This window comes from Streptomyces sp. ISL-98 (assembly GCF_018614055.1).
Classification (GTDB): domain Bacteria; phylum Actinomycetota; class Actinomycetes; order Streptomycetales; family Streptomycetaceae; genus Streptomyces; species Streptomyces spiramyceticus.
Genome location: NZ_JAGGPB010000006.1, coordinates 1 through 113,653, shown reverse-complemented (window position 1 = coordinate 113,653; position 113,653 = coordinate 1). Strand labels below are relative to the sequence as shown.

At 70.0% G+C, this 113,653-nt stretch carries 100 protein-coding genes, 1 pseudogene and 1 riboswitch (1 of these 102 cut by a window edge); of the genes and pseudogenes, 50 read left to right on the top strand and 51 right to left on the bottom strand.

The window, feature by feature from the left end; translation table 11 throughout:
• Together sigJ and J7I98_RS07425 are read left to right on the top strand one after the other, a co-directional pair.
• A protein-coding gene (sigJ, locus tag J7I98_RS07430) for an RNA polymerase sigma-70 factor (RefSeq protein WP_214919788.1) crosses the window boundary here: on the top strand, nucleotides 1-785 show its 3' portion. It extends 97 nt beyond the left edge of the window; only the last 785 of its 882 coding nucleotides appear in the window; its start codon lies off the left edge, out of view; its stop codon occupies nucleotides 783-785.
• 194 nt (nucleotides 786-979) lie between these two features.
• Nucleotides 980-1,744: a GntR family transcriptional regulator gene (locus J7I98_RS07425; RefSeq protein ID WP_214919787.1), complete on the top strand. Its 765-nt coding sequence runs from the start codon at nucleotides 980-982 to the stop codon at nucleotides 1,742-1,744.
• 40 nt (nucleotides 1,745-1,784) lie between these two features.
• Here J7I98_RS07425 and J7I98_RS07420 read toward each other — a convergent pair whose 3' ends face one another.
• On the bottom strand, nucleotides 1,785-2,942 hold the full coding sequence (locus J7I98_RS07420) for an ROK family protein (RefSeq protein ID WP_214919786.1): 1,158 nt from the start codon (nucleotides 2,940-2,942) through the stop codon (nucleotides 1,785-1,787).
• 99 nt (nucleotides 2,943-3,041) lie between these two features.
• Nucleotides 3,042-3,449, bottom strand: a pseudogene (locus J7I98_RS07415) (LuxR C-terminal-related transcriptional regulator); the annotation flags it as partial.
• A gap of 153 nt (nucleotides 3,450-3,602) precedes the next feature.
• On the opposite strand from J7I98_RS07415, the gene J7I98_RS07410 reads away from it, so the two are divergent.
• Nucleotides 3,603-4,040 carry a hypothetical protein gene (locus J7I98_RS07410; protein ID WP_214919785.1) on the top strand — a complete coding sequence of 146 codons (438 nt, stop codon included), beginning with the start codon at nucleotides 3,603-3,605 and terminating at the stop codon, nucleotides 4,038-4,040.
• Here the strand turns inward: J7I98_RS07410 and mug are convergent.
• The 3 genes from mug to J7I98_RS07395 form a co-directional block, all read right to left on the bottom strand.
• Nucleotides 4,018-4,590, bottom strand: a complete 573-nt coding sequence (gene mug, locus J7I98_RS07405; RefSeq protein ID WP_214919784.1) for a G/U mismatch-specific DNA glycosylase — start codon at nucleotides 4,588-4,590, stop codon at nucleotides 4,018-4,020. The genes J7I98_RS07410 and mug overlap by 23 nt on opposite strands.
• A 10-nt stretch (nucleotides 4,591-4,600) precedes the next feature.
• Nucleotides 4,601-6,043, bottom strand: a complete 1,443-nt coding sequence (purB, locus tag J7I98_RS07400) for an adenylosuccinate lyase (protein WP_214919783.1) — start codon at nucleotides 6,041-6,043, stop codon at nucleotides 4,601-4,603.
• 90 nt (nucleotides 6,044-6,133) lie between these two features.
• A complete protein-coding gene (locus J7I98_RS07395; protein WP_214919782.1) occupies nucleotides 6,134-6,913 on the bottom strand; it encodes an SGNH/GDSL hydrolase family protein in 780 nt (259 codons plus the stop codon).
• 157 nt (nucleotides 6,914-7,070) lie between these two features.
• Here J7I98_RS07395 and J7I98_RS07390 point away from each other — a divergent pair, with 157 nt between their 5' ends.
• On the top strand, nucleotides 7,071-7,316 hold the full coding sequence (locus J7I98_RS07390; protein WP_214919781.1) for a holin: 246 nt from the start codon (nucleotides 7,071-7,073) through the stop codon (nucleotides 7,314-7,316).
• A 5-nt stretch (nucleotides 7,317-7,321) separates the two neighbouring features.
• Here J7I98_RS07390 and J7I98_RS07385 read toward each other — a convergent pair whose 3' ends face one another.
• From J7I98_RS07385 to J7I98_RS07365, 5 genes are all read right to left on the bottom strand, one after another.
• A complete protein-coding gene (locus tag J7I98_RS07385; RefSeq protein WP_214919780.1) occupies nucleotides 7,322-8,344 on the bottom strand; it encodes a hemolysin family protein in 1,023 nt (340 codons plus the stop codon).
• Nucleotides 8,341-9,690 (bottom strand): hemolysin family protein, encoded by a 1,350-nt coding sequence (locus tag J7I98_RS07380; protein ID WP_214919779.1) that lies wholly within the window; start codon nucleotides 9,688-9,690, stop codon nucleotides 8,341-8,343. The genes J7I98_RS07385 and J7I98_RS07380 overlap by 4 nt, the downstream gene beginning before the upstream one ends.
• A gap of 176 nt (nucleotides 9,691-9,866) precedes the next feature.
• Nucleotides 9,867-10,316 carry a GNAT family N-acetyltransferase gene (locus tag J7I98_RS07375; protein WP_214919778.1) on the bottom strand — a complete coding sequence of 150 codons (450 nt, stop codon included), beginning with the start codon at nucleotides 10,314-10,316 and terminating at the stop codon, nucleotides 9,867-9,869.
• A gap of 138 nt (nucleotides 10,317-10,454) precedes the next feature.
• Nucleotides 10,455-13,022, bottom strand: coding sequence for an ABC transporter permease (locus tag J7I98_RS07370; protein ID WP_214919777.1), 2,568 nt, complete (start codon nucleotides 13,020-13,022; stop codon nucleotides 10,455-10,457).
• A 7-nt stretch (nucleotides 13,023-13,029) separates the two neighbouring features.
• The gene (locus J7I98_RS07365; RefSeq protein ID WP_214919776.1) at nucleotides 13,030-13,827 is read right to left on the bottom strand and encodes an ABC transporter ATP-binding protein; all 798 of its coding nucleotides are present in this window, start codon (nucleotides 13,825-13,827) and stop codon (nucleotides 13,030-13,032) included.
• 170 nt (nucleotides 13,828-13,997) lie between these two features.
• On the opposite strand from J7I98_RS07365, the gene J7I98_RS07360 reads away from it, so the two are divergent.
• Both J7I98_RS07360 and J7I98_RS07355 read left to right on the top strand, forming a co-directional pair.
• The gene (locus J7I98_RS07360; RefSeq protein ID WP_214910147.1) at nucleotides 13,998-14,225 is read left to right on the top strand and encodes an antitoxin; all 228 of its coding nucleotides are present in this window, start codon (nucleotides 13,998-14,000) and stop codon (nucleotides 14,223-14,225) included.
• Nucleotides 14,222-14,593, top strand: coding sequence for a fic family toxin-antitoxin system, toxin component (locus J7I98_RS07355; protein ID WP_214919775.1), 372 nt, complete (start codon nucleotides 14,222-14,224; stop codon nucleotides 14,591-14,593). Before J7I98_RS07360 ends, J7I98_RS07355 begins: the two co-directional genes overlap by 4 nt.
• Nucleotides 14,594-14,605: 12 nt before the next feature.
• Here the strand turns inward: J7I98_RS07355 and J7I98_RS07350 are convergent, their stop codons facing one another.
• The 5 genes from J7I98_RS07350 to bioB form a co-directional block, all read right to left on the bottom strand.
• Nucleotides 14,606-15,334 carry a class I SAM-dependent methyltransferase gene (locus J7I98_RS07350; protein WP_214919774.1) on the bottom strand — a complete coding sequence of 243 codons (729 nt, stop codon included), beginning with the start codon at nucleotides 15,332-15,334 and terminating at the stop codon, nucleotides 14,606-14,608.
• A 39-nt stretch (nucleotides 15,335-15,373) separates the two neighbouring features.
• Nucleotides 15,374-15,736, bottom strand: coding sequence for a VOC family protein (locus tag J7I98_RS07345; RefSeq protein WP_214919773.1), 363 nt, complete (start codon nucleotides 15,734-15,736; stop codon nucleotides 15,374-15,376).
• A 31-nt stretch (nucleotides 15,737-15,767) separates the two neighbouring features.
• Nucleotides 15,768-16,463 (bottom strand): dethiobiotin synthase, encoded by a 696-nt coding sequence (gene bioD, locus J7I98_RS07340; RefSeq protein WP_214919772.1) that lies wholly within the window; start codon nucleotides 16,461-16,463, stop codon nucleotides 15,768-15,770.
• Between the two features lie 159 nt (nucleotides 16,464-16,622).
• A complete protein-coding gene (locus J7I98_RS07335; protein WP_214919879.1) occupies nucleotides 16,623-17,933 on the bottom strand; it encodes an adenosylmethionine--8-amino-7-oxononanoate transaminase in 1,311 nt (436 codons plus the stop codon).
• A gap of 1 nt (nucleotide 17,934) precedes the next feature.
• Nucleotides 17,935-19,089 (bottom strand): biotin synthase BioB, encoded by a 1,155-nt coding sequence (gene bioB, locus J7I98_RS07330; RefSeq protein WP_214919771.1) that lies wholly within the window; start codon nucleotides 19,087-19,089, stop codon nucleotides 17,935-17,937.
• A gap of 142 nt (nucleotides 19,090-19,231) precedes the next feature.
• Here bioB and J7I98_RS07325 point away from each other — a divergent pair, with 142 nt between their 5' ends.
• The gene (locus J7I98_RS07325) at nucleotides 19,232-20,443 is read left to right on the top strand and encodes an 8-amino-7-oxononanoate synthase (protein ID WP_214919770.1); all 1,212 of its coding nucleotides are present in this window, start codon (nucleotides 19,232-19,234) and stop codon (nucleotides 20,441-20,443) included.
• A gap of 286 nt (nucleotides 20,444-20,729) precedes the next feature.
• Nucleotides 20,730-21,188: an anti-sigma regulatory factor gene (locus J7I98_RS07320; RefSeq protein ID WP_214919769.1), complete on the top strand. Its 459-nt coding sequence runs from the start codon at nucleotides 20,730-20,732 to the stop codon at nucleotides 21,186-21,188.
• Nucleotides 21,189-21,278: 90 nt separating this feature from the next.
• On the opposite strand, the gene J7I98_RS07315 is transcribed toward J7I98_RS07320, so the two are convergent.
• The 4 genes from J7I98_RS07315 to J7I98_RS07300 all read right to left on the bottom strand — a co-directional run bounded on the left by J7I98_RS07315 (nucleotide 21,279) and on the right by J7I98_RS07300 (nucleotide 23,649).
• The gene (locus tag J7I98_RS07315) at nucleotides 21,279-21,671 is read right to left on the bottom strand and encodes a VOC family protein (RefSeq protein ID WP_214919768.1); all 393 of its coding nucleotides are present in this window, start codon (nucleotides 21,669-21,671) and stop codon (nucleotides 21,279-21,281) included.
• A gap of 45 nt (nucleotides 21,672-21,716) precedes the next feature.
• Nucleotides 21,717-22,190 carry a C40 family peptidase gene (locus J7I98_RS07310; protein ID WP_214919767.1) on the bottom strand — a complete coding sequence of 158 codons (474 nt, stop codon included), beginning with the start codon at nucleotides 22,188-22,190 and terminating at the stop codon, nucleotides 21,717-21,719.
• Nucleotides 22,191-22,193: 3 nt separating this feature from the next.
• A riboswitch (cyclic di-AMP (ydaO/yuaA leader) is annotated at nucleotides 22,194-22,375 on the bottom strand.
• Nucleotides 22,376-22,688: 313 nt separating this feature from the next.
• Complete coding sequence (locus tag J7I98_RS07305) at nucleotides 22,689-22,997, bottom strand: hypothetical protein (protein WP_214919766.1); 309 nt, start codon at nucleotides 22,995-22,997, stop codon at nucleotides 22,689-22,691.
• A 7-nt stretch (nucleotides 22,998-23,004) separates the two neighbouring features.
• On the bottom strand, nucleotides 23,005-23,649 hold the full coding sequence (locus tag J7I98_RS07300) for an ATP-dependent Clp protease proteolytic subunit (RefSeq protein WP_214919765.1): 645 nt from the start codon (nucleotides 23,647-23,649) through the stop codon (nucleotides 23,005-23,007).
• Between the two features lie 94 nt (nucleotides 23,650-23,743).
• On the opposite strand from J7I98_RS07300, the gene J7I98_RS07295 reads away from it, so the two are divergent.
• Nucleotides 23,744-24,025 (top strand): type II toxin-antitoxin system Phd/YefM family antitoxin, encoded by a 282-nt coding sequence (locus tag J7I98_RS07295; protein WP_214919764.1) that lies wholly within the window; start codon nucleotides 23,744-23,746, stop codon nucleotides 24,023-24,025.
• Between the two features lie 119 nt (nucleotides 24,026-24,144).
• Here J7I98_RS07295 and J7I98_RS07290 read toward each other — a convergent pair whose 3' ends face one another.
• A complete protein-coding gene (locus J7I98_RS07290) occupies nucleotides 24,145-25,248 on the bottom strand; it encodes an ABC transporter permease (protein ID WP_251020272.1) in 1,104 nt (367 codons plus the stop codon).
• 369 nt (nucleotides 25,249-25,617) lie between these two features.
• Between J7I98_RS07290 and J7I98_RS07285 the strand changes: the two genes are divergently transcribed.
• From J7I98_RS07285 to J7I98_RS07255, 7 genes are all read left to right on the top strand, one after another.
• Nucleotides 25,618-25,920 carry an urease subunit gamma gene (locus J7I98_RS07285; protein WP_214919763.1) on the top strand — a complete coding sequence of 101 codons (303 nt, stop codon included), beginning with the start codon at nucleotides 25,618-25,620 and terminating at the stop codon, nucleotides 25,918-25,920.
• 16 nt (nucleotides 25,921-25,936) lie between these two features.
• On the top strand, nucleotides 25,937-26,248 hold the full coding sequence (locus J7I98_RS07280; protein WP_214919762.1) for an urease subunit beta: 312 nt from the start codon (nucleotides 25,937-25,939) through the stop codon (nucleotides 26,246-26,248).
• Nucleotides 26,241-27,962: an urease subunit alpha gene (locus J7I98_RS07275; RefSeq protein WP_214919761.1), complete on the top strand. Its 1,722-nt coding sequence runs from the start codon at nucleotides 26,241-26,243 to the stop codon at nucleotides 27,960-27,962. Before J7I98_RS07280 ends, J7I98_RS07275 begins: the two co-directional genes overlap by 8 nt.
• Before the next feature lie 15 nt (nucleotides 27,963-27,977).
• Nucleotides 27,978-28,652 (top strand): urease accessory protein UreF, encoded by a 675-nt coding sequence (locus J7I98_RS07270; RefSeq protein WP_214919760.1) that lies wholly within the window; start codon nucleotides 27,978-27,980, stop codon nucleotides 28,650-28,652.
• Between the two features lie 62 nt (nucleotides 28,653-28,714).
• Nucleotides 28,715-29,392, top strand: a complete 678-nt coding sequence (gene ureG / locus J7I98_RS07265) for an urease accessory protein UreG (protein ID WP_214919759.1) — start codon at nucleotides 28,715-28,717, stop codon at nucleotides 29,390-29,392.
• On the top strand, nucleotides 29,389-30,168 hold the full coding sequence (locus J7I98_RS07260; protein ID WP_214919758.1) for an urease accessory protein UreD: 780 nt from the start codon (nucleotides 29,389-29,391) through the stop codon (nucleotides 30,166-30,168). Before ureG ends, J7I98_RS07260 begins: the two co-directional genes overlap by 4 nt.
• 162 nt (nucleotides 30,169-30,330) lie before the next feature.
• Nucleotides 30,331-31,914: an alpha/beta hydrolase gene (locus J7I98_RS07255; RefSeq protein WP_251020271.1), complete on the top strand. Its 1,584-nt coding sequence runs from the start codon at nucleotides 30,331-30,333 to the stop codon at nucleotides 31,912-31,914.
• Nucleotides 31,915-32,223: 309 nt separating this feature from the next.
• Here J7I98_RS07255 and J7I98_RS07250 read toward each other — a convergent pair whose 3' ends face one another.
• The 3 genes from J7I98_RS07250 to J7I98_RS07240 all read right to left on the bottom strand — a co-directional run bounded on the left by J7I98_RS07250 (nucleotide 32,224) and on the right by J7I98_RS07240 (nucleotide 38,701).
• Complete coding sequence (locus tag J7I98_RS07250) at nucleotides 32,224-33,270, bottom strand: NAD(P)-dependent oxidoreductase (RefSeq protein WP_214919757.1); 1,047 nt, start codon at nucleotides 33,268-33,270, stop codon at nucleotides 32,224-32,226.
• Nucleotides 33,271-33,334: 64 nt separating this feature from the next.
• Complete coding sequence (locus J7I98_RS07245; protein ID WP_214919756.1) at nucleotides 33,335-34,036, bottom strand: 1-acyl-sn-glycerol-3-phosphate acyltransferase; 702 nt, start codon at nucleotides 34,034-34,036, stop codon at nucleotides 33,335-33,337.
• Nucleotides 34,037-34,195: 159 nt separating this feature from the next.
• Complete coding sequence (locus J7I98_RS07240; RefSeq protein ID WP_214919755.1) at nucleotides 34,196-38,701, bottom strand: cation-transporting P-type ATPase; 4,506 nt, start codon at nucleotides 38,699-38,701, stop codon at nucleotides 34,196-34,198.
• 172 nt (nucleotides 38,702-38,873) lie between these two features.
• Here J7I98_RS07240 and J7I98_RS07235 point away from each other — a divergent pair, with 172 nt between their 5' ends.
• Nucleotides 38,874-39,230: a hypothetical protein gene (locus tag J7I98_RS07235; protein ID WP_214919885.1), complete on the top strand. Its 357-nt coding sequence runs from the start codon at nucleotides 38,874-38,876 to the stop codon at nucleotides 39,228-39,230.
• 261 nt (nucleotides 39,231-39,491) lie between these two features.
• On the opposite strand, the gene J7I98_RS07230 is transcribed toward J7I98_RS07235, so the two are convergent.
• The 4 genes from J7I98_RS07230 to J7I98_RS07215 form a co-directional block, all read right to left on the bottom strand.
• Nucleotides 39,492-39,713: a DUF5133 domain-containing protein gene (locus tag J7I98_RS07230; protein WP_214919754.1), complete on the bottom strand. Its 222-nt coding sequence runs from the start codon at nucleotides 39,711-39,713 to the stop codon at nucleotides 39,492-39,494.
• Nucleotides 39,714-39,812: 99 nt separating this feature from the next.
• Nucleotides 39,813-40,271 carry an SRPBCC family protein gene (locus tag J7I98_RS07225; protein ID WP_214919753.1) on the bottom strand — a complete coding sequence of 153 codons (459 nt, stop codon included), beginning with the start codon at nucleotides 40,269-40,271 and terminating at the stop codon, nucleotides 39,813-39,815.
• A gap of 116 nt (nucleotides 40,272-40,387) precedes the next feature.
• Complete coding sequence (locus J7I98_RS07220) at nucleotides 40,388-41,395, bottom strand: Ku protein (RefSeq protein WP_214919752.1); 1,008 nt, start codon at nucleotides 41,393-41,395, stop codon at nucleotides 40,388-40,390.
• A 147-nt stretch (nucleotides 41,396-41,542) separates the two neighbouring features.
• Complete coding sequence (locus J7I98_RS07215; protein ID WP_214919751.1) at nucleotides 41,543-41,818, bottom strand: isoamylase early set domain-containing protein; 276 nt, start codon at nucleotides 41,816-41,818, stop codon at nucleotides 41,543-41,545.
• A gap of 210 nt (nucleotides 41,819-42,028) precedes the next feature.
• On the opposite strand from J7I98_RS07215, the gene J7I98_RS07210 reads away from it, so the two are divergent.
• Together J7I98_RS07210 and J7I98_RS07205 are read left to right on the top strand one after the other, a co-directional pair.
• A complete protein-coding gene (locus tag J7I98_RS07210; RefSeq protein ID WP_214919750.1) occupies nucleotides 42,029-42,199 on the top strand; it encodes a hydrophobic protein in 171 nt (56 codons plus the stop codon).
• A gap of 27 nt (nucleotides 42,200-42,226) precedes the next feature.
• Nucleotides 42,227-42,580 (top strand): PRC-barrel domain containing protein, encoded by a 354-nt coding sequence (locus J7I98_RS07205; protein ID WP_214919749.1) that lies wholly within the window; start codon nucleotides 42,227-42,229, stop codon nucleotides 42,578-42,580.
• A 43-nt stretch (nucleotides 42,581-42,623) separates the two neighbouring features.
• On the opposite strand, the gene J7I98_RS07200 is transcribed toward J7I98_RS07205, so the two are convergent.
• A complete protein-coding gene (locus J7I98_RS07200) occupies nucleotides 42,624-43,046 on the bottom strand; it encodes a rho GDP-dissociation inhibitor (RefSeq protein WP_214919748.1) in 423 nt (140 codons plus the stop codon).
• A gap of 29 nt (nucleotides 43,047-43,075) precedes the next feature.
• Nucleotides 43,076-43,423, bottom strand: coding sequence for a DUF3040 domain-containing protein (locus J7I98_RS07195; RefSeq protein WP_214919747.1), 348 nt, complete (start codon nucleotides 43,421-43,423; stop codon nucleotides 43,076-43,078).
• A gap of 410 nt (nucleotides 43,424-43,833) precedes the next feature.
• Here J7I98_RS07195 and J7I98_RS07190 point away from each other — a divergent pair, with 410 nt between their 5' ends.
• The gene (locus tag J7I98_RS07190) at nucleotides 43,834-44,007 is read left to right on the top strand and encodes a CsbD family protein (protein WP_214919746.1); all 174 of its coding nucleotides are present in this window, start codon (nucleotides 43,834-43,836) and stop codon (nucleotides 44,005-44,007) included.
• Nucleotides 44,008-44,134: 127 nt separating this feature from the next.
• On the opposite strand, the gene J7I98_RS07185 is transcribed toward J7I98_RS07190, so the two are convergent.
• Complete coding sequence (locus tag J7I98_RS07185; RefSeq protein WP_214919745.1) at nucleotides 44,135-44,506, bottom strand: DUF6479 family protein; 372 nt, start codon at nucleotides 44,504-44,506, stop codon at nucleotides 44,135-44,137.
• Between the two features lie 68 nt (nucleotides 44,507-44,574).
• Between J7I98_RS07185 and J7I98_RS07180 the strand changes: the two genes are divergently transcribed.
• Nucleotides 44,575-45,540 carry an LLM class F420-dependent oxidoreductase gene (locus tag J7I98_RS07180; RefSeq protein ID WP_214919744.1) on the top strand — a complete coding sequence of 322 codons (966 nt, stop codon included), beginning with the start codon at nucleotides 44,575-44,577 and terminating at the stop codon, nucleotides 45,538-45,540.
• A gap of 116 nt (nucleotides 45,541-45,656) precedes the next feature.
• The gene (locus J7I98_RS07175) at nucleotides 45,657-46,091 is read left to right on the top strand and encodes an SSI family serine proteinase inhibitor (protein ID WP_214919743.1); all 435 of its coding nucleotides are present in this window, start codon (nucleotides 45,657-45,659) and stop codon (nucleotides 46,089-46,091) included.
• Nucleotides 46,092-46,133: 42 nt separating this feature from the next.
• On the opposite strand, the gene J7I98_RS07170 is transcribed toward J7I98_RS07175, so the two are convergent.
• The 5 genes from J7I98_RS07170 to J7I98_RS07150 form a co-directional block, all read right to left on the bottom strand.
• The gene (locus tag J7I98_RS07170; protein ID WP_214919742.1) at nucleotides 46,134-46,292 is read right to left on the bottom strand and encodes a hypothetical protein; all 159 of its coding nucleotides are present in this window, start codon (nucleotides 46,290-46,292) and stop codon (nucleotides 46,134-46,136) included.
• 79 nt (nucleotides 46,293-46,371) lie between these two features.
• A complete protein-coding gene (locus J7I98_RS07165) occupies nucleotides 46,372-47,331 on the bottom strand; it encodes a cytochrome c oxidase assembly protein (protein ID WP_214919741.1) in 960 nt (319 codons plus the stop codon).
• A 109-nt stretch (nucleotides 47,332-47,440) separates the two neighbouring features.
• Complete coding sequence (locus J7I98_RS07160; protein WP_214919740.1) at nucleotides 47,441-48,466, bottom strand: 6-phosphofructokinase; 1,026 nt, start codon at nucleotides 48,464-48,466, stop codon at nucleotides 47,441-47,443.
• Nucleotides 48,467-48,610: 144 nt separating this feature from the next.
• Nucleotides 48,611-49,339: a type 1 glutamine amidotransferase gene (locus J7I98_RS07155; protein WP_214919739.1), complete on the bottom strand. Its 729-nt coding sequence runs from the start codon at nucleotides 49,337-49,339 to the stop codon at nucleotides 48,611-48,613.
• Nucleotides 49,340-49,369: 30 nt separating this feature from the next.
• The gene (locus J7I98_RS07150) at nucleotides 49,370-50,608 is read right to left on the bottom strand and encodes a MurT ligase domain-containing protein (RefSeq protein ID WP_214919738.1); all 1,239 of its coding nucleotides are present in this window, start codon (nucleotides 50,606-50,608) and stop codon (nucleotides 49,370-49,372) included.
• A gap of 149 nt (nucleotides 50,609-50,757) precedes the next feature.
• Here J7I98_RS07150 and def point away from each other — a divergent pair, with 149 nt between their 5' ends.
• The gene (def, locus tag J7I98_RS07145) at nucleotides 50,758-51,291 is read left to right on the top strand and encodes a peptide deformylase (protein ID WP_214919737.1); all 534 of its coding nucleotides are present in this window, start codon (nucleotides 50,758-50,760) and stop codon (nucleotides 51,289-51,291) included.
• Nucleotides 51,292-51,304: 13 nt separating this feature from the next.
• On the opposite strand, the gene J7I98_RS07140 is transcribed toward def, so the two are convergent.
• On the bottom strand, nucleotides 51,305-51,955 hold the full coding sequence (locus J7I98_RS07140; protein ID WP_214919736.1) for a TetR family transcriptional regulator: 651 nt from the start codon (nucleotides 51,953-51,955) through the stop codon (nucleotides 51,305-51,307).
• A 166-nt stretch (nucleotides 51,956-52,121) separates the two neighbouring features.
• Here J7I98_RS07140 and J7I98_RS07135 point away from each other — a divergent pair, with 166 nt between their 5' ends.
• Entirely contained in the window at nucleotides 52,122-53,387 is a 1,266-nt protein-coding gene (locus tag J7I98_RS07135) for an acyl-CoA dehydrogenase family protein (RefSeq protein WP_214919735.1), read from the top strand.
• Nucleotides 53,388-53,487: 100 nt separating this feature from the next.
• Here J7I98_RS07135 and J7I98_RS07130 read toward each other — a convergent pair whose 3' ends face one another.
• A complete protein-coding gene (locus J7I98_RS07130) occupies nucleotides 53,488-53,976 on the bottom strand; it encodes a glutathione peroxidase (RefSeq protein ID WP_214919734.1) in 489 nt (162 codons plus the stop codon).
• Between the two features lie 180 nt (nucleotides 53,977-54,156).
• Here J7I98_RS07130 and J7I98_RS07125 point away from each other — a divergent pair, with 180 nt between their 5' ends.
• A complete protein-coding gene (locus J7I98_RS07125) occupies nucleotides 54,157-55,635 on the top strand; it encodes a SulP family inorganic anion transporter (protein ID WP_374225085.1) in 1,479 nt (492 codons plus the stop codon).
• Nucleotides 55,636-55,644: 9 nt separating this feature from the next.
• Here J7I98_RS07125 and J7I98_RS07120 read toward each other — a convergent pair whose 3' ends face one another.
• The 3 genes from J7I98_RS07120 to J7I98_RS07110 are packed head-to-tail and all read right to left on the bottom strand — an operon-like array spanning nucleotide 55,645 to nucleotide 58,209.
• Complete coding sequence (locus J7I98_RS07120; RefSeq protein WP_251020269.1) at nucleotides 55,645-56,316, bottom strand: hypothetical protein; 672 nt, start codon at nucleotides 56,314-56,316, stop codon at nucleotides 55,645-55,647.
• Nucleotides 56,313-57,029: a response regulator transcription factor gene (locus tag J7I98_RS07115; RefSeq protein ID WP_214919733.1), complete on the bottom strand. Its 717-nt coding sequence runs from the start codon at nucleotides 57,027-57,029 to the stop codon at nucleotides 56,313-56,315. Before J7I98_RS07115 ends, J7I98_RS07120 begins: the two co-directional genes overlap by 4 nt.
• Before the next feature lie 4 nt (nucleotides 57,030-57,033).
• Nucleotides 57,034-58,209, bottom strand: a complete 1,176-nt coding sequence (locus J7I98_RS07110) for a sensor histidine kinase (RefSeq protein WP_214919732.1) — start codon at nucleotides 58,207-58,209, stop codon at nucleotides 57,034-57,036.
• Between the two features lie 191 nt (nucleotides 58,210-58,400).
• On the opposite strand from J7I98_RS07110, the gene J7I98_RS07105 reads away from it, so the two are divergent.
• The 6 genes from J7I98_RS07105 (at nucleotide 58,401) to J7I98_RS07080 (ending at nucleotide 62,080) form a co-directional block, all read left to right on the top strand.
• Entirely contained in the window at nucleotides 58,401-59,012 is a 612-nt protein-coding gene (locus tag J7I98_RS07105) for a hypothetical protein (RefSeq protein WP_214919731.1), read from the top strand.
• Between the two features lie 111 nt (nucleotides 59,013-59,123).
• Entirely contained in the window at nucleotides 59,124-59,345 is a 222-nt protein-coding gene (locus J7I98_RS07100) for a hypothetical protein (protein WP_214919730.1), read from the top strand.
• Nucleotides 59,258-59,890 carry a carbohydrate ABC transporter permease gene (locus tag J7I98_RS07095; RefSeq protein WP_214919729.1) on the top strand — a complete coding sequence of 211 codons (633 nt, stop codon included), beginning with the start codon at nucleotides 59,258-59,260 and terminating at the stop codon, nucleotides 59,888-59,890. Before J7I98_RS07100 ends, J7I98_RS07095 begins: the two co-directional genes overlap by 88 nt.
• 66 nt (nucleotides 59,891-59,956) lie before the next feature.
• Nucleotides 59,957-60,928 carry a hydroxyacid dehydrogenase gene (locus J7I98_RS07090; protein WP_214919874.1) on the top strand — a complete coding sequence of 324 codons (972 nt, stop codon included), beginning with the start codon at nucleotides 59,957-59,959 and terminating at the stop codon, nucleotides 60,926-60,928.
• Between the two features lie 382 nt (nucleotides 60,929-61,310).
• The gene (locus J7I98_RS07085) at nucleotides 61,311-61,745 is read left to right on the top strand and encodes a glycoside hydrolase family 16 protein (RefSeq protein ID WP_214919728.1); all 435 of its coding nucleotides are present in this window, start codon (nucleotides 61,311-61,313) and stop codon (nucleotides 61,743-61,745) included.
• Entirely contained in the window at nucleotides 61,667-62,080 is a 414-nt protein-coding gene (locus J7I98_RS07080; protein WP_214919727.1) for a family 16 glycosylhydrolase, read from the top strand. The genes J7I98_RS07085 and J7I98_RS07080 overlap by 79 nt, the downstream gene beginning before the upstream one ends.
• Before the next feature lie 29 nt (nucleotides 62,081-62,109).
• Here the strand turns inward: J7I98_RS07080 and J7I98_RS07075 are convergent, their stop codons facing one another.
• Nucleotides 62,110-62,985, bottom strand: coding sequence for an acyl-CoA thioesterase II (locus tag J7I98_RS07075; RefSeq protein ID WP_214919726.1), 876 nt, complete (start codon nucleotides 62,983-62,985; stop codon nucleotides 62,110-62,112).
• A 94-nt stretch (nucleotides 62,986-63,079) separates the two neighbouring features.
• The gene (locus J7I98_RS07070; protein ID WP_214919725.1) at nucleotides 63,080-65,593 is read right to left on the bottom strand and encodes an RNA helicase; all 2,514 of its coding nucleotides are present in this window, start codon (nucleotides 65,591-65,593) and stop codon (nucleotides 63,080-63,082) included.
• A 121-nt stretch (nucleotides 65,594-65,714) separates the two neighbouring features.
• Here J7I98_RS07070 and J7I98_RS07065 point away from each other — a divergent pair, with 121 nt between their 5' ends.
• Nucleotides 65,715-66,506 (top strand): metal-dependent hydrolase, encoded by a 792-nt coding sequence (locus J7I98_RS07065; protein WP_214919724.1) that lies wholly within the window; start codon nucleotides 65,715-65,717, stop codon nucleotides 66,504-66,506.
• A 72-nt stretch (nucleotides 66,507-66,578) separates the two neighbouring features.
• On the opposite strand, the gene J7I98_RS07060 is transcribed toward J7I98_RS07065, so the two are convergent.
• The 3 genes from J7I98_RS07060 to J7I98_RS07050 all read right to left on the bottom strand — a co-directional run bounded on the left by J7I98_RS07060 (nucleotide 66,579) and on the right by J7I98_RS07050 (nucleotide 71,359).
• Nucleotides 66,579-67,595: a ferritin-like protein gene (locus J7I98_RS07060; protein WP_214919723.1), complete on the bottom strand. Its 1,017-nt coding sequence runs from the start codon at nucleotides 67,593-67,595 to the stop codon at nucleotides 66,579-66,581.
• A gap of 114 nt (nucleotides 67,596-67,709) precedes the next feature.
• Nucleotides 67,710-69,491 carry an ABC transporter ATP-binding protein gene (locus tag J7I98_RS07055; RefSeq protein ID WP_214919722.1) on the bottom strand — a complete coding sequence of 594 codons (1,782 nt, stop codon included), beginning with the start codon at nucleotides 69,489-69,491 and terminating at the stop codon, nucleotides 67,710-67,712.
• Nucleotides 69,488-71,359, bottom strand: coding sequence for an ABC transporter ATP-binding protein (locus J7I98_RS07050; RefSeq protein ID WP_214919873.1), 1,872 nt, complete (start codon nucleotides 71,357-71,359; stop codon nucleotides 69,488-69,490). The genes J7I98_RS07055 and J7I98_RS07050 overlap by 4 nt, the downstream gene beginning before the upstream one ends.
• Nucleotides 71,360-71,516: 157 nt before the next feature.
• Here J7I98_RS07050 and J7I98_RS07045 point away from each other — a divergent pair, with 157 nt between their 5' ends.
• Nucleotides 71,517-73,142, top strand: coding sequence for a peptide-N4-asparagine amidase (locus J7I98_RS07045; protein WP_214919721.1), 1,626 nt, complete (start codon nucleotides 71,517-71,519; stop codon nucleotides 73,140-73,142).
• A gap of 45 nt (nucleotides 73,143-73,187) precedes the next feature.
• On the opposite strand, the gene J7I98_RS07040 is transcribed toward J7I98_RS07045, so the two are convergent.
• Both J7I98_RS07040 and J7I98_RS07035 read right to left on the bottom strand, forming a co-directional pair.
• Nucleotides 73,188-74,615: a Gfo/Idh/MocA family protein gene (locus J7I98_RS07040; protein ID WP_214919720.1), complete on the bottom strand. Its 1,428-nt coding sequence runs from the start codon at nucleotides 74,613-74,615 to the stop codon at nucleotides 73,188-73,190.
• 126 nt (nucleotides 74,616-74,741) lie between these two features.
• Nucleotides 74,742-75,197, bottom strand: coding sequence for a MarR family winged helix-turn-helix transcriptional regulator (locus J7I98_RS07035; RefSeq protein ID WP_214919719.1), 456 nt, complete (start codon nucleotides 75,195-75,197; stop codon nucleotides 74,742-74,744).
• Between the two features lie 114 nt (nucleotides 75,198-75,311).
• Between J7I98_RS07035 and J7I98_RS07030 the strand changes: the two genes are divergently transcribed.
• Both J7I98_RS07030 and mltG read left to right on the top strand, forming a co-directional pair.
• Entirely contained in the window at nucleotides 75,312-77,123 is a 1,812-nt protein-coding gene (locus J7I98_RS07030) for an ABC transporter ATP-binding protein (RefSeq protein ID WP_214919718.1), read from the top strand.
• 114 nt (nucleotides 77,124-77,237) lie between these two features.
• The gene (gene mltG / locus J7I98_RS07025) at nucleotides 77,238-78,059 is read left to right on the top strand and encodes an endolytic transglycosylase MltG (protein ID WP_308377697.1); all 822 of its coding nucleotides are present in this window, start codon (nucleotides 77,238-77,240) and stop codon (nucleotides 78,057-78,059) included.
• Nucleotides 78,060-78,065: 6 nt separating this feature from the next.
• Here mltG and J7I98_RS07020 read toward each other — a convergent pair whose 3' ends face one another.
• Nucleotides 78,066-79,187, bottom strand: coding sequence for an NAD(P)-binding domain-containing protein (locus J7I98_RS07020; protein WP_214919871.1), 1,122 nt, complete (start codon nucleotides 79,185-79,187; stop codon nucleotides 78,066-78,068).
• Between the two features lie 136 nt (nucleotides 79,188-79,323).
• On the opposite strand from J7I98_RS07020, the gene J7I98_RS07015 reads away from it, so the two are divergent.
• Both J7I98_RS07015 and J7I98_RS07010 read left to right on the top strand, forming a co-directional pair.
• Nucleotides 79,324-79,746, top strand: coding sequence for a secondary thiamine-phosphate synthase enzyme YjbQ (locus J7I98_RS07015; RefSeq protein WP_214919717.1), 423 nt, complete (start codon nucleotides 79,324-79,326; stop codon nucleotides 79,744-79,746).
• A 355-nt stretch (nucleotides 79,747-80,101) separates the two neighbouring features.
• Nucleotides 80,102-81,151, top strand: coding sequence for a ParB/RepB/Spo0J family partition protein (locus J7I98_RS07010; RefSeq protein WP_308377696.1), 1,050 nt, complete (start codon nucleotides 80,102-80,104; stop codon nucleotides 81,149-81,151).
• A gap of 143 nt (nucleotides 81,152-81,294) precedes the next feature.
• Here J7I98_RS07010 and J7I98_RS07005 read toward each other — a convergent pair whose 3' ends face one another.
• Together J7I98_RS07005 and hppD are read right to left on the bottom strand one after the other, a co-directional pair.
• Nucleotides 81,295-82,416 (bottom strand): alpha-hydroxy acid oxidase, encoded by a 1,122-nt coding sequence (locus J7I98_RS07005; protein WP_308377695.1) that lies wholly within the window; start codon nucleotides 82,414-82,416, stop codon nucleotides 81,295-81,297.
• Nucleotides 82,397-83,500 carry a 4-hydroxyphenylpyruvate dioxygenase gene (gene hppD / locus J7I98_RS07000; RefSeq protein ID WP_214919716.1) on the bottom strand — a complete coding sequence of 368 codons (1,104 nt, stop codon included), beginning with the start codon at nucleotides 83,498-83,500 and terminating at the stop codon, nucleotides 82,397-82,399. Before hppD ends, J7I98_RS07005 begins: the two co-directional genes overlap by 20 nt.
• 158 nt (nucleotides 83,501-83,658) lie before the next feature.
• Between hppD and J7I98_RS06995 the strand changes: the two genes are divergently transcribed.
• The 8 genes from J7I98_RS06995 (at nucleotide 83,659) to J7I98_RS06960 (ending at nucleotide 95,436) form a co-directional block, all read left to right on the top strand.
• Nucleotides 83,659-84,816 (top strand): prephenate dehydrogenase, encoded by a 1,158-nt coding sequence (locus J7I98_RS06995; protein WP_214919715.1) that lies wholly within the window; start codon nucleotides 83,659-83,661, stop codon nucleotides 84,814-84,816.
• 274 nt (nucleotides 84,817-85,090) lie between these two features.
• Nucleotides 85,091-87,982 carry a LuxR family transcriptional regulator gene (locus tag J7I98_RS42540; protein ID WP_214919714.1) on the top strand — a complete coding sequence of 964 codons (2,892 nt, stop codon included), beginning with the start codon at nucleotides 85,091-85,093 and terminating at the stop codon, nucleotides 87,980-87,982.
• Nucleotides 87,983-88,117: 135 nt separating this feature from the next.
• Nucleotides 88,118-90,457: an aminotransferase class I/II-fold pyridoxal phosphate-dependent enzyme gene (locus J7I98_RS42535; RefSeq protein ID WP_214919713.1), complete on the top strand. Its 2,340-nt coding sequence runs from the start codon at nucleotides 88,118-88,120 to the stop codon at nucleotides 90,455-90,457.
• A 144-nt stretch (nucleotides 90,458-90,601) separates the two neighbouring features.
• Nucleotides 90,602-91,714 (top strand): 3,5-dihydroxyphenylacetyl-CoA synthase DpgA, encoded by a 1,113-nt coding sequence (dpgA, locus tag J7I98_RS06980; protein ID WP_214919868.1) that lies wholly within the window; start codon nucleotides 90,602-90,604, stop codon nucleotides 91,712-91,714.
• A 23-nt stretch (nucleotides 91,715-91,737) separates the two neighbouring features.
• Entirely contained in the window at nucleotides 91,738-92,403 is a 666-nt protein-coding gene (dpgB, locus tag J7I98_RS06975; protein ID WP_214919712.1) for an enoyl-CoA-hydratase DpgB, read from the top strand.
• Entirely contained in the window at nucleotides 92,400-93,707 is a 1,308-nt protein-coding gene (gene dpgC, locus J7I98_RS06970; protein ID WP_308377694.1) for a (3,5-dihydroxyphenyl)acetyl-CoA 1,2-dioxygenase DpgC, read from the top strand. The genes dpgB and dpgC overlap by 4 nt, the downstream gene beginning before the upstream one ends.
• Complete coding sequence (gene dpgD / locus J7I98_RS06965; RefSeq protein WP_214919710.1) at nucleotides 93,704-94,507, top strand: enoyl-CoA-hydratase DpgD; 804 nt, start codon at nucleotides 93,704-93,706, stop codon at nucleotides 94,505-94,507. The genes dpgC and dpgD overlap by 4 nt, the downstream gene beginning before the upstream one ends.
• A gap of 113 nt (nucleotides 94,508-94,620) precedes the next feature.
• Nucleotides 94,621-95,436, top strand: a complete 816-nt coding sequence (locus J7I98_RS06960; RefSeq protein WP_214919709.1) for an alpha/beta fold hydrolase — start codon at nucleotides 94,621-94,623, stop codon at nucleotides 95,434-95,436.
• 16 nt (nucleotides 95,437-95,452) lie between these two features.
• On the opposite strand, the gene J7I98_RS06955 is transcribed toward J7I98_RS06960, so the two are convergent.
• Nucleotides 95,453-96,106: a response regulator transcription factor gene (locus tag J7I98_RS06955; protein WP_214919708.1), complete on the bottom strand. Its 654-nt coding sequence runs from the start codon at nucleotides 96,104-96,106 to the stop codon at nucleotides 95,453-95,455.
• A 385-nt stretch (nucleotides 96,107-96,491) separates the two neighbouring features.
• On the opposite strand from J7I98_RS06955, the gene J7I98_RS06950 reads away from it, so the two are divergent.
• The 5 genes from J7I98_RS06950 to J7I98_RS06930 form a co-directional block, all read left to right on the top strand.
• Entirely contained in the window at nucleotides 96,492-96,716 is a 225-nt protein-coding gene (locus tag J7I98_RS06950; protein WP_214919707.1) for an MbtH family protein, read from the top strand.
• A 112-nt stretch (nucleotides 96,717-96,828) separates the two neighbouring features.
• Nucleotides 96,829-98,913 carry an ABC transporter ATP-binding protein gene (locus J7I98_RS06945; protein ID WP_214919706.1) on the top strand — a complete coding sequence of 695 codons (2,085 nt, stop codon included), beginning with the start codon at nucleotides 96,829-96,831 and terminating at the stop codon, nucleotides 98,911-98,913.
• A 2-nt stretch (nucleotides 98,914-98,915) separates the two neighbouring features.
• Entirely contained in the window at nucleotides 98,916-100,796 is a 1,881-nt protein-coding gene (locus J7I98_RS06940; protein WP_308377693.1) for an HAD-IIIC family phosphatase, read from the top strand.
• Nucleotides 100,793-101,020 (top strand): acyl carrier protein, encoded by a 228-nt coding sequence (locus J7I98_RS06935; protein ID WP_214919705.1) that lies wholly within the window; start codon nucleotides 100,793-100,795, stop codon nucleotides 101,018-101,020. Before J7I98_RS06940 ends, J7I98_RS06935 begins: the two co-directional genes overlap by 4 nt.
• 84 nt (nucleotides 101,021-101,104) lie before the next feature.
• A partial coding sequence (locus J7I98_RS06930) for a non-ribosomal peptide synthetase (protein WP_214919704.1) occupies nucleotides 101,105-113,653 on the top strand: 12,549 nt, incomplete at its 3' end.

Below are 113,653 nucleotides of genomic sequence, written 5' to 3'. Positions count from 1 at the left end.
ACGTCGTACAGGAGGCGTGGCTGCGCTGGTCGGCCGAGACGCGCGACGACGTGCGGGAACCACGGGCCTACCTGGTGCGCGTGACCACCAGGCTCGCGATCGACCGGCTGCGGCACGTACAGGCGCGGCGCGAGGCGTACGTCGGACCGTGGCTGCCGGAGCCGGTCGTGACCCACTTCGGGGCCACCGTCCCGGACACCGCCGAGCACGCGACGCTCGCCGACTCCGTATCGCTCGCGGTCCTCGTCGTCCTCGAATCGCTCTCGCCGCTGGAACGCGCCGTTTTCGTCCTGCGGGAGGCGTTCGGCTTTCCGTACGCAGAGATCGCCGCCACGCTCGACCGCTCGGAATCGGCCGTACGACAGCTGGCGGGACGTGCGCGCCGGCATGTCGAGGAGGGCAGGCCCCGGTTCGACGTCGACCCGGCCGAGCGCCGCGACGTCACCGAGCGCTTCCTCGCCGCCGCGTCAGGAGGGGACCTCGACGCACTGCTCTCGCTGCTTGCGCCGGACGTCCGGCTGGTGGGCGACAGCGGCGGAAAGGCGAAGGCGCCGCTGCGGGTCGTGCAGAGCGCCGACAAGGTGGGTCGATTCCTCTTCTCGGTGGCCAAGCAGCCCATCGCGCAGAGCGAGTTCCGGTTCCTGGAGCTCAACGGCGGGCCGGCTCTGCTGGTCCTGTCCGGCGGAGTGCCGGATGCCGTCTTCCAGCTGGATGTGGTGGACGGTCTGGTCCAGTGCGTCTATATCGTGCGCAACCCCGACAAAATTGCCGCACTTGCCCCGTAAAGTCCGTGTTTGTCTCCCGGGATTGGTCTTGACCAAGGGGGACCGCAGACTTATGGTCGCAGAGTTAGTGCAGGAACCTTTAATAAACAAGGGCGCGGAAAGCCATCACGGGCCCGTCACGGACATGTCCGTGGGCACGTCCGCGGATGCGTTCGCGGACACGTTTGCGGACACGGAGATTGCGGAGGATCAGGGTGGGGACCACGCAGCTCGACACTGTGCCGGAGCCGAAGTACTGGCACCTCAAGACCGTCCTCAGCGAGGCACTCGACTCCGATTTCGCGGTCGGAGAGATCCTGCCCAACGAGCGTGAACTCGCCGCGCGCTTCGGCGTCGCCCGCGCCACGCTCCGCCAGGCCCTGGAACAGCTGGAGCTGGAAGGCCGCCTCCAGCGCCGCCGCGGCGTCGGTACGACAGTCGCCCCGCCGCGCATGGGCGTCGACGTCGGAAGTTCAGAGCACGGGTGGCCCGGTGCCGCCGGTGACGCCTGGCAGCCCGTCGACTGCACGGATGCAGTGCCCCCGGGGGCGGTGGCGCGACTGCTCGACGTGGCGGGCGAGCGCGAGGTGCACACGGTGCGCCGGATCCGGGTGACCCACGGCCAGCCGGTCGCGGCCGAGCTGCTGTACGTCCCTTTCGCGTCCGTGCCCGAACTGCCCGCCATCGAAGCCCCGTCCGGAGCGGCACGCGCGCGCAGCGTGCTGCGGGAGCTGCAGCGCCTCGGAATGGACGGCCAGGACCGCGCCGTCGAGCTCGGCTCCGCCCGCGCCGACGACGCGAAGGAACTGGACCGGCTTCCCGGGGCGCCCGTCCTCGTCGTCACCACGCGCTACTTCGCCGAGGGCAGGACTGCCGCGGTCTCGGTCGCCACGTACCGGGCCGACACCTGCCGGCTCACCTTCGGTGACTCGGGCGACCTGGAGATCAGTCACCACACGCAGGAGCGCAAGGCGTCCTGATCTCTCGTCCCGCTGCTGAACTTCGGGCGGCCCGTCGCACTCAGCGGCGGGCCGTTACCGTTCCCTCGACGGCGAAAAGCTGCTCCTCGACGTGGTCGAGGGCGAGGCGCAGCGCGCCGGTCGCCACGGCCGCCTCACCGAGCAGGGACAGCGCCACCCGCGGCGGACGCAGGCAGTAGCGCTCCAACTCGCCGCGCAGCGGCTCCAGTACGCCGTCCAGACCGGCCGCCCACCCGCCGACCACGACCAGCTCGGGGTCGAGCGCGAGGACCAGCGCCGCCACATCGTGCACCAGGCGCCGGATGAACCGCTCGACGGCCTGCTGTGCGCCCGCGTCTCCCTGCCTGGCCTGCCGGAACACCGCGGCCACCGCCTGCTCGTCCAGCGGATGCAGCGGCTCGTCCGTCGTCGACAGCAGCCTCTCCGGCGTGACCTCGCGGCCCAGCAGGTGCAGCGCGCCGATCTCGCCGGCCGCGCCGCCGAAGCCGCGGTGCAGCCGCCCGCCGATCAGCGAACCCGCGCCCGGGCTCAGCCCGGCCATGACGAACACGATGTCGTCGGATTCGACGGCGGCGCCCTTCCAGTGCTCGGCGACCGCCGCGGCGTTGGCGTCGTTCTCGACCAGCACGGGACAGCGGAAGGAGCGCCGGAGCCGCTCGCCGAGCGGCAGCCCGGTCCAGTCCGGCAGCGCGGTACCCAGCCGAACGGTCCCGTCCGCCTCCACGATGCCGGGAGTGCCGACGCCGACGGCGCGCAGCGAACCGCGCGCGACGCCGGCACGGCGCAGCACGTCGGCGACCATGGCCCGTACCCGGTCGAGCCGCTCGTCCGCCGACGCGGTCTCGGACACCTCGCGGGAGCCGGCTCCGATGACGCGGCCGTCGAGGCCGGAGAGCAGGGCGGCGATCCGGTGCGGACCGATCTCGACGCCCATCAGGTGGCCCGCCTCGGCCCGGAACCGGAACCTGCGCGCGGGCCGCCCCTGGCGTCGAGCCTCACCTTCTTCGGGCGGGGCTTCGACGACGAGGCCGGTCACCATCAGCCCTTCGACGACACCCTCGACCGTCGGCCGGGACAGCCCGGTGACGCGGGTCAGGTCGGTGAGGGTGGGGGAGCCGGCGCCCCGCAGGGCGTGCAGGACCACGGCGGAATTGATCCGCCGCAGCAGAGAGGGGTCCCCGCCGGTCAACCGCCCCACGGTGTTTCCTCCCAGCTCGTCGCGTGTTTGCCGGATCGTACTCGCTGGTTCCGGAGCACAGCGAGCCGCGCCCGGGCAGGTTTCCGCACCGGGGCCGGATCAGCTCGGGGCTACGAAGCCGGAGTCGTATGCGGCGATCACCGCTTGGGTGCGGTCCCGGGCGCCCAACTTGGCCAGTACGGCGCTGACATGGGTCTTCACCGTCTCGCTGCCGACGACGAGCTTCCCGGCGATCTCGGCGTTGGACAGCCCGCGGGCCATGAGCCGGAGAACCGCTTCCTCCCGCTCGGTGAGCGCGGCCCGGTCCAGGGCCGCGCGCGCCTTGTTGCTGCCGTACTCGGCGGCGAGGGCGCGGACGGCGGCGGGGAACAGCAGCGACTCGCCCTCGGCGACGAGCCGCACCGCATTCACAATCTCGGTCGGCCGGGCGCGCTTGAGCAGAAAGCCGTCGGCCCCGGCCCGCAGCGCCTCGTACACGTACTCGTCGTTCTCGAATGTCGTCATCACCCTGGCGGGCCCGTGGACGGGGCTCGCAGTCACCGCGGCCTGGGCAGCTGCGGCGCTGCTCGTCGGATGGTGGGCCCTGCGGCGCCGCGACGCCTGACCGGAAGGCCAACTGCCGGTAGACCAATTGTCAGTGCCGGGCGGTTTACTGACGGCATGAGCACCGCACGGTATCTCGCCACCATCGATCTGCTGCGCGCCCGCGCCTTCCCCGCGGCGTGTGGCAGAAGCGAGCACGGCACCAGCGGGCCGGGATTCCACATCGCCGAGCTGGACACCAGCGAGGACTTCTGGGAGGACGACGGCACGCGGCGCGAAGACGTCGCCGCACAGTTCGAAGCGGAGTGCGAAGCGCTGGCGGTTCTGCTGAGCGGGCGCTGGGGACAGCCGCAGCAGTTCAGCCTTTGGAGCCTGTTAGCGCGTGGCTTCGACGGAGAGGACATACCGGACCCATGGAACGGGCTGAGCAACTCCGTCCCGTACGTGTACATCTGGCAGGTCGACGGTCACTGGATCGCCCTGGGAGTCTCCCACTGGGACAAGGAGCTCCCGTTCCAGCTGGTGGCCGTCGTCACCGAGACGGACCCGCCTTAAGGGGCTGGTCGGGTACGCCTTCCGCCGCGGCCCGCAGCCTGGCGTACTCCTCGGCCATGGTCTGTGCTGTCCAGTGGGCGTTGAGCCCGCTGGGGTTGGGCAGCGCCCAGACCCGGGTCTCGCCGATCATTCGCTCCTGCGGCCCGACGACGGCCTTCCGTTCGCCGAAGGCAGTGCGGTACGCGGTGATGCCGACGACCGCGAGCCACTGTGGCCGGAGCAGTTCGACCTTCGCGGTCAGGAGCCGCCCGCCCTCGCGGAACTCCTCGTCGCTGATCTCGTCGGCCCGTGCGCTGGCCCGCGCCACCACATTGGTGATGCCGAGACCGTATGAGAGCAACTCGTCCTGTTCCGCCGGCCTCAGCTGCCGTGGGGTGAAGCCGGAGAGGTGCAGCACCGGCCAGAAGCGGTTGCCCGGGCGGGCGAAGTGGTGGCCCGTCACGGCCGACATCAGGCCCGGGTTGATGCCGCAGAAGAGGACACGCAGGCCGCCCGCGACCACATCGGGAACGAGGCGGTCGCGGGCGGCCAGGAGCTCTTCGGGTGTCATGCCGTGCGCGTCACAGGATCGACCCGGGGATGTACCCGGCGGCCAGGGGGTGCTGCTTGACGATCTCCTCGATACGCGAGATCACGGCCGCGACCTGCTGAGCGGCGGCCCCGGTGAACGACAGCTTGTCGGCCATCAGCTCGTCCAGCTGCGCCCGGTCGAGGGGGATGCGCTCGTCGGCCGCGAGCTTGTCCAGCAGCTCGTTGCGCTCGGCGCCCTGCTCACGCATGGCCAGAGCGGAGGCCACCGCGTTCTCCTTGATGGCCTCGTGCGCGACCTCGCGACCGACGCCCGCGCGTACCGAAGCCATAAGCACCTTGGTCGTGGCCAGGAACGGCAGGTAGCGGTCCAGCTCGCGCGCCACGACCGCCGGGAAGGCGCCGAACTCGTCGAGCACGGTCAGGAACGTCTCGAGGAGACCGTCGAACGCGAAGAACGCGTCGGGCAGCGCGACCCGGCGCACCACCGAGCAGGACACGTCGCCCTCGTTCCACTGGTCGCCCGCCAGCTCGCCCGTCATCGAGGCGTAGCCGCGCAGGATCACCATGAGGCCGTTGACGCGCTCGCAGGAGCGGGTGTTCATCTTGTGCGGCATCGCGGACGAGCCGACCTGGCCGGGCTTGAAGCCTTCCGTCACCAGCTCGTGGCCTGCCATCAGCCGGATCGTCTTGGCCATCGAGGACGGCGCACCCGCGAGCTGCACCAGCGCGGTGACGACCTCGTAGTCCAGCGAGCGCGGGTACACCTGGCCCACCGAGGTGAAGGCCTGCGAGAAGCCGAGGTGAGAGGCGATCCGCTGCTCCAGGTCCGCCAGCTTCGCTGCCCCCTCGGCGCCTCCGCCGAGCAGGTCCAGCATGTCCTGGGCCGTCCCCACCGGGCCCTTGATGCCGCGCAGCGGGTAGCGGCCGAGCAGCTCCTCAAGGCGGCCGTACGCCACCAGCAGCTCGTCCGCCGTCGTGGCGAAGCGCTTGCCGAGGGTCGTCGCCTGGGCCGCGACATTGTGCGAGCGGCCGGCCATGACCAGCTCCGCGTACTCGCCGGACAGCTTGCCCAGTCGCGCCAGCACCGCGACCGTACGGTCGCGCATCAGCTCGAGCGAGAGCCGGATCTGAAGCTGCTCGACGTTCTCCGTGAGGTCGCGGGAGGTCATGCCCTTGTGGACCTGCTCATGGCCCGCGAGCGCGTTGAACTCCTCGATGCGCGCCTTCACGTCATGGCGCGTGACCTTCTCGCGCTCGGCGATCGACCCCAGGTCGACCTGGTCGAGTACACGCTCGTAATCGGCGATGGCGGCGTCCGGAACCTCGATCCCGAGGTCCTTCTGAGCACGGAGCACGGCGAGCCAGAGCTGACGCTCCAGCTTCACCTTCTGCTCGGGGGACCACAGGTCGGCGAGCTGCGCGGAGGCGTAGCGGCCGGCCAGGACATTGGGGATGCGGGGCTTGGCAGTCACGTGACCAGATTCTACTGGCGGTTTCTGCAGGCCAGCGCCGCGGCCCTGTTTGTTGCTTGCTACGAGGGACGAGAGGTGAGACGCGGACCGTTACGGCAGCGGGGCGTCGTACGGCAGCAGCTTGGGGCGCTTCGCAGGTCGGCCGTCTCCCGACGACCGACCCGTGACCCGGCGCCCGATCCACGGCACCAGATGCTCGCGCGCGAACCGCAGGTCAGCGCCGCGCCGCGCCGCCCAGCCCGGCAGTACACCCGGCGCCAGCGGCGCCCGCCAGTCGTCCTCGGCCGCGAGCCCCAGCGTCTGCCACACCGCCTCGGCGACCCGCCGGTGCCCCTCCGCCGTCAGATGCAGCCGGTCGACGTGCCACAGCCGCTGATCGGCGAGCACAGGAGCGCCGTACAGGTCGACGACCAGAGCGCCGTGCCGCGCCGCCAGCTCGTCGACGAACTCGAACAGCTCGTCCATGCGCGGGCGGAAGCGCTCCATCACCGGACCGTCGCGGCCGGGGCTGCGCATCAGCACCAGCTGCTTGCAGGACGGCGCCAGCTTCTCGACGGCCTCTTCGAGCAGCCCGCGCACCCTGCCCATGTCGACCTTCGGCCGCAGCGTGTCATTGAGCCCGCCCACCAGCGTTACAACGTCCGCCCGCATGGCCGCCGCCACGTCGGCCTGCTCGGCGACGATCTGCCCGATCAGCTTTCCGCGTACGGCGAGATTCGCGTACCGGAAGCCGGGCGTGCGTGCCGCGAGCCGCGCGGCGAGCAGATCCGCCCAGCCTCGGTACGAGCCGTCGGGAAGGGCGTCCGACATGCCCTCGGTGAACGAGTCGCCGACCGCGACAAGGCTGGTGTAGGTGGCATTCATCTCCATGGCGGAGCGATCGTATCCGGTCGCCCCGAGGCAGTCGTCCAGGTTTTGTCCAAGCTCTGTCCAGAGCCGGCCGGCCGCGGTATCCCGGGAGCAGGCCCCCAACAGTCCCCAAGAGAGTCCCCAACAGGGCGCCGGGCGACGGGAGAAGGAGCGAGCCATGTTCAGTGCCGCATTCTGGAAGGCCACCGCGGAGCGCGCGGTGCGCACCTTCGCGCAGTCACTCGTCGCGGTCCTCACCGCCGGGGCGACGAACCTGATCGACATCGAATGGCCCGCCGCGCTCTCCACGGCGGGCTTCGCGACACTCCTCGCCGTTCTCACCGCCATCGGTGCGTCCGGCTTCGGAGCGCGCGGCCCGGGCCTCACAGAGACCACGGACCGCGCTCCTACTCCCGTCGGCTGAAGTCGCTACGCCTGCCGCTGGTCCGGCCGGCCCACCAGCTCGCGCAGTACGTCCTCCATCGTGACGAGCCCGGCCGGGTTGCCGTTCTCGTCAAGTACCGCCGCCAGGTGGGTCCGGCTGCGCCGCATCGCCGTCAGTACGTCGTCGAGCGGCGTCGTCGCCCGCACCCGGGCGATCGGCCGCAGCGCGGACACCGGGAACGGCACATCGCGCGGTATGGCGTCCAGGGCGTCCTTCACGTGCAGGTAGCCCAGGATCCGCAGGCCCTCAAGGACGGGGAAGCGGGAGAACCCCGACTCGGCCGACAGCCGCTCCAGATCCTCCGGCGTCGTCCACACCTGGGCGAACACCACGCGCTCCACCGGCATGACCACGTCCACCACCGGACGGCGACCCAGTTCCAGGGCGTCGTGCAGCCGCTCGGCCGCACGGTCGTCGAGCAGACCGGCGTGGCCCGCGTCCGTGACCAGCCGCGCCAGCTCGTCGTCCGAGAACGTCGCGGACACCTCGCCCTTGGCCTCCACCCGCAACAGCTTGAGCAGGCCGTTGGCGAAGGCGTTGATCGCGAAGATCACCGGCCGCAGCCCACGGGCCAGCGCCACCAGCGGCGGACCGAGCAGCAGCGCGGTACGAACCGGCTCGGCCAGCGCGATGTTCTTCGGCACCATCTCGCCGAAGAGCATGTGCAGGTACGTCGCAGCCGCCAGCGCGATGACGAACGAGATCGGGTGGATCAGCCCGTCCGGCAGACCCAGCACGTGGAACACCGGCTCCAGCAGATGCGCGATGGCGGGCTCCGCGACCACACCGAGCACCAGGGTGCACAGCGTGATGCCCAGCTGAGCCGCCGCCAGCAGCGCCGACACGTGTTCAAGTCCCCACAGGACGCTGCGCGCCCGCCGGTTCCCCGCTTCCGCATCCGGTTCGATCTGACTGCGGCGTACGGAGATCAGCGCGAACTCCGCGCCGACGAAGAAGGCGTTGACGACCAGCGTGAGCAGGCCGACGAGCAGTTGGATCACGATCATCGTCCGGCCCCCTCTTCCTCTGAACCGGACGAATCGTCGGTGGCCGGAGGCGCGTGCAGCAGCACCCGCGCCGCCCGGCGCCCCCCGGCGTCCACCACGTCCAGCTGCCAGCCCGCCAGCTCGATACGGTCGCCCACCACCGGGATACGCCCCAGCTCTGTCGCGACCAGCCCGGCGAGCGTCTCGTACGGGCCGTCGGGCACCCGCAGTCCGACCCGCTCCAGCTGGTCGGTCCTGGCCGCGCCGTCCGCCGACCAGAGCGCACGCCCGTCGGCGTCGTCGCCGGCCGGGGCGAGGTCGGGTGTCTCGTGCGGATCGTGCTCGTCGCGCACCTCGCCGACGACCTCCTCGACGATGTCCTCCAGCGTCACGACGCCCGCCGTGCCGCCGTACTCGTCGATGACCACGGCCATGGTGCGCTTGCCGGACAGCCGGTCCAGGAGCCGGTCGACCGTCAGTGACTCCGGTACGAGCAGCGGCTCGCGCAGCATCTCGGAGACGGGAAACAGCCGCCTGCGGTCGGCAGGCAGGGGCAGTACGTCCTTGATGTGCGCGATACCGACGACCGAGTCGAGGCTGCCCCGGTAGACGGGGAAGCGGGACAGACCGGTGGCGCGGGTGGCGTTGGCGACGTCCTCCGCCGTGGCCTGCACATCGAGCGCGGTGACCTGCACACGCGGGGTCATCACGTTCTCCGCGGTCAGTTCCGCCAGGTTGAGGGTCCGTACGAACAGCTCCGCTGTGTCGGCCTCCAGCGCGCCCGCCTTCGCGGAGTGCCGGGCCAGCGCGACGAGCTCCTGGGGGCTGCGTGCGGACGCCAGCTCCTCGGCCGGCTCCAGGCCGAAGCGCCGGACGATCCGGTTCGCCGTGCCGTTGAGGTGGCTGATGAGCGGGCGGAAGGCCGAGCTGAACATCCGCTGCGGGGTGGCGACCACCCGGGCCACGGCCAGCGGCGACGAGATCGCCCAGTTCTTGGGCACGAGCTCGCCGACGACCATCAGAACGACAGTGGACAGCGCCGTACCGATGACCAGAGCCACCGACGAGGCCGTCGACGGGGACACGCCGAGCGCCCGGACCGGACCGCGGATCAGTTTGGCGACCGACGGCTCGGCGAGCATGCCGACAAGCAGGTTGGTAACGGTGATGCCGAGCTGAGCGCCGGAGAGCTGGAACGTCAGGCTGCGCACGGCCTTGAGCGCGCTCGCCGCGCCACGGTCGCCGCGCTCGACGGCCCGCTCAAGATCTCCGCGCTCGATCGTGGTGAGCGAGAATTCCGCCGCGACGAAGGCTCCGCAGGCCAGCGAGAGCAGCAGGGCCACCAGAAGCAGAAGCACTTCGGTCATCGGTTCACCTCCGTCCCATGATCCGGCAGGGACGGGAGGATTGCGCGATGTCGACTACGTCGACTACTGGGAGGCTCGCCCATGGGCGGACGCTCACACCTTTCAGAAGTGGTGAATGCAGAAGTGGTGAATGGTCCGCCCATGGTAAAGGAGGGGCAAAACGAAAAATCCGGGAGTCAGCCCACCAGCGGCTTGACCCAGCGCGACCACTGCGGCTCCGGCGCGTACCCCGCCGCCCGCCACGCATGGTGTCCGCGCTCGTTGCGGTCGAGCACCATCGCGTCGCCGCGCCGCCCTCCCAGCTGTACGAACCGCTCCTCCGCCGCCGCGAGCAGTGCGGAGCCGATGCCGCGCCGCCGCCGGTCCGGGTGCACCGCCAGCCGGTACAGGTGGCAGCGCCAGCCGTCGAAGCCCGCGATCACGGTGCCCACGAGCTCACCGCCGACCCCACCACCAGGCTCACCACCGAGCTCCGCGAGAAGCAGCGATTCGGGGTCGCGGGCGACCAGGCGCTCGATGCCGGCCCGGTCGTCGCTGATGCTCGTCCCCTCGGCGGCCTCCTTCCAGAAGGCCAGAACCGCGTCGAGGTCGTCGGGCCCCGCGGCCCGTATACGTAGATCATCCATGGCGTCATCCCACCACCCGGCAAACCGCGGCGTCGAACACTTTCCGGGATGTGGTCGCCGTGGCCGGTGAAGCCGAGACGATCAGCTGCTGCGCAGTTCCTCGATCACCGGGCCGAAGGTCTCCAGGTGCGGGCGCATCTACTCGTGCGCGATGGCGGCCAGCACATTCATCCGCGAGGCGCGCGACGCCGGAAGCAGCGCCGCGGCCAGCCCCACCACGACGGAACCCACCACGACCGCCACAACAGTCCACCAGGGTATGGCGAATGCGGTCATCCCCTCCAGAGCGAGAACCTGTTGTATGGCCACCCCCCACACCATCCCGAGCGCGAGCCCCAGCAGCGCCCCGAACACCGCGATCACCACGGACTCCAGCCGGATCATGCGCCGCAGCTGCACCCGCGAGAGCCCGATGGCGCGCAGCAGCCCGATCTCGCGGGTCCGCTCCACCACGGACAGAGCAAGGGTGTTGACGACCCCCAGCACCGCGATGACGATCGCCAGGCCGAGCAGTGCGTACACCAGATACAGCATCACGGCGATCTGCTGCCGGACCAGCTCCTTGTAGTCGGCCTGGTCCCTGACCTGCACCTGCGGATACGGATCCAGCGCCTGCTCAAGATCCCTCCTCAGGTCCGCCACATCGCTGCCGCTCGCGGCGTTGACGTACAGCGCCGCGTCCTGCCCGCCCGGCAGGTACTTCTCCACCGTCGCGAGCCCCATGAAGAGCCCGCCCTCCATGCCGGGCCCGCCGGACTGGTCCATGTCCGTGAGCGCGGCCACCTTGAGCTCGGCCTTCTTCCCGCCCGGGAACTCCACCGGCACGACGCTGCCGATCCGCACCCGGTGGTCCTCGGCGTAGTCCACATCCATGGCGATGCTGCCCGCCGCCAGCGCCGCGGCCGAGTTCCCGCTCGCGTACGTGATACGGGCGACCTCGTCGATCCGCGGGTCGTACGCGGACGCCGTCGACTCCACGCGCCTCCCGTCCGGCAGTTGCAGCCCCATCGGCGCGAAGCGCTGCCGCACCACCGTGCCCGCGCTCTCCACCCCGTTCACCTTGTCGGTGATCTCCTGGGGGAAGGGCATGAAGTTCGTGTTCTGTACTACGAAGTCGGCGCCCAGTGTCTTGTCGATCTGCTCGTCGAACGACTTGGTCATCGACGCGCTGGCCACCGAAAGTCCGACCACCAGAGCCAGCCCGACCATCAGCGCGGCCGCCGTCGCGCCCGTACGCCGAGGATTGCGCAGCGCGTTGCGCTGGCTCATCCGCCCGACCGGACCGAACAGTGCGGGGAAAGCACCGCCGAGCACCCGGATCACCGGCCGTACGAGCAACGGCCCCGCCACCACCGTGGCGATCAGCGTCAGTACGACGCCGAGCCCGAGCAGCGGCGCCGCCGAACCGGTCTCCCGGCTCACGGCGCACCCGGCCAGAGCCGCGGCGCCGGCCGCCGCGACCAGTGCGCCGGCCACGGCTCGTACCCGCAAAGGCCTGCCCACACCGGCGACTTCGGCATCCACCAGCGCCGCCATCGGCGAGACACGGGCCGCCCGCCGGGCCGGCAGATACGCGGCGACGAAGGTGACGCCGACCCCGACGGCGTACGACGCCACGGGCGTTCCCCAGCCCACCACCATCTCGGTGGCGCGCAGGTTCATCCCGAGCAGGCCCATCAGTTCGATGAGCCCGGCGGCCAGCCCGATGCCCGCGGCGAGGCCCACGGTCGAGCCGAACAGGCCGAGCAGCAGCGCTTCCGTCAGCACGGAGCGGCGCACCTGGCGGCGGTCCGCGCCCAGTGCCCGCAACAGCCCCAGCTCGCGGGTGCGCTGGGCGATCAGCATCGAGAAGGTGTTGACGATCAAGAAAATACCGACGAGCGTGGCGACCCCGGCGAAGCCGAGCATCACGTACTTGATCACATCGAGGAATCCGCCCAGTTCGGAGGCCGCCGTCTCGGCCTGCTCGTCGGCGGTCCTGAGCTCGTACGCACCACCACCGATCTCGTCCGCGATCCGCTGCTTGAGTACGGAGTCGCTGGTGCCGTCGGCCGCGTCGACCGAGATGGAGGTGGCTGCGTCCGCCTTCCCCAGCAGCTTGGTCTGCGCGGTCGGGGTGTCCAGGAAGACGAGCGCGGCACCGGGGTTGGTGGCGGTGAAGGTCGCGATACCGACGATCTCGGCCTTGAAGGAGCCGGGCTGCGCGAGGATCGTGAGCGAGTCCCCGATCCCGAGCTCCTTCTTGTCGGCGGTGTCCGCGTCGAGCAGCGCCTCGCCGGGCCCGTCCGGTTCGCGCCCGCTGGTCAGCTTCACCGGACTGCGGTCGGTCGGATTCCAGTTGGTCGCGATGGTCGGTGCGCCGGTGACCGGGCCGACGGGCTCGTTCTCGGCGTCGACGACCGTGATGTTCTCCACGGAGGCGTCGACATGTGCGTCGGCGACCCCGTCGACCTTCTCGATCCGTTCCACGAGCGAGGACGGCACCGTACGGACGATTCCCGACGGCAGGCGCTTGTCGATGCCCTCCCGCGCCTGGACCGTCACATCCGCGGAGGTGGAGGAGAAGAGCCGGTCGAACGTGCGGGCCACCGTGTCCGAGAAGATCAGGCTGCCGGCGACGAACGCCACCGACAGGATCACGGCGAGGGCGGACAGCAGCAGCCGGCCCTTGTGGGCGAAGAAGCTCCGCAGTGTCGCCTTCAGCATGGCGGCCTCAGCCCTCGGTTCCCTGGGGGCGTCCCCCGGAGAACAGGCGCATGCGTTCCAGGACCGCTTCGGCCGTGGGCGCGGGCATGTTGTCGACGATCCGCCCGTCGCCGAGGAAGAGCACCAGGTCGGCATAGACGGCGGCCACCGGATCGTGCGTCACCATCACGACCGTCTGGTCGAGCCGGTCGACCGCCTCGCGCAGGAACGCCAGCACTTCGGCGCCCGCCCGCGAGTCGAGGTTGCCGGTCGGCTCGTCGGCGAAGATCAGCTCGGGCCGGGAGGCGAGCGCACGCGCGCAGGCCACCCGCTGCTGCTGACCGCCGGACAGCTGGGACGGGCGGTGCTTCAGCCGGTCGCGCAGCCCCAGCGTGTCGATCACCCGCTCCAGCCATTCGCCGTCGGGTTTGCGTCCGGCGATGTCCATGGGGAGCGTGATGTTCTCGGCCGCGGAGAGCGTGGGCAGCAGGTTGAAGGACTGGAACATGAAGCCGATCTTGTCCCGCCGCAGCCGCGTCAGTTCGCGGTCCCTGAGACCCGTCAGCTCGGTGCCGCCCAGCCACACCTGCCCTGCGGAGACCGTGTCGAGCCCGGCCAGGCAGTGCATCAGCGTGGACTTTCCCGACCCGGACGGGCCCATCACCGCGGTGAACCGGCCGCGCGCGATGTCGACGTCCACGGAGTCCAGGGCGAGTACGGTCGTCTCGCCCGCCCCGTACGCCTTCGTGAGCCCACGCGCACGCGCCGCGACCAGGTCCTCGCCGGGCGCGGGCCCGTCGGCGCGTGCTGTTGCAGGTGTGGACAAGGCGGCCTCCCGGGGTTGTTGGCCGAGCCGACTCCCGTACAACTGCCGAGAGTAAGGCGCGCGGGCCGTCGCCGGTATCCGTCGTTGGGTGGGCTCGGACGGGCCCGTGTAAGGGCCAAGGGGTGTGCGCCCTCTTGCCGGTGCTAGCGCTGCCGCGCTAGCTTGATGGTGTGGCGAAGACCCAGCTGAACGTACGAGTGGACGAGACCACCGCGGAGGCCGCACGACAGCGGGCCCTCCAACGCGGGATGAGCGTGAACCGCTACATCGAGGAGCTCGTCAGACAGGACGCGGGGGAGGTGGGACGTACCTTCGTGGAGGCCGCGTCCGACTTCATGAAGCAGTACGAGTCGGTGTTCGCCGAGGAGTTCGGCACGGAGCGCGAAGGCAAGCGTTGACCCTCAAGATCGACCTCGCCTGGCTCCTCATGATCGCCGAACACAAGACCCCGGGTGACCCGCAGGTCGTCGACTGGGGCGCGCTCGTCGCCGCCGTCGCCCGGCACGAGGCGGAAATATTCGGCATCCCGGTCTACAGCGATCCGCACGCGCGCGCCGCCGCCCTGCTTCAACTGCTGCTCCATGTCCCGGCCCTGGAACGCTCGAACGCGATGTTCGCCTCGGCCGTCGCCTACGGCTACCTCGTCGCCTGCGGCCTCAAGGTCATCACCTCGCCCGAGCAGGTGCGGGACTTGGCCCGGCTGGTGAAGGACGGCAAGGCCGATGTGCACGCCATCGCCGAAGAGCTTCGCCAGTGGAGTCTGTGACGGGCGGCGTCACTATGCGGCGTCCGTGTCACCGGTTCCATGCGTGTCACCGGTGTCATCCGTCTCCATCGTCTCCATGGGCTTGCGCGCCACGCCCAGCACGCAGGGCGACGACGGCAGCTTGACGCCCTGCTCCGGTACGAACAATCGTCGGCAGGCCTCGATCCCGAAGCCGGCCGCCCGGATTTCCGCCATCGGGTCGCGCGCCGTGTGACAGCCGCCGAAAAGGACGGGCCATACGGTGCGGTCCAGCGCGCGCTGGACGGCCACCATGGCTCTGCCCTCGCCTCGTCCGTGCTCGAAGAAGCGCAGTTCGCCGCCTGGCCGCAGCACACGCCTGATCTCGGAGAGCGCGCGCGGAACGTCTCGTACGCTGCACAGCACCAGCGACACCACCGCCGCGTCGTACGCCTCGCTCTTGACCGGCAGCGCCTCCGCGGCGCCCGGCACGACGTCCACCGGGACGTCGGCGTCCAGGGCGGCCTGCACGGCCAACTGGCGCAGGCTGCGCTCCGGTTCGATGGCCACGACCTCGGAGACGGCCGACGGGTAGTGCGCGAAGTTCAGCCCGTTGCCCGCGCCGATCTCGATGACCCGCCCCGAGAGGCCGGACAGCAGCTCGGTGCGGTGCGCTGCCACCCCGCCTCTGAGGTCGGCCACCACGCTGATGCGGGCGTAGAACCGGGCGAAAAGGGGATGGTGCACGGCGTCCCGGGGCACCTTGCTGCGGCGCAGTGGCATCGCGGACCTCCTCCGGCGGGCGGACGGATACCGCGATTCTTACCCCGTAGGACCCGATACGCCGCTCACGAAGCAGAACTCGTTGCCTTCGGGGTCGAGGAGCACCTGGAAAGAACCTTGCGCATCGGTGACGATGCCGCCGCTTCTGGTCGCCCCGAGCCGTTCCGCCTCGGCCGTGGCGGAGGCGATGTCGCCGGCGTCCAGATCCAGGTGGAGACGGTTCTTGACCGTCTTTCCCTCGGGTACGCGCTGGAAGGCGAGCCGGGTGAATCCGGGCGGATCGATGTACGACCAGTCCGGACTGCGGTCCTCCGGGTCGCCGCCGAGCAGGGCGGCCCAGAACCGGACCAGAGCGGCCGGATCTGCGCAATCGAAGACAATCTCGTCGACACGTGCTCGCATGGCGGTCAGCGTACGCGCAGCGTGGCGCAGCCTATGCGCGCCAGGTGCCGCCGAGGGGCGGCGCGAGCCAGGTCGCGGCGCGGGTACGGAAGTCGGCGGGTGCCAGGGCTCCGGCTCCCTCGGGGACGGCTCCGAGCAGCGGGGCTCCCGCGGCTTCGGGCAGGTCCGTCAGATTGCACCGCTCGGCCAGATCGGGGTGGGTGGGCCAGCTGCCGACGACCACGCCGAGGAGCTCCAGTTCGCGGGCGCGCAGGGCTTCGGCGGTCAGCGCGGTCGAGTTGAGCGTGCCGAGGGCGGCGGGGGTGACGACGAGTACGGGCGCGTCGAGGAGGCGGGCGGCGTCGGCGAGGGTCGCGCCGTCGTCGTCGAAGCGGACGAGGAGGCCGCCGGCGCCTTCGACGAGGACGAGGTCGTGCTCGGCGGCCAGCTTCTCGGCCGCCTCGGCGATGTCGTGCGGACGCACGGGCGGCAGGGCGGCGCGGCGGGCGGCGGTGGCGGGGGCGAGGGGGTCGGGGAACCGGGCGAGTTCGACTCCGCGCACGCCGGTGCCCGCGAGGCGCACCACCTCGTCGGCGTCTCCGCCCGGTTCGCCGGAGGCGAGGCCGGTTTGGGCGGGCTTCAGTACGGCGACGGTGCGGTTGGCTGCGCGGGCGAGGGTGGCTACGGCGGCCGTGACGATGGTCTTACCGATCTCGGTGCCGGTTCCTGTGACGACGATGATGGGCATGCGTGCTCCTGGTAGTTGCGTGCTTCCGTCCCTGGCCGGTGGCTGCGCGAGGGTCAATTTGTTCCCCCACCCCGCCCCTTCCCGAAACTGGGGGCAAGCCCCCAGCCCCCCGTGAGGACTTCGGGAAGGGGCGGGGTGGGGAAAGAAACCACCCCGCCGTCACGCAACCGACGCCGCCGCCCGTACCGCCCCGCATACGCGGGCCAGGTCCGCGTCAGTTGTGACGTACGGCGGCATCGTGTAGATCAAGTCGCGGAACGGGCGCAGCCACACGCCCTCCCGCACCGCCGCCCGCGTCGCAGCCGCCATGGCCGCCTCGTCAAGAGCGCGGTCCAGCTGTACGACGGCGATCGCGCCCAGCACCCGTACGTCCCGCACTCCCGGCAGCTCCGCCGCCTCCGCCAGGCCCTCCCGCAGGCCGGCTTCGATGCGCTTGACCTCGCGCGCCCAGTCCTGGCCGAGCAGCAGGTCGATCGACGCGCAGGCAACCGCCGCCGCGAGCGGATTGCCCATGAATGTCGGGCCGTGGGCCAGGACGGGGAGTTCGCCGCGCGAGATGCCTTCGGCCACTGCGGACGTGCACAGCGTCGCCGCCATCGTCAGGTAGCCGCCGGTCAGCGCCTTGCCGAGGCACAGAACATCGGGTGAGACGCCCGCGTGCTCCGATGCGAACAGCGTGCCCGTACGGCCGAAGCCGGTCGCGATCTCGTCGAAGATCAGCAGCACGCCGTGTTCGTCGCACGCCTCGCGCAGCACCCGCAGATACGCGGGGGAGTGGAAGCGCATGCCGCCCGCGCCCTGCACGACCGGCTCCACGATCACCGCGGCCAGTTCGTCCGCGTGCCGGGCGACGAGCGCGCGGAGGTGGTCGGCGTACGACTCGGAGAATTCGGAGAATCCGGCCGGCGGCGCGTCCGCGAAGATCTGGCGCGGCAGCACCCCCTGCCACAGCTCGTGCATCCCGCCCTTGGGGTCGCACACCGACATCGGCTGCCAGGTGTCGCCGTGGTAGCCGCCGCGCCAGGTCAGCAGGCGCTGCTTGCCCGGGCGGCCCACCGAACGCCAGTACTGGAGGCACATCTTGACGGCGACCTCGACCGACACCGATCCGGAGTCGGCGAGGAAGACATGCCGGAGCGGTTCCGGGGTGATCTCCACGAGCTTGGCGGCGAGCCGCACGGCGGGCTCGTGGGTGAGCCCGCCGAACATCACATGGCTCATCCGGTCCAGCTGGCCGCGCGCCGCCTCGTTGATGACCGGGTGGTTGTAGCCGTGGATCGCCGACCACCAGGACGACATGCCGTCGATCAGCTCGTCCTGCCCGTGCGCGGGCCGGCCGAGTCGCAGCCGTACGCCGGACGCGGATTCGACGAGCAGCGGCTCGGCACGGCCCGGCATCGGACCGTACGGATGCCAGACGTGTTCCCGGTCGAGCCGGAGCAGTTCGGTGGGGCTGAGCGACTCGAACATGTCAGGCATTGGGGGCGATATCCGTCCCCGCACCCCTTCGGCGTACCGACACGAGGTCCGTACGGGCTTCAGGCGCCGCAGCGGCCGCCTGCTCGTCGCCGCACGTTCCGGACGCCTCGTCACCGCACACCGAGCCGCAGCCGCCGCCGGCCGCCCGGTGCTCGGGCAGCGTCGTCGTGTCCGTGCCCTCCACCTCGAAGCCGGCGTCGGCGATCATCTCCAGGTCGGCCTGGCCGGCCTGGCCCTCACTGGTGAGGTAGTCACCGAGGAAGATCGAGTTGACCAGGTGCAGCGCGAGCGGCTGCATCGTGCGCAGATGCACCTCGCGCCCGCCCGCGAGCCGGACTTCCACGTCCGGGCAGACGAACCGCACCATCGCGAGGATGCGCAGCGCCCGCTGCGGCGTCAGGTTCCACTCCTTGGCGAGCGGCGTCCCCTCGAAGGGGATCAGGAAGTTCACCGGCACCGAGTCGGGGTCGAGGTCGCGCAGCGCGAAGACGACGTCGACGAGATCCGCGTCCGTCTCGCCCATGCCCGCGATCAGTCCGGAGCACGCGGACATGCCCGCTGCCTGCGCCTGCTGGACGGTCTCGACACGGTCGGCGTAGGTGTGGGTGGTGGTGATGTCGCCGTACGTCGCCTCGGACGTGTTCAGGTTGTGGTTGTACGCGTCCGCGCCGGCCGCCCGCAGCCGTTCGGCCTGTCCGTCGGACAGCAGGCCGAGGCAGGCACAGACCTCGACGTCCTCGTTCTGTTCCTTGATCGCCTCGATGGTCTTCGAGACCCGGTCGACGTCCCGGTCCGTCGGCCCGCGCCCGCTCGCGACCAGGCACACGCGCTTCGCGCCGCCCGCGACCCCCGCGGCCGCCGCCTGTGACGCCTCGTCGGGCTTCAGCCATGTGTACTTGAGAATCTCGGCCTTGGAGCCGAGGCGCTGCGAGCAGTACGAGCAGTCCTCGGGGCACAGACCGGACTTCAGATTGACCAGATAGTTGAGTTTCACCCGCCGTCCGAACCACTGGCGGCGTACCTTTCCGGCCGCGGCCACCACATCGAGCAGCTCGTCGTCGGAGGTCGCCAGTACGGCGAGCGCCTCTTCGCGGGTCGGCAGTTCGCGCCGCAGCCCCTTGTCCACCAGCGTGTTCAGCAGGTCCATGGCGCCGATCCTGGCCTACCGCACCACCTGTGGCCAAGGAGGAATTGCACAAGAGCGGCCCATCGAGGTGTGGGTATTGCCACATCATGACCTCGGACGAGCCCGGCTAGTGTCTGTGGGCTGCCTACAAAGGGACTCATCCATGCCCCAGGGACCGGGACCGTTCGACTGGATCGACGAGCAGGCGCGGCTGCGCGACAGGGCCGGGCTCGTCAGGACCCTGCGTCCGCGCCCCGCCGAGTCCGCCGTCCTCGATCTGGCGAGCAACGACTACCTCGGCCTGACCCGCCGCCCCGAGGTCACCTCCGCCGCGGCCGACGCCGCCCGCCGCTGGGGCGCGGGAGCCACCGGCTCGCGGCTCGTCACCGGCAGCACCGCCCTGCACGCCGAACTGGAGCGGGAGCTGGCCGATTTCTGCGGCTTCGAGGCCGCACTCGTCCTCTCCTCTGGTTACGCCGCCAACCTCGCCGCCCTCACCGCGCTCAGCGGCCACGGCTCGCTGATCGTCTCCGACGCCCTCAACCACGCCTCGATCGTCGACGGCTGCCGCCTCTCGCGCGCCGACACGGCGGTCGTGCCGCATGCCGACCCCGATGCCGTACGCAAGACGCTCGACGCGCACGACGGGCGGGCGCTCGCCGTCACCGACTCGGTCTTCTCGGTCGACGGCGACGCGGCGCCGCTGCCGGAGCTGGCGGAGGCCTGCCGCGCCCACGGCGCGGCCCTCGTCGTCGACGACGCCCACGGGCTCGGGGTCCTCGGCGACGGCGGCAGGGGCGCGCTGGACGCGGCGGGCCTGGCCGGTGCGGACGGTGTCGTCGCCACGCTGACCCTGTCCAAGTCCCTGGGCAGCCAGGGCGGAGCGGTCCTCGGCCCGGCCCGGGTCATCGACCACCTCGTCAACACAGCCCGTACGTTCATCTTCGACACGGGTCTGGCACCGGCCGCAGCCGGCGCGGCGCTGGCGAGCGTACGGCTGCTGCGCCGCGAGCCGGGGCTCGCCGCCCGGGCCCGTACCGTCGCGGCCTCGCTGCACCGGGGACTGACCGACGCCGGTCTGTCCGCCGTACGCCCGGACGCCGCTGTGGTGTCGGTCCTGGCGCCCTCGCCGGAGGCGGCGGTGCGGTGGGCCGCCGACTGCCGCGAGGCGGGGCTTGCCGTGGGCTGCTTCCGGCCCCCGTCGGTGCCGGACGGGATCTCCCGCCTCAGGCTCACTGCCAGGGCGGACCTCACGGACCAGCAGATCGAGCAGGCGGTCGCCACGGTCCTGCGGACCGCGCCCGTGGTCGGGAACAATCACATTCGGATCAGCAATGTTCGAAAGGGAGAAGATAATGGTGATGGCGCGCGATGAAATGCAGGATGTCTAAACGGACATGAGACATTCTCGCCACCGCGAGCAACTGCCTCAACTGCTGTTTCATGACTTGATATGCGCCCCACCAATGCGCCGCCCAAATACGTTCTCGCGTAGCAGAGTTCACCGCTTCGAGCGACAGATATCTGCATATCTTGGGGGATCGCCCCCTATGACGGCGCCATGAGTGGCACTCTGGCGCGGAGCGCAATCCGAGGCCGCCCTCGAAGCTAATCCGCCACGAGTCGGAGTCCGGCCCCGGTGGGAAAGGGACAGCGTCGCCATGGCAGACCACCAGGAAGTATCCGTCACTCTGCCGAGCGAGCCGGCCTCGGTCTCAGCGGCACGGAGATACGTCGCCGAGATTCTCGGCGAGTGGGGGATGCCCCCCGACTCCGATGCCGCCGATACCGTTCGGCTTATCGTTTCAGAGCTGGCAACAAATGCCGTCCAGCACACTTTCGGCCAGTCGCCCACCTTCACCGTGGACGTACAACTGGACCGGGACGAGAGGTTGCGCATCGGCGTCACAGACAGCCACCCCCGGTGGCCGAAACGGTTGCCCGCCGCCGTCCAGCAGGACAACGGGCGCGGCATAGTGATCATCCGCTGTCTCACCCTGGAGTGCGGCGGCCGGCTGAGCGTCCAGCCCACGCAGGAGGGCGGCAAGACGGTGTGGATCGCGCTCCCCTGGAACGCCCCGTCAAGCAGTAACGGTCAAGCAGTAACAGTCAAGCAGTAACGGTCCGCCAGTGATGGCCCACGCCAGGCATACCCCGGCGGCGTGCACACCACCGCCGGGGTCGCCCCAGGTCCTGTCGGCAGGGCCTCCTCAGACGAGGCCGCGCTCCATCGCGCTGCGCTCGACACAGAATTCATTGCCCTCGGGATCGGCCATGACGACCCAGCCGAGGCCCTCCGCTTTGCGCTGATCGCTGATGATCTTCGCGCCGAGCTCCGCGAGCCGCTCCACCTCGGCATCCCGCGTGCCGTTCGGCGGCTGGATGTCGAGGTGGATGCGGTTCTTGACGCTTTTGCCCTCGGGGACACGGATGAACAGCAGTCCGGGGACGCCGGGCTGATCCGATTCGATCAGCACTTCGTCGTCGCCCGGAGCGTCCTCCTTGCTCACCTTGTAACCGGTGAGCGCGGACCAGAACTCGGCAATGGCGTAGGGGTCGTGGGCGTCGAAGGTGATGTGACATACCGGATTCATGAAGGTCATGGTGGTCAACTTACCTTCATAGTCAGGCAGTTCACATGATTTAGATCAGCGCACCCGGCCGTACCAGACGGAATTGGACCAGATCCTCTCCAGCTTCACGTGGGAGCCGGTCTTCGGGGAGTGCCAGATCTTGCCGTTGCCCGCGTAGATGCCCACGTGGTAGACGCTGCGACCGTAATGGAAGAAGACGAGGTCGCCGGGCTGCCTGCCGGAGGCGGAGATGTGTCGCGTCCTGTTGTACTGGGACTGCGCAGTGCGTGGCAGGCTCTTGCCGGCCTTCTTGAACGAATAGAGCGTCAGCCCCGAGCAGTCGAACCGGTTCGGGCCCGTTGCCCCGCGCATGTACGGGGCACCCTTCTTCGATGCGGCAATCTTGAGTGCCTTCGTCGAATGCGACGCGGCATGCGCCTCGGTGGCGGCCCCCGGCGCCAGCATGGTGCCGCCGATGGTGGCGAGCGTGAGAGCCGAGGCGGCCCCGGCCCGGGAGAGCAGGTGCGGAACATACGTGTGCGCGGTCATGCGCAACCCTTCGTCAGCCGCCTGTGAAGGATGACCTGTCGGGTTCGGACAGGCGAAGATGCCCGGCCGCTTTCGCGGCTTCACCCCAAGGGACGACCGTGTCCGGCCACCCCGCCCTGCTTGGGTCCTCCACTCCTGCCGATGCACTCCTGTCGACCAGTCATCCGGAGCGGCGGCAGGACTCAGCGTCCGCCCGGACCGCCCCGCCGCGGTGGCGGGGGCTTGTCGTCCCAGGGATCTTGACTCATGAACACCCGGATTTCCGAGTAGAAACGGTCGTATGTGAGGCTCCTCACGACTGACCCGTTCGGGTGGACAGGGGCGTTTTCGACGATCGTTGTCGGTGCCTGGCGACCCTCGCACCAGGGGTGGAATGCCCCATTCCGTCATTTGTGTAGGCGTGATGCGCAAGTCGGATAGTACGACTGCACAGTCGGTAAATACGCCGTTCGAGGTGTCGCGTGTCGTACTCGGCAGGGCCAGTCGGCTGAACCCCCGTCAACTCGTGGCGGCCGGCGGCACAGTGACCCGGCTCGCCCGCCGCTCCCCGTCGAGCACCCGCAGTGCCCGGGCGAGGGTGGCGGCATGGAGGCGGGTCTCGCCCCGCTCGTGCATCACGGTGAGCGCGTCCCGCAGTGCTGCGGCCTTCCCGGCGAGCGCCTGTGCGGCGCGCAGGGCGCCGTAAGTGTCGGCCCCGTGCGCCGGATTGATCCGCCCCACCAGATCGACGACTTCGAGATAGCGGTCGATGAACTCGCACTCGGCGCGCGTCAGGGCCGGCAGCGGCGGCAGTTCGGGCAGCAGCATGCGGGGATCACCTCGGGGCGGAGAAGGCGGAAGTGTCCTTGCGGCTCTGCACGATGTGGTCCACCAGGCCGTACGCCCGGGCCGCATCCGCGTCGAAGACCTTGTCGCGCTCGATGTCGGCGTCGACGCGCTCCCCGCTCTGCCCGGTGTGCCGCGCGAGCAGCTCGGCGAGCAGCTCCCTCATGCGCATCAGCTCGCGCGCCTCGATCTCCAGGTCGGACGGCTGTCCGTGCACGGGCTCGTCGGTGGACGGCTGGCTGAGGACCACCCGCGCTCCCGGCAGCGCGAGGCGCTTGCCCGGTGAGCCGGCCGCGAGCAGCACGGCGGCGGAGGACGCGGCCTGGCCCAGGCAGATGGTCTCTACGTCGCAGGTGACGAACTGGATCGTGTCGTAGATCGCCGACATGGCGGTGAACGAGCCGCCGGGGGAGTTGATGTAGAGCGAGATGTCCCGGTCGGGCGCGGCGTGTTCGAGGTGCATGAACTGCGCCATCACGTCATTGGCGGCGGTGTCGTCCAGTGCCGTACCCAGGAACACGATCCGCTCTTCCAGCAGCTTGGAGTACGGATCGAGGGTGCGGGTTCCGGTGCTGGTGCGCTCGGTGAATTCGGGCAGGACGTAGCGAGCGCTGTGGGTGGAAGGCCGGTTCATGGCAGTGCTTCTCCCTCATTGGTCCTCGGGCATGACCGTGGTCCGAGCATCTGTAAAAAATGTACAGGACGTACAGGCCGTTATGATGGGGAGCATGGCCTACGAGATTCCGGTGACGCAAGCCCGAGCAGAGCTCGCCGAACTGATCAACCGTGTCGTCTACGGCGGAGAGCGGGTGGTCGTGACGCGTCACGGGAAGCCGCTGGTGGCGCTTGTTTCCGCCGCTGACCTGGAACGACTTGAGGGCGAGCAGGAGGTGGCCGAGGATCCGGTGATCAGTTCCGTCTCCGAGATCGGCTCGGCGCCGTCCGCTCCGGGCGAACGGCGCCGCTTCGGCATTGCGGCGGAGCACCGCGGCGGCACACGCGACAGCTGACCGCCGCCGGCTGACCTCCGCGTCCGCCCGTACGTACGTACGAAATCTGCCGTACGTACGAAAGGGGACGTGCGCCCCGTCCGCTACAGCGGGGACGCACGGCCGGCTTTGCGGTGCCGTCAGCGCACGGGGGCCGGAGGCGGAGCCGGGGCAGGGGTCGGCTCCGGAGTGCGTGGCGCCGGGGTCTCGTCCCCCGCCGCGGGTGTTGTCGGCCGCCGCCGCCCGCCCACCAGGACCGCGGCCAGGCCGAGCATGACCCACAGGCAGAGCGCGAGAACCGGCCCCTGCGCGGCGTGGCCGTCGAAGAAGGCGACCGACCGCAGCAGTGACCCGCCCGCGCCCGGCGGCAGCCACTGGCCGATCGCTCCGGCCGGCTCCGGCAACAGCTGGGGCGCGCTCGTCACCCCCGAGAACGAATTGCCGAGCAGTACGATCAGCAGCGCCCCGATGCCGATCCCCGCACGTCCGACCAGGGCCGCGATGCCCGCAACGGCCGATCCGACGGCCAGTACGGTCAGACCGATCGCGCCCGCCTCGGCCCACCAGCCGCCCGTGACGATGCCCAGCCAGCTGTGCGCGATCCCGGCGGCGGTGATGCCCACCAGCGCGGAGCCCCCGACCAGCGCGAGAGCGCCCCGTGCCCCGCGCAGCCCCACCAGCGTGACGACGGCTCCGGTCGCGACGCCCGTGATGGCCAGCGGCAGGACACTGGCGCCGAGCGCGCTGCCGCGCGGGTCCGCGGCCGGGGCGGCCACCACATCCGTGACCTTCACCTGCGTGCCGGGCGGCGCCTGCGCGGTCACGGCCTCCCGCAGCAGCTGAGCGACGACGGGGCTCGCGGCGGAGGCGGTCAGCAGCTCGGGGCCTTTCGGGGTGACAACTACGGCCCCGTATACGACCCGGTCCTCGATCGCCGTACGGGCGGCGTCCGCATCGTCGTAGCGGTGTACGTCGAAGGCGCCTTCCCGCTCCTCGAACCGCTGCTGAAGGGGTGCGGTCGCGGCCGCCGGGCCCGCGACGCCGACGGGAAGGTCGCGCGGGGCGATGCGGGCGGCGGGCCAGGCGAACGCCCACAGGGCCAGGGCCACGATGACGGGGACGAGGACGATCACCGCGACCAGGCGACGGGCGGGCGGCGGTGCGACGGCCTGGGTATCGGCCTGGGTGTCGGCCTGCGCGGTGCCCTGTGTGTTGTCCTGTTCGTCACGCTGTGCGGCGGACATGGTGCCCCTCGCTTCCAAAGTCGGCCCCCCGGACGAGCCCGCCTCCGCCGCCGCACGAGCTCGTGACCCAGGTGCTCGGCCGGATCCTGATGGACAGGCAGTCCGGGCATCGACGACCGTCCCGCGTTCCCGCGCCTGGTCCTTCAAGTGTGGACCGAGACCCTGCGCAGCGAGGCTCCCGGACCATGATCGCCATCGCCGTCCATGACTCATGTGGCGGAGGGCGGCGCAGTTAACGCGGCCGAAACTCCGCGCAACTAGCCTGCGTCATCAAGGCACAAGACGGGTGCGTGATACATCTATATCCCGTCGCGGTGGCCGCGGCAGCCGGACCGGGCGGTCCGGTGCGAGGACTGTGAGGTGGGACGCGTGCAACTGACCCCGCACGAGCAGGAAAGACTGCTCATCCATGTGGCGGCGGACGTCGCGGAGAAGCGCCGGGCGCGCGGGGTGAAGCTCAATCACCCCGAGACGATCGCGCTCATCACCTCGCACATCCTGGAAGGCGCCCGCGACGGCCGGACCGTCGCCGAACTCATGTCGTCGGGCCGGAAAGTGCTCAGCCGCGACGACGTCATGGAAGGCATCCCCGAGATGATCCACGACGTACAGGTCGAGGCGACCTTCCCGGACGGCACCAAGCTCGTCACCGTCCACCACCCGATCGCCTGACGGGGAGCGGCCGCCGATGATCCCCGGAGAGATCCTGTACGCCGACGACCCCGTTGCTCTCAACCAGGGCCGCCCCGTCACCCGCCTCACCGTCCTGAACGCCGCCGACCGGCCCGTCCAGGTCGGCTCCCACTACCACTTCGCCGAGGCCAACCCCGGTCTCGACTTCGACCGCGCCGCCGCCCGCGGCCTGCGGCTGAACATCGCCGCGGGCACCGCCGTGCGCTTCGAGCCCGGCATCCCCGTCGACGTCGAACTCGTCCCCATCGGCGGACGGCGCATCGTCGCCGGTCTGCGCGGGGAGACCGGAGGTGCCCTCGATGCCTGAGCTCGTACGCCCCGTGTACGCCGACCTGTTCGGCCCCACCACCGGCGACCGTATCCGGCTCGCCGACACCGACCTGCTGATCGAGATCGAGGAGGACCGCTGCGGCGGACCCGGACGCGCCGGTGACGAAGCGGTGTTCGGCGGCGGCAAGGTGATCCGCGAATCCATGGGCCAGGCGCGTACGACGCGTGCCGACGGCGCACCGGACACCGTCATCACCGGCGTTGTGGTCCTCGACCACTGGGGCATCGTCAAGGCCGACATCGGCATTCGGGACGGACGGATCACCGGCGTCGGCAAGGCCGGCAACCCCGACACGATGGACGGCGTACACCCCGACCTCGTCATCGGGCCCGAGACCGAGATCATCGCCGGCAACGGCAAGATCCTCACCGCCGGCACCATCGACGCGCACGTCCACTTCATCTCGCCGACCATCGTCGACCAGGCGCTCTCCTCCGGCATCACCACGCTCGTCGGCGGCGGCACAGGACCGGCCGACGGCACCAAGGCCACCACCGTCACGCCAGGCGGCTGGCACCTTGCCCGGATGTTCGAGGCGCTGGAGCACTACCCCGTCAACATCGGGCTGCTCGGCAAGGGCAACACCATGTCCCGCGACGCCATGCACGCCCAACTCCGGGGCGGCGCCCTGGGATTCAAGATTCACGAGGACTGGGGAGCGACCCCCGCCGTCATCGACACCTGCCTCGGTGTGTGCGACGAGACCGGCGCCCAGCTCGCCATCCACACCGACACGCTGAACGAAGCCGGGTTCGTCGGCGACACCCTTTCCGCCATCGCCGGGCGCACCATCCACGCGTACCACACGGAGGGCGCGGGCGGCGGGCACGCCCCGGACATCATCACGGTCGTGTCCGAGCCGTACGTCCTGCCCAGCTCCACCAACCCGACCCGGCCGCACACCGTCAACACGATCGAGGAACACCTCGACATGCTGATGGTCTGCCACCACCTCAACCCCGCCGTGCCGGAAGACCTGGCCTTCGCCGAGTCCCGGATCAGGCCCTCCACCATCGCGGCCGAGGACATCCTGCACGACCTCGGCGCCATCTCGATCATCTCCTCCGACTCCCAGGCCATGGGCCGCATCGGCGAGGTCGCGATGCGTACGTGGCAGACCGCGCACGTCATGAAGAAGCGCCGCGGCGCGCTGCCCGGTGACGGGCGGGCCGACAATCACCGCGCGCGTCGCTATGTCGCCAAGTACACGATCAACCCGGCCGTCGCGCAGGGCCTCGACCACGAGATCGGCTCCGTCGAGCGCGGCAAGCTCGCCGACCTGGTGCTGTGGGACCCGGCCTTCTTCGGCGTCAAGCCGCAACTGGTCATCAAGGGCGGGCAGATCGCGTACGCGCAGATGGGCGACGCCAATGCCTCCATCCCGACCCCGCAGCCGGTCATGCCCCGCCCGATGTTCGGCGCGCTCGGCAAGGCGCCCGCCTCCAACTCCCTGAACTTCGTCGCGGACGCGGCGATCGAGGACGACCTGCCGGAACGCCTCGGCCTCGGAAAGCGGTTCGTACCGATCAGGAACACCCGTCGCGTCACCAAGGCCGACATGCGGGAGAACGACGCCCTCCCGCGCGTCGAGGTCGACCCGGACACCTTCACGGTGACGATCGACGGCGACGTGGTCGAACCGGCTCCAGCTGCTGAACTCCCCATGACCCAGCGCTACTTCCTCTTCTGACGGGACGGTCCTGGCATGAGCCGCGCAGCCCTGCTCGTCCTCTCCGACGGGCGATTCCCCGCCGGCGGCCACGCCCACTCCGGCGGGGCCGAAGCGGCCGTCAAGGCGGGACGTATCCGTAACGACCGCGACCTGGCCGCCTTCTGCCGGGGCCGCCTGCACACCACCGGGCTCACCTCGGCGGCGCTCGCCGCCGCGGCCGCACTCGGCATCGATCCGCTCGACCTGGACGAGGCGGCCGACGCCCGTACGCCGTCACCCGCCCTGCGGGCGACGGCCCGCAAGCTGGGCCGGCAGATGATGCGGGCCGCCCGCGCCACCTGGCCGTGCGCCGAGCTCGACGCGCTGGCGGCCGCGCGGCCGCGCGGCGCGCACCAGCCCGTCGTGCTCGGCGTCGCCGCCGGCGCGGCGGGGCTCGGGCCCGAGGACGCCGCGCACTGTGTCGCGTACGAGACCGTCAGCGGTCCCGCCACCGCGGCGGTACGCCTCCTCAGCCTGGACCCCTTCGAGGCCACCGCCGTGCTCGCCCGCCTCGCACCCGAACTCGACGACGTCGCGCGCCGCGCGGCCGAAGCCGCCCGCCGCGCCCTCGACGAAGGCACCGGCGCGCTGCCCGCAGCTTCCGCACCGCTGCTCGACATCACGGCGGAGGCTCACGCGGCATGGCCCGTACGCCTCTTCGCCTCGTAGGACCGCACTCGTGACATCGCTTTCGTAACACCGCTCTCGCAACACCGCCTAGGAGCCGCACCATGCACCTCGACCACAGCCACGACAGCGCCATGGAGGTCAGCGCCGACGCCGCCCGCCCCGACGGTACGAAGCGGGCCCTGCGCATTGGACTCGGCGGCCCCGTCGGCTCCGGCAAGACCGCCACCGTCGCCGCCCTCTGCAGGGAGCTGCGCGAAGAGCTGTCCATCGCCGTCGTCACCAACGACATCTACACGCGCGAGGACGCCGAATTCCTGCTGCGCAACGCCGTACTGCCGCCCGAGCGCATCCAGGCCGTCGAGACCGGAGCCTGCCCGCACACCGCGATCCGCGACGACATCTCCGCCAACCTCGAAGCGGTGGAGGACCTGGAGGACGCGGTCGGGCCGCTCGACCTGATCCTTGTCGAGTCCGGCGGCGACAACCTCACCGCTACGTTCTCCAGGGGGCTCGTCGACGCGCAGGTCTTCGTCATCGACGTGGCGGGCGGCGACGACATCCCGCGCAAGGGCGGTCCCGGCGTCACCACGGCCGATCTGCTGGTCATCAACAAGACGGACCTCGCTCCCTACGTCGGCTCGGACCTCGGCCGGATGGCCCGCGACGCCAAGGAGCAGCGTGGCGAACTCCCGGTCGCTTTCACCTCGTTGACCTCGGGAGACGGCGTGAAGCCGGTCGCCGACTGGGTGCGCGAGCGGCTCGCCGCCTGGTCCGCATGACCACCGCCATGGCGGCCCTCGCCCCTGCGGGCATCGAGGCCACAGCCCGTATCACCGCCGTCCCCGACGGCCGGGGCGGCACCCGCCTGCCCGTGCTGGAGAGCGACGGCCCCCTCGCCCTGCGCCGCACGCGCGGTACGGGCCCATACGCCCGTGTCACCGTCGTCGGAGCGATGAGCGCGCCGCTGGGCGGCGACCGGCTGGCGATCGAGGCCGACGTACGAACGGGTGCCGCGCTGGCCGTGGACTCGGCAGCGGCGACGGTCGCCCTTCCCGGGCGGACCCCTGAGCCCGCGCGCTACGACGTGCGGTTGACCGTCGGCGAGGATGCGGACCTGCGCTGGCTGCCGGAGCCGCTCATCTCGGCGCGCGGCAGCGAACTGCGCATGACCACCCGCGTCGAACTCGCCGCCTCCGCCCGCCTCGTCCTGCGCGAGGAGCAGACCCTCGGAAGGTACGGCGAAGAGGCGGGCACACTCATCACGCGTCTCACTGTCCACCGCTGCGGCCGGCCGCTCCTCGACCAGGAGCTGTCGTACGGTCCGGGGGCGCCCGGCGGCTGGGACGGGGCAGCGGTGCTCGGCGGGGGGCGTGCGACCGGTCAACTCCTCGTCGTGGATCCGGCCTTCGGGGATGAATGCCCCGAAACGCGACTATTGGGGGATGGTGCGGTCCTCGCCCCGCTCGCGGGCCCCGCCGTGCTGGTTACGGCAGTGGCGGCCGATGCGTTGCAGCTGCGGCGCGTTCTGGACGGGGCACTTCGGACATTTGGGTGACGGCCGGTTGCACCGCTCACCGGGACACGGCTCACCGGTTATGGGATTGGTAAAGAAACGCCAGTACGGCCTGTTGCCCTGGGCCTCTAAGGCGACAGGATTCGGCCGTACGACTGACCACTGCCGCCTCGCGCGGCAGAACAATCCCAGGGGGAGACCCACTTGAGACGCTCAGCAGCGCTCGGCTCGGCCGGCACTCTGATAGCGGGCACGCTGATGGCAGGCGTCATGGCCGCGCCTGCGGCCGGTGCCGACGGCCGCCACAGCGGCAGCAGCACGTCCGAGGCGCGCGGCGTACAGATCGCCGCCGACCGTGCGGCGAAGGCGGGCATCGACTGGCAGGACTGCCCCGCCGACTGGGGGATCGCCAAGCCCATCCAGTGCGGCTGGGTCACCGTCCCGGTCGACTACGCGAAGCCGAACGGCCGGAAGATCAAGATAGCCCTCGACCGCATCGGCAACACGGGGACCGAGAAGGACCGTCAGGGCGCTCTGCTCTACAACCCGGGCGGCCCCGGCGGCTCGGGCATGAGGTTCCCGACCCGGGTCACCAAAAAGAACCCGATCTACACGAAGATGGCGAAGGCGTACGACTTCGTGGGCTTCGACCCGCGCGGTGTCGGCCACTCCTCGCCCATCTCCTGCGTCGATCCGCAGGAGTTCGTCAAGGCGCCCAAGCTCGACCCGGTGCCCGACAGCGAGGCCGACAAGCGCGCCCAGCGCAAGCTCGCCGCCGAGTACGCGGACGGCTGCAAGGAGCGCAGCGGCTGGCTGCTGCCGCACATGACCACGCCGAACACCGCACGCGACCTGGACGTCGTCCGCGCCGCGCTCGGTGAGAAGAAGCTGAACTTCCTCGGCGTCTCGTACGGCACGTACCTCGGCGCGGTCTACGGAACGCTGTTCCCGGGCCACGTCCGCCGCATGGTCGTCGACAGCGTCGTCAACCCGTCGAAGGAGAAGATCTGGTACCAGGCCAACCTGGACCAGGACGTCGCCTTCCAGATGCGCTGGAACGACTGGAAGGAATGGGTCGCCAAGAACGACGCCACCTTCCACATCGGGGACACCCCCGAGAAGGTCGAGGCGCAGTGGGTGAAGCTGCGCGCCACGGCCAAGAAGGACCCGATCGGCGGCGTCGTCGGTCCCGCCGAGCTCATCGGCTTCTTCCAGAGCGCTCCGTACTACGACTCCGCCTGGGTGCCTGTTGCCGAGACCTGGAGCAAGTACATCGCGGGTGACACCAAGGCGCTCGTCGACGAGATCGCGCCGGACATGTCGGACACCGCGGGCAACGCGGCCTCGGAGAACGGCAACGCCGTCTACACGGCCGTCGAGTGCGCGGACGCCAAGTGGCCGACCAGCTGGAAGAAGTGGGACCGGGACAACACCAGGCTGCACAAGGACCACCCGTTCATGACGTGGGCCAACGCCTGGATGAACCTGCCCTGCGCCACCTGGTCGACCAAGCAGCAGACGCCGCTGGAGATCAAGTCCGGCAAGGGTCTGCCGCCGGTGCTGATCGTGCAGGCCACGCGTGACGCCGCCACCCCGTACGAGGGCGCCGTCGAGCTGCACAAGCGCTTCAAGGGCTCGCGCCTGATCACCGAGAAGGACGCCGGCTCGCACGGCGTCACCGGGCAGGTGAACCCGTGCATCAACGACCGGGTCGACACCTACCTGCTCACCGGGAAGACCGACAGCCGCGATGTGACGTGCGCCCCGCACGCCACGCCGAAGCCGTAACGGCCTGAACGGGTGAGGGGGCGGCCGGGATTTCCGGCTGCCCCCTCCTTGCGCTTAGGGCGTGTCCGGCGGATCATGCCTGGGCCGCGGGCCTGGCACGCACTCCCCCTAGGCCTTAAGGGCCAGGGGGACCCCCTCCGGCGTTGTCGTCGGTCGGCGACTCCCTCAAGTTCTCGACTGCGCTCGAACAGGGGAGGCCCCCATCGCGTCGACTCCCTCCTCCGCCTTGCAGCTGCACGGACCAGGCCCCGCTCACCAGCACCGAGAACGAGCCGCACCCTGAAGCCGGCCTGATCCGCCGGACACGCCCTACCGGCGCGCGAGCCAGGCGTCCTCGTCCGCGTAGTCGAACGGCCCGCCGCTGCCGGGCTCGTACCTCTGCGACAGCTTGGGGAACGCCTCCCGCCAGTCCTGGCGGCGGAGCTCCTCCGCCAGCCACTCCACCGTGGCGGGCAGCGAGTCGGCGTAACCGGTGACGGCCCGGTAGCCGAGTTCGCGCCCGGCGGCCGACATGTCGTACACGACGGGATGGCCACCGCTCCAGGGCGTCTCCCCGACCGTGCCCACCGGCGGCGGCCCGTCCACGAGCACCAGCTCGCTCCGTACGCCCATGACCTCGTCGATCGCCGTACTGATCTCCGCGACCGTCGGCACATCGGGATCACCGGCGTTGAGCACCCGCGCACCGGGCCGCGCCGCCGCCAGCCGGATCAGTTCCGCGAGGTTGGAGACATGCACCGGGTGGAACCGGCTGAGGCCGCCGTGCGCCAGAATCCGCACCGGCCGCCCGTCCAGTGCCCGCTTGACGAAGTGGATCTCGCGCGGTGTCCGGCAGTACGGCCCGTGGATGGCGCCCGCGCGCAGCAGGGTCGTCGGCAGCCGGTCGGCGGCGGTCAGCAGATGCCGTTCGATCGCGATCTTCCTGGTCCCGTACGTCGCGTCGCCCGGCGCCACGGTCGGCTGGGTCTCGGAGATCGGCACCGGGTACTGCGGGAACCCGTCGGGCTCCTCCTGCGTGTCGAAGCTCCGGCCCTTGTCGTCCTCGTAGACGGCGCCACTGGAGATGACGACGGCGGACCCGATCCGGTCCGCGAAGGCCGTCAACTGCCGTGCGTGGCACGTCTCGAACGCGACCATGTCCACCAGTACGTCGCATCCGTCACCGAGCGCCGCGGCCAGCGCCGCGTCGTCCTCGCGGTCGACGGCGACTGCCCGTACACCGTCCGGCCAGGTCTCGTCCCGGCCCCCGCCACGGGAACCGGCCCGTACCTCCCAGCCGTCCTCGGCGAGCGCCCGTACGGCTGCCCGCCCGATCTGTCCCGTCGCTCCGACAACGAATGCGCTTCCCTTGGTCATACCAGGGACGCTAGGCGCCGAGGATCCGCAGGCACAGGCGCTTTCGCCCTGCGCTGATTCGCCGTCAGCGCAGTACTCGCGGGAACTTCTTCGCCTGCTCCGCCTTGACCTCGGCGGCGTACCGGTCGACGTACTCCTGCCCGGAGAGCCCGAGGATCGCGTACATGATCTCGTCGGTGACCGCGCGGAGCACCGCCTTCTCGTTCTCCATGCCCGCATAGCGCGAGAACTCCAGCGGCTCGCCGAAACGGATGGTGACGCGCTTGATGCGCGGTACGACCTGTCCGGGCGGCTGGATCTCGAACGTACCCACCATGGCACACGGCACCACGGGCACCTGCGCCTTGAGCGCCATCGCCGCGACGCCGACCTTGCCCTTGTAGAGGCGGCCGTCGTGCGAGCGGGTGCCCTCCGGGTAGATCCCCAGCAGCTCGCCCTTGCTCAGCACGCCGAGGCCCTCGCGGATCGCCGCCTTTCCCGCCTCCTTGCCCGATCTGTCGACCGGGATCTGTCCGGCGCTGCGGAAGAACGAAGCGGTCAGGCGGCCCTTGAGGCCGGGACCCGTGAAGTACTCGGCCTTCGCAAGGAAGGTGATGCGCCGACTGATGATCGCGGGCATCAGGAAGTGGTCCGAGAACGACAGGTGGTTTCCGGCTACGATCGCCGCCCCTTCTTCGGGGATGTGCTCAAGGCCTTCGATCCTCGGTCGGAACAGCAGCCTCAGCAGAGGCCCCAGAAGCACGTACTTGAGCACGTAATAGAACACGGGGGGCGCTCTCCTCACTCCGCGGGACCGGCTCCAGGGCTGCGTTGTGCCAGGTCATCAGACGTGCCGGGAGAAACCAGTCTAGGCGGACGTGTTCCAGCGGGTAAGCGTCGCTGATCAGACACTTCCTGGCTCAATGTAAACGTCCCTGACGCTTAGTCAGGCGCCCTGTGCCGCCCCTTCTGCCTCCGTTGCCCCTCCCGCCTCCTCGGCCTCTTCCGCCTCTTCCGCCTGTTCCGTCAGGGAGCGCACGAGCGGAGACACGGCAGTGCCGAGCAGCGTCGCCGTGGCGATCGCGCCCAGCGTGATGGCCCAGGCAAAAGGCCCCAGGGGGGTGCAGCCGAAGAACTGGCTGATGCCCGGGGTCTGGATGATCGCCGCGAGCACCGCCGCCGAGCCGAGGCTCGCCGCAAGGACGTTGCGGTCCAGGCCCCCGGTGGCGAGCGTCTGCGCCAGCTGCGTGCCGACGACCGCCGCGAGCGCCACCGTACTGGCGCGGCGTCCCCTGCCTGTCACACGTGCCGCGCCCCAGGCCAGGCCCGCGCCGGTGGCGGTGATGGCGCCGCGCAACAGCATCTCGTTGGTCAGGGCGGCACCGAGGGAGCGGCTGGGACCCTCCTCCAGGAGCCGCTTGCCGACCTGGCCGGTCGGCTCGCGCACCGCGATGGCCAGCGAGGGCGCCAGGTCGGTGAGCAGGTTGACCAGCATGATCTGGCGGGCGTTGAGCGGCGTACGGCCGGTGAGCGAGGAGACGAGCACGCTGAAGGTGACCTCTCCCAGATTGCCGCCGATGAGAATGCCGAGCGCGGCCCTGACCGACGCCCACATGGCACGGCCCTCCATCAGCGCCGAGACGATCGTCTCCAGCCGGTCGTCGCTGACGACCAGGTCCGCGGCGGCGGTCGCGGCAGGGGTGCCGCGGCGTCCCAGGGCGATGCCGATGTCCGCGAGCCGGATGGCCGGTGCGTCGTTGGCTCCGTCGCCGGTCATGGCCACGACCCGGCCGACGCGCTGATAGGCCTGGACGATACGGACCTTGTGGTGCGGACTGCAGCGGGCGATGACGTCCACCGTCGGCAGCAGCTCGTCGAGTCGGTCGTCGTCGAGCTCGTCCAGCTCGGCGCCGGTGCAGACCTTCGGCTCCGTGACCTCGCTGATGGTGGAGGCGATGGCGTCGGCGGTGGCCGGGTGGTCGCCGGTGAGCATCACGGTCTGCACGCCCGCCTCTCGCAGCCGCGCGGTCGCCGGGGCGGCGCTCGTACGGACCGGGTCGGCCAGCGTGATGAACCCGAGGAACACCAGGTCCCGCACGATCTCGTCGGTGAGTTCTTCGTCCGTGCCCATACGGCGCTCCGCCACCGCCAGTACCCGGCGCCCCGCGCCCGCGAGCGCCTCCGCCTCGCCCGTCAGCCGCCTGACCGCCTCTTCGTCGAGCGCGGCCTGCTTGCCGCCCGGCTTCCTGTGCCCCGTGCAGCGTTCCAGTACGTTCTCCGGCGCTCCCTTGACGCTCAGCAGCAGGCCGTGCGTGGTGTGCCCGGAGGTCGCGTGGAAGGCACGGGACGGCTCGAAGGGCAGCGTGTCCATACGCCGCCAGCGGGAGGCGCCCTGCCGTACGGCGACCCGGGCGCTGCGCGCACCGGCCGTAACGGCGCGGTCGGTCTGGTGGGCCATGGGCTCCGCCTGCCGTGCGGGCGGGGTGGCACGCAGCGCGGCCGCGAGCACCTCCTTGCGCGACGAGTCGAGCCGGTCCACCGGCAGTGCGCTCTCGCCGTCGCTCACGGCCGCGAGCTGGAGTTTGCCCTCGGTGAGGGTCCCGGTCTTGTCGAAGCAGAGGACATCGGCGCGGCCGAGCGCCTCGATCGTGCGCGGGTTGCGTACGAGCGCACCGACGTCGGCCAGGCGCCGGGCGGCGGCCAGTTGGGCGGCGTTGACGAGGAAGGGCAGCCCCTCCGGGACGGAGGCGACAGCCAGGTTGACCGCCGAGGCGAGGTTGTCGGTCAGCGGGTGTCCGTGCAGCAGACCCGCCGCCGCCACGGCACTTGCCGACCCGAGCGCTACGGGCAGGCTGGCCCGGGTGAGCGAGGCGAGCCGGGCCTCGACACCGGTTTCGGGCGCCGCCTGCCGGGCGGTGGCGAGGCTGCGCCCGACTTCCGTACTCGATCCGGTGGCCACGACGACGGCCACGGCCCGGCCGGCGGACACCGTGGTGCCCTCGTAGACCATCGAGTGGCGGCCGGTGATGTGCGTGGCGACGACCGGGGCGGGGTCCTTGCTCACGGCCATGGACTCGCCCGTCAGCGACGACTCGTCGACCTCGAGCCCCTCGGCCTCCAGCAGCCTGCAGTCCGCGGGTACGACGTCCTCGGGGCGGAGCAGGACGATGTCGCCCTCCACCAGTTCTCCGGCGGTGACCAGCCGTTCGCGGTTTCCCCGGCGTACGCGTGCGCCGATGGCCGAGCGGGCGAAGAGCTCCGCCAGAGCGCGCTCGGTCCTGACCCGCTGGAAGCCGCCGATGAGTGCGGAGGCTCCGGTGATGGCGGCAACGAGCGCCGCGTCGGTACGAGAACCGACAGCGGTGGCGAGAGCGGCACCGGCGGCGAGAACGGGCGTGAGCGGGTTGGACAGTTCCTCGATGAAAGCCGTCGGCAGGGTCAGCCGCGACGGCCCGCTCCCCGCGTCGGAGCCCGCGCCGCCGGCCCGCGAGGCCGCCTCGTCGGAAGTCAGGCCGTCGGCGGTGCTTCGCAGGCGCTCCAGCACCCGGTCGGTGGGCATCAGGTGCCAGGGCACGCTGGTCACAGGCGGGGCGAGAGGGCGGGCGAGCAACTGCCGGGCACGCCAGCCGCCCAGGCAGAACGCCACGGCCCCGGCGGTGTTGCCCACCGCCATCGCGCGCGCGGCCGCCTGCCGGGCCGGGGCCCGGAGCGCGGCGACCGCGCCGACTCCGCTGCCGCCCGCGGCGAGTACGGCACTGTCGTGGTCGACCCGCGCCGCCATGCCCACGGCGTCCACGATCAGCCCCGCCGATTCGAGATCGGCGCCGACGATCAGGTGGGCACCCCAGGCCGGGGGGTCGCCCTCGCGGTGCACGCCGACGCCGCAGTCGGCCGCTCCCAGCGCCCTGCGGTTCCCGGAGACGAGCAGGATGACCGCACCGTCGGCCTGGAGGCCGCGTACGGAGGCCACGAGGCGGCCGCCCGCCGGTACCACCGCGTCGGCGAAGGAGAACGCCGGGGAGGCCCTGTCGGTGGCCAGCACCACCCGGGCCCCCGCGCGGCGGGCGGCCGCCGCCACGGCCTCGGCGCCCGGGGCCGTCTGCATCGCCAGCCCCGCCACGGCCTGGAGCCTGCGCCCCTTGGCCAGGCCCAGTGCGCGCTCGCTGCCCCTGCGCCGCAACTGTCCCTCGGCCTGGCGGCCCGTACGCCCCGTCAGTTCCAGGTCGGCGAGCGGTCCGATCACCCAGCCGTCGTCGTCGCGGACGGTGCGAAGGGGAGTGTCCGAGTCGAACAGGGCGAAGAGCCGTTCCGCGGTCCGTTCGGGATCGGCGCCGCTGAGCAGTTCGAGGTCCACCGGTTCGTACCGGTCGCTGCGGAGCGTGTCCTCGTCCAGGACCACAGTGTCCACCTGCCCGAGCCGCCGCAGGGCGCCCCGGTCCATGGTCACGACCCCCCGCAGCGACAGGGCCCTGCCCAGGCTGGTGGCGAAGCCCTCCCTGCCCGCCTCCGGAGCCTTGGGTACGGCCGACAGGGCGACCGCCAGCCCCCGCCGGGGCCCGGCGAACGGGGCCGCGAGGGCGCCGGCCGCGATGCCTGCCGCCACGGCCCGCTCGGCATAGCGGTCCGCCGTGTCACGCGGGGTCGGCCCGGCCCGGTCGACCACGATGGGCTCGGCCGAGGCGTCGTCCGGCCCGCTCACGAGCCGGGGCTCGGCCTCCTCCCAGGTCGCCCGTTCCGCGGTGGCTTCCCGCCACTGGGCAACACGCTGGAGCGCGTCCAGGGCGATGCCTCCGCCGCGAGTTGCCACACCCTGGGCCAGGGCGCTGACCACGGGCAGTACCGACTCGGCCTGCTCCGGACTGCTGACGGCGACGGCCAGGTGGCGCAGCCTGGGGTGGTACTGGAGAGCGCCCGCGAGCGCTCCGGTCTCCGGAGGCAGCCTGAGCCACGGCGCCAGCTGCCTGAAGGTGGCGATGCCGAGTCCCACGGTGTCCGCGGTCAGCGCGGACACCGACTGACGGGTCTTCGGGCCCTCGCACGGATGGTGCGGCTCCGGGCACCACTCGTCGAACTCGTCCGGCCGGGCCGCGTAGTTGGCCTCCGCGCGCTCGACGAGCGCGACCAGCTCCCGCTGGGACGGCGGCGGCGAGACCACCGCAGCCACCACGCGCTCGGACGGCGCGTTGACCCGGGCCCACAGCACCCCCGGGTGCCCCTCAAGGGCCCGCTCCACGCCCTCGGAGACCCGCGCCCCTCCCGCGCCGTGCACTCCGCGGACCTCGATGTAGCAGCGCCCGGGCCGCGACCACACCCCGCGTCGCGGCAGTCCCATGAGCTGCGCGGTCACCTCGGCGGCACCTCGCACACCGGCCGCCACGCCGTAGGTCACACCGGACGCGATCGGCCCGAGCAGCGGCGGCGCCGACAGACGCAGTCCTGGGAGCAATGACATGGGCTAGGCCTCCGGTCCGTCGTCGCGACGTGAACTCAGCCCGAGTAGCCCCTCCAGTCTCAGTCAACCGTCGGGGAACGGCCACGCCGCGGCACACGGCACGCCGTTACGGCGTCCACTACCCTGAGATAGAGGCAATTCACCCCATACCGCACCTGTGGATGTGAGATCCGTGGCCACCTCCACATCACCCCTCGAGGCAGGCGCCACGGCGCTGCCGAAGAACGGGCAGAAGCGCACGATCACCATCACAGTCCCGTCGTTCCCCCTGCCGTCCGCCGGCCGAGTCGCGAGCGGCGCGGCGAACGCGGTGCTGCTGCCGTTCGCGGTCGCCCGCCGGGTGCTCCCCGCCAAGGGCGGTCTGCCGCTCTACCTCGGTCTCGGAGCGCTGGGCGCCGCTGACATCATCGACTGGCCGGTGGCCATCGGCATCGGCGTCGGCTACGCGGTGCTCCGTCCCGGGAGTACGGACACGGGCAAGGGACCGGGTACGGGGCCGAGCAAGGAGGAGCGTGGCGATGTCAGTTGAAGGGTCAGTCGAAGGCGTCCTGATGGAGAACGAGATGTCTGTTCCACCGGAGCCCGACCCCGTGCCCCCCTTGCCGCCCGACCCGGTACCTGCTCCGCCACGGCGGCCCGCCCCTGTCCCACGCCCTGACCGAGTACCTGATCCCCCGGATGCGCCCGCTTAGACGAGACGTGCCCGCGCGGACAGCTTGAACCGCCGACCCCTGAGCAGGGCGTCGGCGGTTCAAGGTCACGTCGGGTTGATCACGTCGGGGTGATCAAGTCAGAGGATCAGGCTTCTGGTCCGGCGGGGACCGGAAAGCTGGCGGCGCGCGGTGACGAGAGCGGTGTCGACATCGCGTGTGCCCGTGGAGACGCACAACGTGTAGGCGACATCGTCCATACGCCGCCGGGTCCCGGCGCTACCCGTCTCGGCGTACAGCTTCTTGAGTGTCTCGTACTGCCCGACGAGCTTCCGCAGTACTTCGGGATGGGCCATCAGCACGACTGGTCTCCTTCAGCTCGCAGGACTGAGGGGCTGAAAACTGCCCATCCATCTTCGCACCGGCCGCCCGCCCTGACATCCGCTGACGGTTACCGCAGGTCAGCCGGGCTTGACGCGGCCCCGCCAGGCTCCGGATTCGCCGCCGCGGTGCTCGATGTACTCCTTGAAGCGCCGCATGTCGCCCTTGACGCGACGATCGATCATTCCCGTCATGTCGGCGGCCTTCTCCGCGACTCCGCCGGACTCGACATCCATCACGAGCTCCACCCGCGTGTGCGTGTCGTCCAGGCGCTGGAAGCTGACCAGGCCCTTCTGCTTGGTGTCGCCGCTGGTGGTGCGCCAGGCGATCCGCTCGTCGGGAAGCTGGTCGATTATCTCGGTGTCGAACTCCCGCCGTACGCCACCGATCTTGGTGGTCCAGTGGTTGTGGACGTCATCGAGCTGCCTGACCTCCTCGACTCCCTCCATGAAGTTCGGGAACTCCTCGAACTGAGTCCACTGGTTGTAGGCGGTGTGGACGGGAACCTCGACCTCTACTGACTCCTTCACCGTGCTCATGAGCGCGCCTCTCTCGGTTCCTCTTTCGGTGACTGCGGCTGGGCGGACGCCCTGCCGTACAGATTGCGGACGGTGCAGCCAGTACCCCATGACTGCCTGCCCATGCCCGGGCAGCTTCAGGACGCGTCGGCCCTGCGCCGCCCCCGTGCGCCGCGCAGGGCCTCGATGAGGTCCTCCCGGCTCATGGAAGACCGGCCGGGAATCCCTGCCTCTGTGGCGCGCTCGTAGAGCTCCGCCTTGGTCAGGGAATCGAAGGACGAGGCCTTGCTCGGCTTCCTGGACCTCGCTGTGCTCCTTGCGGCGGTCTTCGCCGCCCCTCCGGCCTTCTGTCCGCGGCGGTCCTTGGGACTCTTGGCCCGGTCGACGCTGGCCCGCAGGGCCTCCATCAGGTCGACCACATTCGTGGACGCGGCCGGCGGTTCCGCCTTCTCGACCGTCTCGCCGGTGCGCTTGGCCTCGATGAGCTTGGCCACCTGTTCCTGGAAAGTGTCGTGGAACTCTTCGGGCTTCCAGTCGATGCTGAGCGTCTCCACCAGCTGCTCGGCCATCTTCAGCTCGCGGTCGGTGACGGCGGCCTCTCCCGGCAGGTCGCCGATCTCCTTGTGCGGGTCGCGGATCTCGTCGGCCCAGTGCAGGGTGTGCAGCGTCAGCAGTCCGCCCTCTGCCTTCAAGGCCACCAGGTACTGGTGGTTGCGCATGACGAACGTGGCGATTCCGGCCTTTCCCGTGCGGGCCATCGCCTTCTCCATCAGGCCGTACACCTTGGCGTACTCCTTGCCCTTGGGGCCGAGGTAGTACGTCTTGTCGAAGAAGGTCGGCTCGACCTGCTCCAGGTCGACGAACCCGGTGATCTCCAGTGCCTTGGAGCGCCCCGGGGCGATGTCCTCCAGCTCGCCGGGCTCGACGATGACGTACTCGTCGCCCGCGTCGAAGCCCTTGACGATGTCGTCCAACGGGACTTCGTCGCCGGTGCGTTCATTCACCCGCTTGTTGCGTACCCGATCCGACGTTCCGCGCTGCAACTGGTGGAAGTGGACGGTGTGGCTCTCCGTCGCCGTGAACATCTGCACGGGCAAGGTCACCAAACCGAACGTCAGGGCACCGCTCCACACTGGACGCGCCATGGCCGCTGCCACCTCCTCTGCCTCCTTCCATGGCACCCCGGACAGCGGCCCGTCGCATCCCGGGCAAGGGCGGTGGTGCCGGGCAACGCAGTGGCCCCGGCCGGTCCGCGCGGGGACCGGCCGGGGCCACTGCTGCTGTACGGCGGCTCAGGTGTGCAGGATGCTGTTCTGGCCCTCGCGGTCATCGGCATGCTCTTCGTCGAACCAGTAGTCGCCATGGGCGAGGTAGCGGAATCCGTACCGCCGTTCGGACGGAAGGGTCACGCTCACGCTCCGGGTGCCGTCCGCGCGCGAGACGAACGGATGGGCGCCGGGCTGCCAGTCGTTGAAATCGCCCACGACGCTGACCTGGCCGCAGGGTTGGTCCGCCGGAATGACGAACGTAATCTTGGTGCGCTGCTTGCGACGGCTGCGTTCCAGCATGCCGGAGACCTTTCCTCGGGGGCGGTTGCCCCAGCATCCACATCCGCCCGCCTTCCGTCGCGTCCTGCTGCCCTGACGCAGCGGTCAGTCGCCCGGATGGCGTCCCCGTGATCCGCCGGGGGAGGTACGGCCGGACGATGCGTAAATGGGGCAATTCTGGGCATCCGCAATGCTGGGACATGGGCACAGTGGGTCGAGGAGATGATCGACATGGTCCCGCTCTTGCTGGTGCTCCTGCTGGTCCTGATCCTCTTCGGGATCGGATTCGCCGCGGAATTCCTCTGGTACCTCGCGCTCGCGGTTCTGATCGTCTGGCTGCTGGGCTTCCTCCTGCGCGGTCCGGCCGTCGGCGGCAGAAGGACGCGCTGGTACCGCTGGTAGACAGACGGGTCTTCGAAGGAGGTCGCCATGGGTGCCCCCATCTGGGAGTACGGAGACACGTCGGGACACGTGCCGGGAGCGGAGCTGGTCGGGTTCAAGGGCGAAGCGTCCGACGGGCACATCGGAAAGATCGACAAGCACTCCGAGGACGTGGGCCGTTCGTACATCGTCGTCGACACAGGTCCGTGGATCTTCGGCAGGCGCGTACTGCTGCCGGCGGGTCTGGTGTCGCGGATAGACGTCGAGAACGAGACGGTTCACCTGTCGGCCACGAAGGCCGAGATCAAGGCCTCACCCGACCTTGAGAGCGGTAAGTACGCGGAAGAGGACATGCCGTTCATGCATCTGATCGAGCAGTACTACGCGAACAGGCACATCTGACTCTCGCCCCGGCTCACTCAGGGGCTCGCTCGGGCCGGATCGCTCAGGCCCACTCCTTCGTGATCCTGAAGGAGTGGGTCTCGTCTCCCAGGATGTGGCCGTCGGCGTCGATGAAGGTGCCTGTCACTTCGTACGTGTCGCGGGCCAGATGGCCGGTCGGCAGGCGCTCGGGCGGGGCGATCACGTCGTACGGGCCGCCCGGCCGGTAACAGCCCAGCATCGTCTCGGACATGCTCACCACGACTCCGTGGCGTTTGCGCACATCGACGAATTTGAGTCCTTCGACCGCTCTGCCGAGGCGGAAAGTCAGCCCGATGCGGATTTCCGCCCCCTCCTTCAGCTCGACGGGAATACCGGGCGAGGGCAAGGGGACAACTTGCTCGCCGTTGCCTTCGACCTGCAGCGTCATGCCGAGAAGCTCGAATGCGAGCGTGCCATGATCCGGATCTGCGAAAGAAGTCTTCATCTGTACGAGCCAGCTTTCGGCAAAGAACGTCAGCTACGTTCGCCGCCGCCCCGAGGCGGTTTCTTCCTCCAGCGTAGGCACCAGCGGCTGAACACGGGTACCGCGCTGACGAAAGTGATGGTCCACGCGGCGGCGAAGGCCCAGAGGAAGGCCGGTTTCACGGTGGTCGACGCGGCGATCAGCAACGCCGCTGATATTGCTCCCATGAGGCAAAGGGCCAGGCCACGCGTCCTGAGTCGCACCGGGGGTATGTGCGGAAGATGTCGGCTGCGCATGGTCCGCAACCGGCGGTCCAGGGTCTGGTCGTCGCCCTGCAGTTTGCCTTCGATTTCGGCAAGGATCCGCTGTTCGTGATCCGAAAGCCCAGCTCCGTCCATCGCTGACGCCTCCATCGCTGACGCCCATGCGGTTCAGCAATCTGTACCCCGATCGCCGAGGCGCAAACAGGGCAATATTCTCAAACCGGGCCGAGTCCTGGTCCGGAAGCTGGGTACGCGTCTGCCGTCCGGCGCGCGACACGAGCACCACACAAGGGTGAGAACGATGACTGCAGAACCGTCCCCCGAGGGCCCGGGGCCCGTACCGGCCGAGCCGGATCCGGTGCCGCGCGACCCGCAGCCGCCCCCCGGACCGGGGCCCGACGCGGAACCGCCTCCGGACCGAGGTCCCGTTACACGGCCGGTCCCGGAGCCTCCCGACTGAACGGAGGGTCACCGTTTGCGGACCCTCAGTGGTCGGCGCACTGTGGATATGCCAGTCCACCCCCCGAAGAAGAACGGAAATTTTCATGAGCAAGGCGAAGGCGAAGGCCAAGCAGGCCAAGGGCAAGATCAAGGAAGCCGCCGGCAAGGCCATGGGCGACAAGAGCATGCAGGCCGAGGGCCGCGGTGAAGAACTGGCGGGCAAGGCTCAGGAGATCGCCGAGAAGACGACCGGCCGGGTCAAGAAGACCGGGAAGTAACGGCAGTTCGCCGCGCACGGCACAAGCGCCGTAAGGGACACAGGGCCCACAGGGCTCCATGCGCCCAGGCGGCCGCATCCGGGCATCGGCCCGGGTGCGGCCGCCCGCTTGTGGTCATCTTCTTCGGTCAGTCGCGCGACCCTTCGGTGGGGTGCTGCTGCTCCTTGTCCGGCGGCGGCGGGGCCATCGGGCGTAGGACCTCATTGCCGTGGTCCTTCAGCTCGTACGGCATGAGCCGCCTCCCGTCCTTGGGGAAATCCGTGTACGAGTGCGGACCGTACTCGTCGATGTGAGTGCGGTGATCCGGGGTCTTGGGCTGTTCCTCCGGGCGCGGCGGAGGTGGCTCCCGCCGTCGGCGGATCATGCCCCACCAGACGGCACCGATCAGCATGGCCACCACTGCCAAGCCCACGACGAACGGCACGATGCCGATCACGTAGTCGTTGTCGGCCGCGAGGCCCGTGACCGTGGTGGTCTCCATTGCGCTGGACAGGTTCATGCAAGCCGGGTACCCCGGAGTGGGACGGCTCATGTTTTCAGAGTCCAAAGTTCGGCAAAGCGTGTCATATGGTGCAAATCGGCTACACGATGATGACCGAGCAGGCAGGCCCGCGTGAGCTCGTCGAGCACGTGGTGGGAGCGGAGCGGGCAGGCTTCGACTTCTCCGTGACGTCCGACCACTACTTCCCGTGGCTCGACTCCCAGGGCCACTCGCCGTACGCCTGGAGCGTGCTCGGCGCCGCCGCGCAGGCCACGTCGCGGATCCCGCTCATGACGTACGTGACGTGTCCGACCGTGCGGTACCACCCGGCGGTGGTCGCCCAGAAGGCCGCGACGATGCAGCTGCTCTCCGAAGGACGCTTCCGGCTCGGCCTCGGATCCGGTGAGCACCTCAACGAGCACGTGGTGGGCGTCGGCTGGCCCGCCGCCCATGTCCGCCTGGAGATGCTGGAAGAGGCCGTCGAAGTGATCCGGGCGCTCTTCGAGGGCAGCACAGTGAGCCATCACGGCACCCACTTCGACGTCGAGAACGCCAAGCTGTGGGACCTGCCCGACAAGCCGCCGCCGATCGGGATCGCGGTGTCCGGGGACCGGTCGTGCGAGGTCGCGGGCAGGCTGGGCGACCTCGTCATCGCCACCGATCCCAAGCGTGAGCTGCTCGAGGCGTTCGACCGGTACGGCGGTACGGGCAAGCCGCGCGTCGGCCAGGTGCCCGTCTGCTACGACACCGACCGGGACGCCGCCGTCGCCCGGGCGCACGAGCAGTTCCGCTGGGCCCTCGGCGACTGGAAGGTCAACTCCGAGCTGCCCGGACCGGCCGGATTCACCGATGCCACCGAGTTCGTACGCCCGGAGGACGTCACCAGGACCATCCCGTGCGGCGATGACGTCGACACCTTCGTCGAGGCGGTACGGCCGTTCGTCGAGGCGGGGTTCACGGAGATTGCCCTGGTCCAGGTCGGTGGTGGCCATCAGCAGCCGTTCCTCGACTGGGCCGAAAAGTCCCTGCTCCCCGCGCTGCGCGAACTCTGAGCGCCGCCGCGCGGACGGACGCGGCTGTGCGGGTGACTGTGCGGCGCGGCTGCTTGCGGCGGGCCCCGACGGAAGGTGGCCTGACGTCCCCCGACGCCGAGTCCCAGGAGATCCGGATGCGCTCCCTCCTCACCGTCACCATCAGCACTGTCATCACCGTCAGCGTCACCGCCGCCGCGACGCTCGCCCTCACGGGCGCGGTCCCACCCGCTCAGGCGGACGACGACGTCGTCCCCGGTCCGAAGCCGACGCGCGGGCTGTTCCTGACCGTCTCGGGGTCGGAGAACACCTGGATCCGGGGCGTCATGCTGAACTGCCCGCCCAAGCCTTCGGGCCACCACCCGGAGGCCGCCGCGGCCTGCGCGGCGCTCGACAAGGCGAACGGCGAGTTCGACGCGCTGCCGGTGGACAGCCACCCGTGCACGAAGAGGTTCGACCCGGTGACCGTCAGCGCCACGGGCACGTGGCGGGACCGCCCCACGGCATGGAACAAGACGTACTCCAACCCGTGCGAGCTCGACGTCGCGACCGGCGCCGTCTTCCGCTTCTGATCGGCATTGGACGGCCGGCCCCCCGCGTCGCGCAGTGTCGTTTCAGCGGCTGCGCGACGCCGCCATCCCGATCGTGACGAGGCCCAGCACGACCCAGCCGAACCACAGCCAGCCGTTGCTGCCGAGCGCCGCCGTGTACGCCGAGATCACCACCAGCGACCCGAGGGTGAGCACCCCCATGGCCTTCGTAGAACCGGGCATGTGCGCCCCCTCCTTCGGCTGGAGGGCCATCGTCACCCCTGAAGGGCTCCCGCGCTACTGTGCCGACGTTACCGGCGTCCTAGCGCCCGCGTGCCTGCAGCGAGGCGAGGTAGGCGTTGTACTCCGCCAGCTCCTTGTCGCCGTCCCGGTCGGCCGCCCGGTCCGCGCGCCGCGCCACCCGCTGCTCGGACCGGTACCACTGGAACACCAGCGCGATCAGCACCAGCACCGACGGGATCTCGCTGAACGCCCAGGCGATGCCTCCCGCCGCGTTCTGGTCGGTCAGCGCGTCGATGCCGAGCGACGCCGGCGGGTTCTTGTACGTACCGATCATGGGCTGGGTCGCCATCATCAGCGCGATGCCGAAGAAGGCATGGAACGGCATTCCGGCGAACAGCTCCAGCATCCGCATCACATAGCCGGGGCGGTGCGGCCCCGGGTCGACGCCCATGATGGGCCAGAAGAAGACCAGGCCGACGGCGAGGAAGTGCAGCATCATGCCCAGGTGCCCCGGCTTGCTCGACATCAGGAAGTCGAAGACGGGCGTGAAGTAGAGCGCGTACAGGCTCGCGATGAACAGCGGGATCGTGAACGCCGGATGCGTGACGATCTTCATGTAGCGGCTGTGCAGCAGCATGAGCAGCAGCTCGCGCGGTCCCTTGCGGTTCCCGCGCCCCGCCACCGGCAGGGCGCGCAGCGCCAGCGTCACCGGAGCGCCGAGCAGCAGCAGGATCGGCGAGAGCATGCTGATCACCATGTGCTGCACCATGTGCACGCTGAACATGACCATGCCGTAGTCGTTGAGCTTGGTGCACATCACAAGCGCCACGCTCAGCACACCGACGACGAAGAGAACGGTCCGGGCGACCGGCCAGGCGTCACCGCGCCGGCGCAGCCGCACCACGCCCCACCCGTACAGAGCGATCGCCAGCAGGCAGCCGACCAGGAAGAAGGCGTCGGGGGAGAACTCCAGCCCCCGTCCCAGCGTGAACGGCGGCAAATCCATGTTCATGCCGCTGCCGTGCCCGCTGTGATCCATCTTTGTACTCCCGTGGGGGCTACCCATTCGTGCCGGTTGTCCGCTACAGAGTAGAACCGCCCCCTGCCGCGCTTGCGGCCGGGGGCGGTCGGTCAGACAGGCAACAGGCTCAGAGCACGCACTCGGCCTCGGCGTACCGCTCGGTGGGCACGGTCTTGAGGGTCTCGACGGCCTCGGCGAGCGGGACCATCGTGATGTCCGTACCGCGCAGCGCCGTCATCATCCCGAACTCACCGCGGTGCGCCGCCTCCACCGCGTGCCAGCCGAAACGGGTCGCGAGGACGCGGTCGTACGCGGTCGGGGTGCCGCCGCGCTGGACGTGGCCGAGGATGACCGGGCGGGCCTCCTTGCCGAGCCGCTCCTCCAGCTCGATGGAGAGCTGCCTGGCGACGCCCGCGAAGCGCTCGTGGCCGTACATGTCCTTGCCGCCGACGTCGAACTCCATGGAGCCCTCGCGCGGCTTGGCGCCCTCGGCGACCACGACGATCGCGAACCGCTTGCCCGCCGAGAAGCGCTTGCCGACCAGCTCGGTCAGCTCACCGATGTCGAAGGGGCGCTCGGGCACGACGATGGCGTGCGCGCCGGCGGCCATTCCGGAGTGGAGCGCGATCCAGCCGGTGTGCCGGCCCATCACCTCGACGATCAGCACCCGCTGGTGCGATTCGGCGGTGGTCTTGAGCCGGTCGAGGGCCTCGGTGGCCACACCGACCGCCGTGTCGAAGCCGAATGTGACGTCGGTCGACGCGATGTCGTTGTCGATGGTCTTTGGTACGCCGACGATCGGCAGCCCCGCCTCGGACAGCAGATTCGCCGCCTTCAGCGTGCCCTCGCCGCCGATCGGGATGATCGCGTCGAGCCCCAGCTCGGCGACGTGGCCGCGGGCGGTCTCGACGCCGCCGCGCAGATGTGCGGGCTGCACCCGCGAAGAGCCGAGAATCGTGCCGCCACGGGCGAGAATGCCACCGACCGCGTCAAGATCGAGCTTGCGGTAGTCGCCTTCCAGGAGGCCCTTCCAGCCGTCGTGGAACCCGATGACCTCGTCGCCGTGATCGACGACGGCGCGGTGCACGACGGAACGGATGACGGCGTTCAGGCCGGGGCAGTCGCCGCCGGAAGTGAGTACACCAATGCGCATGCCCGGAATACCTTTGCAACGTGGGCCAAGGACCGGACCACGTCGTCCGGTTGTATCCCCGTCACCCTACTCGCGCAGGGTGACGGGGCCGAACCGGGCGTCCGCCTGCTGGACACCATAAACACGTACGAAACGAACAATCCGTCAGGCGGGCTGCTGCGCCGCGCCGATGCGCTCGGCGCGCAGCGCGTCGTACCACCGGTCGTCGGTGGGCGGCAGCGCGTTGACATCGAGGGCCAGCTTCAGCAGCAGGTCCGCGATGAGCGGGTTGCGGGCCAGCACGGGGCCGTGCATGTACGTACCGAAGACGGTGTCGTTGTACGCGCCCTCCGTGCCGTCGCCGGTTCCGTTGCCCTTGCCGATGCGCACCCGGGCGAACGGCCGTGCCGTCGGGCCGAGATGCGTGATGCCCTGGTGGTTCTCGAAGCCGGTCAGCGGCGGCAGGCCGAGGCGCTCGTCGATGTCCCCGAGGACGTCGCCGACGCACCGCTCGCCCTCGCCGCGCGTGCTGACGACGTCGAGCAGGCCGAGGCCCTCCTCGCGCTCGCCGAGGTCGTTGATGAACTCGTGGCCGAGGATCTGGTAGCCGGCGCAGACCGAGAAGACGATCGCTCCGTTGGCCACCGCACGGTTGAGCCCGCCGTCGCGGCGGAGCCGCTCGGACGCGAGCCGCTGCGGCCGGTCCTCGCCGCCGCCGATCAGGTAGATGTCGCCCGAAGTGGGGATCGGCTGGTCGCTGCGTACGTCCACACGGTGCACGTCGAGGCCGCGCTGACGGGCCCGGCGCTCCACGACGAGGGCGTTGCCCTGGTCGCCGTACGTGCTCAGCAGGTCCGGGTAGATCCACACCAGGCGCAGGCTGTTGTCGCTCATGCTTGCTTGTCCTTTTCCGGTGTACGCGGACTAGTTGCCGACGCGGCGGCGCAGGTCCTGGAACGCGGTGTAGTTGGCGATCGTCTCGATCAGCCCGGGCGGCGCGAGCTGCACGGCCTCGTCGAGGCTCTCGCAGACCCGGAAGTCCAGGTTCGCGACCTCCAGGCGCACGGCCAGGTCCAGCTTGCGGTCACCGAGCACGAAGATCGGGTGGCCGGCGAGACGGGTGTAGTCGACGTCCCACAGCCAGGAGGTGTCCGTGCCGTCCGCGCCGCGCGCGTTGACGGCCAGGATCACCGGCGTCGGCGGCGGGTTGATGAGGGAAAACGTTTCGAGCCAGCCCGCCGGGTTCTTCGCGAGCAGCAGCCGCAGTTCGCGGTCCTGGAACTGCACCACGTCGTACCGTCCGGCGACCGCCTGCACCTGGTACATCCGCTCCAGCGCCACCTGCGGCGGCACACCGAAGGCGGCGGCGACCGCGGCGGAGGTGGCGGCGTTCGCCTTGTTGGCGCGGCCGGGCAGCTGAAGATGGATCGGCCACGCCGAACCGTGCGGGTCCAGGACGTGGTCGCCGCTGAGCACCCAGCTCGGGGAGGGGCGGCGGAAGCCGCACTCGCCGCAGAACCAGTCGTCGCCGGGGCGCTGCATCACACCGCCGCAGGACGGGCAGGACCAGGCGTCGTCCTTCCACTCCTGGCCCGCCGCGACCCACACCACATTGGGGGAGGAGGAAGCGGCCCAGACGATCAGCGGGTCGTCGGCGTTCGCGATCACCACGGCCTTCGTACCGGACAGCCCCTCGCGCCACCTCTCGGCGAGCATCCGCGTCTCGGCGGCGCGGTCGAGCTGGTCGCGGGAGAGGTTGAGCAGTGCGATCGCCTTAGGCGTCACATCGCGCGCGACTCCGGCGAGGTACTTCTCGTCGACCTCGATCACGCCGTACTTCGCGTCCGAGCCGCCGGCCAGGGCGGAGGTGATGCCCGCCGGCATGTTGGCGCCCAGCGCGTTGGAGACGACGGGGCCGCTGGCCCGCAGCGCCTCGGCGATGAGGCGGGTCGTGGTCGTCTTGCCGTTCGTCGCGGAGACAAGCACGACGTCGAGATGCTGGGCGAGCCGCCCGAGCAGATCGGGGTCGAGCTTGAGCGCCACCTTGCCGCCGATCACGGATCCACTGCCGCGCCCCGCGGCGCGGGACACCGCCGCCGCGGCCTTGCCTGCCGTCACGGCCAGCTTGGCCCGCGGCGACAACGGCTCCGTGTTGCCTGCCATCGTCACTGATCCTCCTTGCATCCGGCGCCGCACTTGCCCCAGGTCCACCGGTCAACGTCGGGGCTCAGCCTATCGAGATACCGCCTGGGCCCCGAACCCCGGCACCACCGGGGACGCCGTCGGCTCCGGTGGAACGTACGCTTGCCGCCATGCGACACCGCCCGATTCCCGGCAGTTCCGGGCTCGTTCGACCCATGACATTGTTCGGCGCCGAGGTGCTGCACGCCTCCTGCGACACCGTGACCGAGTTCGGCCCCTCGCTGGCCCGGCTCGTCGAGGACATGTACGCGACGATGTACGCGGCCCAGGGAGTCGGCCTCGCGGCCAACCAGGTCGGCGTACCGCTGCGCGTCTTCGTCTACGACTGCCCGGACGACGAGGACGTCCGGCACGTGGGGCACATCGTCAACCCACGACTGGTCGAGGCCGACGGCATCACCGTACGCGGTCCGGAGGGCTGCCTGTCGCTCCCGGGCCTCGAAGCGGGCACGGAGCGCTTCGACCGGGCGCTCGTGGAGGGAGCCTCGGTCACGGGCGAGCCCGTCCGCATAGAAGGCACCGGGTTCTTCGCCCGCTGCCTCCAGCACGAGTGCGACCACCTGGACGGCCAGGTCTATACGGACCGGCTCACGGGGTGGCGGCGGGCGCGCGCACTGCGCGCCGCCCGCCGGGCGGGCTGGTAGGCCGCCGGCGCCGTCAGAAGCCGGGGGCGCCCACGCGGTCGCCTGCCGTGGCCAGCCGGCCCCACAGCAGGTCGGCGAGGCTGGACACCAACACCTTGCGGGAGCACGGGCGTTCACCCAGCCACCAGTCGCCGGCCGCGTGCATCATGCCGACGATGCCGTGGCCCCATACCCGGGCCAGCAGTTCGCTCTCCGGCCCGAGGTCCACGCGTTCGGCGATCACCTTCGCCAGTTCCTCGCCGAGCCGGCGCAGCAGCGGCGCCGAGTGGCGGCCGACGTCGAAGCCCTGCTCGGGCTGGTGCGCGTCCTCGGCGGGGTGCATCAGGAACCGGTACACCTCGGGCAGCGCCTCGATCGCGGCGAGGTAGGTGTCAAGGGTCGCCTCGACCCGCTCGCGCCGGTCGGCGGGCGCGTCGACCGCCGCCCGCAGGGCGTCGAGCAAGGCGTCGGTGTGGCGCTTGGCCAGGGCCCGGTAGAGGCCGCCCTTGTCGCCGAAGTGCCGGTAGAGGATGGGCTTGGTGATGCCCGCCTCGGCGGCTATGGCGTTCATGGAGGCCTGCGGACCGTCCCTGAGCACCACACGATCCGCGGCTTCGAGCAGTTCCCGCCGCCGCCGTGCGGCCGCCGAGCGCTGCTGCTGCTCGTCCTGCTGTGTGGTGTCCATGGTGTGTCTCCCCGCCCAACTGCGATTCCGTGACGCCTGCGAAACGTAACACCATGGCGGCGGTTGCCGCCGGTCCGGAGGACTGCGGTTGACAGCTCCTACTTGCTGGTAACAGACTCCGGTTACCGCAGGTAACGCATGAAATTGAAGCAGTGCTGGAGGGGACATGGCCGAGTTCACGCTCGAACTCAACGATGACCAGAAGCAGGTCCGCGACTGGATTCACGGGTTCGCCGCCGATGTGATGCGCCCGGCCGCCGCCGAGTGGGACGAGCGTGAGGAGACTCCCTGGCCCGTGATCCAGGAGGCCGCCAAGGTCGGCATCTACTCCCTGGACTTCTACGCGCAGCAGTTCTTCGACCCGACGGGTCTCGGCATCCCGATGGCGATGGAGGAGCTGTTCTGGGGCGACGCGGGCATCGGACTCTCCATCGTCGGTACGGGCCTGGCCGCCGTGGGCGTCCTCGCGAACGGCACCGAGGAGCAGATCGGCACCTGGATCCCCCAGATGTACGGCGACGCTTCCGACGTCAAGGTCGCCGCCTTCTGCTCCTCCGAGCCGGACGCCGGATCCGACGTCTCGGCGATGCGTACCCGGGCGGTGTACGACGGCGCCAAGGACGAGTGGGTGCTGAACGGCACCAAGACCTGGGCGACCAACGGCGGCATCGCCAACGTCCACGTCGTCGTCGCCCTCGTCGACCCCGAGCTCGGCTCCAAGGGCCACGCCTCCTTCATCATTCCGCCCGGTACGCCAGGTCTGTCCCAGGGGCAGAAGTTCAAGAAGCACGGCATCCGCGCCTCTCACACCGCCGAGGTCGTACTGGAGGACGTACGCGTCCCCGGCCACTGCCTGCTCGGCGGAAAGGGCAAGCTCGACGAGCGCCTCGCCCGGTCACGCGAGCGAAGCGAGATGGGGGTCCCCCCGGCCGAAGGCTGGGGGAGCGCTCAGAAGGGCGGCGAGCGCGTCAAGAACGCCGCGATGGCCACCTTCGAGGCGTCCCGCCCGGCTGTGGGTGCGATGGCGGTGGGTACCGCCCGTGCCGCGTACGAGGTCGCGCTCGACTATGCCAAGACCCGCGAGCAGTTCGGTCGCCCGATCATCGACAATCAGGGCATCGCCTTCCAGCTCGCCGACATGCGCACCCAGATCGACGCGGCGCGGCTGCTGGTGTGGCGGGCTTCCTGGATGGCGACCACGGGCAAGCCGTTCACCTCGGCCGAGGGGTCCATGTCGAAGCTGTACGCCAGCGAGACGGCCAAGAAGGTCACGGCGCAGGCCGTCCAGATCCTCGGCGGCAACGGTTTCACGCGGGAGTACCCGGTGGAGCGCATGCACCGTGACGCAGCGATCTACACGATCTTCGAAGGCACGAGCGAGATCCAGCGCCTGGTGATCGCCCGCACGCTGTCGGGCATGCCGATCCGCTGACGACCGCTGACGACCCGCGGACGTACGAAGGCGCCGTCTCCGCCGTGGGGGCGGGGACGGCGCCCTCATGCGCCTTCGTGCGCCTTCATGTGTGGCGAAGTCAGGCGGGAAGGTGCGCCTCGATGGCGGCCACTATCTCGGCCGCCTCCGGCTCGGTGCGCGGACGGAAGCGGCCGACGACCTCACCCTCGCCGGAGATCACGAACTTCTCGAAGTTCCACTGGATGTCGCCGGCCTCGCCGTCGGCGTCGTTGACCTGCGTCAGCTCGGCGTACAGGGGGTGGCGGTGGTCGCCGTTCACCTCGATCTTCTCCAGCAGCGGGAACGTCACGCCGTAGCTCGCCGAGCAGAAGGTCTGGATCTCGTCCGAGCTGCCCGGCTCCTGGCCCGCGAACTGGTTGCACGGCACACCGAGCACGGTGAAGCCCCGGTCCGCGTACGTCTGCTGGAGCCGCTCAAGGCCCGCGTACTGCGGCGTCAGGCCGCACTTCGACGCGACGTTCACCACCAGTACCGCCTTGCCCCTGTAAGCCTCAAGGGTCACCGGCTCGCCGGTCAGGGTGCGCAGGGGGATGTCGTACAGGCTCATCGCCGTCTCCTCATAGCTTGCTGGTCTCTGACCCGTACTGTTCCAGAGACAGGCGGGCCCGCCGCCGACGGCCCTGCCTTCCGGGGCCGGATATCGTTGCCCGAGCCTGCTGGAGCCGATGGTGTCGCCGGCCCGGCTTCCGGTCCCGCTCTTCCCTCCGTACGACAGGTTCCCTCCGCCTTGCAGACGCTGCTCCTGCCTGCCCGCCCGTCCTGGCTGTCCCCGAAGATTCTGCGCACGGAGGTGCTGGCCGGTCTGGTTGTCGCGCTCGCGCTGATCCCCGAGGCGATCTCGTTCTCGATCATCGCCGGAGTGGACCCGGGCGTCGGTCTGTTCGCGTCGTTCACGATGGCTGTCACCATCGCGGTCTTCGGCGGCCGGCCCGCCATGATCTCGGCGGCGACCGGCGCCGTCGCCCTGGTCATCGCCCCGCTCAACCGCGAGCACGGCTTCGGCTACCTGGTCGCGGCCGTGATCCTGGGCGGCATCTTCCAGATCGTCCTGGGGGCGCTGGGAGTGGCCCGGCTGATGCGGTTCGTACCGCGCTCCGTGATGGTGGGCTTCGTCAACGCCCTCGCGATTCTGATCTTCATGGCGCAGGTGCCGGAGCTGACGGACGTGCCCTGGGGCGTCTATCCGCTGGTCGCGGGCGGGCTGGTGCTGATGGTGCTCTTCCCGAGGATCACCAGGGCCGTACCGGCGCCGCTGGTTTCCATCGTGATCCTCACGGTCATCACGCTGGCCGCGGGGATCGCCGTACCGACGGTGGGGGACAAGGGTGAGCTGCCGTCCTCGCTGCCGATGCCGGGCCTGCCCGACGTGCCGTTCACGCTGGACACGCTGACGACGATCGCCCCGTACGCGTTCGCGATGGCGCTGGTCGGGCTGATGGAGTCGCTGATGACGGCCAAGCTGGTCGACGAGATCACCGACACCCACTCGAACAAGACCCGCGAGTCGATCGGCCAGGGCGTCGCCAACATCGTGACGGGCTTCTTCGGCGGCATGGGCGGCTGCGCCATGATCGGCCAGACCATGATCAACGTGAAGACGTCCGGCGCGCGGACCCGCCTCTCGACCTTCCTCGCGGGCGTCTTCCTGATGATCCTGTGCATCGTCTTCGGGCCGGTCGTCTCCGACATCCCCATGGCCGCGCTGGTCGCCGTCATGATCCTGGTCTGCGTCGGCACCTTCGACTGGCACTCGATCGCGCCCGCGACGCTCCGGCGGATGCCGACGGGCGAGATCACGGTCATGGTGATCACCGTCGCCTGCGTGGTGGCGACCCACAACCTGGCCATCGGTGTGGTGGTCGGCTCGATCACCGCCATGGTCATCTTCGCCAAGCGCGTCGCCCACCTCGTCGAGGTCAGCCCGGTCACGGACCCCGACGGGCGGCGGACGGTCTACACCGTGACCGGCGAGCTGTTCTTCGCCTCCAGCAACGACCTGGTGACCCGGTTCAACTACAAGGACGACCCGGAGAACGTCGTCATGGACCTCTCCGCCGCCCACATCTGGGACGCCTCGTCGGTGGCGGCGCTCGACGCGATCACCACCAAGTACGAGGGCCGCGGAAAGACCGTGGAGATCGTCGGCCTGAACCGGGACAGCGCCGAACGCCACGGCAGCCTCAGCGGCGAACTCGGCACCCCCTAGCCCAAGCGCTCACGCTTTTTTGTCGTCCCAGGGGGAGCCCAGCCAGCTCTCGAAGCTGCGCATCAGCAGCAGCAGTGCGGCGGCGAGCCGCCAGTCGACCCACTCAGCGTGGACCTGCACTTCGTCGTCGTTCGACCGGAACTCCAGTACGGCGTCCTTGCCCCGGGTGCGCCAGATGATCCGGCGCGGGCCGCGCGCGACGTCGCCGCTGCCCGACAAAATGCTTCCTACGGCGATCGCGGCCTGGACGGGGAAGAGCAGCCACCACACGTACCACCAGAAAATCCGGCCCTTGAAGCCCACGGCTTCCGGCGCGCCGGTCTGCGCCACGGTCCAGCGGGTGCGCAAGCCGTTGCCCGACAGGGCCTTCTCGCGGGTGAGAGCGCCGACGACTTCGCCCTGCTCGCCCAGCACTTGGTACGTGGCGACGCAGTCGGAAGCCGACTTGGTGACGACGGTGGCGATCCGGCGTTGGCGGTAAGGGTCGGCCCACAGGACGAAGGAACGTATGCCGTCCTTGCGCGCCGCAAGATACGCGGGGACGCCTCCGGGCGGCAGTTCGCGCTCCGCGTGGGCGACCACGTGCGCGGGCTCGGTCGCCGTCGCCGCGTACTTCACCTGGTGTTTCACCTCGTGCGAGTCGGTCCGGGGCTCGGACCACAGCCGCAGGACGGCGCTCATCGCTGATTTCCTCTCGGTCGTACGGAATCCGGCCCGTCACCGGCGAGGCCGGTCTCCCAGACCCACGCGGCGATGCCGACGCGGTTACGGGCGCGGAGCTTCGCCTGGATGTTGGCGATGTGGGTCTTGGCGGTGCCCGGCGAGATGAACAACTCCGCGCCGACCTCCGCGTTGGTCAGGCCGCGCGCGACGAGCAGGGCGATCTCCCGCTCCCGGGCGGTGAGCGGGTCGGGAGCAGCGGGAGCGGCGGGACGGGTGGGGGAAGTACGGGTCGGTCCCGGCTCCGTCGCGGACAGTTGGCGCAGCAGCCGGACGGTCAGCTGCGGGCTGATGAGCGTGTCCCCGGCCATCGCCGCCCGTATGCCCTCGATCAGCAGATTGGGGCCCGAACGCTTCAGCAGGAAACCGCAGGCTCCGTTGCGCAGCGCGGTGTGTACGTAGTCGTCGACGTCGAAGGTCGTCACGACGATGACGTGGATGGGGTGCTCGGTGCCTGGGCCTGCCAGCAGCCGGGTGACCTCCAGGCCGTCGAGCCGTGGCATCCGGATGTCGGCCAGGACGACGTCCGGGCGCAGCGCGCGGGCCAGCTCGACGGCGGCCGCACCGTCGGCAGCTTCCCCGACGACGGTCATGTCGGGCTGCGAGTCGAGGATGAGCCGGAAGCCGCTGCGTACGTCTTCCTGGTCGTCGGCTATCAGGATGCGGGTGGTCACGGGATCATGATGCCGTGGCCTCTGCTCCGGTGGCGGGGAGGGCCGCCGTCACCCGCCAACCCCCTTGGTGCGGGCCCCAGGTGAAGGTGCCTCCTGACGCTCGGACGCGTTCGGCCAGGGCCGGCAGGCCGGTGCCTCCGCTGCCTCCGCGTTCGAAGCGGGGGAGGGGAGGCAGCGACGAGGGGCGGCGGCCGCCGTCGTTGGTGATCGTCACCTCGACGGTCGTACGGTCCGTGGTGAGTGCGACCTCCACCTCGGCCGCTCCTGGTGCGTGCCGGCGGACGTTGGTCAGCGCCTCCACCACGACCCGGTGGACGGTCGCGGCGCCCTCGCGGGAGAGCACCTCGGCTGCGCCGGGGGCGATGTCGAGGCGGGCGCGGGTGCGACCCGTATCGCTGAACCGGTCTATGAGGGTGGCGAGTTGGTCCGTTCCGGGGAGTGCTGTACGGGCGCCGGCCGGGGGTAGGTCTTCGCCGGATTCGTCCGCCGTGTGCAGCATGCGTACCGTACGGTCGATCGACGCCAGGGCCGCGAGCCCCGCCCGCTCGATCCGCTCCAGTGCCAGGGCGGCCGCCGCCGGGTCGTTCTGCGCCACGAAACGGGCCGCCTGGGCCTGGACGACGATGCCGCTGACGTCGTGGGCGACGAAGTCGTGGAGGTCGTGGGCGAGTTCGAGCTGCTGGGCGCGGCGGGCGGCGACAACGGCCAGGTGCCTGCGGCGTTCCATCGAGCGCGGGTAGCCGCCGACCACGAGTGCACCGATCACGGGCACGGTCCAGAAGGCCGCCAGGCCGACGTACTCGAAGAAGGACGCGGACGGCACGAGCGGAAGCGTCCACAGGGCGACTGCCGTGGCGGCAAGGCCGCCGCCGGCGAGGAGCTGCGGGCGCGGTGCCCAGCGTGCGGCGGCGGTCAGCAGCACCAACGCCGCTGCTGCTGCGACGAGTTGCCACGCCGAGCCCGTACGTGTGCCGTGTCCCGGCCAGACGAACGTGGCTACGAGGAGCAGGGCTCCGGCAGCGCCCGCGGCAACCCCGGTCCACCGGCGTGAGCGCGGCAAGCATCCGGCCGCGCCGAGCGCGATGGCGACGGCCGCGAGCGCCGGTGCGGGCCCGGCACCCAGAGCGAGGGTGGCGACGCACCAGGCGGCGCCTATGACGACACGGTCCCTGTGTGCCATGCCCATGATCTTCACGTCTACGACCCTATGGCCCGGGCCGGTCCGTCCGCCTCTGCCGAACGGCACAGAGGCCAGGCCGGGCCGCGTTGTGGATCTCCCGATCGGCCGATGGTCGCAGCCTGGCCCGGCGGCGGAAGCTGATGCCACACCGAACAGCGGCTCAACCAGCCGCCGTGAAAAGGGAGTTCATCATGTTGCGCAGCAGCACCACGATCCGTACGGCCGTCGCAAGCCTCGCCGCACTGGCCGCCATCGGTGGTCTCGCCGCCTCCGCCAATGCCTCGGCGTCGGGCGAAGCCCACGCCAAGCCGCAAGCGCAGACCCAGGCGAAGAAGGCGCCGAAGGAGTCCAGCCTCACCGGCTCCGCCAAGATGTACCGCAAGGACGGCCAGCGCGTGAACTTCTCCTTCGACGCCCACGGTTTCGCCCCCGCCGAGCCCGACGAGCCGGACGCCCCCGCGGGCACCTCGCGCGGCACCTTCCGCTTCAGCCACTACACCGCCGACGGCAAGCAGGGCGCGTACGCCGAAGGGCGCATCGACTGCCTGCTGACCGGCGGCCCGGTCGCCACCGCCACCGGCATCATCACGCGCTCCGACCACCCCTCCGGAATCGTCGGCAAGCGCGTCGGCTTCACCGCCCTGGACAGCGGCAAGCGCGACCGAGTCGGCTACAGCTGGGCCGTGGGCAGCATCGACACGATGAAGGTGCCGAAGTGCCTGAGCGCGGCGCCGTACGAGACGGTCGAGAGCGGCAACTTCAAGGTCGAGCACGTCATGCCGGAGAACCCTTCCGCGAAGTAAACAATCGACGAGAGTTTCGGCATCAATTCGCAGAATGCTTATTGATTGCACTCTTGAAGAGTCTGTAAACCTGCCGCTCAACAGCCAACGACGGTGTTGAGGAGCAGGGCGATGAACAGACGGTGGATGCGCCGGACCGCGGCCATGAGCGCGGCCGGCGCGCTCGCTCTCGGGCCGACCGGATGCGGCGGCGCGGCGGGGAGCACGTCGGCGGGCAGCGGCAAGGAGCTCACGTACTGGTCGATGTGGAAGCAGGGCGAGCCGCAGCAGAAGGCGCTCTCCGCCGCGATCGAGGACTTCACCGCCGAGACCGGCATCAAGGTCAAGCGCTGAGCAGGCTGGGCGCGCGGAGCGCCGGCGCGGGCACCTCGCTCTTCGCCATCGGCCTCGGCATCCCCGCCCATGCGGCGTTCCTGCCGCTGTACCAGGTGATGGCGCCGCTGAGCCTGGTCAACAACCTCCGGGGACTGTGGCTGCTCTGCACCGCGACGTCGATGCCGTTCGCAGTCTTCTTCCTCACCGGCTTCTTCCGGCCGCTGCCCGCCGAACTGGAGGAGGCGGCGGCCCTGGACGGCGCCTCCCCCTCGTACACCTTCTGGCGGATCATGCTGCCGCTGGCGCGCTCCGGGCTGATCACCCTGCTGCTGCTCAACGTCATCAACCACTGGGGAGAGACCTTCTTCGCACTGGTCTTCATCCAGGAGCAGGAACTGCAGACACTGCCGCTGCTCGGCTTCATGCAGCAGATGCAGTACAACGGCGCGGACTGGGGCGGTCTCTTCGCGGGCATCGCGGTGGTCGTCCTGCCGCTTGTCGCGCTGTACGTCTGGCTCGGCCGCCGCATCATCGAGGGCATGACGCTCGGATCCGGCAAGTAGCCGGCGATTGGAAAGGCAAACCGCACTGTGTCGACTGTGTCACCTCGACTTACGGCTCTCATCGCCATGCGCCAGGACGTGGCCGCGCTGGCTCTCCCCGACGGCGTACGGGCGCGGCTGGCCGCGGTCTGCGACGTGCCGGACCTTGTGGTCGACGATTTCGGGCGGCCGGAGGCGCGCAAGGCGCTGGCCCGTGCGGATGTGCTGATCTCGGGGTGGGGCTGCCCGGTGGTTGACGCGGGCGTGCTCGCCGACGCACCGCGGCTGAGGGCCGTCATGCACGCGGCGGGCTCGGTCAAGCAGGTGCTCGCCGCCGCGGTCTGGGAACGCGGCATCACCGTCTCGTCCGCCGCGCCCGCCAACGCGGCTCCGGTCGCCGCGTACACGGTCGCCGCGATCCAACTGTCGGCCAAACGGGCGTTCCGCGCGGCGGGCGAGTACCGGGCGGGCCGGCCCCAGGACCTGACGGTCTCCCCGACGACCGGCCTCCACGACCGTACGGTCGGCGTCATCGGGGCCTCGAAGATCGGGCGGCTGGTGCTGGGGCGACTGGCCGGGGCGGGGGTGCGGCTGCTGGTGCACGACCCGTATCTGGGGGCGGCGGACGCGGATGCGCTCGGCGCGGAACTGGTAGGCCTGGACGCGCTGTTGAGGGCCTCGGACATCGTGACGCTGCACGCGCCGCTGCTGCCCGGGACCCGGCATCTCATCGACGCGCGGGCGCTCGGGCTGCTGCGGGACGGTGCGGTGCTCATCAATACGGCGCGCGGTGGGCTCGTGGACACCGAGGCGCTGGCGGAGCACTGCGCGGCCGGCCGCATCGACGCGGTACTCGACGTCACCGACCCCGAACCGCTGCCGCTGGCCCACGTCTTGCTGACCTTGCCGAATGTGCTGGTCACGCCGCATGTCGCGGGGGCGATGGGTACGGAGGTACGGCTGCTGGGCGCGTTCGCGGTCGCGGAGGTGGAGCGATTTGCGGCGGGCGATGCGCTGGTGGGGGAGGTACGGGCGGAGGACTTGCCACGCATCGCTTGACCGCGGGGACGGTGCGGGTCGCCTGCGGCGCGTTCCCCTACCCGCCCCTTCCCGGCTGTGACATTTGCGGCTGCCGTCGCGTGGGGGCAAGCCCCCAGACCCCGGGACGCCTTTGGGGGTCCCCCCGGACGAAGTCTGGGGGAGTGTCCTCAAATGCTGGACGGGCTGGACTTCCCGGCCCGGCCGCAGTTCGTCCGTACCCCGTGCGGATCGTCGGAGGCGTGCAGGCCGGGCACCAGCAGCAGCCCGTGCACCCGGCCGCCAGCAGTTCGGCGATCGCCGCGTCCTCCGCCTTCGGGTCGTAGTACGAGCAGGCCAGCACGAACTGGGCGCCCGCTTCTGCCAGCACCTCGTCTGACAAGGGAGTCACGATGATTGCGATATGCGCCCCCTGGCGGCCGCCGTGCTGGTCACCGCCCTGCTCGGCGGCACCGCCGAGTCCGGGCCCTCCCGCACTCTGGTGTTCAGCGACGAGTTCACGGGCTCGGCGCTCGACACCACCAAGTGGAACGTGCGCGACCAGGAGCGCACCGAATCCGGCCGCACCGACGGCATCCGCTGGTGGTGCAAACCGGCCAACGTCCACGTGATACCGGAGAACGGCGGCAACCTCGCCATCGACCTGCGCAAGCTGGGTACTGATCAGTACGCGGGCGGCCGCGTCGACACCGACGGCATCTTCGACTTCACCCACGGCACGCTCGAAGTGCGCGTCCATGTCCCGCCCACCGAGGCCACTTGGGTGCCGTCTGGCTCCAGACGCACAGCTGGGGCACCATCAAGGGCAGCGCCGAGGACGGTGCGGAGATCGACCTGATGGAGAGCGCGTACAAGGCCGACAAGTACGCCGCGACCATCCACTACGACGGCTACGGCGCCGACCACCAGCAGTCCGCACAGGTCGTCGCCGCCCCCGCGCTGCACACCACGCACTACCAGACCATCGGACTCAACTGGACGCCCTCCCGCATGGAGTTCACGTGCGACGGCCAGATCGTGCGTACCGTCACCGACCCGAAGCTGATCAGCCAGGTGAAGGAGTATCCGATCCTCTCCCACGAGGTCCTGGACTGGGCCGAGGGCGATGTGACGACGGCGCCGCTCGACTACCGCTCGACGATGTACGTCGACTGGATCCGCGTCTGGCAGTGAGCGCCGCCGTCCCTACGCGACCACCGCACTCACGCGGGCAGCCGGCGGAACAGACCTTCCTGGACCACGGAGACGAGCAGATTGCCCGCGCGGTCGTAGATGCGGCCGCGCGCCAGTCCCCGGGCGCCGGTCGCGATGGGGGACTCCTGGTCGTACAGGAACCACTCGTCCGCCCGGAACGGCCGGTGGAACCACATCGCGTGGTCCAGCGACGCGATGTCGAAATTGCGCGGCCCCCACAGCGGCTCGATCGGGATACGGACCGCGTCGAGCAGCGTCATGTCGCTCGCGTACGCCAGCGCGCACGTATGAACGAGCTGGTCGTCGCCCAGCGGTCCGACCGCCCGCATCCAGACGGCGCTGCGCGGATCCGCCTCCTTGACCTGCTCGGTCGTCCAGCGCAGCCGGTCGACGTACCGGATGTCGAACGGCTGGCGCCGTGCCATCCGCTCCAGCGACTCGGGCAGCGTTCCGAGGTGCTCGCGGATCTCGTCGACGACCTTCGGCAGCGCATCCGGCTCCGGGAACTCCAGGCGCGGCGGCAGCTGGTGCTCGAAGGCGGCCTCCTCCGGCTGGTGGAAGGAGGCGGTGAGGTTGAAGATCGTGCGGCCCTGCTGGACGGCCGTGACCCGGCGGGTCGTGAAGGAACGCCCGTCCCGCACCCGCTCCACCTGGTAGACGATCGGCACACCGGGGCGGCCCGGCCGCAGGAAGTACGCGTGCAGCGAGTGCACGGGCCGCTCGCCCTCGGTCGTACGGCCGGCCGCGACCAAAGCCTGGCCGGCGACCTGCCCGCCGAAGACGCGTTGCAGGGACTCCTGCGGGCTGCGGCCGCGGAAGATGTTGACCTCGATCTGCTCCAGGTCGAGCAGATCAACGAGCCGTTCGGCGGGATTCGTCGTCACCGGGCGCTTCTCCTTGGTTCTACTGCAGACGCTGTTGCTGCTGACGCTTCCAGAACTGATGCTTCCAGTGCCGATGCTTCCAGAGCGGGCGCTTCTAGAGCTGACCGACAGAGGTGACGCGGACGACCGCCCGCCCCTCCTCGTCGGAGGCCGCGAGATCGACCTCGGCACTGATACCCCAGTCATGGTCGCCGTTCGGGTCGGCGAACGTCTGGCGGACGCGCCACAGGCCGTGCTCGGCGTCCTCCTCGATCATCAGCAGCTTGGGCCCGCGCGCGTCCGGCCCGGTGCCCAGGTCCTCGTACTCGTCCCAGTACGCGTCCATGGCCTCGCCCCACGCGTCCTCGTCCCAGCCGGACTCGCCGTCCATCTCGCCCAGCTCGCGGACGTGGTCCAGAGCCGCCAGCTCGACCCGGCGGAACATGGCGTTGCGTACGAGCACCCGGAAGGCCCGCGAGTTGGCCGTGACCGGCTTGACCTGGTCGGCGCGCTCCTGCGCCTGCTCGGCCGTCTCCACCTCGGGGTTGGCGAGCTGCTCCCACTCGTCGAGGAGGCTGGAGTCGACCTGGCGGACCAGCTCGCCGAGCCAGGCGATGAGGTCTTCGAGGTCCTCCGACTTGAGGTCGTCGGGGATGGTGTGCTCAAGAGCCTTGTACGCGCCCGCGAGGTAGCGCAGCACAATGCCCTCGGTGCGGGCGAGTTCGTAGTGCGAGGTGAACTCGGCGAAGGTCATGGCCCGCTCGTACATGTCGCGGATCACGGACTTCGGTGACACCGGGTGGTCACCGACCCACGGGTGGCTCTTGCGGTAGACGTTGTACGCGTGCCACAGCAGCTCGTCCAGCGGCTTCGGATACATGACGTCCTGGAGCCGCTCCATCCGCTCCTCGTACTCGACGCCGTCCGCCTTCATCTGGCCGACGGCCTCGCCGCGCGCCTTGTTCTGCTGGGCGGCGAGGATCTGGCGCGGGTCGTCGAGCGTGGACTCGACCACGGACACCATGTCCAGGGCGTACGACGGAGAATCCGGGTCCAGCAGATCGAACGCGGCCAGCGCGAACGTCGACAGCGGCTGGTTGAGCGCGAAGTCCTGCTGCAGATCGACCGTCAGCCGCACGATCCGGCCCTCGGCGTCCGGCGTCTTCAGCTGCTCGACGACACCGCCGCCGAGCAGCGAGCGGTAGATGGCGATGGCCCTGCGGATGTGCCGCAGCTGCGCCTTGCGCGGCTCGTGGTTGTCCTCCAGGAGGCGGCGCATCGCCTCGAAGGCGTTGCCGGGGCGTGCGATGACCGAGAGCAGCATGGTGTGCGTGACCCGGAAGCGCGAAGTCAGCGGCTCGGGGTCGGACTTGATGAGCTTCTCGAAGGTGGTGTCCGACCAGGCGACGAAGCCCTCCGGTGCCTTCTTGCGGACCACCTTGCGGCGCTTCTTCGGGTCGTCGCCCGCCTTCGCGAGTGCCTTCTCGTTCTCGACGACGTGCTCGGGCGCCTGCGCGACGACGAAGCCCGCCGTGTCGAAGCCGGCCCGGCCGGCGCGGCCCGCGATCTGGTGGAACTCCCGGGCGCGGAGCGTACGTACCCGCGTGCCGTCGTACTTCGTCAGCGCGGTGAACAGGACCGTGCGGATGGGCACGTTGACGCCGACGCCGAGCGTGTCCGTACCGCAGATGACCTTCAGCAGACCGGCCTGCGCGAGCTTTTCCACCAGGCGGCGGTACTTGGGCAGCATGCCCGCGTGGTGCACGCCGATCCCGTGGCGGACGTACCGCGAGAGGTTCTTGCCGAACTTCGTGGTGAAGCGGAAGCTGCCGATCAGGTCGGCGATCTGGTCCTTCTCCTCGCGCGAGCACATGTTGATGCTCATCAGCGACTGCGCCCGCTCGACGGCCGCCGCCTGCGTGAAGTGGACGATGTAGACCGGTGCCTGCTTGGTCTCCAGGAGCTCGGTCAGCGTCTCCGTGATGGGAGTGAGGCGGTACTCGTACGACAGCGGGACCGGACGGGTCGCGGAGCGCACGACCGACGTCGGGCGGCCCGTACGCCGAGTGAGGTCCTTCTCGAACATCGCGACGTCGCCGAGCGTTGCCGACATGAGGACGAACTGCGCCTGCGGAAGTTCGAGCAGCGGAATCTGCCAGGCCCAGCCGCGGTCCTGTTCCGCATAGAAGTGGAACTCGTCCATCACGACCTGGCCGATGTCGGCGTGCTTTCCGTCGCGCAGCGCGATGGAGGCCAGCACCTCGGCGGTGCAGCAGATGACCGGGGCGTCGGCGTTGACGGACGCGTCGCCCGTCAGCATCCCGACGTTCTCCGTGCCGAAGAGCTTGCACAGGTCGAAGAACTTCTCCGAGACCAGCGCCTTGATCGGCGCGGTGTAGAAGGTGACCTTGTCCTGAGCCAGCGCGGTGAAGTGCGCACCCGCCGCGACCAGGCTCTTTCCGGAGCCAGTGGGGGTGGACAAGATCACATTCGCACCCGAGACCACCTCGATCAGTGCCTCCTCCTGGGCGGGGTAGAGGCTGATGCCCTGGCCCTCGGCCCATGCGGAGAAAGCCTCGAAGAGGGCATCGGGGTCGGCGGACGGAGGCAGCTGATCGATAAGGGTCACACCCCCATCTTGCCTGGCTTCCCCCTTCAAGAGGGAACCGGACGGCCGTACGAAGATCACGGGCGATACGCTGCCGTGTCAACTGGGCCACAGCACAAGAGCAAATGGGGCGGGAACAATCATGATGGGACCGGCACACTCACTGTCAGGAGCAGCGGCCTGGCTGGGGGTGGGGGCGGCGGCGGCCGCCGCGGGCCATCCGATGCCCTGGCCCGTACTCGTCGTCGGAGCGCTGATCTGCGCGGGCGCGGCGCTCGCACCCGACCTCGACCACAAGTCCGCGACCATCTCGCGCGCCTTCGGCCCCGTATCGAAGGGCCTGTGCGAGATCGTCGACAAGCTGTCGTACGCCGTCTACAAGGCGACGAAAAAGCCCGGCGACGCCCGCAGGACCGGCGGCCACCGCACCCTCACCCACACCTGGCTGTGGGCGGTCATGATCGGCGCCGGCGCATCCGCCGTGGCGTACACCGGCGGGCGCTGGGCCGTCCTCGTGCTCCTCTTCATCCACCTCGTCCTGGCGGTGGAGGGCCTGCTGTGGCGGGCCGCCCGGGTGTCCAGCGACGTCCTGGTGTGGCTCCTCGGCGCGACCAGTGCGTGGATCCTGGCGGGCGTACTGGACAAACCGGGCAACGGCGCCGACTGGCTCTTCACCGGTGACGGCCAGGAGTACCTGTGGCTCGGCCTGCCGATCGTCCTCGGCGCCCTGGTGCACGACATCGGCGACGCGCTCACCGTCTCGGGCTGCCCGATCCTGTGGCCGATCCCGGTGGGCCGCAAGCGCTGGTACCCGATCGGCCCGCCGAAGGCGATCCGCTTCCGCGCCGGGAGCTGGGTGGAGCTGAAGGTGCTGATGCCGGTGTTCATGCTGCTCGGGGGAGTGGGCGGCGCGGCGGCGCTGAACTTCATCTGATCCGGCGCCGGGCCCTCGGGCCCGGCGCCGCGTCCTCACGGAGAGTGGGGCGGTGAATCGGACGACGAGGAATCAGACGACGAGGAACTCGGGGCCGTACGTGGCGATGTCCTCGCCGTCCGGACGCTTGATCTGCATCAGATCCACCGCGATCTTCCGCATGGCCTTCATCGCCAGGAACGACTCGCCGAATGCCGTCTCGTCTCCGTCCGCCCATGCCTTTTCCAGGAGCCGGAGCGTCTCGGTGTACGTCTTGTTGAATGCCATGAGGAGCGGATCTGCCTTCGGGCTGCGGATGGGCCAGGGGCGCTTCTCCATCTTGGCCATGAAGTACATGTCGGGGTCCTTGACGTAGCCGCCCTTGAATTCCCACTTGTCCGGGTCGCGCTGGACCAGTCTGAGCCGCTTGTTGTAGGCGATCTCTCCGAACTTGTAGTAATGCGCCAATTCGCCCGCGATGTGGGGGTCGTTCGGCATCTTGTCGGTGCCTTCGCCCTGCTCTTTGATCACGTTGATCGCGCGCACAATGTCCTCGCGATTCTTGAGAATCGTGAGCTTGTTGTCGCCGACGTTCCCCTTCATCTGCCGCCGGGTGTCGATCTGCGGTTCGGACGGGAGGCTCATGAACGCGTCCCGGATCCCGTCGTAGAACTTGCCGATCGTCGGCGCGCTGTCGAACTCGGCGAGGGGATGCTCGGGCTTCTCGATCGCCATGAACATCTTCGCGGAGTCCTGATTGAGCCTGGAGAGGTACACCTCGAGCCCCGGACGTACGCGTCCAGGAAGTTCGCCGGGGTATTTGAGGGATTTGGCGGCGGTGAGGATCTGCGGAATGCCACCGATCGAGGCCAGCATGTTGCACGCGAGACCCATGTGGAACATCTCGTCGAAGACGATGCTTCTGATGATCTGCGCAGCCTCTTCATTGGGGTCTTTGACCGACCACCAGGCGCAGAGGTACGGCGGGAGAGTGGACAGTTCGAGAGTGACGGCGGTCTGGAGGCTCTCGTGGATCCATTTGAGGCCTCTCTTCTCCGGCGGAACGTCGAGCAGTTCAACGATCGACGTCGGTTCCAGGGTGGTGGTCACGGCGGACTCCGTTCACTTCGGCGGCGGGGCGGGCGACGACGGCCATCGTGATTACCGAAAGTAATGGCCGATCTCTTTCGGTTACGGGATGACGCGCCGCCCACCCGGCAATCGCTATCCGTGCCAGGACCGCCAGAGCGCCGCGTACGCGCCCTCCGCCGCCACCAGGTCGTCGTGGCTGCCCAGCTCGCTGATCCGGCCTCCCTCGACCACCGCGATCACATCCGCGTCGTGCGCGGTGTGCAGCCGGTGCGCGATCGCCACGACCGTACGGCCGTCGAGCACCCGCGCCAGCGACCGCTCCAGATGACGCGCGGCCCGCGGGTCGAGCAGCGACGTCGCCTCGTCCAGGACCAGCGTGTGCGGGTCGGCCAGCACCAGCCGGGCCAGCGCGATCTGCTGTGCCTGTGCCGGAGTGAGCGCATGGCCGCCCGAGCCGACCTCGGTGTCGAGGCCGTCGTCCAGCGCCCGCGCCCAGCCGTCCGCGTCCACCGCGCCCAGCGCCGCCCACAGCTCCGCGTCGTCCGCACCCGTACGGGCCAGCAGCAGGTTGTCGCGCAGGGAGCCCACGAAGACATGGTGCTCCTGGTTGACCAGCGCCACGTGCTCGCGCACCCGCTCGGCCGGCATCTGCGACAACTCCGCCCCGCCCAGCGTCACTTCACCCGTGCGCGGCGCGTAGATCCCGGCCAGCAGCCGTCCCAGCGTCGACTTGCCCGCACCCGAAGGGCCCACCAGGGCGAGCCGCGTTCCGGGTGCGACGTCCAGGGTCACCTTGTGCAGTACGTCGACGTCCGCCCGGTACCCGAAGTGCACGGCGTCGGCCCGCACCGTACGCCCGTCGGGCGCGACGCGCGTGTCTCCGGCGTCCGGCTCGATCTCCCGTACGCCGACGAGGCGGGCCAGCGAAACCTGGGCCACCTGGAGCTCGTCGTACCAGCGCAGGATGAGGTTGACGGGGTCCACCAGCATCTGCGCCAGCAGGGCGCCCGTCGTCAGCTGGCCGACGTTGATCCAGCCCTCCAGTACGAAGACACCGCCGATCAGCACCACGGAGCACAGGATCGTGATGTGCGTGACGTTGATGACGGGGAAGAGCACGGACCGCAGCCACAGCGTGTACCGCTCCCATGCCGTCCACTCCCTGACCCGCTGCTCGGACAGCGCCACCCGGCGGCCGCCGAGGCGGTGCGCCTCGATCGTCCGGCCCGCGTCGACCGTCTCGGCCAGCATCGCCGCGACCCCCGCATAGCCCGCCGCCTCGGAGCGGTACGCCGAAGGGGCCCGCCTGAAGTACCAGCGGCAGCCGATGACCAGCACGGGCACAGCCACCAGGACGGCCAGGGCCAGCGGCGGCGCGGTGACGACGAGGCCGCCGATCAGCAGCCCGGCCCACACCACACCGATGGCGAGCTGCGGCACGGCCTCGCGCATCGCGTTCGCCAGCCGGTCGATGTCGGTGGTGATGCGCGACAGCAGATCGCCGGTGCCGGCCCGCTCCAGTACACCCGGCGGCAGGCCGACGGAGCGTACGAGGAAGTCCTCACGCAGGTCGGCCAGCATCTCCTCGCCGAGCATCGCGGCGCGCAGCCGCATCTGCCGGGTGAAGACGGTCTGGACGACGAGGGCGATCGTGAACACCGCCACAATGCGCTCCAGACGGAGCTCGCGCACCCCGGTCGCCAGGTCCTCGACGAGCGAGCCCAGCAGGTACGGGCCCGCCATCGAGGCGACGACCGCGATCGCGTTGAACGACACGAGCACCGCGAATGCCTTGCGGTGACGCCTCATCAGCTCGCCCACATAGGTCCGCACGGTCGCGGGACTGCCGACGGGCAGGGTCGTCGCCGACTCCGGTGCGGCCGGGTCGTACGCCGGTGGCGCCACGCCGATCATGCCGATTCCTCGATTTCTTGAAGTTCCTCTTGAAGGTGCTCCTGGAGAGCCAGTGCCCGCGCGATCTCTTCCTCGGTCTCGCGGGTGACGACCGCGCGGTAGCGCGGTTCGCTGTGCAGCAGTTCGCGGTGCACGCCCACCGCGGCGACCTCGCCGTCGTGGACGAGCACCACCCGGTCGGCCTGGTCGAGCAGCAACGGCGACGAGGCGAAGACGACCGTCGTACGTCCCGTACGCAGCTTCTTCACCCCCGCGGCGACCCGCGCTTCGGTGTGCGAATCGACGGCGGAGGTCGGCTCGTCCAGGACGAGGACCTGCGGGTCGGTCACCAGCGAGCGGGCCAGGGCGAGGCGCTGCCGCTGCCCGCCGGACAGCGAGCGCCCGCGCTCGGTGATCCGGGTACGCATCGGATCGCCGTCACCGTCGTCTGCCGACGCCTGGGCGAGTGCGGCCAGTACGTCGTCGCACTGGGCCGCGTCCAGCGCGTTCGCGGCGGCGACCTTGCCCGAAGCGGGCACGTCGAACAGGTCGCTGAGGGTGCCGGACAGCAGCACCGGGTCCTTGTCCTGGACGAGGACGGCGGTCCGCGCGGCGCTCAGCGGCAGCTCGTCGAGCGCCACCCCGCCGAGCAGCACCGAAGGCGACTTCTCGTCGGTGTCCGCCGTGGTTTCTGCTGTGGCGTCCGCCGTGGTGTCCGTCGTGGGGTGCCCACCGAGCCGCTCCGCGAGCCGGCCCGCCACGTCCGGGTCGCCGCACACCACGGCAGTGAAGCGGCCCGCGGGTGCGAGCAGCCCGGAGGCCGGGTCGTACAGGTCGCCGCTCGGAGCCATGACGCCGGACTCCGCCCCGGACTCGCCGCCCGTCGCGGACGCCGTGCGTTCCAGCGACAGCACCCGCGCGGCCCGCTTCGCCGAAGGACGCGAGAAGGAGTACGCCATGGCGATCTCCTCGAAGTGCCCCAGCGGGTACAGCAGCAGGGTCACCGCGCTGTACACGGTGACCAGTTCACCGACCGTGACCTTCCCGTCGAGCGTGAGCTTCGCGCCGTACAGGACGACCGTGATCAGCAGCAGACCGGGCAGCAGCACCTGGATCGCGGAGATCAGCGACCACATGCGGGCACTGCGCACAGCCGCTTGTCGTACCTCCTGCGAGGCGCGGCGGTAACGGCCGAGGAACAGCTCCTCGCCGCCGATGCCGCGCAGTACGCGCAGTCCGGCGACGGTGTCGGAGGCCAGCTCGGTGGCCTTGCCCGCCAGCTCGCGCTGGGTGTCGGCCCGCCGGGTCGCCGCAGGCAGCAACGGCAGTACGGCCAGCGCCAGTACGGGCACACCGATCGCAACGACGATGCCGAGCGCGGGCTGGTAGATCAGCAGTCCCGTGCAGACGACGACGAGCGCGACGGCGGCGGCGGCGAAGCGTGAGAGCGCCTCGACGAACCAGCCGATCTTCTCGACGTCGCCGGTGGAGACCGCGACGACCTCGCCCGCCGCGACTCTGCGGGTCAGGGCCGAGCCCAGCTCCGCGGTCTTGCGGGCCAGCAGCTGCTGCACGCGCGCCGCAGCGGTGATCCAGTTGGTGACGGCGGTCCTGTGCAGCATGGTGTCGCCGACGACGACGGCCACACCCAGCAGGGCGATCAGCCCGGCGGCGAGCGCGAGGCCACTGCCGGATCCGTCCACCACGGCCTGCACGGCGAGGCCCACGCCCAGCGGGAGACCGGCGACGCCGCACTGGTGCAACAGTCCCCAGGACATCGACTTGAGCTGCCCGCCGAGCTGGTTGCGCCCGAGCCACAGCAGGAATCGGGGCCCGGACCGTACGTCGGGGACGCCCGGATCGGGATACGGAAGATCGCGAATCTGCATGACGTCCCACGGCTCGGTGTGTTGGCTGAAACCGTGCAAGGCTCACCTTTTTCCACCGCACAACACAATCGATTTATGGGCGCCAGGACACAGAACGCGCCAAGATCGAACACCCCGGTCTGGCGCTCCGGACCGTCCCACGCTTCACTCCTGACGCATGAGACGACGAAGAGTCATGAGCATGCTCGCGGGCCTGGCCCTGGCCGCGGGATCGGTTTTCGGCGCAGGCCAGGCCGGCGCGGCAACCGTGACTGCAGCCGCGGGTGACGAGCCGCCCGCCGAGTTCGGCAGGGACTGGCACGACCCCGTGACCGCCGCACCGCCCGTCGAGGTCCCGGACACGCGCTCCTGCCAAGTGACCGTCGCCGAGGCGCAGTTCCGCGATTTCACGCCGTTCAAGGGCGGCTACGCACCGCCGAAGGGATGCGGCGACCGGTGGAGCAAAGTCGTGCTCCGCCTGGAGGGAAAGGTCGCCGGGCGGCAGTACGACCGCCTCGGTTACCTCCACATCGGCGGAGTCGAGGTGCTCCGCACGTCCACTCCGCAGCCCTCGCCCGACGGCATCACCTGGTCCGTCGAGAAGGACGTCACGCGCTACAGCGACACACTGCGCCGCGAGCAGCCCGTCGAGATGCTCATCGGGAATGTCGTCAACGAGACGTACACCGGTGTCATCGATGTCAAGGCGAAGCTGACCTTCTACGCCGCCGAGGGCCACACCAAGCCCGCCGCGGCCCCGGACCGCGTCCTCACCCTGGACAGCGACTCGCTCACCACCCCGCGCAACTCCGAGCGCATACTCGCCGAGGTGTACGCGACGGGCTCGGGCGGCGGCTGCGAGGAGTACTGGTACCTGTCCGTCCCCGAGGAGGCGCCGTACTCCTGCAAGACGCCGGACGGCCCCTACCGCGAGGTCCAGATCAAGGTCGACGGACAACTCGCGGGAATCGCCGCGCCGTTCCCGACAGTCTGGACGGGCGGCTGGTCCAACCCCTTCCTCTGGTACGTGATCCCGGGCCCGCGGGCCTTCGACATCAAGCCCATCCAGTACGACCTGACGCCCTTCGCGGGCAGGCTCAACGACGGCCGCCCGCACCGCGTCGAGGTGTCCGTCGTCGGTGTTCCCGAGGGGCAGACCGGCTGGAGCACGCCCGTCAATGTGCTGGTCTGGCAGGACGAAGGCCGCGAGGTGGTCACGGGCGCGCTGACCCGGCACCAGAACGGCGTGCCGGTCAACTCCACGACGTACACGGCCGGTTCTGAACACCGCCTCGACACCACGGGCGGCCACCGGCTCACCGTCTCCGGATACGTGAACACCTCGCACGGGCGCATCCGGACCACCGTCGACCGCACGCTCGCCAATACGTCCGTCCACCGCTGGACCGAGGGCGAGAACCTCGACGCGCTCAAGGGGAAGTGGACGGACGACGAGACGGTCACCACCGACGGGCGTGGGCCCTCCCGCGCTGTGCGCGCCCACCGTACGTACACGATGGACGGTACGACGACGCTGGGCGCGGGCGACCGGCTGCGGACGGTGCTGGCCCTCGGGGACCGGGCCGACACCAGCGTCCTGCGGGGCGGCAAGCGGGTGTCGTGGTCGCGGTTCGACGACGCGTACGAGGGCGACGCGACGTACACGGCGAACGTGCCGCGCGACCAGCGGCACGCGGTGGGCACGACGAGCGAGCGCTACCGGCTCCGGGGGTCGGCCGGGTGCTACGACCGGAGCCTGAGGACGGTCCAGGGGACGGTGACGGAGGACCGGCTGCACTGTTGAAAGACGGGCCCGGCCCCACAGGGCCGGGCCCCTCTTCGCTGCCGGCTACGGCTTCGGCTTCTCGGAGTCCATGCCGGGGCGGGACTTCTTCCACTCGCCCCGGGTGAAGTCCGGGATCTGCTGCGGCATCCCCTTCGCCTTGATCGACAAGTGGCTCAGCGGCACAGGAGAGGTCCAGGTCGCGGCGTCGTACACGTCGAAGTCCGGGACGAGGCCGAGCTGCATGCACTGCATCAGCCGGAAGACCAGCATGTAGTCCATGCCGCCGTGACCGCCGGGCGGATCGGCGTGCTCCTTCCACAGCCAGTGGTCGAACTCGGCGGCGTACTTGGAGAAGTCGCCCCACTGGTGGTTCGCGTGGTCCGGCTCGATGTAGATCCGCGACGGGTAGTCCTCGAAGACGCCGCGCGTGCCGCCGAGGCTGTTGATCCTGCTGTACGGGTGCGGGGTCGAGACGTCGTGCTCCAGCCGGATCACGCGGCCCTTGGCCGTCTGGACGAGGCTGATCGTACGGTCGCTCTCGATGTACGACTCCTTCCAGCTCGGGTCGCCGGGCGGCATGTGTTCGGCGCGGTACTCGGCGAGGCCGAGGGCGGGGGAGCCGACGCTGGTGATGCTCACGGCGCGGTCACCCCGGTTGAGGTCCATGTAGTTGGCGACCGGGCCGAAGCCGTGGTTGGGGTAGAGGTCGCCGCGCAGGCGGGTGTGCCACAGGCGGCGCCAGGGGCCCTCGTAATAGGTGGGGGAGAACATCAGGCCGCGCAGGTCGTGGTTGTACGCGCCCGCACCGTGCAGCAGATCACCGAACTTGCCCGCGTGTGCCATACGCAGTACGCGCATTTCGTTCTTGCCGTAGCAGCAGTTCTCCAGCTGCATGCAGTGGCGTCGGGTGCGCTCGGAGAGGTCGACGAGTTCCCAGAGCTGGTCCAGCTGGAGCGCGATCGGACACTCCACGCCGACGTGTTTGCCGTCCAGCATGGCGGTCTTGGCCATGTCGAAGTGGGAGTCCCAGGGCGTCGCGACGTACACGAAATCGATATCGGTGCGTTTGCAGAGATTTTTGTAGTCGTCCTCGCCCTTGGTGTAGACGGCGGGCGCGGGCTGCCCCGCCGCGACGACCTTGGCGGAGGCCTTCTCGGTCTTTTCCTTGACCGGGTCGCAGATCGCGACGACCTTGACGGCCGGCAGTGCGAGAAAGAGGTCGATCATGCTGTCGCCGCGGTTGCCGAGGCCGATGATGCCGACCCGGACGGTGCTGCGCCGCTCGAAGGGGACCCCGGCCATCGTGCGGCCCTGGCGTTTCGGGGCGTCCTGCGCGGCCGAAGTCGCATCCTCTGCCGCCGATTCCGGTGCGGCTGCGGCTGCGGCGCCGCCTGTGCCCACTGCGCCGAGCCCGATCCCGGCGCCGGCCGCACCGGCGGTCCACAGGACCGAGCGTCGGCTCACCGGATTTTCGTCCCTGCTGTCGTTCATCGAGCCTCCAGAGAGAGCGTATGAACTTCCGCATGGACCTTGGTATTTGAGACTGATGATGCGCAAGAGGGCAGCTTGGACTCTTGTTTCGGGCTCATGGACTCTTCGGTGCCCGCGCCGTCGTCCTCAGCAGCGGCGCTCCGGCATGCCGTCCACGAGAGCGGACAGCAGGCCGCCGAGCACCTCGCGCTGCTCGGTGGTCAGGGGAGCCAGGATGTCCTCCGCGGCGTCCCGGCGAGCGCTGCGCAGCGACCTCAGAGTGGCGCGGCCGGTGTCGGTGAGCTCGATCCTGATCACTCGGCGGTTGGTGGGATCGGGCACGCGGCGCACCCGGTCGCTCGCCTCAAGACCGTCGACGAGCGTGGTCACGGCGCGCGGGACCACGTCGAGGCTCTGGGCCAGATCGGCCATGCGCGGCGGCTGCTCGTGGTTCTGGCAGAAGTGCGAGACCGTGCGCAGCAGTCGGGACTGCGCCGGGGTGATGCCGATCGGCTCCATCTGCTGCCGCTGGATCCGGTGGAGTCTGCGCGTCAGTCGCAGCAGCTGCTCGGCCAGCAGGCCGTCGGCGTCGGAGTTGCTCATACCGGGAACGATAACAGGACCTTGTGCATTGTGAGTATAGGTAACAATGAGCTAAGCTCTCAAAATGTCCGCGTTCTCTCACCTCTGGCGAACTCACCCCCGGCGAAGGAGCCCATGCATCCCGATCGATCCTCCTGGACGCCCCCACCGCGTGACTCCGCACAGCCCGAGGAGCCCGCGCAGGTGCGCCGCATCCTCCGGCTCTTCCGGCCGTACCGGGGCCGCCTGGCCCTCGTAGGCCTGCTCGTCGCGGCCTCGTCCCTCGTCTCCGTAGCCTCGCCGTTCCTGCTCCGCGAGATCCTGGACACCGCGATCCCGCAGGGTCGCACCGGGCTGCTGAGCCTGCTCGCCCTCGGCATGATCCTCACCGCCGTGGTGACGAGTGTCTTCGGCGTGCTCCAGACGCTGATCTCCACGACGGTCGGCCAGCGCGTCATGCACGACCTGCGCACCGCCGTGTACGCCCAGCTCCAGCGGATGCCGCTCGCCTTCTTCACCAAGACCCGCACCGGCGAGGTCCAGTCCCGCATCGCCAATGACATCGGCGGTATGCAGGCGACGGTGACGTCCACCGCGACCTCGCTGGTCTCCAACCTGACCTCGGTCGTGGCCACGGTCGTCGCCATGCTGGCGCTCGACTGGCGGCTGACCGTCGTCTCGCTGCTCCTGCTGCCGGTCTTCGTCTGGATCAGCCGCCGCGTCGGCCGCGAGCGCAAGAAGATCACCACGCAGCGGCAGAAACAGATGGCGTCGATGGCCGCCACCGTGACCGAGTCCCTGTCGGTCAGCGGCATCCTGCTCGGCCGCACCATGGGCCGCGCCGACTCGCTCACCAAGTCCTTCGCCGACGAGTCCGAGCGGCTCGTCGACCTCGAAGTGCGCTCCAACATGGCGGGGCGATGGCGGATGTCCACCATCGGCATCGTCATGGCCGCCATGCCCGCTGTCATCTACTGGGCCGCGGGCCTGGCCATGCAGACCGGCGGCGCCGCCGTCTCCCTCGGTACGCTCGTCGCCTTCGTATCGCTCCAGCAGGGCCTCTTCCGGCCCGCCGTGAGCCTCCTGTCGACCGGTGTGCAGATGCAGACCTCGCTCGCGCTCTTCCACCGGATCTTCGAGTACCTCGACCTGCCGGTGGACATCACAGAGCCCGAGAAGCCCGTCCGGCTGGAGAAGATCCGAGGCGAAGTGCGCTTCGACAACGTCCACTTCACGTACGACGAGAAGAGCGGGCCCACGCTCAGTGGCATCGACGTCACGGTCCCCGCGGGTGGCAGCCTCGCCGTCGTCGGACCCACCGGGTCCGGCAAGAGCACGCTCAGCTACCTGGTGCCGCGGCTGTACGACGTGACGGGCGGCGGCGTCACCATCGACGGCGTCGACGTGCGCGACCTGGACTTCGACACCCTGGCCCGCGCCGTCGGCGTGGTCTCCCAGGAGACGTACCTCTTCCACGCCTCCGTCGCCGAAAACCTGCGCTTCGCCAAGCCGGACGCGACCGAAGACGAGCTCCGGGCGGCGGCCGAGGCAGCGCAGATCCACGACCACATCGCCTCACTGCCCGACGGGTACGACACTCTGGTCGGCGAGCGCGGCTACCGCTTCTCCGGCGGCGAGAAGCAGCGCCTCGCGATCGCCCGAACCATCCTGCGCGACCCGCCCGTCCTCATCCTCGACGAGGCGACGAGTGCCCTCGACACCCGTACGGAACACGCCGTGCAGCAGGCCATCGACGCGCTCTCCGAGGGACGCACGACCATCACCATCGCCCACCGCCTCTCCACCGTCAGGGACGCCGACCAGATCGTCGTCCTCGACAGCGGGACGACCGCCGAGCGGGGCACGCACGAGGAGCTCCTGGAGCAGGGCGGGCGGTACGCCGCGCTGGTGCGCAGAGACGCACGGCTGGCGCCCGCCGCGACCTGACGCCGGGATACCCGATGACCCCGGGATACCCGATGACGCCGGATCCCCGATGCGGCGCACGACGCGGGTAGCGTCATGCGCATGGCGCTGCCCGCCCTCGCGAGGTGAATCTCAGTGAACAAGTCCGAGCAGAAATCGCCCACCGCCGGCTCCCGGCCGACGCACCGCGGCCGGCTGCTGCTGATCGTCGGTATGTCGGTGGCCGCGGCAGTCGCGGTCCTGGTGCCCCTGCTGCTCCAGGAGGAGAAGGGCGGGCCGAAGAGCGTCCTGGTTCCGGAAGGATGGCGGGCGTCGCAGGTGTACGCGGCAGTAGACAAGGCCCTCGGCGTTCCCCCCAGGACCACCGAGAAGGCGGCCGGAACCGCAGACCTGAAACTGCCTGCCGAGGCCAAGGGGAATCCGGAGGGTTTCCTCTTCCCGGCCACCTATCCGGTCGACGGGAAGACGACGCCGGCGAGTCTCCTCTCGTACATGGTCAACACCGCCGACAAGCAGTTCAAGGCGGAGTCCGGGGAGTCCGGGCCCTACCGGAAGGTCACGATCGCCAGCATCGTGCAGGCCGAGGCCGACACCCCCGAGGACATGGGGAAGGTCGCGCGCGTCATCAGCAACCGGCTGGCGCGGGGCATGCCGCTGCAAATGGACTCGACGCTCAACTACGCGCTGAACCGATCGACGCTCGACACCACCCACGCGGACACAAAGATCAAAAACCCGTACAACACCTACAAGGAGACCGGCCTGCCGCCCACCCCGATCGGCAACCCCGGCCGGCAGGCGATGGAGGCGACCCTCAACCCGCCCCCGGGCAAATGGCTCTACTTCGTCACCGTCGCGCCGGGGGACACCCGCTTCACCGCCAGCTACGCCGAACAGCAGAAGAACGTAAAGGAATTCAACGCGAACCGCAGGAGTGAGAGCAAGAGCGGCGGCTGACCTGCCTCAGACGCGGGACGCGACCGCCCCGGCCCCCGCCCCCACCGGTTCCGGCCGACGCTCCAATAGCCGCATGATCCCGCGCACCGCCGCCCGCCCCGCCCGGTTGGCCCCGATGGTGCTGGCCGAAGGCCCGTACCCCACCAGATGCACCCGCTCGTCCCGCGCCGCGCGCGTCCCCTCGACGCGGATACCGCCGCCCGGCTCGCGCAGCTTGAGCGGTGCCAGGTGGCCGGTCACGGCACGAAAGCCGGTCGCCCACAGGATGACGTCGGCCTCGACCGCCCGGCCGTCGTCCCAGGCCACACCGTCCGGCGTAATCCGGTCGAACATCGGCAGCCGCTCCAGCACGCCGTCCTCACGCGCCCGCGCGACCGCCTCGGTCACCGGAAGTCCGGTCACCGACACCACGCTCTGCGGCGGCAGCCCGCGCCGAACCCGCTCGTCGACCATGGCGACCGCCGCCCGCCCCTGGTCCTCGCCGAACGGCCCCTGGCGGAAGACCGGCGGCCGTCGCGTCACCCATGTGGTCTCCGCCGCGACCTCGGCTATTTCCATCAGATGCTGTACGCCGGAGGTCCCGCCGCCCACCACGACCACCCGCTGACCGGTGAATTCCTGCGGCCCGGGGTAATCGGCCGTGTGCAACTGCCGCCCCCGGAAGGTGTCCTGGCCCGGGTAGCGGGGCCAGAAGGGCCGGTCCCAGGTGCCTGTCGCGTTGATCAGGGCGCGCGCGGACCACACACCCTCCGACGTCTCGACGCGCAGCCGCCCGCCGTCGCCCTCGCCGTCCTTGCTCTCTGCCTCGCGCACCGCCCACACATCCACCGGCCGGTGAACGCGCAGCCCGAAGGTCCGCTCGTACGTCTCGAAGTACTCCCCGATGACCTCGGAGGAGGGGCGGCCGGAGTCGGCGCCGGTCAGCTCCATGCCGGGCAGGGCATGCATCCCGTGGACCTTGCCGTACGTCAGCGAGGGCCACCGGAACTGCCACGCGCCGCCGGCGTGCGGCGCATGGTCGAGCACCACGAAGTCCCGGCCGGGCTCCAGGCCCGCGCGCCGCAGATGGTAGGCGCTGGACAGCCCCGCCTGCCCAGCGCCGATGACGACCACGTCCACGTCCCGCACCTCGATGTTGTTCACGTTTCTACTAACAGGGCGGAGGTCATGGGTCTTCCCGTACTCGACAGCGCCCATCAGTAGTGCCCATCAGCAGCGCCCATCGACAGCGCCCGCCGGGCGCGGATACGTCAGGATGGGGAGCATGTCCGATGTCTTCACCACCCGCATCCTGCGCGTCGTGACCGGCTCCAAGGAGACCGTGACCGACCTGACGCGGGACTGCGAGGAATTCCTTCAGCAGGCGGCGCGGGGCAAGGACGGCCTGCTCAACGTCTTCGTACCGCACGCGACTGCCGGTATCGCGGTCCTGGAAACCGGGGCGGGCAGCGACAACGACCTGCTGGCGACGCTCCACACCCTGCTGCCCGCCGACGACCGCTGGCAACACCGCCACGGCAGCCCCGGCCACGGCAGGGACCACGTACTGCCCGCGCTCGTACCACCGCACGCGACGCTGCCGGTGGTCGGCGGCCGACTGGAACTGGGCACATGGCAGTCCGTCTGCCTCGTCGACACGAACAAGGACAACGTCGACCGCCAGGTGCGGCTGAGCTTCCTGGGCTGAGCTTCCCCTGCCGTGCGATGGGGCGGCCCGGCGTAGGGGGTGCGTGGGGCGGGACCCGTGGGCGTCCGGCGGCGAGTAGGGGCGTCGTAGGGGTAGACAGGGGGAGCTTAAGGCAGGGGTTACGACCCCAAAGGGCGAATGTTAATTTTTGCTCCGATCCGGTGGACGCGTGTTCGGTCGATCGGATGTTCTTTTCGCATCGTCCAGGGGGTTCGAGGACATTGCTCAAAGGCTGGTTTCCGCAATTCGATCCGCATTTCCACAGACGCATCAAGGCTGACCGAGGCGATCAAGAGGAGCTCCTGGTCCGCATCGGCGCCGACCTCATGATTTCGGGTTCATGAGGAGCCGGGGGGTGGCGCGCGGGGAAGCGGAGATGGACGAGCAGCCCGTGGTGGAAGTAGAACTGAGTTCGCTGAGCCTGGCCGGCTCGCCGCGGCTCTCCGGCGAGAGGCCGGAGCATGTGCAGTTACTGGCGGCGGCGCAGAATGCGCTTCCGCCCATCGTCGTGCATCGGGCGACGATGACGGTCATCGACGGTTTTCACCGGCTCAGGGCGGCCAGGCTGCGCGGTGACGACAAGATAGCGGTCCAGTTCTTCGACGGTGACGAGGCCGAAGCATTCGTGCTCGCGGTCAGACTCAACGTCACGCACGGTCTGCCGCTGGCTCTGGCGGACCGTAAACGCGCCGCCGAGCGCATCATCGCGTCGCACCCGCAGTGGTCCGACCGGAGGGTGGCATCGGTCACCGGCATCTCTCCGGGCACGGTGGCGGACATCCGCAAGTGGGCCGTCCGCGAGTCGGAGACGCACGACAGGCGAATCGGTCAGGACGGCAGGCTTCGGCCCCTCGACAGCAGCGTCGGGCGCATGCTCGCGGGGGAGCTGCTGACCGCGAATCCGAACCTGTCCCTGCGGCAGGTCGGCCGGGCGGCCGGTATCTCTCCCGAGACAGCACGGGACGTACGCAACCGTCTCTGCAACGGCGACAGTCTCCTTCCGGAGCCGCGCAGGAGAAAGACTTCAGCCGTCGCGGGCGCGGTGGTGGCGACCACCGGCACGGTGGCGGGCACGGGAAGAAGCGGCTCTCCGGTCCGCGGCAGGGACTTCGGCGGTCAGACACGGGTCCGCCGGCCCGGTCGGCCTCAGGGAGAACGGGCCGCCGACCACGCCGCGCTCGTCACACGGCTCAAGGCGGACCCGGCTCTGCGTTTCAGCGACACCGGACGCAATCTGCTGCGCCTGATGGCTGTGCATACGCTCCGGAAGGAGGAGTGGGAAGCGATCATCAACAACATCCCGCCGCACTGCAGTGACATCGTTGCCGACCTGGCTCAGCAGTTCGCCGCGCTCTGGTCGGAATTTGCCGCGCGTATTCAGGATGATGTTCCACAGACTGGTTGAGTCTTCCGGCCGGGGTGTCCGAGCGTGCAGAACGCACGGTTGGACAACCTGAGGAACGAACGGCCACGCCACTTCGCCCCGTCGGGTCATCCGACGGGGCGAAGTGCTGTCGCGCAGGACATCCGCGTGGCAGTTCAGGACGATCAGTTTCCGGTGCGGACGGTACGCAGCCGCGCGGCGGATGCGACACTGTCGCAGCCCGACAGCCCCAGGGCGTCCCGGAGTTCGGCGGCCAGCAGCTCCAGCACCCGTGCCGCACCTGATTCCCCCGACGCGGCCAGACCCCAGATCAGGGGACGGCCGACCAGTACACCGGACGCGCCGAGGGCAAGTGCCTTGAGTACGTCGCTGCCGCTGCGGATGCCGCTGTCCAGCAGCACCTCACAGCTTCCGCGTACGGCCCGTACCACCTCCGCCAGCGCATCGATGCTGGGAACCGCGCCGTCGAGCTGGCGGCCGCCGTGGTTGGAGACCACGACGGCATCGACCCCGGACTCGGCCGCGCGGATCGCGTCCTCGGGCGCGAGCACGCCCTTCAGCACCAGCGGAAGACCGGTCCGCTCGCGCAGAGCCGCCACGGACGACCACGTCACCGCCGACGAGAACGTACGACTGGTGTGAACGGCCACCGCAGAGGCGTCCGAGAACCGCTCATGTGCCGCCGTGCCGGAGGAGAAATTGGCCGCCGCCACATGATCGGGCAGCGCGAACCGGTTACGTATGTCCCGGAGCCGCCGCCCCATCCAAGGCACATCGACCGTCAGCACGATGGCCTCGCATCCGGCGTCCTCCGCTCTGCGCACCAACTCCCACGACTGCGCCGTGTCCCGCAGCCAGTAGAGCTGGAACCAGACGGTGCCACCGACCGCAGTGATGTCCTCGATCGGAACGCTGCTCAGCGTGCCGGCGGTGAACGGCACGCCCGCCGCCTTCGCCGCACGTGCGGTCGCGAGTTCGCCGTCCGGGTGCACCATCCGGTGGTAGGCGATCGGTGCCACCGCCACCGGCAGACTGGCCGGCCGGCCGAGCAGGACGGTGCCCGTAGTGACCCGCGAGACGTCCCTGAGGACCCGCGGGACGAGGAAGACACGGTCCAGAGCGGCGCGGTTGGCGTCGAGCGTCGTCTCGGCTCCGCTGCCGCCGGCCACGAAGTCCTGGATGTCGTACGGCAGGACAGCCGCGGCCGCGGCTTCGAAGTCGGCCAGGCAGGCCACAGCTGCCTCGGCCACGGTCCCGACGGCGGATTCAGCGCCGCCGGAACTCACGCTGCCCGGTCCTTTCGAGCTCGACCGCCTCGTACAGCGCCTTGATGTTCGAACTGCCGAAGGTCTCCGCCCCCTGTCGCTCGATGACCTCGAAGAACAGGGTGCGCCGCGGGTGGGTGGAGGCCGTGAAGATCTGGAACAGCTGGCCGCCGTGGTCCTCGTCCGCGAGCACCTTCGTCGCTCGCAGGTCCTCCAGCCGCTGCTTCCCCAGGTTGATCCGTTCGCCCAGCAGGTCGTAGTAGGCCGAGGGTGTGGTCAGGAATGCGACACCGCGTCCGCCCAGGGCTTTCACGGAACGAACCGCGTCCTGCGAGGAGAAGGCCAAGTGCTGTACGCCGGAGCCCTGATGGCCTTTGAGGAACTCGTCGATCTGGCCCGGGTCCGCGGTCGGGTCGGGCTGGATGAGCGTCAGGGTCACGGCGCCGGACCGGCTCTGTACGACCTTCGACTCCATCGCCTGCGAACCGACGACGATGCGTTCCTCGAAGGTGTGCCGGAACCCGAGGACGTCGCGGTAGTACGCGACGGTGGGTTCCAGATCGCCGGTGCTGAGGCACACCGCGACGTGGTCGATGTCCAGCAGGCCCACGTCGTCCGCCCGTTGGCCTGCCGGATGCTGCTCGGGTACGAAGCCGGGAGGCAGCCCCGGCTCCTCCCCGGGCGTGCGCTGCACGAGCGTGTGAATGACGTCCCCGAAGCCCTGCACCGCGGCGGTGACGGCGGGACCGTCGCCCGTGTGCCGGGCCGGCTGCCGGTGGATCCGGGCGCCATTGGTGACCGCTGCGCCGAAGGCCGCTGCCACGTCGGCGGTACGCAGGGCGATGTCGGCGACTCCGTCACCGTGCGAGGAGACGTACGCCGATGCCGGGTGCTGGTCGGAGGTCGCCTGGGTGAGGACCAGGGTGATGAGCCCCTGGCGCAGGGCGATGCTGCGGTGCTCCGCGGAGCTGCTGGTACCGATCACGGTGAATGCGTACTGGTCGACCCAGACGGATAGCGCCGACTCCAGGTGTTCCACATATATCTCGACGTAGTCGATGGCGAGATCCCCGTGCGGATCCGCGGCTCTTGATAAATCCTTCATGAGTGCCCCCCAGCCGGGAAAGGATTGATTTTCCCGAACTGTAGGCCGCGATTGTGTTTCTGGCTATAAACGTCGGACCTGGTGGGTGGACAACCCCAATACATAGACTGAGCGCGCTTTTCTGCATACGGTCGATGTCTTTCCGGACGGGGTGAAGAATGGCGATCCGTACCATTGCCGTCATCGGCACGGGTTTGATCGGCACGTCGATAGCGCTGGCAGCGAGCCGGCGGGGTGTGACCGTGTTCCTGTCCGACCAGGACCCGATGGCAGCCAGAACCGCCGCGGCCCTCGGGGCGGGACGTGCGGGGTCCCCGGCCGGGCCGGTGGACCTCGCGGTGCTCGCGGTGCCGCCCAGTCATGTGGGCACCGTTCTCGCCGAGCTCCAGGGGTGTGAATTCGCCCACAGCTATACGGATGCGGCGAGCGTGAAGTCCGGGCCCGAAACGGAGGCGTTACGGCATGCGCCCCATCCGTCCCGGTACGTCGGCGGCCATCCGCTGGCCGGGCGCGAGCGGAGAGGTCCGCTTGCCGCCCGCGCCGACCTGTTCCAGGGCCGCTCCTGGGTGCTCACCCCGTCCCCCGTGACGTCGAGCGCGGCGCTCGACCGGGCCCGTGAACTGGTTGCCCTGTGCGGCGCGAATCCGGTGGTGACGCAAAGCCGGGCCCACGACGAAGCTGTCGCGCTGACCTCGCACGTACCGCATCTGGTCGCCAGCCTGATGGCGGCACGGCTTCAGGAGGGCCCGGACGGGATGTCGCGCTTCGCAGGCCAGGGCCTGCGGGACGTCACGCGGATCGCGGGCGGTGCTTCCGGGTTGTGGGGCGACATTCTCCAGGCCAATGCGGCCTCGGTCGTGGGCGTCATGAAGGACCTGCACGCCGATCTGTCCCGGCTGGTGTCGGCCCTGGACGTCCTCGCCGAACCGGACGCCGGTGAACGGACCCCCGCCATGCGGACCTTGGTGGACCTGCTCGACCGGGGCATCGCAGGCCTCGCCGAGCTGCCTGCGGTCCGCCTCGACGCATCCGCCGAGGACCTCCAGGTACGCGTGGCCGTCACGAACCGTCCCGGCGAGCTCTCCCGGCTGCTCGACGCCGTCACCGGCTTCGGAGTCACTGCGGAGGACGCCACCGTCGAGGATGCCGCGGCCTCTTGGGGAGACGGGCTCACCGTGCGGTTCGGCACCTCCCCGTACGTCGCGGACCGCATGGTGGCCGAACTGGTGGCCCAGGGGTGGGACGCGGTGGGACAGAAGGGTGCACAGGCCGACTGGCGGGAAGAAGGTCCGGCATTTCCGGCCATCCGTACCTGAGCTGGGACTCCGACGGCCGGTTGCCCACTTGTCATTGAGGCGTTCTGCTTTCGGTGGCCGAAAATGTTCTCCATCTGTCAGAACGAATCGGTATGCTTTCGGGGTTGTGTTGCTTTACCCGCAACGTACAGGTATAGACCCCCCACAAGGCCGGTCGTTGCAGGTCAAAGCTACTTTTTATTCCATCTCACTTATTGGACAGCCTGCGCGGCAGGAAGTGCGGAGCTGAGTTATTTAGCGCTGAACAATTTGCACAGAAGGCACGGGGGGATCTGTGAAGGTCAGCGAAAGAGATCGGGAACTGCTGCTGCTCGACCGGCTGTACGCCGGGTGTGTTCGGGGCAAGGGGGCCGTCGTCCTGGCCAGTGGGCCCGTCGGCTGCGGAAAGACGGCCCTGCTTCAGGTGTTCGCCAAGCGTGTCGCGGAGAAGGGGGGCCTGTTCTCGTCGGTCACGGCGTCGGCCAGTGAGCGGCTGCATCAGTTCGGTCTGATCGACCAGTTGGTGCGCGCGTTACGTGCGGCCGGGATGGACGCGGACCCGTTCGCCGCCGAGGACGTGGGGGTCACGGTATCGGCCGGCGATCGCCGGGGGACTCCGCCGGTGCCGCTCCGGGTGCTGCAACGCATCAGCCGGAGCATCTGTGAACTCGCCGAGGAGAGATCACTCGTCCTCGGTATCGACGACGTGCACGTGGCGGACGAATCGTCACTCCAGTGCCTGCGCTACCTGATTCGCCGGATCGATACGTCGGCCGTCCTCATCGTGCTGAACGAGAGCTCCTGCCATGAGCGGGAAATGGCGACGCTGCACGCCGAAACCCTGCATCTGCCCTACTGCCACCTGATCAGGCTGGCGCCGCTGGCCGGTATCGGTGTCGCCGACCAGCTGACCCGCCGGCTCGGCGCGATGCCGAAGGACACCGTCGGCTCCTGGGCGGAAGTGAGCGGAGGCAATCCTCTGCTGCTGCACGCCCTGGTCGAGGACTTCCTGATCAAGAAACACCCCGCCGAAGGCGGCTCGGCGCGGACGACGACGCCGGGGCGGCCGGAGCCGGGCGAATCCTTCCGGCACGCCTTCCTGCGGTGCGTCCACCGGTGCGAACCGTCGATGCTCGCCGCCGCCCGTGCCCTGGCGGTGCTGGGAGAGTCCGCCTCACCCTCTCTCATCGGTGATTTCGTCGGGGGCGATGCCACGTCGGTACGCCGCAGCCTCGCCGATCTGAACGCCGCGGGCCTGCTCGCGGACATGCGATTCCGGCACGAACGGGCACGTCACGCCGTGCTTGCCGATATCTCACCGGAAGACCTCCTCACCATGCACGGCCGGGCGGCCGAACTGCTCCACAAAAGCGGTGCCTCCGCGCGCGTGGTCGCCGATCAACTCATGGCCACCCGCGACGTGATGAAAGCCCCGTGGCGGGTCTACATACTCCGCGACGCCGCCCGCGAGGCAGTGGAATCGGGCGACATCGCCGAATGCATCGGCTACCTTCGGCACGCGTCCGGGATCTGCGCCGACTCGGCGCAGGAAGCGCACATCTTCGCGGCACTCGCAGAAGCCCAGTGGCTCATCGACCCCGCCAAGGCGACCCGGCACCTGCCCCATCTCAGCCACCTGGTGCGCGTCGGCCTGCTCACCGGTGATGACGCCATGGTCCCCGTCAAGCACCTGCTGTGGCGCGGTGACATCGCGCAGGCGGACTCACTGCTGAGCACCATCGAGAGCGGAGGGGGCAGAACCCCGGCCGTCCCGCCGTGGGGAACCGCACCGGTCAACATCAACTTTGCCCGTCTGTGGCTGTCCTTATGCCGCCCGGAATCGGCGGGCGGCCCGGGAGCCAAGGACACGTACGTCGAAAACCACCACCCTCACACGCCGTTGACGGGACCGCATTCGACGCTCGCACTCACCCTCCTCAACCTCTCGACGAGCCTGTCCGGTGACGCGGACGCGCCCCAAGGGGCCGACCAGGTCCTGCACAGCACCCACGCCGGCAGCCCACTGGCCCCCACGCTCTTCGCACTGCTCTGCCTGATCGAGTCCTGCAGGCACGACGAGGCGATTCTCTGGTCCGAGCGGCTGCTGAAAGAGCCGTGGATCAGGCGTGTTCCCCTGCGGCGCGCGCTGCTGGAGACGGTCAGGTCGGCGGCCGCCCTGCGCCGGGGCGACTTCGCTGCGGCAGCGGAGTCCGCACGCATCGCGCTGGAACTTGTCGCACCGTCGGCCTGGGGCATGGTGGTCGGCCTTCCACTGGCGCTGGCCGTGCGCGCCGCGACCGAACTGGGCGACTTCGAAAAGGTGATGCGCTATCTCAACATCGCCGTCCCACCGGTCATGTTCGGCACGCCGTTCGCACTGCCCTACCTCCAGGCGCTGGGCCGCTACCACCTGGCCATGGGACGTCCGCACACCGCCCTAACGCATTTCCAGTCGTGCGGGGAGATGCTGACCAAATGGCAGCTCGACACCCCGGAACTGTCCGACTGGCGCAATGACGCGGCCGCGGCACTCACGGCCATGGGGTGGGTCCGCCAGGCGAGAGCACTGATCGAGCAACAGCTCTCCCTCCTGAGCGACGAGCGCTGCCGGGCCAGGGGAATCGCGCTGCGCCGGCTGGCGGCGATCAGTACGGGGCGCGACCGGTTGTCGCTGCTCAACGAGGCGATACAGATTCTCGCGGCCTGCGGCGACCAGGTGGAGTGCAGGCGTGCGCAGATCGACATGGAAGCCGCGCTGGACACCCAGGACCGGCCCGGCCCGCCGCACGGCCGGACGGTCCCGCCGCTCGCACGGAAGATCCCGTCGCCCAACCGGAGGGACGGTGCCCCATCCCTCGGCAGTGCCTCGGGCGAAGAGCACGAGCGGACCGGTCCGTCGGACCCCAGGGCGTCGCACCACGACGAAGACGTCAGGGGGGGTGCCGCCGAGGACGGCGGAAGGAGCCCGATACTGAGCCAGCTCACCGACGCCGAACTCAGGGTCGGGGCGCTCGCCACAGCCGGCTGCACCAATCGTGAGATCGCCGACAAGCTCTTCATCACCGTAAGTACGGTCGAGCAACATCTGACCAAGATTTACCGCAAGTTGAAGGTCAGGAGTCGTTCCGGTCTGCCGACGGAACTCCTGGCCTTCACTGATATCCCATGCTTCCCGAACGGGCAATAAAAAGAACGGTGTTGATGGCACGTCCAAGTGACCGGTCCGGTCGGTTGGACGACGTTGTCGGAGCACCTGCTGCCATGTGATCCTGACGGCCAGAGTTGATACTCCGCAATAGCTGATGCTGCACGGGGGGAATTCATGGCGGCACGGGGCCTGGACGAATATGCTCGCCTGGCGCGGGAAGGTCTGCATTCCGTACTTTCTGAATTCCTGGAGGACGAAGAACGCACCTGGGCCGGTAACCGGGAGGCGTTCGACCGGGTAGGGCTGTGGCAGGGCAGTTCCGGACACCCGGGACCCCCGGAGACCGCGACCAAGATCCTGGACAGCGTCTGGTCGGCGCCGCTGCTCGTCGGGCCGCTCGCGGGTCTGGTCCGGCCCGACGGCGAGCTCGCCGTCGTACGGGCGGCCGGCGCGGCCGGACTCCCCGCTGTCGTGAGCGCGTTCACCGGGCGCAATCTCGCGGAGCTCTGCTCGGCCGCCGAAGGCCCGCTGTGGCTGCGGACCCACCCCTTCCGGGACCGCTCCATGGCCCGGCGCCTCGTCGGGAGCGCGGCCGACGCCGGATGCGAGGCGCTGATGCTCGCGCTGGGCCCCCAGCGCCATGTCCGGTTCGGACCGGGCGCAGTTCCGGTCAACCTCGCGGAGGAAAACCCGATCCGCCGCCCCCACGGAGTAGGACCGCTCGCCGACCTCGGCGGATACGGCCCCTACGCAGACCTCCGGACTCTCCTCGACGCCTTCGCCGACTGGTCCGACGTCGAGTGGCTGCGCTCGGTGACCTCCCTTCCGGTGCTGGTCGCGGGCGTTCGCAGCGCCGCCGACGCGGTGCGCGCACTCGAAAGCGGCGCCGACGGGATCGTCGCCGAGGTACTGGAAACGCTCCCGGCGATCGCCGCTGCCATCGACGGCCGCGTCCCCGTACTGCTGGGCGGAGGCAACCGCCGAGGAGCCGATGTCCTGGCATCGCTCGCCTGCGGCGCCGACGCCGTCATGGTCGACCGGCCGGTCCTGGACGGCCTCCTGGTCGCCGCCCGCGAGGGCGTCACCGAGGTGCTGGACGACCTCGTCGAAGAGCTGCGGGCGGCTCTGGCATTCACCGGGACCGGGTCTGTCGCGGAAGTCGGTGCCGAAGTGCTCCGCACCGGTTACCCGGTCAGCGCGTCGACGTCCGGACCCGTTCCGGCGCTGCGCAAGAGCGACCTGCACGCCAGCGTCTCCGATCCGGTCCTGGGCACGATGACCTTCCTCAACGAGGTCACACACCGCTACCCCGACGCGATCTCCTTCGCGCCCGGCCGTCCGTACGACGGGCTCTTCGACACCGAGCAGATCATCACCGACATCCGCCGGTACCTGGATCACCTGACGGAGCAGGGCAGTTCGCCGCAGGCGATCCGCACCGCCATGTACCAGTACGGCCCGACGGCCGGCCAGATCCGCGAAATCATCGCGGACTCGCTCCGCGTCGACGAGAACATCGACGTACCGCACGAGTCCATCGTGGTGACCGTGGGCGCCCAAGAAGCCATGCTTTTGGTGCTGCGCGCCCTCATCACCGGCCCCGACGACGTCCTCCTCGTCGCCAGCCCCTGTTACGTGGGCATCACCGGCGCGGCCAGGCTGCTCGACATCGCGGTGACCGCTGTCGAGGAGCGCGAAGACGGCTTCTCCTGCGACGACCTCGACGCGGCGATCCGGCACGAGCGGGCGCGCGGGCGGCGACCTCGCGCCTTCTACGTGGTCCCGGACCACTCCAACCCGTCCGGCACCACCATGAGTCAGGCCACCCGCGCCTCGCTCCTGAAGCTCGCGAGCCGTCACGACATCCTCATTCTCGAGGACAGCCCGTATCGGATGGTGAGCCCCGGCACACCGCAGCCGACGCTCAAGTCCCTCGACCGCACACGCTCCGTCGTCCACATCGGCTCGTACGCCAAGACGGTGTTCCCCGGCGCCCGAGTCGGCTTCGCCGTCGCCGACCAGCACGTCGTGGACGATTCCGGCCGGACCGGTCTCCTCGCCGACGAACTCGCCAAGATCAAGAGCATGGTGACGGTCAATACGTCGTCCCTGAGCCAGGCCGCCGTGGCGGGCGCACTCCTCGCGTCCGACGGACGGATCTCGGAGATGAACAAAGAGGCCGCCGCCTATTACGGCAACGCCATGCAAGCCACCTTGCGGAGCCTCGACCAGCACCTGCCCGCCGACCGCCGGGCGGCCCTGGGAGTCCGGTGGAACGAGCCTACCGGCGGCTTCTTTCTCACGGTGCGCGTCCCCTTCCGCGCCGACAACGAGGCGTTGACCCGATCCGCCGAGGAATTCGGTGTCATCTGGACGCCGATGAGCTACTTCTACCCGCAGGGCGGTGGACACCACGGAATCCGGCTGTCCACCAGCTACCTGACTCCTGCGGAGATCGAAGAGGGCACCGCGCGGCTCGCCCGCTTCATCGAGGCGGAATGCGCGGAGTCGTAGAACCACCCGGAAACCTATCCCGAGAAAGGCTAAGAGAGTGGCCGGAAGCAGGATCACGCAAAGACCGCGGAGCAAGCCGCGTACGTGGGGGTGGACTTTCCGTTGACCATCAACATTGACCGTCCGGTACTTTCGGGCGCGGAGATTACGGACACCGACCCGTCGATATGGGGCGCTCAAGGTGTGCATACACCTCTCGCGCCGCGCATCGTAGGAGTGGGCACAGCCTCGACCGGTACCTCGCTCTCGCAGCAAGAGGTCCTCGACGCCTTCGACATCAGCGACCCCCGAATCCGCTCGGTCTTCCTCAACAGTGCGATCGAGCAACGCCACCTCACACTTCCTCCGCAGAACGCGGACGGCGAGCGTGTTTCGGAGCCGCAGGGGGAACTCCTCGCCAAGCACAAGGCCCTGGCGATCGAAATGGGCACCGAGGCCCTGCGCGCCTGCCTGAAGCGGGCGGGCGCCGATCTCTCCGACCTGCGTCACCTGTGCTGTGTGACCTCCACCGGATTCCTCACCCCCGGCCTCAGCGCCCTGATGATCCGCGAACTGGGCATCGACCGGCACTGCAGCCGCTCCGACATCGTCGGCATGGGCTGCAACGCCGGCCTCAACGCCCTCAACGTGGTGTCCGGCTGGTCCAGCGCACACCCCGGCGAACTCGCCGTCGTGCTCTGCGCGGAGGCCTGCTCCGCCGCGTACGCGATGGACTCGACCATGCGGACCGCGGTCGTGAACAGTCTGTTCGGCGACGGCGCCGGTGCCATAGCCCTCGTCTCGGGCACGGAGGACGCGGCTTCAGGCATACCCGAGGGCCCGAGCATCCTCAAATTCGCCAGCTGCATCATCCCGGAAGCAGTGGGCGCCATGCGCTACGACTGGGACGCGACGCAGAGCCGGTTCAGCTTCTTCCTCGATCCGCAGATCCCCTATGTCGTGGGCGCGCACGCCGAACTAGTCGTCGACCGACTGCTCCAGGGGACGGGTCTGCGCAGGAGCGACATCGGCCACTGGCTGGTCCACTCCGGCGGCAAGAAAGTGATCGACGCCGTGATCGTCAACCTCGGGCTGACCCGCCACGCCTTGCGGCACACCGTCGAGGTGCTGCGTGACTACGGAAATGTGTCGAGCGGTTCCTTCCTCTTCTCGTACGAGAGGCTCCTCGACGAAAAGGTCGCCCAACCCGGCGACTACGGCGTCCTCATGACCATGGGGCCCGGATCCACACTCGAGACGGCGCTGGTCCAGTGGTGACCACCGGGAGAGAGACAGGCGACATGCTCACATTGTGGATCGACGGAACCGCCCCGCTGTCGGCCGAAACGGTCAAGGCGGTCGAGGCCGTGTGCGACAAGGCCGAGGACCAGCCGCAGGACGCGGCCGCGACCGGTGTCGTGACCGTGCACGTGGCCGGAACGCCCCAGGCCGGCTGGACCAGCGGGCTGAGCGTCGCGCTGGTCACCAAATGGGAGCGCGTACTGCGCCGGCTGGAGCGCCTCCCGACCCCCACGGTGGCGGTGGCCTCGGAAGACATCGGCGGCGCCGCACTCGACGCCTTCCTGGCCACCGACTTCCGGATCGCCACCCGGGAATCGCGACTGCTCGTCGCGACCGACGGTGAGGCCACCTGGCCCGGGATGGCCGCCTACCGGCTCGTCCAGCAGGCCGGTGCCGCGAAGATCCGTCGCGCCGTGATGTTCGGTCTGCCCATCCCCGCACCCGAGGCACTGACGCTGGGGATCGTCGACGAGCTGGCCGACGACGCCGCCGGTGTGCTGGAGGCCACGACACAACTGGTCGGCCGGCTGTCCGGCAGCGAGCTCGCCATCCGGCGTCAGCTCCTGTTCAACGCGACCTCGACGAGCTTCGAGGACGCCCTTGGACCGCACCTCGCGGCATGCGACCGCGCCCTGCGCCGGGTTGCCGCCGCGGAGGCATCGTGACGACGACGCTCGCGGCGCCGGACGCCGCGCCCGTTGTCTGGCCGAGCCTGTACGAAGCCTCCGAACGCGCCTGGGAACTGGAGGAGTCGCTGCCTCGGCCGACGTCACGCTCACCGGAGCAGCAGGCGGCGGCCGCCACCGCCAAGGACGCGGCGCGGTCGTTACGGGTCCAGTTCCTCGACGCCCATGTCGACGCCCTGTACGACCGGCTCACCGCGGGCCGCACCCTCGCCCTGCGGATCGAGGAGCTGGTCGAGGCAGCGGCGACCGCCTTCCCCGCGCTCGTACCGTCGGCCGAACGGCTGGCGTCCGACCGGAGCCGGCCCCAGGCGGACAAAGAGGGTCACGAGATCGACCAGGGCATCTTCCTGAGGGCGGTGCTGCGCTCGCCCTCCGCGGGCCCGCACCTGCTCGACGCGATGCTCCGGCCGACCCCCCGGGCGCTGCGGCTGCTGTCCGAGTTCACCCGGACCGGGGTCGTGGAGATGGAGGCCGTACGGCTGGAACGCCGCGACGGGGTGGCGCGGCTGACGATGTGCCGGGACGACTGCCTGAACGCCGAGGACAACCAGCAGGTCGACGACATGGAGACCGCCGTCGACCTCGCCCTGCTCGATCCGGCCGTCCGCGTCGGCCTGCTCCGTGGCGGAGAGATGAGCCATCCCCGCTACCGGGGGAAGCGCGTGTTCAGCGCGGGAATCAACCTCAAGAACCTCAGCTCCGGTGACATTTCGCTGGTCGACTTCCTGCTGCGCCGCGAGCTCGGCTACATCCACAAGCTCGTCCGTGGCGTGCTCGTCGACCGGCCCGGCCAGTGGCACTCGCCTCACATCGAGAAGCCGTGGGTCGCCGCCGTGGACGGCTTCGCCATCGGCGGCGGGTTCCAGCTGCTGCTGGTGTTCGACCATGTGCTGGCCGCGGCCGACGCCTATTTCACCCTTCCCGCGGCGAAGGAAGGGATCATTCCCGGCGTCGCGAACTTCCGGTACAGCCGCTTCGTCGGGCCGCGCCTGGCCCGGCAGGTCATTCTCCAGGGCCGCAGAATCCGGGCGAGCGAACCGGACGCGCGGCTGATGGTCGACGAGGTGGTGGAGCCGCACGACATGGACGCCGCCATCGAGCGGAGTCTCGTACGGCTCGACAGTGAGGCCGTACTGGCCAACCGGCGCATGCTGAACCTCGCCGAGGAGCCACCGGACGCGTTCCGCGCGTACATGGCGGAGTTCGCACTGCAACAGGCCCTGCGGCTCTACGGCCAGGACGTGATCCACAAGGTCGGCCGGTTCGGGGCGCGGTCCGCATGACCGACGACCAGGCCCGGGTGCGGTACGAGAAGAAGGACCACGTCGCCCGCATCACACTCGACCGTCCCGAGGTGCTCAATGCGATGGACCTCCGTATGCACGAGGAACTCGCCGGCATCTGGGACGAGGTCGAGGCCGACGACGAAGTGAGAGTGGCGGTGCTGACCGGGGCGGGCGAACGTGCCTTCTCCGTCGGGCAGGACCTGAGGGAGCGGGCTCGCCTCGACCAGGACGGGGCGCCCCTGACGACCTTCGGCAGCCGGGGGCAGCCGGGATGGCCCCGGCTCACCGACCGGTTCACCCTGTCCAAACCGGTGGTCGCCCGGGTCGACGGGTACGCGCTGGGCGGCGGTTGCGAACTCGCCCTGGCCTGTGACCTGATCATCGCATCGGACCGGGCGGTCTTCGGGCTGCCCGAGGCGCGGCTCGGTCTCATCCCCGGGGCCGGTGGCGCGTTCCGGCTCGCGAGGCAGTTCCCGCAGAAGATCGCCATGGGGTACCTGCTGACCGGCCGTCGGTTCAGCGCCGCCACGGCTCTCGGGTTCGGCCTGGTCAACGAGGTCGTCCCGGCCGACCGGCTGGACCGCTGCACCGAGGAGTGGACCGCGGATCTGGTACGGAGCGCCCCGCTCTCGGTCAGGGCCATCAAGGAAGCCGTGCTCAGGTCCGTCGACATGCCGCTCGAAGAGGCGTTCACCGCCGAGTACACCTGGGAAGAGCGCCGCAGGCGCAGCAGCGACGCGGTGGAAGGAGTCCGGGCGTTCGCCGAGAAGCGGGAACCGCTCTGGTCCGGCCGCTGAGCGCAGTGCCGGGGCCGTCGGTGGGTGTGCGAGTCCGGCCCGCCGACGGGCCCGGCCAGGCCGGTACCCGGCGCCCGGCCGTGGGAAGTTTCGGTACGTGGAGGGAGAAGCGCATGCCGGTCGTGCGTATCAACGGGATCAATCTCAGCTTCGACGATTACGGCTCCGGTGAGCCGGTCGTGATGGTTACGGGCACCGGAGCCCCGGGACGGGTCTGGCGGGCACACCAGGTGCCCGCTCTGAAGGCGGCGGGCTACCGGGTGATCACGCTCGACAACCGGGGGATCCCGCCGACCGACCAGTGTCCGGAGGGGTTCACCCTCGATGACATGGTGTCGGACGTCGCCGGCCTCATCGAGTACCTGGGGACGGGACCGTGCCGGGTGGTGGGCTACTCGCTGGGCGGGATCATCGTCCAGGAACTCCTCGTGGCGAGGCCCGAACTCGTCCGGCAGGCCGTACTGATGGCGAGCAGCGGGAGGGCCGACGCGCTGATCGCCGCCATGTCGGCCGCCGACCTGGAACTGAGCGACAGCGAGGTCAAGGTCCCGCCCCGCTACGCGGCTTACGTACACGCCCTCCAGAACCTGTCACCGCGGACGCTCAACGATGAGGAGCAACTCCGGGACTGGCTCAGCGTCTTCGAGATGTCGATGATCGACCCGTCCGGATTCCGCGGGCAGCTGGCTCTTGATGTGATCCCGAACCGGCTCCCGCACTACCGGCAGATCAGCTGCCCGTGCCTCGTCATCGGATTCCGGGACGACCTGATCGTCCGCCCACATCTGCCGCGCGAGGTCGCGGAGAGCATCCCCGGCGCCACGTACACCGAGATCGCCGACTGCGGTCACTACGGATACCTGGAGAGGCCCGACGCCGTGAATGCCGCGATCATCGACTTCTTCGCCAACCACGAACAAAACGCCTGAGGGCCGACCGGTTCCCTCAGATCCGGTACCCGCTCTTGGCCACGGTCTCGATGACCGGGGGATTCCCGAGCTTGGCCCGCAGCCGGCTGACAGTGATCTTCACGGCGCTGGTGAACGGGTCGGCGGCCTCGTCCCACACCCGTTCCAGGAGTTCCTCGGCGGATACGGCCCGGCCCTTGGAGCTCGCCAGTAACTCCAGGACCCCGAACTCCTTGGGGGCGAGGTCCAGTTGGCGGCCACCCCGGCTGGCCTTGCGCCGGGCTGTGTCGACCTCGAGGTCACCGTGGCGGATCACCGGTGGCATGAGCGGATGACTGCGGCGGGCCAGCGCACCGATCCGCGCGACCAGGACCGGGAAGTCGAACGGCTTGGCGAGGTAGTCGTCGGCGCCCAGGCTGAGCCCGTCGACCAGGGCCTCCGCCGTCGCCGCGGCGGTCAGCATCAGCACGCGGCTCCGGCACCCCGACGCGATCAGCTCGGCGCAGACGTCGTCGCCATGCATCCCGGGCAGGTCCCGGTCGAGCACGATCACGTCGTAGTCGCTGAACAGCGCGCGGTCGAGCCCCTCCTGGCCGTCGAACGCCACATCGACGGCCATCCGCGCCCGGCGCAGACCGACGGCCACTGTCTGCGCCATCTCCTCGTCGTCCTCCACCACGAGAACCCGCACCTGTCGTCCTCTCTCCGCCTTGCGCTCCCGGCAAGATCATCTTGAAAAGCTGGTCCAGGATGCTCCCTACCCGGTTTCAGCAGGGTTTCGTCCAGGATCCTGCGAGCCCGGAAGCCCGGAAGCCCGGAAGCCCGCGCGTCCACCGAGCCGGCCGAATAGGGAATCAAAAGAAATCGTACCGATTCCGAACTCGCGTCCAAGTGGCTCTGCCGGTCAGTTGGACAGCATTTCCGGAACGCACGCGTCCAAGTGCCGGAATCGGCTGGTTGGACGGCCGCACCGCTCCTTGTCCGGCCAGATTGCGGCAACTACGATCGCTCCGCAGTGGCACAGTGCCAAATTCCGCGCGTTTATCGAGTCGGCTTGGCTCCACGGGAGGGTGAACATGGCGAATCCATTCGACAACGAAGACGGGACCTTTTACGCGCTCATCAACGACGAGGGTCAGTACTCCCTCTGGCCGACCTTCGCCGATGTCCCGCCGGGCTGGGAAATCGCCTTCGGTGAGAACGCCCGACAGGCGTGCCTCGACTACATCGAGGAGAACTGGACGGACATGCGCCCGAAGAGCCTCATCGAGGAAATGAAGCAGTACGAGCGCGCCGAATAACGGCTCTTCGAAGTCGACCGGGGAAGCCTTGAGCGTTACCCGGTCGGCTTCGAAGGACCCGAATAAAAAAGGCGTATCCGATTACTCAAACGGATAAGGAGGTTTCGGAGCCATGATTGGAGGCCCGGGGCCAACAATGGTGATGCACGGGTTCGGCTCGGATTCCGGGCTGACCCGCCAGAAGATAAAACCCGGCACCGTGCCGCGGATCCTCCCGTACATCAAGCCCTACCGCCGGACCGTGGGATTCCTTCTGTTCATCACCACGCTCGAAGCGGTGATCACAGTCGCGACTCCCTTTCTCTTCAAGGTCCTCATCGACAACGGAATCGTCCCCCGGGACACCGGGGTCGTCCTCGCGGTGACCTTCGCGGTCGTCGGCCTTGCCCTGCTGGAAACGGCGGCGGCGTTCACCCAGAGTCTGTACTCCGCCCGCATCAGCGAGGGACTGGTCTACGACCTGCGGACAGAGGTCTTCGAGCACGTGCAGCGCCAGCCGCTCGCGTTCTTCACCCGCGCGCAGACCGGCGCCCTGGTCAGCAGGCTGAACACCGACGTGGTCGGGGCACAACAGGCCCTCACCACCCTGCTGTCGACCGTCGTGTCCGGCGCGCTGGCACTGCTCCTCGTGCTCGGCGCGATGTTCTACCTCTCCTGGGTGATCACCCTCGTCGCCCTCGTGGTTCTGCCGTTCTTCGTCCTCCCCGGCAAGATCATCGGCCGCAGAATGCAGCGGCTCATGCGGGAATCGATGGAGCAGAACGCCGAGATGGGCACGCTCATGCACGAGCGGTTCAACGTGGCGGGCGCCCTGCTGGCCAAGCTGTACGGCCGGCCCGAGCAGGAGACGAAGCTGTTCCGCGGCCGGGCCGCCCGCGTCCGGGACATCGGCGTACTCAACTTCGTCTACGGCCGCATGCTCCTGGTCTCGGTCACCCTGCTGGCGACCCTCGCCACCGCCGTCGTGTACGGAGTCGGCGGCACGCTCGTCATCCACGGAGCCTTCGAGATCGGCACCCTGGTCGCCCTGGCCGCGCTGCTCACCCGGCTCTTCGGGCCGATCAACCAGCTGTCCAGCGTGCAGGCCAACGTGATGACCGCACTCGTCAGCTTCGACCGGCTCTTCGAACTGCTCGACCTCAAGCCGCTGATCGCGGAGAAGCCCGACGCCGAGGCGCTCCCGGGCCGCGCCTCGGCCGCCCCGGAGATCGAGTTCGAGGGCGTGAGCTTCCGCTACCCGGCCGCCGCCGACGTCTCGCTCGCCTCACTGGAGTCGATCGCCCTCCCCTCACAGGTCCGCAAGGACAACGCCCTGACCCTGAAGGACCTGACCTTCAAGGTGCCCGCGGGCAAGCTCACCGCGCTGGTCGGACCCTCCGGCGCCGGCAAGACGACCATCACGCACCTGGTGCCCCGCCTGTACGACCCCACCTCGGGCACCGTGCGGATCGACGGCGTCGATGCCCGCGACCTCACCATGGAGTCCCTGCGCGACACCATCGGCATGGTCACCCAGGACGCGCACCTGTTCCACGACACCCTCCGGACCAACCTGATGTACGCCCGGCCGGAGGCGAGCGAGGACGAACTGACCGAGGCGTGCAAGTCGGCGCAGATCTGGGACCTGATCTCGTCCCTGCCCGACGGCCTGGACACGATCGTCGGTGACCGCGGCTACCGGCTGTCCGGTGGCGAGAAGCAGCGGATCGCCCTGGCCCGGCTGCTCCTCAAGGCCCCCTCCGTCGTTGTCCTGGACGAGGCCACCGCGCACCTGGACTCGGAGTCGGAAGCGGCCGTCCAGCGGGCGCTGAAGACCGCACTCGCAGGCCGGACGTCCCTGGTGATCGCCCACCGGCTGTCCACCATCCGCGAGGCCGACCAGATCCTGGTCGTCGAGGACGGCGAAATCCGGGAGCAGGGCATCCACGAGGACCTGCTGCTGGCCGGCGGGCTCTACGCGGAGCTCTACCGCACCCAGTTCGCGGCGCCGCCCCCCGCACGCGAGGAACCCGCCCCCCAGTTCGCCGGTGGACCACAGCACTTCGGCGGCCCCCCGCCCGGCGGCATGGGCCAGATGCTGCCGCCGCCCCCGGACGGGGCCTTCGGCGGCCCCGACGGCCCGCCCCCGCTGCAGGTCCTGGGTGGTGGCGGTGCCCCTCCGCCGCCCCCGCCGGGCGCGGAACAGCCGAGGAGGTGAACGTGTCCGCTGACGCTTCGGCCGCGGCCGAGCTGCGCGACCTGGCCGACGCGGGTCGTCTCGTAGCGGAGTACCCGAGGGCGGGCGAGCTGGTGGCCCGGCTCTCGGGCGCGGAACTGCTGAGAGCCGGGCGGCTTCTCGCCCGGCTCGACACGGAGGAGATCTCCAAGGCCCACCCCGGAACGCCGCTCGTCACGATCGGCGTCACCGGGCACGGCACCCTCGGGGCACTGGCCCCGGCCCTGACCGCCCAGCTGGCCCGGCACGGCCTGGTGGCACGCACCGTACTGGCCGACTTCGACAACTACGTGTTCGACTTGCTCGACCCGGCCGGCAAACTGAACGCGGCACGCCCGGACCTCGTCCTGTGCGTACTGGACCCGATGATCGTGTTCGACGAAGTGCCGGTTCCCTGGCGCCCCGAGGATGTGGAACGGGCAGCGGCCGACAAGATCGCTCTGATCGAACGGCTCGCCGCTCGGTTCGCCGAGACCCCCGGCACCCTGGTGCTGAACACCATGCCGCTGCTGCGCGGCCACACCGGCCAGCTCGTGGACCACCGCTCCCGGGCCCGGCTGGGCGCGGTCTGGCGGGAGGCCAACACCCGGCTGCTCAGGCTGGCCGAGGACAACCCGTCGGTCGTCGTACTGGACCTGGATCCGATCGTCGCCCAGGGCGTGCCGGTGAGCGACGACCGCCTCAGCACCTACGCCAAGGCCCACCTGACCGACGACCTGCTCTTCGCGTACGCCGCCGAGATCGGGCACCTGGCCCGGCAGTTGACCGGACGGTCGAAGAAGTGCCTCGTGCTCGACCTCGACAACACTCTGTGGGGCGGCGTACTCGGCGACGACGGAGTGGAAGGAATCGAGGTCGGCGACGGCTACCGGGGCGAGGCGTTCCTGGCGTTCCAGCAGGTGATCCGGCAGCTCGGTTCGCAGGGCGTCCTCGTCGCCGCCGTCAGCAAGAACGAACCCGAACTGGTGACCCGGGCGCTGCGCGAGCACCCTCGCATGGCGCTGCGCGAACAGGACTTCGTCCGGATCATCGCGAACTGGCAGCCCAAGCACGACAACCTGAACCACCTCGCCGAGACCCTCGGCCTGTCCGTCGACAGTTTCGTCTTCGTCGACGACAGCGCCTTCGAACGCGAGCTCGTCCGGCGGGAGCTGCCCGGCGTCGCGGTCGTCGACGTCGACGGCGAACCGGCGTGGCACCGCCGGAGCCTGCTGCGGGACGGCTGGTTCGACGTACGGGAAGTGACGTCCGAGGACCGGGTCAGGGCGTCGAGATACCGGGACGAGACGGCGCGCAAGAGCTTCCTCGACAGTTTCGCATCGACCGACGACTACCTGCGCGAGCTGGGCGTCCACGTCCGCATCGGGCCGGTCACCGAGGCCGAGGTGCCCCGGATCTCCCAACTCACCCTGCGAACCAACCAGTTCAACCTGACGGCAGACCGCCTCCAGCCCGGCGACGTACTCGACCTCATGAAGGACCCGGCCGCGCTGGCCCTGGCCGTCCACGCCGGCGACAGGTTCGGGGATCACGGCCTGGTCGGCGCGGTCCTGGCCCGGCGGGACGGCGACCTGCTGCGCATCGACAACTTCCTGTTGAGCTGCCGGGTGTTCTCCCGGTCCATCGAGGAGGCCTGTCTGTCCTGGGTGCTGCGGCACGCCCGCGACACCGGGGCCACCTCCGTAGTCGCCCGCTACCGGCAGACCCCCAAGAACCGGCGCGTCGCCGACTTCTACCCGAGGCACGCCTTCTTCCCGGCCGGCGGCGAAGGCGACGTACTGACCTTCCGGCATCCGCTGACGGAGATCATGCCCCCGCCGCCGCACATCCGCTTCGACGAGATCCACGAAAGCGACCGACCATGAACGACCTCGAAGACTTCATCGCCCTGGTCCGGGACGAACTCGGCGTGCCGGTGGCTGTCGAGGACGCGGGACGCGCTCTGCACGACCTTCCCGGCTGGGACTCACTCCATCTGCTGCGGCTCGTCACCGTCCTGGAGGCCAGGACCGGGCGGAGCATCAACGTCATCGACCTGCTCGAGGCGCCGAGCCTGGAATTCATCTACGGCCTGGCGGCGACGGGCTGACGTCGGCCGCATCCGGCATCCCGCAGCCCGCACCCAGCAGCCGTACCGAACTTGAACGCACCGAACTCTGAGTGAGGGACTCGAATGTCTCAGGACGACCGTCGCCTGCCCCTGTCCGCGGCTCAGTACGACATCTGGCTCGCGCAGCGCATCGGAGATCCCAGCCCGGTCTACAACTCCGGTGAGTTCGTGGAGATCGACGGGCCGGTCGACGGGCCGATGTTCGAGACCGCACTGCGGCAGGCCGTCGCGGAGGCCGAAGGGCTGAACGTACGGATCCTGGAGGACGCCGACGGCCCCCATCAGGTCGCCGCGGCGCCCGAGTGGTCCCTTGCCGTCCTGGACCTGAGCTCGTCCCCGGACCCCGAGGCCGAGGCGCACGCCTGGATGCGTGACGAGCTGGCGGTCCCGGCGGATCCGACGGCCGCCCCGCTGTTCGCCTACGCGCTGTTCAAGATCTCCGACGACCGGTACTTCTGGTATCAGCGGTACAACCACGTCGTCATGGACGCCTACGGCTGGTCCGTCTTCGGACGGCGGGTCGCGGAGATCTACACCTCCCTCGTCCGGGGCACGCCCTGCGCCGAGCCGAGGTTCGGGTCGATCGGCGGTGTCCTGGACGAGCAGGAGAAATACCGGGGTTCGGCCGACGAGGACAAGGACCGCGTCTTCTGGACCGGTCGCTTCGCGGACCGGCCGAGCCCCGTGACCCTGGCCGTCGGCGGCTCGACGGGCGCCCGGTTCCGGCGGGAGACGACGTACCTCGACGCCTCCGGCGCGGAATGCGTCCGGCTGGCCGGCACGGGCGACGTGAACTGGTCGAACGTGGTCATCGCCGCGGCGGCGGCCTACTTCAGCCGGATGAGCGGCAGCGGCGACGTCGTGTTCAGCGTCGTCGTGACGGGCCGGGTCACCGCGCTCTCCGGGCGCACACCGGCCACGATGGCCAACATCGTGCCCATGCGTCTGCGGGTGGACCCGCGAGAGGACATCCTGACCCTCGCGCGACGGGTGAAGGACGAACTGCGCGGCATCGCCCGGCACCAGCGGTTCCGGGGCGAGGAACTGCGCAGGGAACTCGACTGGCCGGCCGGCGGCAAACGGCACTTCGGGCCGCTGGTCAACGTCGTCACCTTCGACCACGACCTGGACTTCGCAGGCTCGGTGGGCACGGCGCACGACGTCTCGATCCCGCCTGTCGACGACCTGATGATCACCTTACGGGGCGGTTCCGCCGACGGCCGGATCCGGATCGACTTCGACGGAGACGTTTCGTCGCCGGGCATCGACGACTTCGTGGCCCACCAGAAGGCCTTCGTGGCGTTCCTCGAAGCGGTGGCCGCCGAACCGCAGACGCGGCTGAGCCGGCTGGACGCTCTCGCGGAGGCCGGGCGGCACACGGTCCTGGAGGAGTGGAACGACACCGACGAGCAGCTTCCCGCCGCGACCCTGCCGGAGCTGTTCGGCGCTCAAGTGAAGCGGTCCCCGGACCGGTTGGCGGTCGTCGACGAGGAGACCTCGCTGACGTACGCGGAACTGGACGAGCGGTCCAACCGGGTGGCTCGCTACCTGGGCGGCCGGGGAGTCGGGCCGGAGAGCCGGGTGGCCGTCCTGATGGAGCGCTCGGTCGACCTGATGGTCGTGCTGTGGGGCGTTCTGAAGGCAGGCGCCTCCTACGTCCCGGTGGATCCGGAATACCCCGCCGACCGGATCGGCCATGTGCTGGCCGATGCGGCTCCCGTCGTGGTGATGTGCACGCGCGGTACGGCAGGGGACCCGTCATGGACGGTGTGGGACGACGAGGAGACGGCCGCGGAGGTCGCGTCGTACCCCGGTGACGCCCTCGAACCGGCTCTGGTGCCCGGCCATCCGGCGTATGTGATCTATACGTCGGGGTCGACGGGGCGTCCCAAGGGTGTGGTGGTGAGTCACGGGGCGATCGTGAACCGGCTGCTCTGGATGCAGGGCGAGTTCGCTCTGGACGCCGGGGACCGGGTTCTGCAGAAGACGCCGTCGGGGTTCGACGTATCGGTGTGGGAGCTGTTCTGGCCGTTGATCGTGGGTGCCGGTCTGGTGATGGCCAAGCCCGGTGGGCATCGTGATCCGGCGTATCTGGTGGATGTGGTGGAGCGGCGCGGTGTGACGGTGATGCATTTCGTGCCGTCGATGCTGAGTGTGTTCCTGCAGGAGGTTCAGCCGGGCGACTGCGCTGGTCTGCGTCGGGTGATCTGCAGTGGTGAGGCCTTGCCCGCCGAGGTGGTGACGGAGTTCCGGGCACGTCTGGGCGCGGATCTCTTCAACCTGTACGGGCCGACCGAAGCCGCCGTCGACGTGACCTTCTGGGACTGCCGGACACCAGCTCCCTCCGGCGTGGTGCCGATCGGCCGTCCGGTCTGGAACACCCGGACCTACGTGCTCGACGAGTTCCTGCGTCCCGTGCCCCCGGGCGTGACAGGAGAGCTCTATCTGGCGGGCGTTCAGCTGGCCCGGGGGTATGCGGGCCGGCCCGACCTGACGTCTGAGCGGTTCGTCGCCTGCCCGCTGTCCGGAGCCGGTGAGCGGATGTACCGCACCGGTGACCTGGCCAGGTGGTCGTACGAAGGTGAGCTGATCTTCGCAGGCCGTGCGGACGACCAGGTGAAGATCCGTGGCTTCCGCATCGAGCTGGGCGAGATCGAGTCGGTGCTGGCCGCCCACGAAAACGTCGCCCAGGTCGCGGTCGTCGCCCGCGAGGACCAGCCCGGGGCGAAGCGCCTGGTCGCCTACGTCGTGGCCGACGGAGTGAGCGGCGGGGCGCTGCGGGAGTTCGCGGCGCGGAGCCTGCCGGAGTACATGGTGCCCGCCGCCGTGGTGGCCCTGGACGCGCTGCCGGTGACGGTCAACGGCAAGCTGGACCGGGCCGCCCTGCCCGCCCCGGAGTTCGGCTCCGTGGGACGCGGTCCCGCGACGCCCGTGGAAGAGGTGCTCTGCGCGCTGTTCGGCGAGGTGCTCGGGCTGGAGCGGGTGGGTGCGGAGGACTCGTTCCTCGCGCTGGGCGGCGACTCGCTGCTGGCGACGCGTCTGATCGTACGGGTCCGTTCGGTCCTCGACGCCGAGATCAACATCCGGGACCTGTTCCGGGGGCCGACGGTGGCGGAACTGGCCCGGCTGGTCGACGGGTTGCAGGACGCGGGAGTACGGACGGCCCTCGTCGCGGGGGACCGGCCCGAGGTGCTGCCGCTGTCGTTCGGCCAGCAGCGCATGTGGTTCCTCAACCAGCTCGAAGAGGCCGGAGCCGGTGCGGCGTACAACGTGCCCCTCGTCCTGCGCCTTTCCGGCGACCTGGACCTGGCGGCGTTACGGGCGGCACTCGACGATGTCGCCGACCGGCACGAGAGCCTCCGTACGATCTTCCCGGAGATCGACGGCGTACCCCGGCAGCAGCTGCTGGAGGGCGCGACCGGCCGGCCGGAACTGCGCCTGCGCGCGGTCCGCGAACCCGACCTGAGGGACGCGCTGGCCGCCGCGGCGGGCCAGGGCTTCGATCTGGCCCGCGAGCTGCCGTGGCGGGTCGAACTGCTGACGCTGTCCAGCTCCGAGAACGTCCTGGTCGTGATGGCCCATCACATCGCCGTCGACGGCTGGACGATGGGCATCCTGGCCCGCGACCTGCGGACCGCCTATGGAGCCCGGCGCGCGGGCGGGACGGCCGGATGGTCGCCGCTCCCCGTCCAGTACGCCGACTACGCCCTCTGGCAGCGCGACGTACTCGGCGACGCCACGGACCCCGAGAGCCTCGTCAGCGCTCAACTCGGCTACTGGCGCGAGGCGCTGGCCGGTCTGCCGGACCAGCTGACGCTTCCGGTGGACAGGACGCGGCCCGCCGTCGCGTCGTTCCGGGGCGGATCGGCCCCTGTCGAGCTCGGCGCGGACGCGCACGCGGGCCTCGTGGAGGTGGCGAGACAGGGCTCGGCGACCATGTTCATGGTCGTGCAGGCGGCGCTGGCGATGCTGCTGGCCCGGCTGGGCGCGGGCACCGACCTGCCCGTCGGCACCGCCGTGGCGGGCCGGGGGGACAGCGCCCTGGAGGACATGGCCGGGTTCTTCGTCAACACCCTGGTGCTGCGTACGGACGCGAGCGGCGACCCCACGTTCGCCGAGCTGCTGGCCCGGGTCCGGGAGACCGACCTGGCCGCGTACGCCCATCAGGATCTGCCGTTCGAGCGGCTGGTGGAGGACCTCAATCCGGTCCGTTCGCTGTCCCGGCATCCGTTGTTCCAGATCATGCTGGTCCTGCAGAACGTCCCGCCGGCCGAATGGGATCTGCCGGGCCTGACCGTCCAGGCCCTCGACGAGCGGGCGCTGCCCGACGAGGCGATCCCCGCGCGTGTGGACCTGTCGGTCAGCCTCGCCGAACACCGCGACGACCGGGGTGCGCCCGCCGGGATCGTCGGCGACCTCCAGTACGCCGTCGACCTGTTCGACGAGCCGACAGCCACGGCACTGGCCGGCCGGCTGGTACGCGTACTGGAGCAGGTCGCGGCCGATCCGGCCCTCCGGCTCAGCGACCTCGACGTGCTGGTCGAGGGCGAGCGGACCCGGGCCCTGGTCGAATGGAACGACACCGCCCGGGAGATACCCGCCCTGACGCTGCCCGAACTCTTCGAGGCCCAGGTCGTGCGGGCTCCGGACGCCGTCGCGGTGCTCGACGACGACACCACACTGACGTACGCGGAACTGGAAGCCCGGGCGAACCAGCTGGCGCACGCTCTCATCGAACGGGGCGTGGGCCCGGACGACCTGGTCGGCGTACTGATGGAGCGGTCGGCCGATCTGGTCGCGGTCCTGCTCGGTGTACTCAAGTCGGGTGCGGCCTATGTCCCGATCGATCCCGGCTACCCGGCCGATCGGGTCGGCTTCATGCTGGCCGACACGAGCCCGGCCCTGGTGGTGTGCACCAGCAGGAGCGCGGAGGCCGCCGCGGGATTCCCCCGGCTCGTCCGGGACGACCCGTCGACCGTGGCGGAGATCGCAGCCCGGCCGGTGACCGCGCCGGGCGATGCCGACCGTGTCGTGCCGTTGCGTCCTGCCCATGCGGCGTACGTGATCTACACCTCCGGGTCGACCGGCAGGCCGAAGGGCGTGGCCGTCGCGCACCGGGGTCTGACCAACTTCGTGTCGTGGCGGGTGGAGAACTACGGCTGGGGGCCCGGCGACCGGGTCCTGCAGTTCGCCTCGGTGTCGTTCGATGTCTCCGTCGCGGAGATCTTCCCCGCGCTGGCCGGCGGTGCGACCGTGTGCGTCGCCCGGCGGGACGGCGACGCTCTTCCGGAGCTGGAGCGACTGGCCGTCAACGCGGTCACCTTCACCCCGAGCGTCCTGGAGTCACTCGTCGGAGACGACGAGCGGGCCGCGACCGTGCTGGGAAACATTGAGCACGTCGTCCTCGGCGGCGAGGAGTACGGGCCCGAGCTGGTGCGGAGGTGGGCTCCCGGGCGTTCGTTCCACAACGAGTACGGGCCGACGGAGGCCACGGTCGTCGTCACCTCGTGGGCGGCTCGGGCCACGGCGGATGCGGTGTCGCTGGGCGGTCCGGTCACCAACACCCGGGTGTACGTACTGGACGACTTCCTGCGTCCCGTTCCCCCGGGAGTGGCCGGGGATCTGTACGTCGCAGGAGCCGGGCTGGCACGCGGCTACGTCCGGCGCCCGGACCTGACGTCCCAGCGGTTCGTGGCCTGCCCCTTCTCGGACAACGGCGAGCGGATGTACCGGACGGGCGATCTTGCGCGGTGGACGCCCGACGGCGAACTGCGCTTCGTCGGCCGGGTCGACGACCAGGTGAAGATTCGCGGCTTCCGGATCGAACTCGGTGAGATCGAGGCCGTGCTGGCCGGGCACGACAGCGTCGGCCAGGTCGCGGTGATCGCCCGGGAGGACCAGCCCGGAGTCAGGCGACTCGTCGCGTACGTCGTCCCTGCCGACCGCGCCGCCGGCCCCGACGGCAGCGTGCTGCGCGAGCACGCCGCTCAGGCACTGCCCGACTACATGGTGCCTTCCGCCGTCGTCGCGCTGGAGTCCCTGCCGGTGACGGTGAACGGCAAACTGGACCGGGCCGCCCTGCCCGCACCTGCCCTGGGCGATGCGGTGGGCCGGGGCCCGGCGACTCCGCTGGAAGAAGTGCTGTGCGGGCTGTTCGGCGAGCTCCTTGGCCTGGAACGGGTCGGCGCGGACCACTCGTTCTTCGAGCTGGGCGGCGACTCGCTGCTCGCGATGCGGCTGATCGTACGGATCCGGAAGGTGCTCGGCGCCGAGATCAACATCCGGCAGCTGTTCGGCGCCTCGTCGGCCGCGGGCATCGCCAGGCTGGTGGAGAGCGACCGGAGCGCCGTCCGGGCCGGGGTGGTCGTCCGGGAACGTCCCGACCCGCTGCCGCTGTCGTTCGGCCAGCAGCGGATGTGGTTCCTGAACGGGCTGGAGGAAGCCGGGGCGGGCGCTGCCTACAACGTACCGCTGGCCCTGCGGATGACCGGTGTACTCGACGCGGTCGCACTGGAGGCGGCCCTCGGTGACGTCGCCGACCGCCACGAGACCCTGCGCACACTGTTCCCCGAGACGGGCGGTGTTCCCCGGCAGCACATCCTGGACGGACCCGAAGGCCGTCCGAAGCTGCGTCTGCGCGAGGTCGCCGAGGACGAGCTGCCCGCCGTACTCGCCGAGGCGGCGGAAACGCGCTTCGACCTGGCCCACGACCTGCCGTGGAACACGCGCCTGCTGGTCCTGTCCGGCACCGAGTCCGTACTCCTGCTGGTTGCCCATCACATCGCGGTGGACGGCTGGTCGATGGGCGTGCTCGCCCGGGACCTGCGGACCGCCTACGCGGCCCGTGTGCACGGCGGCCCTCCCGCCTGGTCGGTGCTGCCCGTCCAGTACGCCGACTACGCCCTCTGGCAGCACGAGATGCTCGGCGACCCCGCCGACCCGGACAGCCTGATCAGCGCCCAGCTCGGACACTGGCGGGACGCTCTGGCGGACCTGCCCGAGGAACTGACACTCCCGGTGGACCGGGTCCGGCCCGCGGTGCCGTCGTTCCAGGGAGGGTCGGTTCCGGTCCGGGTGGACGCGGCCACCCACGCCGCGCTGGCGGACGCCGCCCGGCAGGGCTCGGCGACCCTCTTCATGGCCGTCCAGACGGCGCTGGCGATGCTGCTCGCCCGGCTCGGCGCCGGCACCGACCTGCCGATGGGCACGGCCGTCGCGGGACGCGGCGATTCGGCACTGGAGGATCTGGCCGGGTTCTTCGTGAACACCCTGGTGCTGCGTACGGACGCGAGCGGCGACCCCACGTTCGCCGAGCTGCTGGCGCGGGTCCGGGAGACCGACCTGGCCGCGTACGCCCATCAGGACGTGCCGTTCGAGCGGCTGGTGGAGGACCTCAACCCCGCCCGGTCCCTCGCCCGGCACCCACTCTTCCAGGTCATGCTGCTTCTGCAGAACCTGCCGGCCCCCGCATGGGAACTGCCCGGACTGGCCGTCCGGGCGCAGGAGGCCGAGTCGGTGCCTGCCCGTTTCGACCTGTCCGTGACCCTCACCGAGCACCGCGACGGGCAGGGCGCCCCGGACGGCATCGTCGGAGACCTGTCCTACCCGACCGACCTGTTCGACGAGCCGACGGCCCGGGCCGTCGCCGACCGGCTCGTCCGGGTGCTGGAGCAGGTGGCGGCCGACCCCGACGTGCGGGTCGGCCGGCTCGACGTGCTCGACGACGCCGAACAGCACACCGTGGTCGAGGAGTGGAACGACACCCTCCGGCCGATACCCGACCTGACGCTGGCCCAGCTCTTCCAGGCCCAGGCGGCATGTACCCCGGACGCCGTCGCGGTGACCGGCGACGCCGTCTCCTGGACGTACGCCGAACTGAACGAGCGCGCCAACCGGGTCGCGCACTGGCTGATCGGCCGGGGCGTGCGCCCGGAGAGCCGGGTCGGCGTGGTGATGGACCGGTCGGCCGAGCTGATCGCCGTCCTGCTGGGCGTACTGAAGGCGGGCGCGGCCTACGTGCCGCTGGACGCGGGGCATCCGGGGGAGCGGCTGCGGTCGGTGGCGGCCGAGGCCGGGGTGTCGCTGGTGCTGGCCGACCGGGCGATGGACGAGCTCGATGCGATCCTGGTGGCCGGGATCCTGGCGGACGCATCGGCCCAGGGGGACGGATGGCCTTCGGCCGACCCGGACGTGCCCCTGTCCCCGGCGGCCCTCGCGTACGTGATGTACACATCGGGATCGACCGGTGTGCCCAAGGGCGTCGCGGTGACCCACCGGAACGTCGTGAGCTTCATCCTGGACCGCAGCTGGGACGGCGACCTCGCCGAGCGGGTCCTGCTCCAGGCCAACCACGCCTTCGACGCCTCGACGTACGAGATCTGGGTGCCGCTGGTGCGGGGCGGCGCGCTGGTCGTCGTGCCGCCGGGCGAGGTGGACGCGGCCGAGCGCGGCCGGTTGATCGCCTCGCACGGGGTCACCAACGTGCATGCGACGGCCGGGCTGTTCGGCGTGCTGGCCGAGGAGGCCCCGCAGATCTTCGGCGGTGTGCGCGAGGTGTCGACCGGCGGCGACGTGGTGTCGGCGTCGGCGATACGCGCGTTGCTGGAGGCGCATCCGGGGCTGACGGTCAGGTCGACGTACGGACCGACCGAGGCGACGGCGTTCACGACCCAGATCGCCTACACCGCCGCGGACGCCGTCCCGGACGGCGTCCCGATCGGTTACCCGATGGACAACAGCCGGGCGTACGTACTGGACGAGTTCCTGCGTCCGGTGGCGCCGGGAGTCATCGGGGAGTTGTACGTCGCCGGGGCGGGACTGGCCAGGGGGTACGCGGGCCGGGCCGGTCTGACGTCGGAGCGCTTTGTCGCCTGCCCGCTGTCCGGAGCCGGTGAGCGGATGTACCGGACGGGTGACCTGACGCGGTGGTCGTACGAGGGTGAGCTGATCTTCGCGGGCCGTGCGGACGACCAGGTGAAGATCCGTGGCTTCCGCATCGAGCCCGGGGAGATCGAGGCCGTGCTCGCGGGTCACCGGAGCGTGGGCCAGGTCGCGGTGATCGCCCGTGAGGATCAGCCCGGCGTGAAGCGCCTGGTCGCCTATGTCGTCCCGGCCGAAGGCGAGGTCGTCCCGGCCGAGGGCGAGGCGGACGGCGAGGCGGACCGCGTAATGGTCGGCGAAGTGGACGGCGAGGCGCTGCGTGGCTCCGTGGCAGCCGTCCTGCCGGACTACATGGTCCCCGCCGCGGTCGTGGTCCTGGAGACGCTGCCGGTGACGGCCAACGGAAAGCTCGACCGGGCCGCGCTGCCCGCCCCCGAGTTCGGCGGTCTCGAAGGGCGGGCCCCGGCGACACCGGTCGAGGCGGTCCTGTGCGGGCTGTTCGCCGAGGTCATGGGCCTGGAGCGGGTCGGCGCCGACGACTCGTTCTTCGAACTCGGCGGTGACTCGATCATGTCGATGCTGGTCGTCGCCCGAGCCCGGCGCGCAGGGGTGCAGATCACCGCCCGCCAGGTGTTCGAGCACCGGTCCCCGGCCGGGCTGGCGCGGGTGGCCGGGACGGTCGTCGCGGAACTGGCGGAGCCCCGGACGGCGAGTACCGGGCCGGTGCCCCTGACCCCCGCGATGCTCGAACTGGCCGGACGGGCGGGCTCGGTGGCGCTGACCGGGACGCTGTCCCAGTCGATGCTGATCGAGGTCCCGGCCGGGCTGGACCTGGGACGGCTGATTGCAGCGGTACGGACGCTGCTCGACCGGCACGCGCTTCTGCGCTCGCGCCTTGAGTTCGCCGAGGGAACGGGCCGGCTGGTGATCCCCGAGCAGGGCACCGGGTTGACGGCCGAGGACTGCGTGGTGCGCGCCGACACGGACGACGTGACAACCGAGGCCGAGCGCGCGGTGCGGTACCTCGACCCGTTGGCCGGCGTGATGGCGCGGGTGGTGTGGTTCGACGCCGGACGGGACGCCCCGGGCCGGCTGTTGCTGGTCGCGCATCACCTGGTGGTCGATGTCGTGTCGTGGCGGACGCTCGTACCGGATCTGGCCGCCGCATACTCGGCGCCGGACACCGGGGAACTGCCGGTCGGGACGTCGTTCCAGCGGTGGGCCGCAGCCCTGGCCGAACAGGCGGTGAGCGCCGGGCGAATGGCGGAACTGCCCGGCTGGACACGGCTGTTGGAGGGCTCGGGTGCGCCGATTGCCGACCGTGCCCTCGACCCGGCCGTCGACACCGAGGGCGGCGGGATGCGGAGGGTCGAGCTCCGGCTGCCGGTGTCGGTGACGTCGGAGCTGTTGACGCGGGTGCCCGCCGCCTTCCATGCCGGTATGGACGATGTGCTGCTGGCCGGCCTGGTGGCGGCCGTGGAGGAGTGGCGCGCAGCGAGGGGCCGTACGGTCTCGGGTGGTCTGTTGGTGGATGTCGAGGGCCATGGCCGTGTGCCGCTCTCGGAGGACATGGACCTGACGCATACGGTCGGCTGGTTCACCAGCTCGTACCCCGTGCGGCTGGACGCGGCCGACGCCGACCACGCCCAGGTGCGTGCCGGTGGCCCGGAGGCGGGTCGTCTGCTCAAGCTGGTCAAGGAGCGGGTGCGGGCGATTCCCGGTGACGGGCTCGGCTACGGGATGTTGCGTTACCTGAACCCTGAGACGGGCCCCGCCTTCGAGGGGCTGCCGTCGGCGCAGATCGGCTTCAACTACCTCGGCCGCTTCACGCCCGCCGACGACACCACCGAGGGAAGCTGGCGACCCGTCGGCGGTCTGGGCCTCGCCGGAAGGCCGGATCCTCGGATGGCCGCTTCTCACGAACTGGAGGCCGGTGGCCTGGTGGCCGACCTGCCGGACGGGCCCGAGCTGACCGTTTCCCTGGTCTGCCCGGTCGGCCTGTTCGAGGAGGAGGCGCTGCGGGAACTGACCTCCGGCTGGGTCGCGATGCTCACCGGCCTCGCGGCCCACGCGTCCGAGCCGGAAAGCGGCGGCCACACCCCGTCCGACTTCCCGCTGGTCGTGCTCGGGCAGGACGACGTCGAGGAGTTCGAGGCGGATGTCCCCGGCCTGGTCGATGTGTGGCCGTTGTCGCCGCTGCAGGAAGGCCTGCTCTTCCACGCCCGGTACGACGAGCAGATACGGGACGTCTACGTCGAGCAGACCTTCGTAGACCTGGAAGGCAGCCTGGACACGGGTGTGCTCCGGGCGTCGTGGCAGGCGTTGTTGGACCGGCATGCGAGTCTGCGGACCGGGTTCCGGCAGTCGGCCGGGATGGCGAGTCCGGTCCAGGTGGTTGTACGGGACGTGGTGCTGCCGTGGCGCGAGGTGGACCTGTCCGGTCTGTCCGACGCGGACGCCGAGGCCGAGGTCGTACGGCTGGCGAAGGGGGAGCAGGCCCGGTTCGATCTGGCGGTTCCGCCGATGCTGCGGTTGTTGCTGGTGAGGCGTGGCGGGGCGCGCTACCGGCTGTTTGTGACGCTTCATCACATAGTGCTGGATGGCTGGTCGTTGCCCGTCCTGTTCGGCGAGCTGTCGGAGATCTACGCGGCCAGGGGCGACGCGAGCGGGCTGTCGGCGGTGACGCCGTACCGGGACTACCTGGAGTGGCTGGGCCGACAGGACAAGGAAGTCGCGCGGGAGGCTTGGCGGGCCGCTCTGGCGGGGACGTCCGAGCCCACTCTCGTCGGTCCGGTCGACCGGGGCGGGGAACCGATGTCCCCCCGGACAATCAGCACTTCGGCCGATCTGGAGCTCACCGGGGCACTGCACGCGATGGCGCGCGCGAACGGGTTCACGCTGAACACGGTGATCCAGGGCGTCTGGGGCGTGCTGGTCGGGATGCTCGCGGGCCGGACCGATGTGGTGTTCGGCGCCACGGTCGCAGGCCGTCCGGCCGACCTGCCGGGCGTCGAGCGGATGCTGGGACTGCTCATGAACACCGTCCCGGTGCGGGTGCGTCTCGACCCGCGACGGACGGTTGCGGAGCTGCTGGCCGATCTTCAGGCGCGGCAGGCCGACCTGATTGCGCATCAGCACCTGGGGCTGACCGAGATCCAGCGGATCGCCGGTGCGGGCGCGACCTTCGACGCCCTGCTGGCATACGAGAACTATCCGCGCCACCCGGAGGGGCCCCTGCGGCTCGACGGTGTGACGGTGGGCGGGCTGGACGGCGAGGATGCGGCCCACTATCCGCTGTTCCTCGGCGTCATCCCCGGCGACCGGCTGGAACTGCGGCTCGACTACCGGCCCGACGTGCTGGACGAGGCGACCGTACGTGCTCTGTCGGGGCGGCTGGTGCGCCTGCTGGAGCAAGTGGCGGCCGATCCCGGGTTGCCGGTCGGTCAGCTGGAGCTGCTCGATGCGGCCGAGCGCCACACGGTGGTCGAGGAGTGGAACGACACCGGCCGGCCGATCCCCGCGACGACGCTGCCGGAGCTCTTCGGGGCCCAGGTGGCGAGGACGCCGGGTGCGGTGGCGGTGGTCGATGACGAGGGGCCGTCGCTGACGTATGCGGAGCTCGACGAGCGGGCGAACCGGGTGGCGCGTTGGCTGGTCGGTCGAGGTGTGGGGCCTGAGGGGCGGGTGGCCGTGCTGATGGAGCGGTCGGTCGACCTGATGGCCGTGCTGTGG

Bases quoted from the DNA above. Each gene is read 5' to 3' on its own strand.
- J7I98_RS07410 (WP_214919785.1), top strand. From the start codon at position 3,603: ATGAGCACCGCACGGTATCTCGCCACCATCGATCTGCTGCGCGCCCGC.
- mug (WP_214919784.1), bottom strand. From the start codon at position 4,590: ATGACACCCGAAGAGCTCCTGGCCGCCCGCGACCGCCTCGTTCCCGAT.
- J7I98_RS07395 (WP_214919782.1), bottom strand. From the start codon at position 6,913: ATGGAGATGAATGCCACCTACACCAGCCTTGTCGCGGTCGGCGACTCG.
- J7I98_RS07390 (WP_214919781.1), top strand. From the start codon at position 7,071: ATGTTCAGTGCCGCATTCTGGAAGGCCACCGCGGAGCGCGCGGTGCGC.
- J7I98_RS07385 (WP_214919780.1), bottom strand. From the start codon at position 8,344: ATGATCGTGATCCAACTGCTCGTCGGCCTGCTCACGCTGGTCGTCAAC.
- J7I98_RS07380 (WP_214919779.1), bottom strand. From the start codon at position 9,690: ATGACCGAAGTGCTTCTGCTTCTGGTGGCCCTGCTGCTCTCGCTGGCC.
- J7I98_RS07375 (WP_214919778.1), bottom strand. From the start codon at position 10,316: ATGGATGATCTACGTATACGGGCCGCGGGGCCCGACGACCTCGACGCG.
- J7I98_RS07370 (WP_214919777.1), bottom strand. From the start codon at position 13,022: ATGCTGAAGGCGACACTGCGGAGCTTCTTCGCCCACAAGGGCCGGCTG.
- J7I98_RS07350 (WP_214919774.1), bottom strand. From the start codon at position 15,334: ATGCCACTGCGCCGCAGCAAGGTGCCCCGGGACGCCGTGCACCATCCC.
- J7I98_RS07345 (WP_214919773.1), bottom strand. From the start codon at position 15,736: ATGCGAGCACGTGTCGACGAGATTGTCTTCGATTGCGCAGATCCGGCC.
- bioD (WP_214919772.1), bottom strand. From the start codon at position 16,463: ATGCCCATCATCGTCGTCACAGGAACCGGCACCGAGATCGGTAAGACC.
- J7I98_RS07335 (WP_214919879.1), bottom strand. From the start codon at position 17,933: ATGTTCGAGTCGCTCAGCCCCACCGAACTGCTCCGGCTCGACCGGGAA.
- bioB (WP_214919771.1), bottom strand. From the start codon at position 19,089: ATGGACCTGCTGAACACGCTGGTGGACAAGGGGCTGCGGCGCGAACTG.
- J7I98_RS07325 (WP_214919770.1), top strand. From the start codon at position 19,232: ATGCCCCAGGGACCGGGACCGTTCGACTGGATCGACGAGCAGGCGCGG.
- J7I98_RS07320 (WP_214919769.1), top strand. From the start codon at position 20,730: ATGGCAGACCACCAGGAAGTATCCGTCACTCTGCCGAGCGAGCCGGCC.
- J7I98_RS07315 (WP_214919768.1), bottom strand. From the start codon at position 21,671: ATGACCTTCATGAATCCGGTATGTCACATCACCTTCGACGCCCACGAC.
- J7I98_RS07310 (WP_214919767.1), bottom strand. From the start codon at position 22,190: ATGACCGCGCACACGTATGTTCCGCACCTGCTCTCCCGGGCCGGGGCC.
- J7I98_RS07305 (WP_214919766.1), bottom strand. From the start codon at position 22,997: ATGCTGCTGCCCGAACTGCCGCCGCTGCCGGCCCTGACGCGCGCCGAG.
- J7I98_RS07300 (WP_214919765.1), bottom strand. From the start codon at position 23,649: ATGAACCGGCCTTCCACCCACAGCGCTCGCTACGTCCTGCCCGAATTC.
- J7I98_RS07295 (WP_214919764.1), top strand. From the start codon at position 23,744: ATGGCCTACGAGATTCCGGTGACGCAAGCCCGAGCAGAGCTCGCCGAA.
- J7I98_RS07290 (WP_251020272.1), bottom strand. From the start codon at position 25,248: ATGTCCGCCGCACAGCGTGACGAACAGGACAACACACAGGGCACCGCG.
- J7I98_RS07280 (WP_214919762.1), top strand. From the start codon at position 25,937: ATGATCCCCGGAGAGATCCTGTACGCCGACGACCCCGTTGCTCTCAAC.
- J7I98_RS07275 (WP_214919761.1), top strand. From the start codon at position 26,241: ATGCCTGAGCTCGTACGCCCCGTGTACGCCGACCTGTTCGGCCCCACC.
- J7I98_RS07270 (WP_214919760.1), top strand. From the start codon at position 27,978: ATGAGCCGCGCAGCCCTGCTCGTCCTCTCCGACGGGCGATTCCCCGCC.
- ureG (WP_214919759.1), top strand. From the start codon at position 28,715: ATGCACCTCGACCACAGCCACGACAGCGCCATGGAGGTCAGCGCCGAC.
- J7I98_RS07260 (WP_214919758.1), top strand. From the start codon at position 29,389: ATGACCACCGCCATGGCGGCCCTCGCCCCTGCGGGCATCGAGGCCACA.
- J7I98_RS07250 (WP_214919757.1), bottom strand. From the start codon at position 33,270: ATGACCAAGGGAAGCGCATTCGTTGTCGGAGCGACGGGACAGATCGGG.
- J7I98_RS07240 (WP_214919755.1), bottom strand. From the start codon at position 38,701: ATGTCATTGCTCCCAGGACTGCGTCTGTCGGCGCCGCCGCTGCTCGGG.
- J7I98_RS07225 (WP_214919753.1), bottom strand. From the start codon at position 40,271: ATGAGCACGGTGAAGGAGTCAGTAGAGGTCGAGGTTCCCGTCCACACC.
- J7I98_RS07220 (WP_214919752.1), bottom strand. From the start codon at position 41,395: ATGGCGCGTCCAGTGTGGAGCGGTGCCCTGACGTTCGGTTTGGTGACC.
- J7I98_RS07215 (WP_214919751.1), bottom strand. From the start codon at position 41,818: ATGCTGGAACGCAGCCGTCGCAAGCAGCGCACCAAGATTACGTTCGTC.
- J7I98_RS07210 (WP_214919750.1), top strand. From the start codon at position 42,029: ATGGTCCCGCTCTTGCTGGTGCTCCTGCTGGTCCTGATCCTCTTCGGG.
- J7I98_RS07205 (WP_214919749.1), top strand. From the start codon at position 42,227: ATGGGTGCCCCCATCTGGGAGTACGGAGACACGTCGGGACACGTGCCG.
- J7I98_RS07200 (WP_214919748.1), bottom strand. From the start codon at position 43,046: ATGAAGACTTCTTTCGCAGATCCGGATCATGGCACGCTCGCATTCGAG.
- J7I98_RS07195 (WP_214919747.1), bottom strand. From the start codon at position 43,423: ATGGACGGAGCTGGGCTTTCGGATCACGAACAGCGGATCCTTGCCGAA.
- J7I98_RS07190 (WP_214919746.1), top strand. From the start codon at position 43,834: ATGAGCAAGGCGAAGGCGAAGGCCAAGCAGGCCAAGGGCAAGATCAAG.
- J7I98_RS07185 (WP_214919745.1), bottom strand. From the start codon at position 44,506: ATGAACCTGTCCAGCGCAATGGAGACCACCACGGTCACGGGCCTCGCG.
- J7I98_RS07180 (WP_214919744.1), top strand. From the start codon at position 44,575: ATGGTGCAAATCGGCTACACGATGATGACCGAGCAGGCAGGCCCGCGT.
- J7I98_RS07175 (WP_214919743.1), top strand. From the start codon at position 45,657: ATGCGCTCCCTCCTCACCGTCACCATCAGCACTGTCATCACCGTCAGC.
- J7I98_RS07170 (WP_214919742.1), bottom strand. From the start codon at position 46,292: ATGCCCGGTTCTACGAAGGCCATGGGGGTGCTCACCCTCGGGTCGCTG.
- J7I98_RS07165 (WP_214919741.1), bottom strand. From the start codon at position 47,331: ATGGATCACAGCGGGCACGGCAGCGGCATGAACATGGATTTGCCGCCG.
- J7I98_RS07160 (WP_214919740.1), bottom strand. From the start codon at position 48,466: ATGCGCATTGGTGTACTCACTTCCGGCGGCGACTGCCCCGGCCTGAAC.
- J7I98_RS07155 (WP_214919739.1), bottom strand. From the start codon at position 49,339: ATGAGCGACAACAGCCTGCGCCTGGTGTGGATCTACCCGGACCTGCTG.
- J7I98_RS07150 (WP_214919738.1), bottom strand. From the start codon at position 50,608: ATGGCAGGCAACACGGAGCCGTTGTCGCCGCGGGCCAAGCTGGCCGTG.
- def (WP_214919737.1), top strand. From the start codon at position 50,758: ATGCGACACCGCCCGATTCCCGGCAGTTCCGGGCTCGTTCGACCCATG.
- J7I98_RS07140 (WP_214919736.1), bottom strand. From the start codon at position 51,955: ATGGACACCACACAGCAGGACGAGCAGCAGCAGCGCTCGGCGGCCGCA.
- J7I98_RS07135 (WP_214919735.1), top strand. From the start codon at position 52,122: ATGGCCGAGTTCACGCTCGAACTCAACGATGACCAGAAGCAGGTCCGC.
- J7I98_RS07130 (WP_214919734.1), bottom strand. From the start codon at position 53,976: ATGAGCCTGTACGACATCCCCCTGCGCACCCTGACCGGCGAGCCGGTG.
- J7I98_RS07120 (WP_251020269.1), bottom strand. From the start codon at position 56,316: ATGAGCGCCGTCCTGCGGCTGTGGTCCGAGCCCCGGACCGACTCGCAC.
- J7I98_RS07110 (WP_214919732.1), bottom strand. From the start codon at position 58,209: ATGGCACACAGGGACCGTGTCGTCATAGGCGCCGCCTGGTGCGTCGCC.
- J7I98_RS07105 (WP_214919731.1), top strand. From the start codon at position 58,401: ATGTTGCGCAGCAGCACCACGATCCGTACGGCCGTCGCAAGCCTCGCC.
- J7I98_RS07100 (WP_214919730.1), top strand. From the start codon at position 59,124: ATGAACAGACGGTGGATGCGCCGGACCGCGGCCATGAGCGCGGCCGGC.
- J7I98_RS07090 (WP_214919874.1), top strand. From the start codon at position 59,957: ATGCGCCAGGACGTGGCCGCGCTGGCTCTCCCCGACGGCGTACGGGCG.
- J7I98_RS07085 (WP_214919728.1), top strand. From the start codon at position 61,311: ATGCGCCCCCTGGCGGCCGCCGTGCTGGTCACCGCCCTGCTCGGCGGC.
- J7I98_RS07065 (WP_214919724.1), top strand. From the start codon at position 65,715: ATGATGGGACCGGCACACTCACTGTCAGGAGCAGCGGCCTGGCTGGGG.
- J7I98_RS07055 (WP_214919722.1), bottom strand. From the start codon at position 69,491: ATGATCGGCGTGGCGCCACCGGCGTACGACCCGGCCGCACCGGAGTCG.
- J7I98_RS07050 (WP_214919873.1), bottom strand. From the start codon at position 71,359: ATGCAGATTCGCGATCTTCCGTATCCCGATCCGGGCGTCCCCGACGTA.
- J7I98_RS07045 (WP_214919721.1), top strand. From the start codon at position 71,517: ATGAGACGACGAAGAGTCATGAGCATGCTCGCGGGCCTGGCCCTGGCC.
- J7I98_RS07040 (WP_214919720.1), bottom strand. From the start codon at position 74,615: ATGAACGACAGCAGGGACGAAAATCCGGTGAGCCGACGCTCGGTCCTG.
- J7I98_RS07035 (WP_214919719.1), bottom strand. From the start codon at position 75,197: ATGAGCAACTCCGACGCCGACGGCCTGCTGGCCGAGCAGCTGCTGCGA.
- J7I98_RS07030 (WP_214919718.1), top strand. From the start codon at position 75,312: ATGCATCCCGATCGATCCTCCTGGACGCCCCCACCGCGTGACTCCGCA.
- J7I98_RS07015 (WP_214919717.1), top strand. From the start codon at position 79,324: ATGTCCGATGTCTTCACCACCCGCATCCTGCGCGTCGTGACCGGCTCC.
- hppD (WP_214919716.1), bottom strand. From the start codon at position 83,500: ATGAAGGATTTATCAAGAGCCGCGGATCCGCACGGGGATCTCGCCATC.
- J7I98_RS06995 (WP_214919715.1), top strand. From the start codon at position 83,659: ATGGCGATCCGTACCATTGCCGTCATCGGCACGGGTTTGATCGGCACG.
- J7I98_RS42535 (WP_214919713.1), top strand. From the start codon at position 88,118: ATGGCGGCACGGGGCCTGGACGAATATGCTCGCCTGGCGCGGGAAGGT.
- dpgB (WP_214919712.1), top strand. From the start codon at position 91,738: ATGCTCACATTGTGGATCGACGGAACCGCCCCGCTGTCGGCCGAAACG.
- dpgD (WP_214919710.1), top strand. From the start codon at position 93,704: ATGACCGACGACCAGGCCCGGGTGCGGTACGAGAAGAAGGACCACGTC.
- J7I98_RS06960 (WP_214919709.1), top strand. From the start codon at position 94,621: ATGCCGGTCGTGCGTATCAACGGGATCAATCTCAGCTTCGACGATTAC.
- J7I98_RS06950 (WP_214919707.1), top strand. From the start codon at position 96,492: ATGGCGAATCCATTCGACAACGAAGACGGGACCTTTTACGCGCTCATC.
- J7I98_RS06945 (WP_214919706.1), top strand. From the start codon at position 96,829: ATGATTGGAGGCCCGGGGCCAACAATGGTGATGCACGGGTTCGGCTCG.
- J7I98_RS06935 (WP_214919705.1), top strand. From the start codon at position 100,793: ATGAACGACCTCGAAGACTTCATCGCCCTGGTCCGGGACGAACTCGGC.